Origin of the sequence: Maribacter arenosus (assembly GCF_014610845.1) — a bacterium.
Lineage (GTDB): Bacteria > Bacteroidota > Bacteroidia > Flavobacteriales > Flavobacteriaceae > Maribacter_A > Maribacter_A arenosus.
Genome location: NZ_JABTCG010000001.1, coordinates 749,729 through 865,071, shown reverse-complemented (window position 1 = coordinate 865,071; position 115,343 = coordinate 749,729). Strand labels below are relative to the sequence as shown.

Genomic DNA, 115,343 nt, shown 5'->3' with positions numbered 1-115,343 from the left:
TCCAGACATTCTTGGTTTCTGTTGTTAGGGTATTACTTGTCGTGTAGGAATTTGTTGTTTGATATGTTACCTGTTTTTCAACTTGCCCCATTCGATTTCATTTATTCATTGAGATGTTGTTGCTCAAGTTATGCTTAATTTTACAAAAATTTATGCAATGAACGAATACAAGGATAAAATCCTCAATGTTTGCAACGGGTCATCCAAAAATACCCTGATGGAGACCCTAGATATCGAATATATAGAAATTGGGGAAAATTTCTTAGTGGGTAAAATGCCCGTAACCCCTAAGGTACATCAACCCGATGGTGTATTACACGGCGGGGCAACGGTGGCCTTGGCCGAAAGTGTAGGTAGTATGGCTTCCTATATTTTTTTGGATGCCCAAAAGTTTTTTGTCCGTGGCATAGAAATATCCGCTAACCACATCAAAAGTATAAAATCAGGGGAAGTCTTCGCAAAAGCCACTATCATACATAAGGGTAGGACCACACAACTTTGGGAAATAAAAATTACAGATGTTGATGGTCAACTTATATCCCTCTGTAAACTGACCACGATTTCCTTACCAAAAAAGTAATATGTTATTCGAAGTTTTAAGAAAGGTAGAGGAACAACTTTTAAAGGAGTTGCCTTTTGTAGTCTATAAAAAACCGAATTCTAAAAGAATCCATGTCATAATTCAAAAGGATGGTAAATTACGATACACCAAAGATTTTTCAGAAATAGGATTTGTTTTCGCTCCATTCGATTCCCATACCCCTGCTGTATTAATGCCTTTGCATGAACAGCTTCAAGCAGATATTGAAGAAGGCACAGAACCAAACTTTGGGTCGACAAACATCCTAGATGAACAAGAGCGGGAAAAGGAATTCCACATGGATCTAGTTAAAAAAGGAGCACACCTGATTGAAAAGGGGTATTTGGATAAAGTAGTGGTTTCCAGAGAATTGGAGGTAGATTGTCAAAGCCCTCCCTTCGAAATATTCCAACGTCTACTGGCCAACTATGATTCTGCCTTCTGTTATTTATGGTACCATCCAAAAGTGGGAATGTGGCTCGGAGCGACACCTGAGATATTATTGCGAACAACCAATAACCGTCTTACAACGATGTCCTTGGCGGGTACCCAGACTACAGTTGAAGGTGAAACTCCGTCATGGGGGCAGAAAGAGGTGGATGAGCAGCGTATGGTTACCGAATATATCTCCAAAGCATTGCAGAATGAAGTGTCCCAAATGAAGGTTGGGAATGTCGAATCAGTCCGAGCCGGCGATCTCTGGCACTTACGGACCAAGATTACCGCTGTATACCAAAATGACCTGTCGAACATCATCCGGGCATTGCACCCAACCCCGGCAGTCTGCGGATTACCACTACCACCAGCCCGAAAATTTATTATGGAACATGAGAATTATCATCGAGAGTATTATACCGGCTTTCTGGGAGAGCTGAATATCAGGCAAGAGATAGGAAGAACCTCAAATGATAGTAGAAATCAAGAAAATAAAGCGTATAGGTCCCTTACGACAAGTTCAGAACTCTTTGTAAATCTACGATGCATGAAGTTGGCTGATGGTAAGGCCACCCTTTATGTAGGGGGTGGTATTACCAAGGATTCCATTCCTGAAAATGAATGGCAGGAAACCGTCGCAAAAAGCAAAACATTGTTACGTGTTCTATCCATTTGACAGTATTTATATGAACATTGGGTTAAGAACATTGGGCTTTGTATTTTTGTTTCAATGAACTATTCAAGCATACCCGCGGCCCAAACTGTGGTCCTGCATTGTAAGGCCAAAGGCATACGTGATATTGTTATTTCCCCAGGCTCCAGAAATGCCCCTTTGACACTTGGATTTACTGAAGACCCTTATTTTAATTGCTATAGCATCGTTGATGAACGCTCTGCTGCCTTTTTCGCATTGGGTATGGCCCAACAATTACAAAGACCAGTCGTTGCCTTGTGTACTTCAGGCAGTGCTTTACTGAACTATTATCCCGCGATTGCCGAGGCGTATTATAGTGCAATACCATTGGTGGTTCTCTCGGCCGATCGACCTTTTTATAAAATCGATGTAGGGGACGGACAAACCATTCGTCAAGACCATGTTTTTGACAGGCATATAGGCTATTCGGCCAATTTGAGACAAGATGTTAGCCATGCTAAAGAGAAAGTCAAAAAATATGCTCCTCAGAACATTATTGGCAATGTGAAGGAACTCCAAGAAAGCATTCAATCGTATAATGATAATGAATTGAATAAGGCTCTCAATCTGGCCTATGACCAAAGGTTGCCAGTACATATCAATGTACCTTTTGAAGAGCCCTTATATGGCAAAGTTGTAGAGCCCATTGTAAGCCCGAAAGTCGAGATAAATAAAAAGGAAGCAACCGTACTCCCCGAATTAGATACTTTTGTACAACATTGGAATTCGGCCAAACGTAAAATGGTTTTGGTAGGGGTTAATTTTCCGAATTTAATAGAACAACAATTCCTTGACGTTTTGGCCCAAGATCCTTCGGTTATTGTTTTCACAGAAACCACTTCGAATATTCACAATCCCGAATTTTTCCCGAGTATAGACAGTATTATTGCGCCAATTGAAAAATCTAACCATGAGAACCAATTATTTGGGGATCTTCAACCGGAAATCCTGCTCACTTTTGGTGGCTTGGTGGTTTCAAAGAAGGTAAAGGCATTTCTAAGGGCATACAAACCCAAACAGCATTGGCATATTGACGAACTTAGGGCCAATGACACTTTTTTCGCCCTGACCCATCATTTCAAGACTAAGGTGAATCACTTCTTTACATCTTTTTTACCACGGGTTCACAATGTCGAAAGTGAATATGCTGATTATTGGAAAGGAATAAAATTGGCCTATGAAGCCAATAGGAAAACCTATCTCCAAAGCATTCCGTTTTCTGATTTACTGGCTTTCAAACATATTTTCGATAAGATCCCTGAGGATATTCAGTTGCAGATGGCAAATAGTTCAACCATTCGGTATGCCCAATTGTTCGATAGTAAACCCTCGGTAGAAGTTTTTTGCAATCGCGGAACAAGTGGTATTGACGGGAGTGTTTCTACCGCTATCGGAGCTTCCATTGCCAACGGAAAACAGACCGTACTTATTACCGGGGACTTGGGTTTTTTCTATGACAGTAATGGTTTATGGAATAATTATATGAAGCCGAATTTTAGGATTATCCTGATCAATAATGATGGGGGTGGCATTTTCAGGATTCTTCCCGGACTCGAGAAATCTGCCAACTATGAAAACTATTTCGAGACGACCCATAACTTAAATGCCGAACATTTATGCACCATGTTTGGTCTAGAATATTCCTCAGTAAATGATGTAAAATCCCTTGAAAACGAGCTCGGCGAATTCTTTGGAAGTTCGATTATACCCAAACTCTTAGAGATACGGACCCCCAGAATATTGAATAATAAAATTTTGATGGGTTACTTTGATTTTATATCTTCGGGTATTATTAATCATATTCATTAATAACACTAACTATTATGAGTAAAAGAGACGATTTGATCAAGAAGTACGCCGAAGACATCAAGGATAAATTCGGTGAATCAGCAAACATGGATCTATTGACCAAAGTAACTATTGGTTTAGGACCTTCTATTTACAATCTTGACGCTTCCAAAGTTTCAGGTGGAGACGACAAGGAATTAGAGACGGTAAAGAAAAATTATCTGATCAAGAAATTGGGAATGAGCGATAGCCCAAAACTGATGGACGGAATCAAAACCGTCATGGATAAATATGGTTCATCCAATAAGAACAAACACCGAGCTGTAGTATATTATATGCTTTGCAAGCATTTCAAAAAAGAATCTGTTTACAAATAGTAATTTCGATTTTAAAATAATAATGCCGCTCTTTTTAAGGGCGGTTTTTTTATGTCCACACTTTTAAACCTTATTTTTACAGTATGATAGCACTAGGAACGTACAATACACTTGAAATCTTACGGGATACGAGTGTGGGACTTTTTTTAGGGGATGGTGAAGGTAACGATATTTTATTGCCTAATAAGTATGTTCCTGAACACTATGAAATAGGGGATTCCTTGACGGTTTTTTGTTACTTGGATCATTCTGAACGACCCGTGGCAACTAACTTGGAACCAGAAATATTGGTAAACGAATTTCAGTTGCTTAAAGTGGTTGAGGTGAATGAATTTGGGGCGTTCATGGATTGGGGCTTGGAAAAGCATCTATTGGTGCCGTTTAGGGAGCAACGTGATAAAATGAAGGAAGGGCATTGGTATGTGATTTATTGTTATCTAGATCAGCAGAGTAACCGATTGGTAGGTTCGAACAAAATAGACAGGTTTCTGAGCAACGAAACGCTATCGGTAAAAGAAGAGGATGTGGTAGATTTGGTAATTACGAGAAAAACCGATTTAGGGTATGAAGCAATCATCAATAATAGGCATAAAGGTCTGATTTATGACAATGAAATATTCAAGACCATATCAATAGGTGACAATACCAAAGGCGTAATTAAAAAGATAAGGCCCGACAATAAAATAGATATCTCCTTACAACCCTTGGGAGAGAAGATATTGGAACCAGCAGCGAATAAGATTTATGAACAACTCTTGGCACATGGCGGGTTCCTGGGATTACACGACAAATCGGACTCGGGGTTAATCAAGGACGAGCTACAAATGAGCAAAAAAGTCTTTAAGAAAGGAATCGGAACCTTGTACAAAGCCAGAAAGATCGAGATTAAGGAAGACGGTATTTATGCCATAGGCTCTTAAACAACCGAAATTATTGAAATAGGGCTCTTTAAAAGATTATGTATCAACTAGCTATCGATAAAATACATCGTAAATTATAGACAATACAACGAAAAATCATATTTTTACAACTTTTAAGGAATTTATACTAAAATCATTAAACAATTTTGGTTACCTTTAGCCGATAAGACCCCTAAAAACCTAATGTCACATGCCATTTATTGAAGAAAGCGATTTACTCGAATTGCACAAAGATATAGACAAGGCGCAGATTATAAACGAGCGTCTTTTAGATCAGATTAAAATAAAGAACAAAGAGCTCAAAAAAAGTAAGGTTCAACGAAATTTTTTGGCCGTTATTACCGGCTTGTTCCTAGTAGGTACGTTTGGAATAACGACCTATACTGCTGGCTTGAGTACATCGAACAATTTGGAGAATAGAAATAACCTCCTTGTTTCAATCGATAGTCTTGAGGCCCACAAAGCTCGAATCGATAATCTAAGACAACAAAATGAGGAATTGAGCTTGGTGAAGGAGTTTTATTTGGCCAAGAGTTTTTTGGAAAAAGAAAAAATCTATTCCGTTCAGATAAAATCATTTGTCGACAACAACGTCACTTTAGCTTCTGAAGCGTTGACCAACACACTTTTCGTTAAGACCAATCCTTTTTACTCCTATTCCTTAGGAAATTTTGAAACTTTGCAAGAAGCGCAAAAATTTAGAAAGCAGTTGGTCGATTTGGGCTTCAATGATGCCTTTGTTGCGTCCTACAAGGAGGGTAAGCGTTTACAAATCGAAGATCCATACTAGATTGTCGAAAATAGCCCCTTGGATCAATGCTGCGCGATTAAGGACGCTCCCACTATCGATATCCGGGATTTTAGCAGGAACTGCATTAGCCAGTTCTTATGGCAGCGTTGACAATACCATTTTTATTCTTGCTCTCTTCACAGCAATCGGATTTCAAATCACTTCGAATTTTGCCAATGACTATGGCGATGGTGTAAAAGGTACCGATAATGAAGACCGAATAGGTCCTAAACGGGCCCTGCAAAGCGGGTTATTGACCCGTAAGGTATTGAAAAAGGGGATTGTCATTTCTATTTTGTTCAATATCATCCTGGTTATTGCAGTGGTCTATATCGCTTTCGGATTGGAAAATATAGAGTATATCCTTCTTTTTACGGTGTTGGGAGGCTTAAGTATTTGGGCAGCAATTAAATATACGATAGGAAATTCGGCTTATGGATATCGTGGTTTGGGCGATGTTTTCGTTTTTCTTTTCTTCGGATTACTCGCTGTTTTAGGAACACTCTTTCTTTATACAAAAAATTTAACATGGTCTTCAGTACTTCCTGCAATCTCCATTGGTGCTTTGAGCACAGGGGTGCTAAATTTGAATAATCTCAGGGATCATGAATCCGATAAGGATTCCAACAAAAGAACTTTGGTAGTCTTAATGGGCTACGCCAACGGGCTCAAATACCATACGGCACTTATATCGATAGGATTGCTGAGTTTTTTGGTTTATATTATAATAACCTTTAAGTGTTATTTTCAGCTCTTACCTTTGGTTGTTTTTATTCCTATTTTGGTACAACTCATTAAGGTGAACCACACTCGAATGCCTTCCTTATTGGATCCAGAACTAAAGAAATTGGCCATCAGTACCTTTTTGCTATCGCTCTTGTTTTACTTGGGTAACAATATTTTTTGTAAATTTGATATCTAACTTACTAAACTTCAATTGCCTTGGAACAACCTATTAGAATATTGATCGTTGAGGATAATGTGATTATCGCCGATGATATGCAATCAATGCTTGAGGAAATTGGGTATGAGATTGTTGACAATGTCATTGTGTATGAACAAGCGGAAAAGGTGTTGAAATCGGAGCAGGTTGATCTTGTTCTGATTGACATTATACTGGCTTCAGATAAGACGGGAATCGATTTGGGAAAACACATTCGCGAGAACTATGACATTCCTTTCATTTTTGTGACATCCAACTCGGATAGGGCTACGGTCGAAAACGCAAAAACGGTAAAACCCAATGGGTATTTGGTAAAACCATTTGAACAGCAAGATTTATATACTTCCATAGAAATCGCACTTTCGAATTTTACTTATGGGACCAATAAAGACGCTGCTTCCCCAGAAAATATGAGTGATGATGATGTGCCCATGTCAAATTCCGTGCTTAAGGATTCCATTTTTGTAAAAAAACAGCACTTGTATTACAGAATCCAATTTGGGGACATCCAATTCATTAAAGCCGATAATGTGTATTTGGAGGTGAATACGGTTGACAAGAAATTCTTGGTAAGATCGCCGTTAAAAGATTATTTAGAGAAGTTACCGAAGCACAAATTCTATAGGGCCCATAAATCCTATATAGTGAATGTCGACCATATCGATGCTATCAACTCAAAGGATATAATGATCAATAATAACTTGATACCTATTTCCAAAGATTTTAAAGAATTCATTATCTCTGCAATGAATTCCTAATTATTTAACGAATACCATTCAGAAAATAAAAGAGGTGCTTTATGCAACCTCTTTTATTTTATATATGTTTTTCAACTAGTTACCACAAGAATCCGACACTTCACAACATTTAGTTTTCAGCCTTCCGTTTTCCCTATATATTAGCCCTGTGATACAAATCGAAGTATCGCAATTAAAATTAATAATTTTTTTCATTTTCATATAGTGTTCTCGTAAAAGGGCTTTGTTTAAAAAACATGGCCCTTTTTAGTTGTAACTATTTCGCAGTTTTGATTTGGTAATTCCAATCATATCGGATATTGATTCTTCCTACAATTAATCCATGAAATGTATAAAAAATACGATGAAATACATCCTTAATCCGCATTACTGCATTTCACAACAAAATAATGGGGTTACACAACAATATTGTAAATGCTACAATCCTATAATTTACTTTTGACTAATCCAAATCCTACCATGTACTTATCCGCTGTTCAATGCTTTTTAAGAGCTGGATCAGCTATGTCTTTTTGGAAATGAATTAAGAGGATAAATCACCCAAACAAGAGGAATTCGTTCTAGAAAGAAATGGCACTAATTAATTAAACGAGGACAATCACTGTTGTAATATTTCGTTCTATCGATACACGAATTTGATTTTGAATGGATTCAGTTTACAACAAAAATTTAATGAAGCCAGCTATTACCAGTAAGTTTGGTTTTTAATTACGTATGAAAAAGCTTCTTGGCAAATCATTGATCTTAAGTATTCTTTGCTTGTTTATCGCTACAAGTTTAAAATCGCAGGACTCCGTTCCCTTGGTTGACGATGACTATCTTAATTTTAAGAATCAAGACCAAACTGATGAACGTTTTACTTATTTCTTTGGCACTTCCAACAGGTATAAGCAGAATTCGGCCTACGATTGGCTCGATACGGTGAATCAATATTTAAATGAAGCCATAAAGGCTAAAGATTCTTTAGCCATTCGTGATTATATGCTAATGCAATCCCAAGTATATTATGATTTGGGGGATTATGACAAAAGCTTGGCCATATCTAGTGAACTTTATGAGATCAAGGATAAATTGAATTTGGATTTCAAGTCCAAATTATTGGGATTAATGGACAGTACCTATTCCCAATTGGCTCTATATGCGGAACAGATCGATATTCGCAAGGAAAAGAAAGACCTAGGCCTAACAGATGACATTGCATTCTATGATATCTATTCCAATTTAGGGCTCCATAGAAAGGCAATGAAAGATTACATCATAGAAGTACGGAAAACATTTCCCGATGATGATGAATACAGTCTTGCACAATACCATAACAATATTGGGAATTACTTACGATTGGATAATTCCCCTTCTGTGGCACTCAACAAATATAAAGAGGCCAAGGGCCATTTAACCGTATTCCTGAACAACATAACCGTAATCAAGACCGAAAACCAACTGATCAATGCCAATAACCTTATGGGTATCATTGACGGAAATATCGGGAAATGTTATTCCCTACTTGGCCAATATGAGGTTGCCATTCCCTTTCTGGAATCAGCTATACAACAAATCTCGGAAAACAGTAAGGGGCAGTATTCTTCGGATATCGTAGAAAACACCTTGGAAATTGCGAATTGTTACCTACGATTGGAGAACTATGAAAAAGCTGTAGAATATCTAAGTTCGGATTTAAATCTGACCAAAATCCAACATATTCTTAAAAGAAACCGATTACTATCATCTTATTATGATAAGACCGGGGATTTTCAGAATTCTGCTGCCTATCTCAAACGTAACATGCGTATCAGGGATTCTATAGATGTCAATGAATCGGAACTCCGCACCCAGCAACTGGCTACCGTTATGGGAAGGGATCTTGCGAATACCCAAGCCATGTTCGAAGAACAAAAAAAGAATTTGGAACTTCAACGTTTGGAAATGACAGCCCAGGACGAGAAGATCAATCTCGTTTTTATATCGTTGGTATTTACCCTTTTAGGTTTTGCGGGCCTAGTTTACGCCTATTTAAAAAGTATTAAAAACCAGCGTTTGATAGCGGAACAAAAACATATTATAGAGAATTCGCTGATTGAAAAGGACTCTCTGTTAAAAGAAATCCACCATAGGGTTAAGAACAATCTTCAGATGGTTTCCAGTTTGTTGAGCCTACAGACAAAAAATACGCGTAGTAAGGCGGCCATTGAGGCTTTGGAAGAAGGTAAAAGCAGGGTAAAGGCCATGGCGTTGATCCATCAAAAGCTATATCAGAACGATGACCTTTCCGTAATCGAAATGCAGGGCTATATCGAAAGTCTCATCAATAGCGTACAATCCGTCTATAAAAAAGGAGGGCATAATATCAACATCACTATCGATGCCGAGGGTGTGGAATTAGATATTGACCGGGCCATACCATTTGGGTTGATGCTCAACGAATTGGTCTCCAATTCCTTCAAATATGCGTTTCCACATGATGAGGAAAATGGAAAGATTTATATTCACATTAGAAAACTAAACGGTCAGGAAGGGTTTTTTGAGTATACCGATAACGGTGTCGGATTACCAGACGATACTGATGAACGCGCCCAGTCATCTATGGGGATACGCCTCATGAATCGACTGGCGAATCAGCTGCAGACCACTTTAAACGTAGATAAAACATCGGAAGGTGTTCGTTTCTGGTTTAATTTTAAATAGAGTTCTGTAACTTTGAAGTACTAAAACTTCAAAAATGAAAATCACTTTTCTAGGTCATGCTTCACTCTTGATTGAAGCTGAAAATTCATCAATTTTAGTCGATCCCTTTATTTCCGGAAATGAAAAGGCTTTGGGAAAAATCAATATCAAAGATTTACATCCCGATTATATTCTCGTAACCCATGCCCACCAAGACCATGTTTTGGATGTTGAGGCCATCGCCAAATCCTCTGGAGCCGTGGTTGTCAGTAACTTTGAAATCGCCACGCATTATGAGGCCAAAGGTATTAAAGCGCATCCAATGAACCATGGCGGTAATTGGGCATTCGATTTTGGGAATCTTAAATACGTGAATGCGATTCATACCTCATCATTCCCAGATGGCTCTTATGGCGGTGAACCGGGAGGTTTTATTCTTTCCTCTGAAGGGAAACACCTCTATATTGCTGGGGATACAGCATTGACAATGGATATGAAACTCATACCTCTTAACACCACATTAGACCTTGCCGTATTGCCCATTGGGGACAACTTTACGATGGGCATCGATGATGCGATAATCGCTTCAAACTTCGTTGAATGTGATTCGGTCTTAGGCTATCATTATGATACGTTTGGGTATATCGAAATTGATCATAAAACGGCCATTGATAAATTCGTGAAGGCAGGTAAGAAATTACATTTATTGAATATTGGGGATGCCATTTCTATTTGACCTGACTGCGTAGGACAACTTTGTGTAACAGTTTTGGAAAAAATCGTTTTAGGTAAATTCCTTTTGTTTCCCCTTTTCCAATATAGGCTTCGAACTTTTTTTGTTCAATGGCCCGTATCATTTTTTGTGTAAAAACAGCTACCTTCAGTCCATTTTGGGTGGCCACATCATCCGTCTGTTGTTGACTTCCATCCGCGGTCAGGGCATTTTTGGCGATATTGGTTTGAACAAACCCAGGGCAGATCAGGGTAACATCGACCCCATCTTTTTCATGTTCCATTCGTAAAACGTCAAAAAACCCATGTAACGCATGTTTGGCCCCACAATAGCCCGAACGATAAGGCGAACCGAACTTCCCCATTAAACTGGTGACGGTCACAAAATGGCCCTTTTTCATTTTTATGAAATAGGGTAACAGTGCTTTGGTCAAGGCCACCGTACCCAGGTAATTGATATCCATAAGTTTTTTGTAGACTTCAAATTCAGTGTCTAGAATCAAAGATCGCTGGCTAACACCGGCATTATTGACCAAAACATCAATTTCATCAAAGAAAGAGAGTGCCGTGATTACTTTAGATTCCATGGCGCTATATTTCTCCAAATCCAATGGTAAGATCTTAACCAGATCTTTCTGCAGGCAATTATCCCTTACCTGCTGTAATGCCGCTTCATTCCGGGAAGATATGATCAATTTGCAGTTTTTTTTCTCCAATGCGTACACCAATGCCTCACCAATTCCTGAAGATGCTCCTGTAATCCATACCACTTTATCCTTGATACTTTGCATTGCGTTGGTTTTTAGACTTAAAATATAGTTAAATTTGGCATCAACCAATGAAAGCAATAGGATTAAAAGTGGAAAAATATAGAAAGGATATTGACTAGTATAATAACAATCAAGACATCCTCTGGCCTATAATGGAAAACAAGTAAAATGATCAGATGAAAGCCGCATTTAAAAAATACACCTTGTATTTCAAAAGGCCAAGTGGAACGTCGCGGGGAATTCTTGACCAAAAGGAAACCTGGTTCCTGATTTTGGAAAATGAGGGTAGCTATGGCATAGGTGAATGTGGTATGTTCAAAGGCCTTAGCTTGGATGATGTACCTGGATTTGAGGATAAGTTGCAATGGGTCTGTGCTTCCATAGAAGAGGGAAAAACCGATTTGTGGAGTGAATTGCGCGATTTCCCAAGTATTCAATTTGGACTCGAACAAGCATTTTTATCCCTGGAATCCGAGCATCCTTTCGTTCTATTTCCTTCGGAATTTACAAGAAACGAAGCCATGATCCCTATAAATGGACTCATTTGGATGGGGGATAAAGGGTATATGTTGGAGCAGATCCAACAGAAATTGGAAGCGGGATTCAGTTGCTTAAAATTGAAAATCGGTGCCATCGATTTTAAATCCGAAATTTCTCTGTTAGAGGCCATTCGGAAGGAATATTCCCAAGACCGGATAGAATTACGTGTTGATGCCAATGGGGCCTTTAAACCTGAAGAGGCGTTGGTGAAACTGAAGGAATTGTCCAATTTCGGATTGCATTCGATTGAGCAACCCATACGGCAAGGTAACCTAATGAAGATGAAATCCTTATGTGAAAATTCCCCGTTACCGATTGCTTTGGATGAAGAATTGATAGGGGTTATCGATGTAAGTAAAAAGAAATTATTGTTAGAAACCATATGCCCCCAATATATTATTCTAAAACCGACATTGGTGGGTGGTTACAAGGGTAGCGAAGAATGGATTGAAATCGCGGAGAGCCTGAAAATAGGTTGGTGGATCACCAGTGCGTTGGAAAGTAATATTGGTTTGAATGCCATAGCACAATGGACGTATAATTTAAACAGCCCTATGGCTCAAGGATTAGGGACCGGAGGACTATACACAAATAATTTCGAGAGTCCACTTCAAGTGAAAAATGGATATATTTATAGCCGTAAAAATACTGGTTGGCAATCAGATGTAATAGAGGATTTATGTTTATAGAACAAGGATATAAAGGTAATATTGGTTTGTGGAAATATTGGATTCCTATTTTAGGGTTTTCAGCCCTTATGGTAGTGAATTACATCATGACAATAAATTCACCCGTCGATGTTGATGTGATGATGAAGCAGGTTATTGATAAATTAGGACTTAATGTATTTTTTATTTTGGCCATTGGTCCTTTGGTAGCGGGGTTTTTTATAATTCTTGGCTGGGTATATTTGGTTCATGGCCAGTCTATCACCTCCTTGACTACATCACGTAAAAAAGTGGATTGGAAACGTGTTTTGTTCGCTTTTTTGCTTTGGGGGGGTATCACCATGTTAATGATGTTGGCGGATATTATGATGTCACCCGATGACTATGTCCTTAATTTTAAACCCATACCCTTTTTGATTCTATTGGTTATGGCCATTGTATTGGTTCCCTTACAGACCAGTTTTGAGGAGTATATGTTTCGAGGTCACTTGATGCAGGGTTTGGGCATTATGGCCAAGAACAGGTGGGTGCCTTTGGTGGTTACCTCGGTCCTTTTTGGGGTTATGCATGCCGCTAATCCTGAAGTGGGTAAAATAGGTTATGGTATTATGGTATTTTATATAGGTACGGGTTTCTTTTTAGGGATTTTGACCCTTATGGATGAAGGACTTGAATTGGCACTTGGTTTTCATGCTGCGAATAATTTAACCGCGGCCTTATTGGTCACAGCGGATTGGACCGCGTTTCAGACCAATTCCATCTACAAAGATGTATCACAACCTACTTTGGGGTGGGATATATTTATTCCTGTTTTGGTCATTTATCCGATACTTTTATTGATATTTTCAAAAAAATATGGATGGTCGAATTGGAAAGAAAGGCTGACAGGAAAAGTTTTGGACAAGGAAGTTTATTTGGCACAACACACTAATGGATCGGACGTTTAGAAGCATACATCCTAAATTTAAATGGAAGGGGATTTCCATGCGGTACCATGATTTGGATGAAGTTAGTTATAGCTTGATCAAAGAAGGTCAACCCTATCAAAAGGTTTTGGGTGAATTCTTATTGGATTGGATCGATAAAAAAAATACGATTGTCCTAAAAACTTCAGGTTCTTCAGGAATTCCAAAAAATATCCGTGTAGAAAAGCAATATATGGTCAATTCGGCTTTGGCGACAGGATCTTATTTTGATCTTCGACCAGGGCAGGCCGCCTTACTTTGCCTGCCAGGAAATTATATAGCCGGTAAAATGATGCTGGTCAGGGCCATGGTTCTTGGTTTGGAACTCGATTGGGTAGCTCCTTCAATGAACCCATTGAGGACCATGGATTACTGTTACGATTTTTGTGCCATGGTCCCCATGCAATTGGAAAATTCTTTGGATCAGATCGACAAAATTAAAACGTTGATTGTTGGCGGCACCCCGATGTCCGATAGCCTAAGGGAAAAGGTACAAGATAAAAAAGTAAATGTTTTTGAGACCTATGGTATGACCGAGACCCTTTCCCATATTGCCGTTAGAAAAGTGAACCACGGTGCCACGGATTATTTTGAAACACTTCCGAATGTAAAAATACATTCAGATGAAAGGGATTGTCTGGTCATCAAAGCACCGGAAATAAGCAAGGAACCAATCTATACCAATGACATTGTAGAGCTGCAATCCGATCAACGATTCAAATGGTTGGGTAGATACGACAATATTATCAACTCCGGAGGGGTTAAACTTATTCCCGAACAAATCGAGGGCAAGTTGGCCACTTTATTAAAAAAGCGATTTTTTATTGTGGGATTACCTGATAAAAAATTAGGACAAAAAGTAGCCCTTCTGATAGAAAGCCAACATAAAGATACCGGACTTTTGGAAAAAATAAAAACCTTGGAAACCATTAAAAAATATGAAATCCCCAAGGATATAGTATGTATTGAACGGTTTGTTGAAACCGGTAATGGAAAGATTTCAAGACCAGAAACCCTATTACTTTTACAGAACGGGAAAGATATTTAGCCAACACTATAGGTTTTATCTAAAAATTTATAGTACGCTTCATGAAATTACTGTTTTGTCTATATTTCAAGAATGGTTAAAAATCTAGAATTAGGCTCGATTTTTGTGACAAAACTCTTCGAAAACGACGATATAATGAAAGTGCTCTTTACCCTTTTCTTTTCACTTATCATGTTTGTAGGACATGCCCAAATGGTTGGTTCGCATATCAGCGGGGTAGTCACCCAAAACGGTTATCCCGTAAGCAGTGCGAGTATTACCAAGAAGGGTTCGGTGGAAGGAATCTTTACCAATGAAAAGGGGGGCTATCGTATTGGCGCCGAACCTGGCGATGTGTTGGTATTCCAACACTTAGGTTTGCAAACGGTGGAAGTACTGCTTGAGGATGTAACCAAAACCTTGAATATTGCTATGAAGCCCGTTGAAGTGCAACTGGAAGAAGTAGTGGTGAAAAAGAATATTAGAAAAAAAGCCATTGAGAGGGAAATAGAATTTGATACCAATATGGATTTGATAAGGACAAATCTCGGAATTTTTGATACCCGTAAATCCGGTCTATCCATACAAATGATCAACGGGGAAGATCTTAATATGGGCGCACCCACCTTTTTGGAGGCCATGCGGGGCAAATTCATAGGCAATATTGTTTACAAGTACTCCATATTTGATGAAGAAGGTACGAGCGTCTTTTTAAGGACTACCACTTCGCTGTCAAAAGGGCAAAAGGCAGCGATTTATGATGTTGATGGGGTTATTATGAATACACCACCATTGTTTTTGACAATACAGGAAATAGATAGGATAGCGGTTATTCGTGGTATCGGCGCCTCAGGAAGATACGGTCGCAGGGGGCATGGCGGGGTCATTGTGATTAATACCAAAAGGGGAGAGTACAAAAATCCTAAATTGACACAAAGTTTCAAAGATTCCCTAATACAAAGTCGAAAAAGGGCTGCAGCGGCATTTGCCACATCGGATTGGAATGCGGAAATCCCAGCCCAATTGAACGATCTATACCAATGTAAGAGCGAAGAAGAAGCTTTACAGGTTTTTGAGGACAAAAGGGATCATTTTTATCATGCCCCTTTTGATGCCATTGAGGTGGGGAACTATTTTATCAATGTATGGCAAAACAAAGATAAGGCAAATGAAGTTTGGAATTCGGTCAAGAAAAAGTACGCTGACAATGCAGTTGTTTTAAAAGCTTTGGCCTATATGTATGAAATGAATAAGGAATTGACCGCTGCCATGCAAGTCTACCAGGCTGTTGCGTCCATAAGACCGACCTATGCACAATCTTATAGGGATTTGGCGAATATAAATGCCAAATTAGGACAAAATAAAAAGGCATTGAACCTATATGCAACACAGGTATTGAATAGGGCAGAGGCTTCACAAAGTGGTATCGATTCCATCATCAATATAGAATCACATAACTTATTGGTGCGTAATAATATGGTGGGGTCGACTGAAGTAATCGATGTGGAACAGCTTCTCGGGTATTCCCCGATCCGTATGGTCATGGAATGGAACGATGGTGAAGCTGAATTTGAGCTGCAAGGAATGAATCCGCCCAATTATTATTCCTGGAAGCATACCTACGAAAGCGACCCGGAACGAATCATGGATGAAAAAACACGTGGCTATTCTAGTAAGCAGTTCTATTTAAATCAAGAATTGGGCGGCAAATGGCGTTTTAACCTAAAATACTTGGGTAATAAGTCCTTTGAGCCTACTTATTTAAAGACGACCATTTATTTTGATTATGGTAAACCTACTCAACGAAAACAGCTGAAGGTGTTTAGGTTGCAAAAGGAAAACGTAAATAGGCATCTTCTAACCATAGACCTTGATACCAAGGCCGTTTCAAGTTAAACCTGCAAGACCCCCATATTGAATTGCTTTTCAATAGGGGCATGGTTGGCAGCCTCAATGCCCATCGATATCCATTTGCGGGTATCCAAAGGATCGATAATGGCGTCTGTCCATAAGCGGGCCGCTGCATAGTAAGGAGAAACCTGATTATCATAACGTTCCTTGATCTTACCAAAAAGGGCCTCTTCCTTTTCTTTGGTAATGACCTCTCCTTTTTTCTTTAAGGAGGCTTTTTCAATCTGTAATAAGACTTTGGCGGCCGAATTACCACTCATTACGGCTAGCTCGGCACTTGGCCAGGCTACGATTAATCGTGGGTCATAGGCCTTTCCGCACATGGCATAATTTCCGGCGCCATAACTATTGCCAATAACGATAGTGAATTTAGGTACTACGGAGTTGCTTACGGCGTTCACCATTTTAGCGCCATCCTTAATAATACCTCCTTGCTCACTTTTACTACCTACCATAAATCCAGTAACATCCTGAAGAAACACCAATGGAATTTTCTTTTGGTTGCAATTAGCGATAAAACGGGTAGCCTTATCTGCCGAATCGGAGTAGATTACCCCACCGAATTGCATTTCGCCCTTTGCCGTTTTAACCACTTTCCTTTGGTTTGCGATAATGCCCACGGCCCAACCATCAATACGAGCATACCCTGTTAGTATGGTCTTCCCATATCCTTCTTTGTATTCCTCAAATTCCGAATTATCGACCAATCGCTTGATAATTTCACCCATATCATATTGTTCGGTTCTAGAACCCGGAAGTATTCCGTAAATATCCTGCACCTCCTCTTTAGGTTTTTGAGGTTTGTTACGATTGAAACCTGCCTTATCGAAATCCCCGATCTTATCAATAATATTCTTGATTTTGTCCAAGGCATCCTTGTCGTCTTTGGCCTTATAATCTGTAACGCCACTTATTTCGCAATGGGTCGTGGCCCCGCCTAAGGATTCGTTGTCGACTTCTTCCCCAATAGCGGCCTTGACTAAATAACTTCCGGCCAAGAAAATACTGCCCGTTTTATCAACGATCATCGCTTCATCACTCATTATCGGCAGGTAGGCTCCACCAGCCACGCAACTTCCCATGACCGCAGAAATTTGGGTGATACCCATACTACTCATTATGGCATTGTTTCTGAAAATACGTCCAAAATGTTCCTTGTCCGGGAAAATTTCATCCTGCATGGGGAGAAATACCCCGGCACTATCGACCAAATATATTATTGGCAATCGATTTTCAATGGCAATTTCTTGGGCACGAAGGTTTTTCTTTGCAGTAATCGGAAACCAAGCCCCGGCTTTTACCGTAGCGTCATTAGCTACAACGATACATTGTTTGCCTTTGATATGGCCCATTTTCACAACCACCCCGCCTGAAGGGCAACCCCCATGTTCCTTATACATTCCGTCCCCTACCAATGCACCGATTTCTATACTGTTCTTATCGTCATCCAACAGATAGGTAATACGTTCCCTAGCGGTCATCTTACCCTGCTCATGTTGCTTTTCGATTCGGGATTTGCCTCCGCCTAATTTTACTTGTGCCAATCGCTTTCGTAGTTGGGATAATTGTAACTTATTTTGGTCTTCGTTTTTATTGAACTTAATGTCCATATATTTTGTAGTTTCTAATTTACAAGGCTAAAGATAAGCAGTTAATTTCATTACTTTTGGGTATAATTTAAAATGAATATGGAACAAAAGATTCGATGGGGAATTATTGGTTTAGGGGGCATTGCCCGTAAATTCGCTAATGACCTCAACCTTGTGGCCAATGCTGAAATTATAGCGGTTGCCTCAAGAAGTATGGATAAAGCCAAGGATTTTGCTGGGCAATTCCATGCAAAACATGCCTTTGGTAGTTATGATGACTTGTTCCAATGCACGGAGGTGGATGTTGTCTATATTGCTACACCCCATACAGGTCATAAAGAATGGAGTATCAAAGCCATGAACCGTGGGAAACATGTGCTATGTGAGAAACCCATGGGAATGGTACGGTCTGATATTGAAGAGATGATTACCGTGGCGAAAAAGAATCAGGTTTTTCTTATGGAAGCACTTTGGTCCCGTTTCAACCCGTCTATAAAGAAGGTAAAGGCGCTGGTTGATGCTGGTGAAATAGGGGATTTGGGTTATTTACATGCCGATTTTGCTTTTTATGCATTGGATAGGCCTGAGGAAGGTCGGTTGCTGAATCCTGAACTGGGAGGTGGTTCCCTGCTCGATATCGGTATCTATCCAGTATTCCTTTCTTATCTGTTACTTGGAATGCCAGAAACCATTAAATCGGCTTCAAAATTTTATAAGACAGGGGTAGAGATTCAGACCTCCATGTTATTTGAGTATCACAAAGCACAGGCTATTTTATATAGTGGGTTGACCTCGGGGTCTAAAATGGAGGCCGAGATATCGGGGAGTACAGGGTCTTTGTTCCTAAGCCCACAATGGCATATCGCACAAGGATATTCCTTAAAAAAAGGGGATGTTGTTGAACATGTTAAGCTACCAACTCCTGGCTATGGGTATACCTATGAAATCGAAGAGGTAAATTCTTGCCTACAAAATGGGAAGTTGGAAAGTGAATTATGGAGTCTTCAAAACAGTTTGGACTTGGCCGAATTATTGGAAACGATACGCGTCAAAAATGGAATCAAATTTCCTTTTGAACAATAAAATCAGAGGCTTTACGCTGAAATCATCTAAAATTTACGATATTTGGAATTACCAAAATCCAAACGAACTAAAAATGGGAATGAATAAAAATACCGTATTGGCCTGGGCAACTTTTATAATGATATTCGTAGGATTTGCACTAATTGCCCTCGGGGCCTTTCGATATGATGAAGTTGCTGGATGGGGATTTGCCTCAGTAGGAATCGGTTTTTTCGCCATTGCTTGGGTTTTCAACGCGCTTAAAGGAAGGGTTTAATAATCCAAAGTATCCAAATAACCATTAATTTTATAATCACTATCCTATGTCTGACGATAAGAAGGTCATTTTCTCTATGTCTGGGGTTACAAAGACCTATAAAAACGCAAACACCCCTGTTCTCAAAAATATTTATCTAAGTTTCTTCTATGGTGCTAAGATTGGCATTTTAGGGCTAAATGGCTCGGGTAAATCCACCTTATTGAGGATTATCGCAGGTACCGATAAAAACTACCAAGGCGATGTGGTTTTTTCACCGGGTTATAAGGTAGGATACTTGGAACAGGAACCCCAACTGGACGAATCGAAAACAGTCTTGGAAGTGGTACGGGAAGGTGCGGCAGAAACCGTGGCTATTTTGGATGAGTACAACAAGATCAATGATATGTTCGCACTGCCCGAGGTTTATGAGGATGCCGATAAGATGCAAAAACTTATGGATCGCCAAGCTGCTTTACAAGATGAAATCGATGCGGCCAATGCGTGGGAATTGGACACCAAATTGGAGATAGCTATGGATGCCCTACGTACACCAGAGCCTGATATGAAAATCGGGGTGCTATCAGGTGGGGAACGAAGGCGGGTGGCCCTTTGTAGACTGTTATTACAGGAACCTGAAATTTTATTGTTGGATGAACCTACCAACCACTTGGATGCTGAATCGGTACATTGGTTAGAACATCATTTGGCGCAATATAAAGGTACGGTCATCGCGGTAACCCATGACCGTTATTTCTTGGATAACGTAGCAGGTTGGATTTTGGAACTCGATCGTGGGGAGGGCATCCCCTGGAAAGGCAATTATTCAAGTTGGTTAGATCAGAAGTCTAAAAGATTGGCCCAAGAGAGCAAGACAGCCTCAAAACGTCAAAAAACTTTGGAAAGGGAGTTGGAATGGGTACGTCAGGGTGCAAAGGGAAGGCAGACTAAACAGAAGGCCCGTTTAAAAAATTATGACAAACTCATGAGTCAGGATCAAAAACAACTCGATGAGAAATTAGAAATCTATATTCCGAATGGTCCACGTTTAGGAACCAATGTCATAGAGGCAAAAGGCGTAAGCAAGGCATACGGCGATAAATTATTGTATGAACACCTGAACTTTACATTACCTCAAGCCGGTATTGTGGGGGTTATTGGTCCGAATGGTGCTGGGAAGACCACTATTTTTCGAATGATAATGGGTGAGGAAACTCCGGACAAGGGGGAGTTCATTGTGGGAGATACCGCTAAGATTGCTTATGTTGACCAAAGCCATTCCAATATTGACCCTGAAAAAACCATTTGGCAAAATTTCAGTGATGAACAAGAGTTGATTATGATGGGCGGACGCCAAGTTAATTCAAGAGCTTATTTAAGCAGATTCAATTTTTCTGGGAATGAGCAGAATAAAAAAGTAAGCATGCTTTCCGGAGGGGAAAGGAACCGTTTGCATTTGGCCATGACCTTAAAGGAAGAAGGTAACGTACTACTCTTAGATGAACCTACCAATGATTTGGATGTCAATACATTACGTGCCTTAGAAGAAGGTTTGGAAAATTTTGCCGGCTGCGCTGTGGTCATCTCCCATGATAGATGGTTCTTGGATCGGATATGTACCCATATTTTGGCCTTTGAAGGTAATTCCCAAGTCTATTTCTTCGAAGGATCATTCTCGGATTATGAGGAAAACAAGAAAAAACGTTTAGGCGGTGACTTGATTCCCAAACGTCTAAAGTATAAGAAACTGATAAGATGATTTACGTTTAGAATTTCGATTTACGGTGCCAAAAATGGTTTTCGATACTGAATAACAAGATGTTTTATGTTTTAGTATTGCGCAAACACTTCAACCCCCGAATTCAAATTTTGTATTTATACCTCAAAAATCATCATTAGGATACCAGTCCAATTGAATGACTTCAATATCTGCATTACCCTTAGAAACTAGTTCTTTAAATTTGGCAACGTCGCTTACATTGGGATTGCCCCTATAATGATACGGATACACTTGCTGGGGTTTAAACTCCAATACCGCATCCGCGGCACGGTCAACCGGCATCGTATAGGGTAAGTTCATGCAGATAAAAGCTTTGTCTATATTTTGTAATGCCCTCATTTCTGGAATATCCTCCGTATCCCCAGAAATGTAGATCCTTTGATCACCCATGTTCAGTACATATCCATTACCACGACCTATTTCATGGAATTTTTTGGCCTCTTCCCTTAGATTGTACATGGGAATGGCCTCAACTTTTATTGAATAGCGTTCTTTGGATTCCCCATTATTAAGTATATCGACCTGAGGGGTGAATTCCTTCGGTAATAAATCGGCAACAGCCTTTGGTACCATGATTTTGGCCCTTTGGGTATTCAAGGTTTGCAAAGTTTCCAAACTAAAATGGTCTCCGTGGATATCGGTGATCAAAATAAGATCAGGTTGTTTTTGGTCTTTAAAAGCTTCAGCCCCTCCCACTGGATCAATGTAAATTACAATGTCATTCCATTCCAGAACCGCAGTGGCATGTTCAATTGGAATTATTTTCACTTCTTTCACAGTTGTGTTCGTATAGGAAGGTGTTATTGGGGTTTCACGGAATGCCGTATTAGGCTCGGAATCGAGCATTGGTGATTCCGAGGATTTTTTCGCATCCTTACAGCCTATAATACTTAGGCCAATTGTCAACAATGTCAATATTATTCTGTTCATACTTTTTTTAGTTAAGTCCAATTACAAATTTAATACCATTTCAACATCTTCAATCCTTGATTTTCGATAGTTATGAATACAGTATCCAATTTTACTTGAATATAATACATTTATATTCCATTACTAATTTTTTATCAAACCATTATAATTTTAAGATCTTGTAGCCGATCAGTTATCCCAATACACCAGACTAACGGCAATTTTTCAATGTTCCAAGTCAACTCCATTCAAATCAATTAAAATCAAAGATTCCACGGTTTGAACAGATTATCAGCAAAAAAGCGTCGCCTTCCCTAATCCATTATTTTTTTCGCAATTTTCCAAGCCCTCCTTTATCCTTAGGTTTTAGTCTAAAAATTTACTCTAATCAAGCACTTTTTAAATTAAGTAAGTTTTTGAATTACAAGTCATTAAACGAAAATATAATAATCCCCTGGTCGATGTTACCTACTTTATACCCCCATAAATTTATGATTTGAGATCGTATTGCATAAAAAATGTTAAATTTTTTTACTCCAAAAAAATCCAATATTAAAATTGAACCGTATATAAACCACGAACAAACACTTTAATAAAAGTAAAAAAGTTAATTAATTTTAAGATTATGACTGAAACAAAGAATAACAATGGATTAAAAGTATTGGCAGGTTTGCTAGGTGTGGTACTTTTGGGTGTGATCATTTACACCGTTAGTCTTTACCAAGACAAGAAAAAGACCGAAACTGTGCTAATCAAAGAGAAAGAATTAGTGGTTGAGGACTTAAACAGCTTAAAGTCTGAGTATGACAAAGCTATTTTGGAAAGCAATGCTACTAACGAGGAGTTGGTAACAGCAAGGGATAATATTGCAAAATACCTTGATTCTGTTAAGACTATGAAAGCTGATATTGCAACGTTGTCTAGATATAGAAGACAAGTAAGTGTTTTAAAAGCTGAAAGAGAGCAATTGCTTAAGCAGGTAGATTCGTTGACCAGATCGAATACATTGATCGCCATGCAACGTGATAGTACTTATGTAGAATTGGAAAAACAAACGGTTTTCAACGATTCTTTAGTTGTACAGAACACACAATTGGCCGATGCTGTTGAAAAAGGTTCTGCTTTGAATCTTTCTAAATTCAATGTAGATGCTGTTAAAGAGCGTACTAGCGGTAAATTGGTCTCTACTTCAAGAGCAGGAAGAACTGACAAGTTTAAAATCTGTTTCACAGTTGCCGATAACGTAATTGCGGAAGCCGGTGATAGGGAGTTTTATTTAGAGGTTCTTGATCCCCAAGGAAATGTTCTTGGAGAGAGCTATTCAAAAACCAATGAAGGCGGTGCTTCTGTTACATATAGTAAAGGAACCAATTTCTACTATGAAAACAAGTCTTTGGACGTTTGTGATTATATCAGTAAGCCAGCAGGTGATTTCCAAAAAGGAAATTATATGGTAAATGTTTATGATGACAAATTGAAATTGTTGGGAACTTCTAAGTTCACCTTAAAATAGTACACACTATCCATTTATATAAAAAGGGGCAATCGTAATTGATTGCCCCTTTTTTTTGATTTGATTTAAGTGGTTTATTTTAAGCTACCTACCATCTCTTCAGGTTTTACCCATTCATCATAGTCTTCCGCTGTGACATACCCTAGGTTAACAGCTTCCTCTTTCAAGGTTGTACCATTTTTATGCGCCGTATTCGCTATTTCAGCAGCTTTGTAATAGCCTATTTTAGTATTTAGGGCAGTTACCAGCATCAATGAGTTGTTCAATAACTGTTTGATTACCTCATGGTTCGGCTCAATTCCCACAGCACAATTCACATCAAAGCTTACACAGGCATCACCAAGCAGTTGGGCTGATTGCAAAAAGTTCGATGCCATTACAGGTTTAAAAACATTAAGTTCGTAATGGCCCTGTGTTCCGCCAACGGTAATGGCCACATCATTGCCCATGACCTGGGCGCAAACCATGGTTAGGGCTTCACATTGGGTAGGGTTCACTTTTCCAGGCATTATGGAGCTCCCTGGTTCATTGGCAGGAATAATAATCTCCCCAATACCAGAACGCGGACCGGAGGCCATCATTCGAATGTCATTGGCAATTTTGTTTAATGAGACCGCCAATTGTTTCAATGCCCCATGACTTTCTACAATGGCATCATGGGCAGCAAGGGCCTCGAATTTATTTTCTGCTGTTTTAAAAGGTAATCCAGTGAATTTTGAAATATAGTGTGCCACTAAAACGTCATATCCCTTTGGGGTGTTTAGTCCAGTTCCTACTGCGGTTCCGCCAAGGGCCAATTCACTGAGATGGTCCAAGGTATTGTTCAGGGCTTTCAGACCATGTTCCAATTGGGAGGTATAACCTGAAAATTCCTGACCTAAGGTTAGGGGAGTGGCATCCATTAAATGCGTACGCCCTATTTTAACCACATTCTTAAAATCCCGTGATTTTTTAGCCAAGGTGTCCTTTAGTTGTGTTACACCGGGAATCGTTACTTCTATCAACTTTTTATAGGCTGCAATATGCATGCCTGTAGGGAAAGTGTCGTTGGAAGATTGTGATTTGTTTACATCATCATTGGGTTGAATGGTCTTTTCCCCTTCGCCAATGACTTTACCTGCAATTTCGTGGGCGCGATTGGCAATTACTTCGTTCACGTTCATATTGCTTTGTGTGCCGGAACCTGTTTGCCAAATGACCAAAGGAAATTGGTCGTCGTGCTTGCCTTCCAATATTTCATCACAAACCGTGGCGATCAAATCGCGTTTTGCCACATCCAATACGCCCAATTCATGATTGGCGTACGCTGCCGCTTTCTTCAAATAGGCAAAACCATAAACAATATCCAAGGGCATGGAAGCCACAGGACCAATTTTGAAATTATTCCGGGATCGTTCAGTCTGTGCACCCCAATATTTATCGGAAGGTACCTCGACTTTCCCCATCGTGTCTTTTTCAATTCTGAAACTCATAATAAGGTATTTTGGTTTCTTGCAAAGGTACTCCATTAGTAAATTTTAAGAGGTGCCAAGAAACTTAATTTTTAAGAAAATGGAGATTTTTTTTGCATTTGATTTGCTCTTTTGATTCTTTTCAAACTATCTTTGTGTCATTAAATAAGTACAGATGTTCGAATTTGACCAATATTTAGGATTTTTAGCATTCTTGACCATTTTGACCATTGGCTTCTGGTTAATGATATTCTTAATTACCTTCGTGGTTCCGTATTGGTTGTTTGGGAACATTCGGGAAATGATAATAGAAAAACGCAAGGCCAAAAGGGCTGCGCGATTGGAAGAATAAAAAAGGAAGCCGTTTGGCTTCCTTTTTGTTTAAGTTGAAATCATAAATTCTATCCTTCAAACTCCATATCCCCCTCGTCACCACCACCATTTCTTTGGCCATTTCTATTTCTTTGGTTTTGTGGCTGGTTGAACCTATATAAAAAGGACAATGTAATCTGACGTTGTCGCCATTGAAATTCACTATAAGTAAAAACATTATCAGTTCTGGTTTCGCTTCTGCGTTTACGCGTATTGAAGAGGTCACTGACATTCAATGAAACCGTGGCTTTATCTTTTACCACATCTTTACTAAAGGCCAGGTTTGTGCTCAACATGCTTTTATATTTTGATTGAGCACTTACAGAGGGCCCCATATAAAACACATTGGTTTGAAAATCTATGGCAGCTGGTAAAGGCAATTTGCCGCTAAATCTCGTGAACCAGGTGAAATTATCCGAATCGAAATTTTGGGTAATTACCTCGTCCTGAAAATTAGTATAAACATAATCCCCTTTCAATTGTTGTTGGAAAAGGTTCAGGTTCCAACTTAGCCTCCAATCCTTTTTTGGGACATAGGAAGTTGTAAACTCCATGCCATACCGACTTTCCGTAGCCAAATTGATCGGGGTCCTTACTTGTACAGGAACTATGACCGGATTGGCAGGGTCGTCCGGATTCTCGATCTCAACAAAATCCCCTCTTTCCTGAGTAATAAATTGAAATACTCCGGTAGAATGATTGTAATAGGCCGAGGTGTTGAAAGTGAACTTATCCCATCTCCTAAGATACCCTAGGTCAAAGGCATTGGTATAGGTAGGATCCAGATTCGGATTACCTTGAAAAAGATTCGTGTTACTTGATCTGGAGGGGAACGGATTTATAAATCTGGAACGTGGTCTGCGTAATCTTCGACTATAACTAATGGTGAATTGTTCTTGTTCTGAAAACTCATACCCCAAGAATAAGGATGGAAACCAATCTACATAGGTCTTATTGTTTACTTCATTGCTATTCACCAGTTCAACCCCAATATCGGAGGCTTCCATGCGAAGTCCTCCCAAAATATTGAACTTTTTAATCTTGGTTCCTAATTGGGTATAGGCCGAATTCACATATTCCTTATAGTTGAGCTCGTTACTAAAGTCCGGGTCGCTATTAAGGACTCCGTCGGAAAGGATCCCAAAATTAAAATCGGTATTGAAATCGTTGAAAGTACCCCGGTATCCTAATTCAAATTGTGATGCATCGTCCTTACCAAAAGGTAATACATAATCCATTTGCACTAATTGTCTTATTTGACTTTCATCATTAATGGTCTGCTCGGTCGGAAAGTTGCTGTTTTCGCCTACAAGGGTTTCATTGATAATCGAATTCTCTAGCTCACTCCCAGTTGAGTATTGATAGTCCATCGTAAGTTCATGACCATCTTTTTCAAAATTCTTTTTGTAATTTACAGAATACTGTATATCCTCATCCTCATCGATTTCTGTGGAGTATCGGTTTCTTTCGATGGTGGGGTTCATTAACGCATCAAAGTTGAAAAAATCAATATCGGTATAATCGTTTCCACTAGATTTTCTATATACAAAAGAATTGGTGATGCTACTGTTCCCATCAATGAAATATTCAAAACCGATATTGGTGTTAATGCCATCATCCTGCCTTTCGTATTTTCTGATTTCATCCTGAAAACTGGCGGTACTACCATCGGGGTTAAAGTTTTCTTGCTCAAAAAGAGCGTTGCCAGGGCCACTTCGATAGCGATAGGAAGTATTCGTAAATATATTGAACTTATCCCTTCTTAGATTGAGACTTAGATTCGCTCCATAAGATTCAGGGTTACCAACGTTTAAGGTTACCGAACCATTGACACCAGCGGTTTTACTTTGCTTAAGGATAATATTGAGTATTCCAGCAGTCCCCTCGGCATCATAACGGGCCGATGGGTTTGTTATGACTTCTACTCTATCAATGGCCTCTGCGGGTAATTGTTGTAAGGCTTCCGTACTCAGGCCAGAGAGGGCAGAAGGTTTGCCGTTGATAAGTATACGTACACTTTCATTGCCTCGAAGGCTTATGTTCCCTTCTACATCTACGGTGACCGAAGGAACATTGTCTAGAACATCGGTAACCGACCCTCCTTTTACCGTAAGGTCAGATCCCACATTATATATTTTTTTATCCAAGCGGAGTTCAACAGTGGTTCGTTCCCCGGTTACCAGAACCTCTTGTAATTGTTCTACATCAATGGCTAATTTTATGGTCCCCAAATCTGTGGAAGATCTCAGGTTCTGACTCTCCAACGTAAAGGTCTTATAAGAAATGAATTCAACCCTAAGATTATATCTGCCGGGCAGGGTCTCAACATTGAATTTACCGGTTGCATCGGTGATTCCACCGGTAATCTTTTCGGGATTGCGTAAACTTTGTAAGATCAGGGTAGCGTATTCCAGGGGTTGTCCTGTATCTTGGTCTAAAACTATTCCTGTTATGTTTATCGGGTCGGGACGCTGTCCATGGGGTTGTTGTGCCAGTACAACGAAAGATGTTAATGATAGCATTAACTGGAAGAGTTTTTTCATGTATTTGATTTAGTTAGCCTTGATCTGTCTTTTTTTTCTTTTTTTGCCTTTTCTCCTTCTTTTTTTTCTCCTTCTTGGTTTTTGAGACCCCTTTTTTCTGAAGTTCGACAAATGCCTCGTATTTTTCCAATGGAAGACCTGCTTTGAGTTCCTCGGTTTGCCGCTGGGTTATTTTATCCATTTGCTCCCGCATTTGGTCTGCATCCAACTTAAGAATTTGCATTTCTATACGTTCCTGCACATATTTTTTAAGGATACTGCTAAGCACAGCGGTTTCAAAATCGTTTAATTCAAGCGCACTAGCAATTTCGGGCATTTCATTATCAACAATTTCGTCGGCAGTTAAGGGTTCAGGTTCTTTTTGAGGGGTTTGGGCTTGGGGTATCGCAGTGCGTCCCCTGCCGTATCCTGTGCCTCTTCCACCGTATCCATATCCGCCATAGCCATTGCCATAACCGTATTGTGCCTGTAGTTCAACACCTGCCAATAATAAAGTGAACAGGACAATAAAAAATGTACTATTTATTTTCATGATCGTGGTTTTTAGATTTCAAAATTAGTAGATGGTTTAACCCTTAAAGGTTAAATCTTTGTTAATTCAATTTTCATAGTGTAGTTTATGAACAAGAAGGGTGCCAAAAAAGGGTTTTAGTATTTGGGTAAAATGTATTTAGGGGGTGTTCTAATCTTTTAAAAGTTCGAGAATATTCTCGACGGGTCTGCCGATAACGGCTTTATTTCCTTTTATGACAATTGGGCGTTCAATGAGTTTGGGGTATTCGACCATGGCCTCCAGAATTTCCGCTTCGCTTAAGGTTTTACCACGGTAATTCTCTTTCCAGACAACCTCATTTTTACGCACTAGATTTTCAGCCGGCATATTCAAATAGCCCAACACTTGTCTTAATTCATCTTTGGTCGGAATGTTTTCCAAATACTTGACAACCTCAAATTTTTTCCCGGATTTCTGCACAGCTTCCAGACCTTGACGCGATTTGGTACATCTTGGGTTATGGTAAATTTTTATCATTTTATTGGTGTTTTTTGTTAAATAGCAACGTTCATTGTCCTTAAATCATTTTGTAATTGCATAGCACTTTTGAAGTGGATTCCTTTGATTCCCAATTCTTCTGCGGCTTTTACATTATTAAGATTGTCATCGATAAACACAGCTTTCTCGGGGATAATGTTATATCGATCTAAGGTGATATTATATATTTTTTGCGACGGTTTTATTGTTTTTTCTGCCCCAGAAACAACTATTCCGTCAAAATACCGCAAGAATTCAAAACGTTGCTTCGCTACCGGGAAAGTCTCTGCGCTCCAATTGGTCAAGGCATAGAGGCCATGCATATTTAGTTGTTTTAGTTTCCTTAATATAGCTACCGAATCCGAAATAGCGCCTCCCAACATTTCTGGCCATCGGTCATAATATAATCTTATCCAAGTTTCATATTCTGGATATTGATTGACCAATAGCTCAGTACCCTCTTTCAAAGGCCTTCCGGCATCATGCGCCACATTCCATTCCGAAGTACAGATGTTGTTTAAGAACCAATCTACCTTTTCCTCGTCGCCATCGAAAACATCACGATAAACATATTTGGGATTCCAATCGATTAATACGCCCCCTAGATCAAAAATAATAGTGTCTATTGCACTCATTGAATTATTCCTTGCTAATTATTCTTCCCCTTTTTGCCCCATCATCATCAGAAAGGCCTTTAAGAATTGATCGATATTTCCATCCATCACAGCATCGACATTCCCCGTTTCCTCCCCAGTTCTGACATCCTTTACCAATTTATAGGGATGCATAACATAATTTCGAATTTGGGATCCCCATTCTATTTTCATTTTGGAAGATTCGATCTCATCCCGGGCTTCCATTTTCTTCCGTAGTTCAATCTCATACAATTGGGATTTCAACATTTTGAGGGCAGTGGCCCTGTTATCATGTTGAGAACGGGAATCGGAGCATGAAATCTGAATGCCTGAAGGCTTGTGAACCAGTTGCACTTTCGTTTCTACCTTATTTACATTTTGCCCACCGGCACCACTGGACCTTGCCGTGGTTATCTCAATATCCGCAGGGTTCACATCAATCTCTATACTATCATCGACCAGAGGATAAACATAAACCGAGGCGAATGAGGTGTGTCGCTTCGCATTACTGTCGAAAGGGGAAATTCGCACCAAGCGATGTACCCCATTTTCACCTTTGAGCCAACCAAAGGCATATTCCCCTTCTATCTCCAAAGTGACTGTTTTGATACCCGCGACATCACCTTCCTGATAGTTGAGCTCCTTGACCTTATAGCCATTTTTTTCGCTCCACATCATGTACATGCGCATTAGCATGGCCGCCCAATCACAACTTTCGGTACCACCCGCCCCAGCGGTGATCTGTAAAACGGCGGTTAGTTCATCGCCTTCTTCCGAAAGCATATTCTTGAACTCTAATTTCTCGATTAAATCAGTGGCTTTTTCATATTGGGCTACAACTTCGGCTTCTGATATTTCACCTTCTTTCTGAAATTCCAGTAATACCTCTAAATCACCCACCAAGGTCTTGGCAACATTGAAGTCATCGACCCAATGTTTCTTGGATTGTATGAATTTCATTTGTTCCTGGGCTTTTTTTGGGTCATCCCAAAAACTAGGAGCTAATGTTTTTTCTTCTTCGTTCTCTATCTCTACAAGCTTGGCATCTATGTCAAAGATACCTCCTTAACGCACCGAGGCGCTCAATGAGATCTTTGGATTGATCTACAGTTATCATCGTGTACTCTATTTTTAGCAAAAATAGGATTTAACTATGGTTGTGCAATCAATTTTATATAAATTTAGTCCATATCAAATCAAGTTGAAAAATATGATGAAAATTAGAAATATCCTTGCTATGTTCTTTTGTGTCGGACTATCTATTGGCAACGCACAATTTCTCGAAAAAAGTAAGGATTTCAGCAAATTTAGCGGTCTTTTCAATTTTTATCATGATGATCAGAACGATAAAATATATTTGGAAGTCGAAGACCTTGAAAATGATTTTCTCTATGTATATTCTTTAAGCAACGGAATTGGAAGCAATGATATTGGATTGGATCGGGGACAGCTTGGTAATGAACAAGTTGTTTTTTTTAGAAAAGCAGGAGGCAAATTGCTTTTGATTCAGCCTAATCTAAAATTCAGGGCTTTGACCGATAATGCGTTGGAACGAAAATCCGTGGAACAGGCCTTTGCCAAATCGGTATTATTCGGATTTAAGATCGAAGAAGAGCGGAATGGAAAATACATCATCGATATTACCGATTTTTTAATGCAGGATACCCATGGTGTGGCATCAAGATTAAAAAAATCAGAGCAAGGTACGTATAGTCTGGATCAATCAAAAAGTGCATTTGATTTGGAACGCACCAAAGCTTTCCCCAAAAATGTGGAATTTGATGTGACGCTTACCTTTAAGGGGGAGGCCACGGGGGATTATATAAGATCGGTTACTCCAAATGCCAATTTAGTGACTGTTGCCCAGCATCATTCTTTTATTGAATTACCCGATGATAAGTATAAAAAAAGGGTATTCGATACTCGATCGGGTTCATATCCGACCTCGTATTATGATTATTCTACCCCAGTTCAGGAATCATTAATCAAAAGGTTTATTACACGACATAGGTTAGAGCGGAAAGATCCTACTGCAACCTCGAGCGAGGCCGTGGAGCCCATTATCTATTATTTGGACAATGGCACCCCCGAGCCCATTCGTTCTGCACTTTTGGATGGAGGTAGATGGTGGAACCAAGCCTTTGAAGCCATTGGATATAAAAATGCCTTTCAATTGATCATGTTGCCCGACGATGTAGATCCTTTGGATGTTCGCTATAATGTAATCCAGTGGGTCCATCGTTCCACAAGGGGATGGAGTTATGGCGCCAGCATAACCGATCCAAGGACGGGGGAGATAATTAAAGGTCATGTAAGCCTCGGTAGTTTGCGTATTCGTCAGGATTTTTTAATAGCCCAAGCGTTGATGAATAAACCTTTTGCCAAAAGTGATGACAATTACCAACCAATGTTAGACCTAGCATTGGCTAGAATACGTCAACTTTCTGCCCATGAGATAGGGCATACGCTCGGTTTTGCCCATAATTATGCCGCTTCGACCAATGACAGGGCCTCGGTTATGGACTATCCACATCCTCAATTGTCTTTGAAAAATGGAGAAATAGATTTTTCAAATGCCTATGCTACGGGTATTGGGGAATGGGACAAGGTAACCGTTGCCTACTCTTATACCGACTTTCCGGAGGATGCTAATGAAAAGGAAGGTCTGAATAAAATCATGGATAATGCCATACAAAAAGGACTACGATATATCACGGATCAGGATGCCCGCCCCAAGGGTAGTGCACATGTATTGGCACACCTATGGGATAATGGTCAAAATGTGACCAAGGAGTTGGAGGATATGTTGAAATTAAGAACATCTGCCATAGATAATTTTTCGATTGACAATATTAGAACCGGGGAGCCGAATTCCGTATTGGAAGACGTTTTTGTGCCCCTCTACTTCTTTCATAGATACCAAACCGAAGCCGTGGCAAAGGTTGTAGGGGGTATGGAATACAATTATGTCGTCAAGGGTGACGGGCAACCGACGGTCGCGATAGTGGATAGAAAAGCACAACAAGAGGCATTATCGGCCCTATTAAAGACCTTGGATGCCCAGTGGATGGCTATTCCAAAGGAAAAATTGAACCTTTTCCCCCCAAGGGCTTTTGGTTATGGAAAAACAAGGGAATCCCTAAAGGGTAAAACAGGAGTTGCCTTTGATGCTTTGTCGGCACCGGAAACGGCCGCTGATATGACCTTGGAACTTTTGCTTCACCCTGAACGGGCTTCAAGGCTTATTCAACAAAAAGCCCTAGACCCTGATAATGTTGGTCTATTCGATGTTCTTGATGCCCTGATCAATAGTACGATCAACAAACAGCATAAAGATAGGTACTTTACCGAAGTGCAGCAGAGTATAAACTTTAGGGTGCTTTACCAAATCATGAACCTTGCGGCACAGGACAAAGTACATCCACAGGTTAATGCGATTGCACATCAGAAACTTAAAGCACTAAAAAATGGGTTAATGGAAAAAAGCGATGTTTATGCACAGGAAATGATCAGACGTATCAATGATTTCAATAAAGCACCAAGGAAATTTAAATTAATTGATGCCCCCAAGATTCCCGATGGTTCCCCTATTGGTATGGATTGTTTCAAAACCGTTGGCAGTGACTAGTAAGTATTGATTGGTAGGGCGTTAAAGGTAAAAACCTAAAGATACCAACTCCTAAACTTTTGTTGAACTTGAACTTAAGCTTAAATGAAGATAAACCTAATAAGTGATACTGTTACAAAACCTTCCCAAGGCATGTTGAAAGCCATGATGGCTGCAGAGGTAGGTGATGATGTTTTTAAGACAGACCCATCGATAAATGCTTTGGAAGCAAGGATGGCGAAGTTATTCGGTAAAGAGGCCGCTTTGTTTTTTCCAAGCGGTACTATGGCCAACCAGACGGCAATTAAATTGCATACCCAGCCTGGAGAGCAACTCATATGTGATAAATACGCCCATGTTTATAATTATGAGGGTGGGGGAGTTAGTTTTAATAGCGGTGTATCATGTAAATTAATAGACGGCCATAGAGGTATGATGCGGGCTGAACAAGTAGAGGCCGCTATAAATCCTCCTGATTTTTACCATAGTCCGTTGACGACTTTGGTGTGTATAGAGAATACGACCAATAAAGGAGGTGGCGCATGTTGGGATTTTGAAGAAATTAAAAAGATAAAGAAGGTATGTAACGACCATCAACTCGCCTATCACCTGGATGGTGCCAGAATTTGGAACGCCATGGTGGCCAATAACGAAACAGCTGGGCAATATGGTGAACTTTTCGACACGATCAGTGTTTGTTTTAGTAAGGGTCTTGGGTGTCCTGTGGGCTCGGTATTACTCGGTAGTAACGCCTTGATGGAAAAAGCTTTAAGGGTACGTAAAATATTAGGTGGCGGCATGCGACAGGCAGGGTATTTGGCTGCGGCAGCGCTCTATGCCTTGGACCATAACATCCCAAGATTGGCAAATGATCATCAAAAGGCTAAGGAAATAGGCATGGTTCTAGAAAGATTACCTTTTATTAAAAAGGTCGAACCCATTGAAACGAACATCATCATTTTTGAAATCGTGGAGAATCAAATTACCGAGGTCGATTTTCTGAATAAACTACTGAAACATGGTATATCGATTATAGGTATGGGGCAAGGTAAATTGCGTGTCGTAACCCATATGGACTATACAGATATCATGCATGATAAATTACTAAAAATCTTAAAAAACCTATAATTCTCCTAGATTCGTCATGGAGTTGATTCTTTTCTGCAGGTTTTTGATGCCATTTTCCAGTCCTGCTTCCGAAGTATAGTAAGGACTATGACCTATCAATTGGCCACTGGAATTCTTGATGCCAAACAAAAATAGCCCCTCGTGGTTGGTCTTTCTTTCAAATCGAATCGCATTCGTGTTAGCGGTGTTTAAGTCTTTGACCGTTTGTTGTATCTCCTCCTTGTTTTTAAATACAACACTCCTCAATAGCGTATGCCCACTTTGTGTTTTTAGCTCAAAACTATAGTGCTTCTTACCCCCTTTATTAATTTGTATCATCCTGTAGTAATCGGTTCTTAAATATAGTCATTTTGAGGGATTCAATAGGAATTTATTTTAAACGAAATGTAGTAAAAATCCTATAAAAATGCTTTTTATCGATATAATATGCATTTTGTCGATCATTAAGAGATCGATTTTTTGATGAACCAACTAAAGTTCCCTTAAGAATTATTTTCGCACCAAGTGAACATAAATAATAACAAACACTAATGATTATGAAAAGAGTTTTATTACTATTTGCAGTGATGACTGCATCAATTACCATGGCACAAGATTTGCCAACAAACCCTGAACCAGGCAAATGCTATGTTCGATGTACAACTCCTGACGTTTATGTCAACGAGACGATTACATTGACGATAAAACCAGCCTACAAAGTATTGAAAACCGTACCAGCGACGTTTAAAACAGTTACTGAAAGGGTTGAAACAAAAGCAGCCAGTAAGAAATTAACGGTTATACCAGAGAAATGGGGAACCGAGACACTTACTTATGTTTCCAAAGAAGGAGGAAATACGTTACGGATTTCGCCAGCTTCTTTTAGACCTAGTTCTGAAACCGTTGAAATTAAGCCAGCTTATGCCCAATGGGAATTGGGAGCCGCTGCTCCTGATTGTGCTTCAGGGAATCCTGATGATTGTAGATATTGGTGTTACAAAGGGTATCCTGCCGAGTTTACGACTATTGAAACCCAAGTATTGGGAACTGATGCCTCAGTATCCAAAACACCAATCGGCTCTCAAAACGCTACCTATACCAAAAGGGTATTGTTAGAGCCAGCTCGTGTAGTCGAAGAGGTTATTCCTGCACAGTACGACGTAATTACCAAAACTGTTTTGGATAAGGATGCCTATACCGTTGAGGAAACCATACCAGCTGTGACGAAAACAATTACCAAGGAAGTATTGAAAGAAAAAGGTGGGTTGACCACTTGGAATGAGGTTGAATGTTCTTTAGTTGAATATCAGGCTTTGCCCATAAACTGGGATTTGGGTAGCGCTACATTGACTGGCGAAGCCAAAAGAATCATCGACACAAGATTGATGCCTGTTTTACAACAAAATCCAGGGGTTAAATTAGAGATAGCCTCACATACCGATGTTAGAGGCAATGCTTCGTCCAATCAAGATCTTTCCGAGAGAAGGGCGAAGGCTGTAGCGGATTATTTAATTACAAAAGGTATTAATTCTAGCTTATTGGTCGCCAATGGTTACGGTGAGAACAAAGTTAAAAACAGATGTATGGAAGGGGTTTCCTGTACAGAAAGAGAGCATGCGGTTAATAGGAGAACAGAATTTAGATTGATCAATAACTAATAAGTTATAACACTAACCTAATAAAAAGGGCTTCTCGTAAAGAGAGGCCCTTTTTTCTTTCCTAGATTCAATAATTATTTGTACTTGTTCAATAAATTAAGATGATAGCTAATTTCCCCATTCATGCTATAACCAGAATATTCATCCAGTTCATTGCCCTTGGCATTTACTATTTTTATAAGCGGGAACACCCCTTTCTTGTTGTACTTCTTAAAAAGGGTATTATTATGCTGAATTTGCCCCGGTGTGAGTAAATCCTTATTCCTGGGCATATCCACATATAATAGAATATAATCATCTGAAAGCTCGTTGAACGCTTCTGAATCGAATAAATCGGTTTTCAGCTTCTTACATGGTGGGCACCAATCACTTCCTGTAAAATAAACCATGACATTCTTCTCCTCTTTTGTGGCCAATTTTAAGGCTTTGTCAAAGTCAGTGAGCCATTTAGACTCCCGTTCAACATCGGTATGGATCTGGGCATTAAAGAATAAGGGCACCAAGATTAAAAAAAATATACTTTTCATTATGTCGATTTTTTAACCATTGGCAAATAGCTTGCCAATGGTTTATTTTAATAACGAATCCAAACCGGGAATATTGGGTAATCCTTCCTTGGCAACTGCTGCCAATTCGGTTTCATTGACCTTTGTGGCTTTTTCTATGGCTTTGTTTAAGGTTAAGATCAGATAATCCTCTAACTGTTCCTTATCGCCCAACAAACGGTCATCAATAGTCAATTCCTTGATTACACGGTTGGCCGAAATAGAAACTGACAATAAACCATCGGATGATTGCTCCCTAAGGTATACGGTATCCAACCTCTTTTTAGTTGCTTCCACTTTTTCTTGGGTTTCCTTGAGTTTCCCCATCATACCCATCATATCTCCAAACATTGTTAGTTAATTATAAGTTATAGGTTCAAAATTACTAAATTGTGGCGATAAACAAATTTATATGCCACACTTAAGAAAAAGAATGCTAGTTTATCTGGTAAGCCTTACTTTTGGGCTTTCTTGCCAAAATGAAAAGCAAACCATGACCATTCACGATTCCCCCGTAGCCAAAAAAATTAAAAAGGAATTAACAATTCATAATGACATTAGGGTTGATGATTACTATTGGATGAATAATCGGGAAGATCCGGAGGTTATTGCCCATTTGGAAAGGGAAAACGCCTATTATGAAAAATTGACCGCCCATACGAAGCATTTCCAAGAAGAATTGTTCGAGGAAATGAAAGGACGTATCAAGGAAGATGACGCTTCGGTACCTTACAAGAAAAATGGATATTGGTATGTTACCCGATATGAAACGGGAAAGGAGTATCCCATTTATAGTAGACACAAGGGATCTTTGGGCTCGCCCGAGGAGATTATGTTCAACTGCAATGATATGGCCGAGGGCCATGAGTTTTTCAACTTAGGGGGTATCGCTATCAGTCCTGATAATAAACTGGCAGCATTCGGAATCGATACGGTTTCTAGAAGACAGTACACCATTCAAATCAAGAATCTTGAAACAGGAGAAATTTATAGTGATGTCATAGAGAACACCACAGGGGGATCTGTATGGGCCAATGATAATAAAACGTTGTTTTACAGTAAAAAGGATCCTGTAACCTTACGATCGGATAAAATATACAGGCATATATTCGGAACCAAGGCCGCCGAAGACATAATGGTTTTTCATGAGGAAGACGAGACTTTCGGGACCTATGTGTATAAATCCAAATCGAATAAATATTTGATTATTGGGAGCTATAGCACATTGACCTCCGAATTTAGGACGTTGAATGCCGAAACACCCTATGCCGATTTCCAGATTTTCTCACCACGGGAAAGAGGTTTGGAATATTCCATTGCCCACTATGATGATGCATTTTATGTATTGACCAATAAGGATAAGGCTAAAAATTTTAAGCTGATGAAGGTGGGGGAAAGCAATACCACATCGGAACATTGGAAAGAGTTTATTCCACATAGGGATGATGTATTGTTAGAGGATATTGATATTTTCAAGGATTATTATGTGCTATCTGAGCGTGAGAATGGTTTGAATAAATTAAAAATATCAAGATGGGATAAATCGGATAGTTACTATTTACCTTTTGAGAGTGAAACCTATACGGCCTATGTGAGTACGAATCCCGAATTTGATACAGATACCTTGCGGTATGCTTATAATGCCATGAACACCCCTAGTTCGGTTATTGATTTTAATATGCGGACTAAGGAAAAGGTGGTCAAAAAAGAACAGGAAGTACTAGGGGGCAAGTTCAAAAAGGAGAATTATAAGTCGGAACGCATCTGGGCTACGGCTCGTGATGGCGTAAAAATTCCCATGTCACTCGTGTATCATAAAGATACCAAGATCAATGGGAAGACTCCAGTTTTGCAATATGCCTATGGCTCTTATGGATCAACTATAGATCCATATTTCTCAACCGTTCGTTTAAGTTTGTTAGATCGTGGCTTTGTCTATGTAATCGCCCATATCCGAGGAGGGCAGTATTTGGGTAGAAATTGGTATGAAGATGGAAAACTCCTGAAAAAGAAAAATACATTTACCGATTTTATCGATTGCTCAAAATATTTGATAGAAAACAAGTATACAAGTGCCGACCATTTATATGCCATGGGAGGATCTGCAGGTGGGCTTTTGATGGGCGCAATAGTAAACATGGCGCCGGAACTATATAATGGGGTCATAGCGGCTGTACCCTTTGTTGATGTGATAACGACAATGTTGGACGATTCCATTCCGTTGACCACTGGAGAATATGATGAATGGGGTAACCCTCATGAAAAAGAATATTATGATTATATGAAATCATATTCCCCATACGATAATGTAAAACCACAAGATTATCCAAATATATTGGTAACCACGGGATTGCACGATTCCCAGGTACAATATTTCGAACCGGCAAAATGGGTGGCCAAATTAAGGGAACTTAAAACCGATACCAATCTACTCTTATTCGATATAAATATGGATGCAGGCCATGGAGGGGCTTCAGGACGTTTTGAATCCTTAAAGGAAGTGGCAAAGGAATATGCTTTTTTATTGGATTTAGAAGGAAAAATCGGATAATTAAAAAAAATAGTAATTTTGAACCGTAATTTTGACAATGGTTTCAATACCGGGATTCAAAACTTAGATGCCTTTATGGAACATAAGATTAATGCCTACGACAGTGTCCTCGACTTAATAGGAAACACTCCCCTAATCAAACTAAATAGATCAACCGCCCAATTTCAAGGTAACTATTATGCCAAAGTAGAGGCTTTTAATCCTGGTCATTCGACCAAAGATAGGATTGCATCTTTTATAATAGACGAAGCGGAAAAGAAAGGAATATTAACGGAAGGAAGCACAATAATTGAAACCACTTCTGGGAATACAGGCTTTAGCTTGGCCATGGTTAGTATAATTAAAGGGTATGATTGCATACTTGCTGTAAGTTCCAAATCTTCTCCTGATAAGATTGATATGCTGCGATCTATGGGTGCGAAAGTTTATGTTTGTCCTGCCCATGTAAGTGCCGATGATCCGAGGTCGTATTACGAGGTTGCCAAGCGTTTGCATGATGAAACGAAAGGATCGGTCTATATCAATCAGTATTTCAATGAATTGAATGTTGATGCGCACTATGCGTCTACAGGACCTGAAATTTGGGAACAGACGAATGGTCATATCACCCATTTGGTGGCATGCAGTGGCACGGGTGGTACTATTTCGGGAATAGCCAGATATCTAAAAGAAAAGAATTCGAATATAAACGTTATCGGTGTTGATGCTTTTGGTTCGGTACTAAAGAAATATCATGAAACTGGAAAATTCGACAACAAGGAGATTTATCCTTATAGAATCGAAGGATTAGGAAAGAATTTGATTCCTTCATCCACCGATTTTGATGTTATTGATGAATTTATAAAAGTCACCGATGAGGATAGTGCATATGCTGCTCGTGAATTGGCACGAACCGAAGGGATTTTCGCTGGATATACGAGCGGAGCGGCGATGCAGGCCCTAAGACAATTGGATGCCCTTGGTAAATTTGATAATGACAGTAATATCGTTGTGGTATTCCCTGATCATGGGTCCCGTTATATGAGCAAGATCTACAGTGATAAATGGATGGAGAACCAAGGATTTCTTGGAACAGAAGTCATGGAAGAAACACAAAGCGTCGAGTTTATAAAATAAGATTTGATAGCATTCTTTATACTAAAAGCAATGATGTCAGCATCATTGCTTTTTTTGTTAGTCGATAAATAAGTTATGAATGCTAATGAAAAATCAATACTTTTGCAGACAAACCAACTAAGTAAAATGAGAGACTTATTTGAAAGAATTATCGAGAATAAAGGTCCGTTGGGAAAATGGGCTTCCCAAGCGGAAGGATATTTTGTTTTTCCAAAATTAGAAGGTCCTATCTCCAATAGGATGAAATTCCAAGGAAAAGAGGTGATTACCTGGAGTATAAACGATTACTTGGGATTAGCCAATTTACCGGAGATAAAGAAAGTAGATGCCGAAGCTGCCGCCGAGTATGGATCGGCATATCCTATGGGAGCAAGGATGATGAGTGGACATACTGATTTTCATGAGCAACTGGAAAAGGAATTGGCCGCATTTGTAGATAAGGAATCTGCTTATTTATTAAATTTTGGGTATCAAGGAATGGTTTCCGCGATTGATGCTTTGGTCTCTAAAGATGACATTATTGTTTACGACGTAGACGCCCATGCCTGTATCATAGATGGTGTTCGGTTGCATATGGGGAAACGCTTTACTTTTAAGCATAACGATATTGATAGTCTGGAGAAAAACTTGGAACGCGCCACGAAAATGGCCGAACAAACAGGTGGCGGAATTTTAGTGATTTCGGAAGGTGTTTTTGGTATGCGGGGCGAACAAGGTAGGTTGAAGGAAATCGTAGCTTTAAAGAAGAAATTTAATTTTAGATTGTTCGTAGATGATGCCCACGGATTCGGTACGCTAGGTAAAACTGGTGCTGGAGCAGGACAGGAGCAAGGCGTTCAAGACGATATAGATGTGTATTTCGCCACTTTTGCCAAGTCTATGGCCGGTATTGGGGCTTTTTTGGCCGCAGATAAGGAAATAATCGATTATTTGAAATATAATTTACGTTCCCAAATGTTCGCCAAGTCACTACCCATGATTTATGTAAAGGGTGCCTTGAAACGTTTGGATATGTTACGGACCAGGCCAGAATTAAAGGCTAAACTTTGGGAGAATGTCAACGCCTTACAGAATGGACTAAAGGAAAGAGGTTTTGATATTGGAACCACTACGAGTTGTGTAACCCCGGTTTATTTAAGTGGTAGTATTCCTGAAGCAATGGCTTTGGTAAAAGACCTTCGTGAGAATTATGGCATATTCTGTTCTATTGTGGTGTATCCTGTAATTCCTAAAGGAATGATCCTTTTACGTCTTATACCTACATCAACACATACGATGGCCGATATTGATGAAACATTGGAGGCATTCTCTGCGATAAGGGAACGCTTACAAAACGGCACCTATAAAAGATTGTCTGCTGCAGTAGCGGCGGCCATGGGAGAATAATTAATATTGATTAATAGGGATAAGCCCCTTGGAATCCATTTGATTTCAAGGGGCTTATCATTAAAGATCTTTCCGATACGTCCTTCGTCGTTTGTATATTTCCGGGTCAAAATGCTTCCAGATTTGTTTTATTGCGATGTTATCCTCCAATTCGGGCGTACGAATACAGTTCTCGATCTTTTTCGCTGAAAATGTTTTGTAGTATTCATTGAATATTACCGCAGTAACACCTTTGTTCTGATATTCTGGATGCACCCCGATCAAATAGAAAATCACATCCTTACTATTTTTTTTTGCGCGTAATAAATGAAAAATACCTGTAGGGAATAATTTTCCCTTAGCTTTTTGAAGTGCCCTTGAAAAAGAAGGCATAACGATGCCAAAGGCGATAAGCCTATCATTCTTATCTAAGATGAATTTGATGTATTCAGGATTTATAAAACTTATATATTTCTTCTTAAAATAAGCTTTTTGTACCTCTGTTATTGGAACAAAGGATGATAAGGATGAGTAGGTCTCATTGAATAGATCGAACATATTGTCCGCCATGGCCATTACATCCTTGGTTTTCGTATAGCTTAAGGCTTTTACACCATACCTTCTTTTCACCAATTCGTTTGCCTTGACAAAAAACTTGGGATGGGCATTCGAAAATGGGAATCTATTTTCCATGTATTCTTTCTCCTTGACAAAACCCAATCGCTCATAATGCTTTTGATAGTACGGATGGTTGTACCAGGTTATCATGGTGCCTAACGCTTCGAATCCTTCTACAAGAACACCGACCTTATCCAAATTGGAAAAGCCCACAGGGCCTTCCATGAATTCTAAACCGTGCCCGAGACCGATTGATTGCACCTTTTCTAGCAACGTTTCCGATACTTCGGTATCATCAACAAAATCGAACCATCCAAAACGCATTTTTTTTACCTTTTGTTGGTTTATTTCAATCCAGTTGGCAATGGCCGCAATCCTACCTACGATTTCGTTGTTCTTATAAGCCAGGAAAAAACGGGCCTCTGCATTTTTAAACGCGGGGTTTTTAGTTTTGTCAAAGGATTCCAATTCATCATTGATAATCGGGGGCACCCAGTAGGGGGAATCTTTATATAGGGAGAACGGAAACTTGACGAATTTCTTTAAATCGGCTTTGGATGTAGCTTCTTTTAAGGTGACCATACTTTTATTTTGTAGGGTCAATATTAGCAATATAAATCAATACCAAAAAATTAAGGCCCTATTTTAATGGACTAAATTTGGGGTATTGAAGATGTTGCCGATCTAGGGCTAATTGTTCTTTTTTTCTGTTTTTTTAAGCTTGCGAAGTTGTTTTTTGGTCGGACCTAGGTCAATATCCTCGGCGCCAGGGCCTTTATTTTTTTTCTTCTTTTCTTTCTTTTTCTTCTTCATGGGTTTTTTCTTGATCTCTCCTCCATTGCCATCGGCATTTTGGTCTTCTATGGCCTTAGGTTGGTCTTTATGGAAATCAAATCGATAAGATACTCCGGCACTAACAAAGACCCGGGAAGGTGTGTTTTTAAAACTGGCACCAAGATTCATATCGGCCTGTAACTTCTCGTTAACCAAATAGGCCACCCCACCGCGTAAGAGCACATCGGAATATCGGTCACTATCTATACCCTGGTTTTCAACAAAAACACTCCATTTAGGATCTCTAAAGGCATGGGAAAGCGAAACCGTATAACTCATTTCCGGAAAATCGGTACCAATGCGGTCATAGGCGAAATTGGAGATAAGGACAAACCTTGGAGACAATCTACTTTGGGTGGCCACCATGACCCGGGGTGAAACCGTTGGATCACCGGCATAGAATGGATTATCTCCCAAAACAAAGTTTGCACCGGCATAAACTGATATAGAGGGAATCAAATTTTTCAATTGGAAGACATTGTTGGCCTTCCAACTATATAGATTGGGTTTCTCGTTCTTATAACGGTCATAGATCAAAAATTTAAGTCCGATTCTATTTCTATAAAAATCGGTCCTGGAATCACTGGTTGCAAAATCCTCGAATGTAATTTTTTGGTTTTGAAAGGTGCCTTCCCAATTTAATTCCAATCGTTCTAACAATAGTCCGTAACGTAATGAGATATCGGTTCCAACTAGGTCACTTTGGGTATTTAAGAGACTATGATCTTGTTGTTCGTAAAAAAGACCGGTTTCCAATTGAAGCACATTTTTACCCACGGCATATGCACTGACAGACAAACCAGGTCTATTCGAATTAATAACATCCGTATATTGTGAAATTCCCAAAAAGGGGATTATTAGGCAGGCAAGAAGTATTGAATGCTTTAATTTTTTCGACTCAAAAAAACCCTCCATAGATTGATTTTATTATTATTTTAAGACTTTTAGGTTACTATTACAACGTTAGAATTGTACTTTTGATATAAATTACCAAAAATTAATATGGCTTTTCTGAAAACGATTTTAATAATACTTTTGGTGTATTATTTGCTGAAAATTTTGGTCAAGTGGTTTGGACCAAAATTATTTAGCTACGCCGCAAAGAAGACCGAAGAACGATTTCGTGAAAATTTCGGAGGATTTAATAATCAACAACATACCCATGAAGAAAAAATAGGGGATGTTATTATAGATAAGAAACCACCAAAAAGAAATGCATCTTCCAAAAAAGTTGGTGAATACATAGAATTTGAGGAACTAGATTGATTATTTTAGCCGAACCAACCACATTACTATTCTAATGAAGTCAGGTTTAAAAGCTTTTTATACCCATTTTTTTGTCCTCGTTTTCTTTGTGATTACCGCCTTAGCTTATTTTAATCCAGTACTACAGGGTAAGGTCATAGAACAATCCGATATTCGCCAGTATACTGGTATGGCCAAGGAACAGAACGATTTCCGTAAAAAAACCGGTGAAGAACCGTATTGGACCAATAGTGCTTTTGGTGGAATGCCGACCTACCAACTTGGTGCCTACTATCCACATGACTATATAAAAAAACTCGACCGATTGATCCGGTTTCTACCTAGACCAGCAGATTACCTTTTCCTATACTTTCTCGGATTCTATATTTTACTATGCTGCCTAAAAGTGGATTATAGACTTGCGGTACTAGGGGCTCTGGCCTTTGGTTTTTCTACCTATTTGATTATAATCCTGGGTGTTGGTCATAATGCAAAAGCACATGCTTTGGCCTATATGCCCATGCTTTTAGGGGGGGTCATACTCACCTTTAGAGGGAAGTATTTATGGGGATTTGTTTTGACAGCCATTGCCATGGCCCTGGAAGTTGGCGCCAATCATTACCAAATGACGTATTATTTTATGTTGTTGGTATTGATTGTTGGAATCGTCTATTTAATCGATGCGATTAGAAAAAAGAAAATAAAACACTATTTCGCTTCTGTTGGCTTATTGATTATAGCAGTTGTCCTGGGTATTTCGGCCAATGCGACCAGTTTATTGGCAACCAAGGAATATGCGGATTGGAGTACGAGGGGTACATCCGAATTGACCATTACTCCGGATGGCTCCCCTAAAACAAATACAAAAGGACTTAGCAAAGATTATATAACCCAATATAGTTACGGTATAGTGGAATCATTGAACCTATTTGTACCTCGACTATTTGGAGGGTCAAATGCGGAGGATTTAGGTGGGAATTCGAAAACATACGATTTTTTGATCGACCAAGGAATTTCCAGGAGTCAAGCTTTGGATTTCTCAAAAAACCTACCACTTTATTGGGGCCAGCAACCTATTGTCGCCGCACCGGCCTATATCGGGGCAATCATCTTCTTTTTGTTTCTTCTTGGGTTGATTTTGGTTAAAGGCCGTTCTAAATGGTGGCTTTTAGCTGGGGTCATTATGTCCCTGATCCTTTCTTGGGGAAAGAATTTTGGACTTTTGACCGATTTTATGATCGATTATTTTCCATTGTACAACAAGTTCAGGGCGGTATCCTCCATACAGGTCATCTTGGAACTCTGTGCGCCTGTATTGGGTATTTTGGCACTAAGGGAACTATTGAATAAATCGGTTGGGAAGAGTGAAAAATTAAAGGCCTTGAAACTCTCTTTTTTGATAACATTCGGAATGGGCATTGCATTATTCCTGATCAAGGGTATGTTCAATTTTGAAGGCCCATCCGATGGTACATTGGAACGTTATTATGGGGATGAAATTTTATCATTGATAAGGTTGGATAGAGAGGCGGTTTATACCAATGACCTTTTAAGGACCTTGATTTTTGTGTCTTTGGCAGCAGCAGTTATTTGGTTGTATTTAAAAGAAAGAATTAAGACCAATTTATTCATAGTGGCATTAGGGGTCCTGATAGTGGTTGATTTGGTGGGCGTGGATTTGCGTTATGTGAACAAGGAGGATTTCGTTTCCAAACGAAGAATGGCAGAACCTTTTCCCGAATCCCCAGCCGATAGGCAAATCGCTCAGGATGAGAGTGTCTATCGAGTATATAATCCACAAGAGGGGTTAAATGGGGCAAGTACCTCTTATTATCATAAATCAATTGGTGGATATCATGCGGCGAAACCAGCCAGATTACAGGATTTATTCGATTTTTATATCTATAAAGGGAACCTCGGAATCTTGAACATGCTCAATGTAAAGTATGTCATACAGCAGGATGAGGAAGGTAAAAGTATCCCGACCCTGAATCCCGATGCCAATGGCAATGCGTGGTTTGTGAATAAGTTGATTGAAGTGCAGTCCGCCGATGCTGAAATTAAGGCCTTGGAAAATCTCGATGTCAAGAAAGAAGCCGTTGTGAACACGGCCCGTTTCACAGCGATCAATAGATTCAATTTCCATACCGATTCATTGGCTACGGTAGCGTTAACCGATTATAAACCGAATCATTTGACCTATAAATCATCGAACCCAAATGCAGGGATATTGGTGTTTTCAGAAATGTATTATGAAAATGGATGGAATGCTTACATCGATGGGCAACCGAAAGACCATTTCAGGGTAAATTATGTATTACGGGCTTTGAATGTCCCAGGGGGAGACCATACCATTGAATTCAAGTTTGAACCTCAAATCATTAAAAAAGGAAGTCAAATTACCTTGACGGGTTCTATTGTTCTGGGATTGATTATTCTAGGTGGAATAGGCTATTCTGTGCGACGTTCTTCAAAAAAAGATGGGGAAGAATGAAAAAGGTATTGATCATTACGTACTATTGGCCACCAGCTGGTGGACCCGGTGTACAGCGATGGTTGAAATTTGTAAAATATCTTCCCGATTTTGGAATTACCCCGGTGTTATATATCCCCGAAAATCCAAATTACCCGCTTTTAGACGAATCCCTAGTTGATGGGATTCCTCAAGGAATAACCGTATATAGGCACCCGATACGTGAACCATACAAACTCGCGAACCTACTCTCTAAAAAAGAAACAAAACGCATCAGTTCCGGTATCATTTCGAGCAAAGACCAAACCTTCTTGGAAAAAACCATGTTATGGGTTCGAGGCAACTTTTTCATTCCCGATGCCCGTAAGAATTGGGTAAAGCCATCCATAAGGTTTTTAGGACCCATTATTGAAAAAGAAAATATAGAAAGCATTATAACTACAGGACCTCCACATAGTGTCCATTTAATCGGTAATCAATTAAAACAAACCATTGGGGTTAAATGGTTGGCCGATTTCAGGGATCCCTGGACATCCATAGGGTATCATAAAGAATTAAGACTTACCTCGGGATCTCAAAAAAAGCATAAGCGTTTGGAGCATATGGTTTTGAACAATGCCGATAGCATTGTGGTAACCAGTAAAACGACCAAACAGGAATTTATAGGTATCACCCGAAAGCCGATTTCCGTTATCACCAATGGGTACGATTTCGATGCTATTGGCCATAAGCCTCTAACAAAGGATTTCACCATTTCACATATAGGCTCCTTGCTTTCTGGTAGAAATCCCAAGGTCCTTTGGCAAGTCCTGGAAGAATTGATACAAGAAAATAGTACGTTCAAGGAGTGTTTTAAACTGCGTTTGGCTGGTGTTGTTAGTGAAGATGTTTTGCAGAGCATCTACGATTCAGGGCTAAGGGAATTTACCGAATTGATAGGCTATGTATCCCATGATAGGGCCATAAAACTGCAACAAGAATCACAAGTACTTCTGTTGGTCGAGATAGATTCCCATGAAACCAAGGGGATATTACCTGGTAAATTATATGAATATATGGCCACAAAACGGCCTATATTAGCCATCGGTCCATCACATTGGGATGCCGCTTCGATTATTGAGGATACACATTCAGGCGCTTCTTTTGGATACGGATCGAAAAAAAGATTAAAAGATGTAATTTTAAAGTGGTTCGTTGCCTACCAAAATGAAAGTTTGGAAGCCGAATCAGAAGGCATAGAAAAATATAGTCGGAAAGAGCTCAGCCGGGAATTAGCCAAACTTATTTAATGGGAATCGTCAGTAAACAAGCATTGAACAATACCATGATCACCTATCTGGGGTTCGGGATTGCTGCCATTAACACCTTATTTCTCTATACCAATTTTTTAACTGATGAATACTATGGTCTGGTAACGGTCATATTGTCGACCTCCGCTGTTTTAATGCCGTTATTGGCCTTTGGCGTTCCCAATACCTTGATCAAGTTCTATAGCAGTTTCAAGCAAGAAAAGGACACACAAGCCTTCGAGACGCTAATGCTATTATTGCCCTTGGTGCTCATTGTTCCCATCGCCCTTATTTCTTTTTTATTTACCGATGTCATTGGGGATTTTATTTCCAAGGAAAACGGTATGGTCAAGGACTATGTATGGTATATTTTTCTTATCGGGATGGCCATGGCGTATTTTGAGGTTTTCTATGCCTGGGCCAAGGTGCAAATGAAATCTGTTTTTGGCAATTTCATGAAAGAGGTTTTTAATAGGGTTGGGGTGATGCTGCTTTTATTTTTAGTGTATTTTGGTGTTATCTCTGTCGATTTTTTCCTTAAGGCCCTTGTGGCCTTATATCTATTACGAACGGTCATCATGAAATTGTATGCTTATCGTTTAAAGATGCCCACATTGAATTTTGATTTTCCTGCCAATACACGGGTAATTCTGAATTATAGTGCATTGATTATTCTTGGGGGCTCAGCCGCGGTTATTATTTTGGAGATCGATAAGGTCATGATCAATCAGTTTATCGAGATCGAAAACGTCGCCTATTACGGGGTGGCGATCTATATTGCCACGACAATAATAGTCCCGTCAAGGGCCATGCATCAGATTACGTATCCGATGACCGCTGAATTGCTCAACAATAAAAATCTGGTAGGATTGGAGTCCTTGTACAAAAAATCCTCTTTGACGTTGTTCATTGCCTCAGGGTTATTGTTCGTGTTGATCATCACGAACTTAAACGACCTCTTCCTTATGCTGCCAGAGGAATATCGAGGTGGATTCGTAATCGTTTTTTTAATTGGTTTGGCCAAGGTTTATGATTCGGTCTTAGGGAATAATAATGCCATTCTGTTCAACTCCGATTATTATAAGGCCTTATTGGTCATGGGTGGTTTCTTGGCTGTTTTGGTTATTGTTCTGAACCTTATGTTCATACCAAAATATGGACTGAACGGGGCTGCTTTTGCCACTTTTTTGGCCATAGCATTATACAACACCATTAAGTTTTTCTATGTGAAATCGAAATTTGGGATAGTGCCGTATACCATTGAAACGCTCAAGGTATTAGGGATTCTACTGGTTTTGGGAGTGTTATTTTATTTTTTGGATTTTCCTTTTCATCCCATCCTTAACATTGTTATAAAAGGAGTGTTGGTTACGTTATTGTTCTTGGGCATACTCTTTAAACTACGAATATCAGAAGATGTTTACGGAATATTAAATCGATTTCTGGGCAAAAAAGGGTGAATTCGTAACTGTTGATCTAGAATTATAACCACGCTAGCCTTAAAAGTCTTCTTCACTTTTTTTCGGTTACTTGTTTTCTACTATTTATCCTCTAACGACTATAGCAAGGGATGCAAGCGTATTAAAATTGATAATTCTAAAGGTTTTAAGGGTTCTTATATCAAAACCGTCCCATCAGGTGATATAGGTCATTGTCCTATTAATTATATGTTAATAACTTAATAAATCATAAATCAGGTTTACAAAAATTTGAAACAAAAATAAGACATTACCCATTCTTGTCTGAATGCCTTAGAAACGCTCTAAAAGTACCATTTGTCAAGAATTTTTAAATAGACCCAATTACTTTGTATTGCTATAAACTATGATTCTTAATGGAAAACCGGCCCTCCATGGATGAACAATTTATCAAGAAAATTCTTCAATGTATTGAAGACAATCTTGATAACGAGAATTTCTCAGTGGAAGATCTTGCTAAAAACGCGGGACTCAGTCGTTCCATGCTACATAGAAAACTCAAAAAACTGCTGGGTAAATCGGCCAGTGACCTTATCACGAAAATACGTTTGACCCAAGCCAAAGAACTTTTGGAACAGGATGTGGCCACCGCTTCGGAAATTGCCTATCAGGTGGGTTTCAATAGTCCAAGTTATTTCAATAAGGTTTTTAAAAAACACTATAACATTTCCCCTGGTGAGGTAAGGAGGAAAGGTGCTGTCGTTGAATTGGATGGGTCAATACTGGCCCAAGAACAGGAAATTGAAGTTTCCTCCCACCCCAAAGCGCATGTATTTAGTCGTAAAAACTTGGTTATCCTCATGTTAGTCGTCGTTGCGGGTATAGGAGTATATGCCCTTCTCAATAAAATTGTGCCCACTGAAAAGTCCATCGCCGTACTCCCGCTCCATAATTTAACCGGAAATACCGAGAATGACTATTTTGTTGATGGCATGCATGACGCGCTTATCGGTGAATTAGGGCAAATGGGTTCGCTTCGCGTAATTTCAAGAACCTCGACCCTCCGTTATGATAACAGCGAGCTATTATTAAAGGATATTGCACGTGAATTGGGCGTGAATACCATTGTAGAGGGATCGGTTATCGGTGCAGGGGACAGCCTCCGGATTCTCATTCAGTTAATAGACGTGTTTCCAAAGGAACGTCACCTTTTGGCTAACGAATATCGGGATGCCATGCAAAATGTAATAAGGGTTCAATCCTTGGCAGCGAAGGATATTGCAAATAAAATCGATATTAAACTTTCAAAAAATGAAGAACAACGTTTATTGAAATCACGGACTGTGGATCCCGAAACCTATAAAGCCTATTTACGTGGCATGTATTATTTAAATCAAGGTACGCACGAGGCCTTTAAAAAAGGCATCGATTTCTTACAGGAAGCCATAGCTCGGGACCCTGGTGATCCCTATGCCTACGCCGGACTGGCACTGGGATATTCCATCATGGGTCATGGACAACTCAATTCCCAAGAGGCATTCCTAAAAGCCATGTCGGCCGCAGAAAAGGCGATTAAGTTAGACCCGATGAACGATGAAGCGTATACGGCTTTGTCCATACTGAATTTATACAGTACATGGGACTGGCCAAAGGCCAAAGAAGCTTTTGAGAATGCCATTGCGAAAAATCCCAATAATGAAATTGCCCATGCCCATTTTGCGTGGTACCACATCCTGTTTGATGATATGGAGAAATCCATATTCCATGCCAAAAAAGCTGTAATGATAGAACCATTTTCCGCCTCTTATACAGCATGGCTTGCTTTATTGTATTATCACAACAAAGAATATGATAAGGCCGAAATCTGGGCAAAGAAGGCCTTAGCCATAAAAGAAGATGTACCTTATGGAAACCTTGTCATGGGTCTGGTAAGTCTTCAAAGGAAACAATATCGACAAGCCATTGAATTTCATGAAAAACTTCCGGAGAATGGGGATAATTGGAAAATGTTGCTCGGTTATGCTTATGTAAAAGCAGGCCAAAGGGAAAAAGCCCTGCAAATTTGGAACGAAATGGAAGTCCGCTCAAAAGACCATTGGGTGAATCCCTGCCATAGGGGAAAAATGGCCGCCTACCTTGGATATACTAATCTAGCCTTTGAGTTCTTAAATGAAGCCTATGAGAACAAAACGTATCCTATCACGTATATTAACCTCTATTCGTGTACCGAAACCATACGGGATGATGCTCGGTACGATGAGCTCCTCCAAAAGATGAACCTTCCTAATAGGCGACTACTTCTGACCTCTAATTAAAATCTTCTTTTTGCATCATGTTTAACGGCAGTAATTCATTTACGTGCTAAGGTGTACAAGGTGTTAAATGTATTGATGCAACCAGAGTACATAAATGCAACATGAGTTGGCGAAATCTACAAAAGATCGCAACGAGACTGTTAAGCTTCAAGTATTTATTTTCCAGTACTTTATTCTAGAATACAAAGGAAGGTTAACGCACAATTTGTGTGTAGGTAAATCAAACAATTAAATAAATTATAAATCAAATAGCATGAAAACACTAGAGCAATTTAAACATGTTTTTTCCCCATTTCTTATTACACTCGTTTTAATGGTTTCTTTTAACAGTTGTAATAAAGATGATGACGATTCTTCTGCTGATCAAACTTTTTTAGAATTGTATGCAGGTACAACATGGGTTTTAAATAATGATGGAGGTGTTCCCGCAGATGCAGAGGTACCAACTTACTTCAGATTTGTCAATAATACAAGCGAAGTTTTAGAAGGCTGGTATCAGGTTACAATTGACCCTGAATGTTATTATTATGCCGAAGGTATTAATATCGACAATGGGGCCATGACGTTAATGGAAAATTCAGAAAATAAAATTATTATTGAAATATCCTATACAAATGAATCGGAGACCTATACATGTACAGTACAAGCAGACACTGTCAAGATTGTAATGGTCTATGAAGAAGTTGGATTTCCGGCTGAAACATTTACCCTTTATTTCGATAAAACAACAGTCAATGTGGATGGGTTAACACTTTGTCCATTATAGTTACTCTGTACTGAATGGTTAATTGGTTGAATTTTATTATAAAATAATATCTATAAGCATAGTATGGCATTAACCTAAAATCAAACAAAATGAAAAAATCAGCCATAATAATTCTATCGTTTGTAACTATCTTTTTTTTATCGGGTTGTTCTAAAGATAGTACTAATCCAATAGGTAACTTCGATACTAACTCGAACATAATAGGGATCAATGGTGGCACTATTACAACAGACTCAGGCGCAAGTATCATTATTCCTCCAGGTGCATTAGATAGTAATACGGAAATTACCATTAGGTCTTTTGATACTATAACAGAACTTCCAGAAAACATGGGAATAATGGGTGAGTTTGCAGGAGGACTAGTATTGGGCCCAGACAGGTTACATTTTAACATACCAGTAACCATAACAATACCAACTAACTCACCTCTATTTAATGCAAATGAAGTTAAGCTATTTTATCTTGATAATGGTGATGCTTCCAACTCTAACTATCCGGCTAATTATGCTGGGTGGCAACAAACAGATTGCGTAGGAACTTCTAGTATGTATGGGACTATAGTAACAGCTGAAATCGATCATTTTTCTACATACGTTATCCAAATGAATTTTGGTGATAATACGCTGGATATTTTAGGGGATATGGTTGAAACATTTGGTGACAATGGACTAGGCGTTGATTTTGAAAACTATCAAACCTATTTTGAAAGTACTGTTGCAAATTTGGATGATTTGCATGTTTATGATTTACCAGGGGGCTTTGGTTACGATTGCTACAAAGTTGTAGGTCTTGAATACATCCTCTATCATGATCTAGGTGTTTTATTTGAAAATCCACTTTATGATTTTAAAGGAAAGAAAGGCGAGATAGCCTTTTATTATAATTATGAAGGAGATAGAAGTTTAGTTTTAAATGGCAGTGAGCAAGAATTTATCTATCATCTGTTCATTAATGTATATATAGACAGAACACCTCCTAAATTAGAAATTGGGACATTTTGGAATGTGGTAGAAGTAGGAAATCAAATTGACATTAATGGTTGTTTGACTTGTGGGTCTTCCCAAATGAAAAATCAGAAAATCACTTTTAGCGTGAACAGCAATGGCTCGATTGATCCTATGCAACAGAAAACTGATAGTTATTATGGATGTGCTGAAGTGACGTTAACAGGAAATGCGGAGGGAATTGCAAGAGTCACAGGAAAATACAGTGCCCATAATAAGGAACAAATTCAAGTTATTGGAGGTCTTTTAGATGTTGTAGTGATAGAAGAGGGATTGCTTGATGACCTTTTTGATTTGGAATGTGAGCCTAAACCATTTGTTATTGATTGTCCACCAATAGATTTATCAGAAGAATTAGGTTGGACCGGATTATTCGATTATGGCCCAGCCTATTTCGACGGCTGTTTTTTTACTTTAGATTGGGTGCTAAGCCAATCAAATTATGTTGGTTGTGATGTTCATTATGTCTCAATGGAAGAATATTGTGCTAATATGCCTTCTTCTGGTTGGTGTGATTAGGATTTCTTTTTCGAAAATGAATTGTTAGCAAATATGTATGAGTTAAAATATTAAATCTACTACGATGAAAAGAAAAACTTTATATTATCTTCTTGGCTGCTTATTTGTAGTCGGAAGTGTCGTTAATTCCTGTCAAAAGGACGATGTAAGTGAAGAACAACAACCTGTAACTTCTGCTAAAAGTGTAGGAACTGTCACAACGGTTAATGCTAGTAATATTACTGAAAACTCGGCAACAACCGGAGGAAATGTTATAGATGATGGAGGGGCTACGATTACGGCCCGCGGAGTATGTTGGAGTACATCTGAAAACCCATCAGTTTCTGATTCTAAAACCGCAGATGGCAACGGCAAGGGATCGTTTACCAGCGACCTTTCAAATTTATCGTCTTCAACAACCTATTATGTTAAAGCCTATGCGACCAATAGTGAGGGTACTGCATATGGTAACCAGGTTGAATTTACCACTATTACAAGTCCAGTTGTTTTAACAACTGTTGCTATTAGCAATATCACAGAAAATTCAGCAACGTCTGGAGGTAACATTACGGACGATGGAGGTGTCCCGATTACGGCACGGGGTGTATGTTGGAGTACATCTGAAAACCCAACAATCACTGATTCTAAAACAACAGATGGTTCCGGCGCTGGATCATTTACGAGCGAGCTTACAGATTTATCACCTTCAACAACATATTATGTTAAAGCCTACGCAAGTAATAGTGAGGATACGGCTTATGGCAACCAAATAGAATTCACTACTTCTGCGTATGACCCACCTACAATTTCTGCAGCTGCAACATCTGACGGTACATTCACTGTTGCTATAAGTTATTCGTCATGGCCATATTATTTAGGGACCTGGGATACATATGAACTGGAAGAATCCACAGTATCTTCTTCTTCCGGATTTGAATTAATACATACATCTAACACACATACTTCACCTTATAACGTGCAATTAACAAGAACACCAGGCACTTATTATTACAGAGCGAGAATTACCAAAAACACACCCAACGGATACTCATCCTATAGTGAGGTTGTCTCGGTTGTTGTTTCTGCTCCAGTTCGAAGCATTAAATTTATTAATAATACATCCTCGAATGTATATTTAAAAGAAATAGTACAAATAAAAGTCGCAAGATATGCAAATGATGTTTATACAAGAGCTGACCTTCTCACCAACGATAATGAATCTGATTGTCTATATCTACCCGGAGAGAGCATAGCTCAAGGGGAATCTGAAACTTTTGAAATTACTATAGGCCCAAACTATTCTGTTTTTATTGGTATGGGTATTTGGGATTTAGATAATGTCACCTGTCCGTTATATTATAATTGGTTTAAAAGAACTTGGGGGATGACAACTACTAATGATATGTTTTGGATTTGGACGGTTGTAAATGTGACTGACGAAAATTCTGAAGATTGGAACTGGACCATATCTGGTTCCTATATGGATGGTACACTTAAGGTTACCCCTTCAGGCGATTCACCAATTGATTTTGTTGCAACCCCGTATAATCCTATAAATTAATTTGTTTTTAAAGAATGTAGATTCAAGGTAATGTAACTTAATTAACCAGTAAATATGATTTCAAAATAGGTAACCCATTTTGAAAACCTTATAAAAACAAATCATATATACAATGTAAAAAAAGAAGAACAAAGTATCTGAACTTAAAACTATAAATTATGAAAAAAATAATTGTTTTATTAATTTTTCTTGTGGTTGCCTGTTCTAAAGACGACCCAATAATTCAATATTCAATTACGGTTCAAGTTACACCGGTAGAAGGAGGCAGTGTATCTCCCTCATCAGGCATGTTTAATGAAGGAACATCAATTTCATTATTGGCAACTCCATCAGCTGAATATATTTTCAAGAATTGGTCAGGTGGGGCCAATGGTAAAAGTAATCCAACAACTGTTGTTATGAAATCGAATAAAAGTATAACTGCAGTTTTTGAGAAAAAAGATACAGACAGTGATGGCGTTGCAGATGATGTTGATATGTGCCCTAATACACCAGCTGGAGAAACAGTAGATAATAATGGATGTTCTAACAGTCAAAAATACACTTATGTTCCGGATGACAATTTTGAACAGGCTTTAATTGATTTTGGGTATGACGATGTAATTGATGATTATGTTTTAACTTCAAACATTGACGATGTTACTTCAATATATTTAAATGGGAAGGAGATTTCTGATTTAACAGGAATAGAAAATTTTGTAGCTTTAAACGAATTAATATGTGAACAAAACCAATTTACCAGTTTAGATGTCAGTCAGAATACTTCTTTAACAGACCTGATATGCTCTGAAAACCTTCTCACTACTTTAGATGTCAGTCAGAATACTGCTTTAACAAGACTTGACTGCCATAACAACCAACTCACAAGTTTAAATGTCAGTCAGAATACTGATTTAGAAGTTCTACATGTCGATTCCAACGAACTTACAAGTCTGGATGTCAGTAATAATATTGCATTAACAGATCTGTTGTGCTATGAAAACCAACTAACTAGTTTAGATGTGAGTAAAAATACATATTTGACTCGCTTAGAGTGCTACGGTAATCAACTTGCAAGTTTAGTTGTTGGTCAGAATACAGCTTTAAAATCTCTCGATTGTAGTTCCAACAAACTCACAAGTTTAGATGCCAGTCAAAATATAGCTTTAACAGATCTGCAATGCGATAACAACGAACTCACTACTTTAGATGTCAGTCAGAATATTGCTTTAACTAATCTATATTGTAATATTAACCAACTTTCAAGTTTAGATGTCAGTCAGAATATTGCTTTAACTGGGTTCTTTTGCCTTGGCAACAAACTCACCTATTTAGATGTCAGTCAGAATACTTCTTTAGTACAAATGAAATGTTCTAACAACGAACTAATTAGTTTAGATCTCAGTCAGAATACTGCCTTAACAGTTTTGGATTGCCGAATTAATTATAGTCTTTATTGTATTCAGGTTAATGCAACTCAATTAAGCAATATTCCAACTGGTTGGAATAAAGATGACATTGCCAGTTATGCTTTAACCTGCAATTAAATTATTAAAACGAACTCAAAACAGGCAAGCCATTATGGATACCTTATAAAAAAACGGAATAAAGGATGTTGCTATACTTTGGAAAACGGGGTAGCTATTCCTCTTACTGCTGGAAGTTATACTGCAACAGTATATTCAGTTTTTATAAATTAAAAAGTGGCAAATAGAATATAATTCTAACCATCAAAGTTAAAAGATGAAAAAATTAGACATCAAGCAAATTATAAAGCTATCCCTTTTAGCAATGATTAGTATTGCAACAATTTGTTCTTGTAGTAAAGATGATAACACTTCTCCTATTTCTAAACTTTTTTTAGAATTGTATACAGGAACCATATGGGTAAGAGATCATGGTGATGTCACACACATTAGATTTATTAACAATACAAGTAAAATTTTAGAAAGCTGGACTAATCATTTTGACGAACCTGATTGTTATTATCACCATACAGAAAGATTTGAATCTGGAACTATCCAGATAATTGAAAATTCAGAGGATATATTAATTATTAAAGTAACATACAATGAAATTGCGTCTCAAACTTTAACATTTACAATACAAGAAGAAAACCTTAAGATTATGGAAGTTTTAGAAGAAGTAGGGAAAGACGCTAAAGAAACGATTATTTATTACGATAAAACATCGGTTAATGTTGATGCCTTTCCACTTTGTCCGGCGTAATATTAACATCACTAAGTCTTAATACTACAATAGATAAATAGTTGAATGAAAGTTTATTAATAAAAGATTGATATCGAACTTTTTCAATCTTCAGTTAACTGATTTAATTGGAATGTATTCAACTAAATCGAAAATAAGTAAACAAATGAAAAAATTACTGATTTTGCTAATAAACCTTTTAGTCATCAGCGGTTATTCACAGGCTTTTAAAAAAATGTTTGGCTACTATTCCCCTGTAAAAGCTGATAAAGAAGTAATCCTGAATATCACTGCAGACGGTTATCAGGAATTGTGGCAGTTTCCGGATACTAAAATTATCGATACAGCACGAATAGAATATAACATTTTTGGTGCTACAAGGGGTGATGGCCTTACTAGGGCCACTGAAAAAGTTGAACCACCAGCCATTGCAAATATGCAGGTGCTTAGCAATAAAAACCTGCTAATCATTTGTCCGAAGTCATACAGACGGAACAATATGCCTTTTAGCCTGAATATTTTTAAGAAATGTAATCATTTCATCCCTTCAAATATTGATGTTTTTTTGCTTAAACATGAAAACGGTGACTTAATCTGGAAGACCAACCTGCATATTAGTGGTGTTTTTGAGACCTTTGAAAATGATAAATATATATTCATTTTATCAGTTGACTATAATGAATTTGCCAATATATCAGATCAAAAAATATCAGTTCTAAACAAACATACAGGAGAACTTGTGTGGCAAAAAGGAGATAAAAACACTATTTATGTTCAATTCTCAAATAATAAAGAGATGATTTTTATCACGGAAAAGGATACTCTTTCTGTGGGAACAACCTTTGTTTATACTCTGAAAAATAATTCTGTTTCATTATTGGAGACCATTCCTGGAATCAATACATCCTTTGAGCCTATAATTACTGATGGTGATATATTATACATGAAAGACCATTTTTTGATTTCAAAAAATATAAAGAATCAAAAAACGAACTGGCAACAAAAAACAGACAGTACACTTCTCAATTATATTATTTACCGGGATACCTCATCTATATATCTACCTTATCAAAATAAAATCACAGCATTAAATTTAAACAGTGAAAAAAAAATGTGGAGTATTCAGAATAATAACCAAAATATTGTTGGGTTAGCCGGCAATAAAGATCAGTTGCTACTATTTGAATTAATTGTTGAACCTATCGAATTGGATAAAGAAACAAAAAAATTAACCCGTAAAAAAATATCGGCCATGAAGTTTCAACGCAGATATAATAAATCCGTACTATCATCGATTGACACCCCAACTGTAAAAAATTTTTTCAGAATTACTTCGGTTGATATTCAAGGTATTAAAAAATGGGTATTTACCGATGATGGTGAAGTGATGAGTAATATTGAAACTAAAGCTGATCAATTGCTTTTCACCACAAAAAAGAACTTATATGCTATTGATAATACAACGGGGAAACTGATTCAAAAAGCAGAATTATCTGACGGTAGTGAATTATCAGCAAACAATATCTACGTTTTAGATAATAAAATAATTGTGCGTAACGAAAAGTTGGTTTACTGCTTTAATGCAGAAAATTTTAGATTATTATATCAACATGAATTTGAATTAATATGGCCAACCCTTACAACAACAGAGATAACAAAGGATAAAATTGGTGGAGACTGGGTTATGAATTATGTAATTATGCCTGAGGGTGTTGACCGTCAAACTCAGCTATTAAATCAATCCTCGGAGAATTTTTCAAGGTCTTTGCAGGCTACTAATAAGGCCATTTCAGCAAGTAATAATAATTTGTTAACAGCTTCACAACACCAAAAAATAGCCATAGATAAGTTGGCAGGAGACATGGCCTTCTTGGCTGGTGCACGCCAAATGGCTGAGGCGGGCATGCTCAGACAGTTGGCCGACACTTATAAAGCGCAGTTAATGTGCCATCCTTATTTACTTCATGAAACAAGTAACATTACGATGTTAGATAACGATAAGGTTACGGTACGACTGGTAAATAAAACCATTGAAGAACAAAGATTTGTTGCATTGGAAATGCTTGAAATGAATACAGGAACTTTGAAAACACAGATTCTCTCACCTTTCCAGTTTAGGGATTATTACTATACCTGGTATAGAAATCCGGTTCAATTATGGTCGTATCTCGGATATGTACCGGTTTTAAATCTAAAAGATCACGTCTTGCGAACAACAATTGATTGGGAATCGGGAATAATATATCATTATGGACCTGGTCTAGATGTCGATAACTATAAATACTATGAGGAAGAATATGGTTTTATCAGGGGTAAGGTTATAAGTGTACCTTTCAATTTTAAGACCGAAAAAAGATATTTGTAATTGTTTATTTTGGAATAATAGAAAAATACTAGTGAATAATTATTAGAACTTGCGAAACAATAACAACTTGGGATATTTTTTGGGTTTGGATTGTCGTACATGGGACTGGTCATGATTATTCAGATTGAAATTCGACCATATCAAGATCATATTGAGATGGCACACTATAGGTAACAACTACGGGTAATCTTTTATTAAATAGAACCTGCGATAATCTCTGAAATTAAAGTATCCAAAAACATTCAATTTATGAAAATACTAATCTTTTTCAGATACAGATATTATTATTGTGCAGAAAGATGGTTCAATCAAGGACGCCGTTGATGCATTTAAATCTGGCGAAATTGTTGAAATTGAGTACTTAATAAAATATATAAGAAGCTCCAACTATCAATAAACCAAATATTAATCTTATAAAAAAAACCCTGACGGATAACTATCGCGTCAGGGCTTAAACAACTAACCAACCTAAAAACTATCTTACTGTTTTCTAGAGCTTCTTGTTTGTGTGGCTCTAGAGCTTCGACTTGTATTGTTACTTCTAGAGGCTACACTTCTGCTTTTTGAAGATGACTTACTCACTGTAGCCCTTTTATATGAACTTCGTGTTGAAGGTCTTTTAGCAACCGATTTTTGCGTTCTAGTAGTGCTGCTACGTACATTCCTGCTTTGTACTTTATTGGCAGGTTTTTTGTATGATGTTGTACTTCGCGTTACGGTGGTCTTTCGAGGGGTTTGGGTTACTGATCTTTTAGTAACCGTATTCCGCTTTGGAGATTTAACCGTAGTTGTTCTCTGGGTAACAGTTCGGTTATTAGTTGCTCTAGTATCGTTTTTACGTACCGACCTTGTTTGTACGGTCTTTGATCTATCAACTGCTGTTCTACCGGCAACTTTACCGTTGGTACGATTAGATCGTGTACCTGAATTTCGTACGACATTACTTCTTTGGGTATTGGACGCATAGGATCGATTATTTCTCGATACAGTTCTATTGTTCCGTAAACCGTCATTTCCTCTGGTATTGTGCGCACGTTGAGCGACTCTTTTGTCGTTTCTATAGATAGAGGCTCTTTCACGACGAACATTGTTATACCTATGTTCCCTTCCAATTTTGGCATAAGCCCTTCTATGGTTGTATTTATAGGGTCTGTAATACGTGTATCTATAAGGGGTATAATACCTTCTGTAAGGTCTATTGAACACCAATGAGAATCCAATAGCAGGTCTTAAGAAGAACCTATGGTAAGGTCTGTATACATAATGTCTGTTATAGATATTGATATAGCCTGTATGATAATCGTAGAACCCATTATGGTTGTAATATACATTCATACCTCCCAATCGATATACCCTATTGTTCCTATAACGAATATCAACATCCCCAATTTGGGTTACCCGACCATAGTGATCATAATAAATAGGTACATTCTCAACTTGTATGACAGCACCATAATCATCGTACTGTGCATAAGGACTATAATCATATCCAGAATTGAATGTGACACCGTTTTTACGGCCAGACACATAATTATCGATATAAAAATCAAACTCTCCATCGGGATATACTGAAAACGTAATGCCATTCTCAACAAAAATGAACGAGTTATTGTAGTTATAAGCATTGCGTGTTGCAACCTTATCTTCAACTGTACTAGCCATGATACCAGTGGTACCTAAAACGAGGGCTGTAAAAAGGAGTACTAAATTTCTCATGATATAAGGTTTTAAACCTGTCTGCCGACAGGCAAGATTCCCGAATGCAACTATTTACATTCGATTAGTACATACCAAACAGCGTGCCAAAAAAAATATTACGATATAAATAGCTGATAATCAAGAATATAAAAAATCAAAAAAATAAAGATCTTCCCAGACCTCATTTTTTATATCTATAGATGTAAGTGCTATTAGGGAATTATTGGGAACGTTGACCCTATAGGTTTGAATGAATTGATCTATACTTTAGCCAAAAGTTTTTCCTTCAAGTATTTAGCCGTAAAGGAGGATTTACTTTGTATAATCTCCTCCGGAGTACCTTTGGCCAAAAGTTTTCCTCCATTTTCGCCACCTTCTGGCCCTAGGTCAATAATATGGTCGGCACATTTAATCAACTCAATATTATGTTCTATGACAATGACCGAGTGACCTTTTGCAATTAAAGCATCAAAAGATTTCAATAATTTTTTGATGTCGTGGAAGTGCAAGCCCGTAGTGGGTTCATCAAAAATGAACAAGGCTTTGTCTTTTGTAGTCCCTTTTACTAAAAAGGAGGCCAACTTGATCCGTTGGGCTTCACCACCCGAAAGGGTAGATGAAGATTGCCCTAATGTTACATAGCCAAGACCTACAGCGCGTAAAGGATTCAATTTTCCAATGATTTTGGTTTGCCCGTGCTTTTCAAAAAAATCGATGGCATCATCAATAGTCATATTGAGCACATCGGCAATGTTGGCACCTTCGAAGGTCACCTCAAGCACTTCCTTCTTAAATCGTTTTCCACCACAAGTGTCACACTCCAAATGTACATCGGCCATAAACTGCATCTCTACCGTAATCTCACCTTCTCCCTTGCATTTTTCGCATCGACCCCCATCTACATTGAATGAAAAGTGTTTTGCCTGGTATGCCCTTATCCTGCTCAATTTTTGGGCAGCAAACAGGGCTCTAATATCATCATAGGCCTTTATATAGGTCACCGGATTTGAACGTGATGACCTACCAATGGGGTTCTGGTCAACGAATTCCACATGTTTTATCGATTGGTATTTGCCTTCAACCGAAGTAAATTGGCCTGCTTTTTCACCATAGCCGCCGACTTCTTTTAATATCACGGGATAGAGCAGTTTTTTTACCAAAGTACTCTTGCCACTACCCGAGACCCCGGTTATGACCGTCAACATATTCAAGGGAAAGGTAACATCTATATTTTTCAGGTTATTTTCCCTGGCACCTTTGATTTCAATATAATTCTTTGAGGTTCTCCTTACTTTGGGAATCCCAATCGCTTCGGTTCCATTTAAATAACTTGCGGTCAGGGAAGATGATTTCAAAATTTCGGCCAGTGTACCATGTGCCACCACTTCACCACCATGTGTCCCAGCTTCCGGACCTATATCAATGACTTCATCAGCAGCTTTCATGATGTCCTCATCGTGCTCGACCACGATGACCGTGTTGCCCAAATCACGAAGCGATTTTAAGACATCAATTAGGTTTTCCGTGTCTTTGGGATGCAATCCGATACTTGGTTCATCCAGAATATACATTGAGCCAACAAGACTACTGCCCAGAGAGGTCGCTAAGTTGATCCGCTGGCTTTCACCTCCAGAAAGCGTATTCGATTTTCGATTCAGGGTAAGATAATCGAGGCCTACTTTTTTCAAGAAACCCAGTCGGGTATTGATTTCCTTCAATAATCGATTGGCAATTTGCGCATCATATTCATTTAGGGAAAGTTCCGTAAAAAAAACAGCTAAGTTTTTAATCGGTAATTCAACCAAATCAGAAATAGACTTATTATCGATTTTTACATAGTTGGTTTCTTTACGCAGACGTTTACCACGACATTCAATACATTTTGTCTTGCCTCGATACCTGGAAAGCATTACCCTATTCTGAATTTTATAGCTTTTCTCCTCCAACATTCCAAAAAACCGATGAAGTCCAGTAAAATGGGAATTACCATCCCAAACCAACTGTTTCTGTTCCTCTGAAAGTTGAAACCAGGGCTTGTGTATTGGAAAATCGAATCTATAGGCATTATTTACCAGCTCATCACGATACCAGCCCATACTCTCACCCCGCCATGGAAATATTGCATTTTCATAGACTGAAAGCGCTGTATTAGGAATGACCAAATCCTCATCTATGCCTATAACATCACCATACCCTTCACATTTAGGACAGGCTCCATACGGATTGTTAAAGCTGAATAGGTGTACGTTGGGTTCTAAAAAAGACATTCCATCCTTTTCAAACTTATTATTGAATACGGTTTGATTTCCTGTCGCTAGTTCTTCGATAATACATTCACCCTTACCCTCGAAAAAGGCAGAATCAATGGCATTGGCCAAGCGATTGTAAAAATCTTCGTCATTTTTGGTAATGATCCGGTCTATGACAAGATCAAAAGTATGCCCAATATCCTCTGGTGCGGTATCGATGCGAATAACCTCACCTTTATACTTGATTCGTGCGTATCCCTGTTTCGATAATAATTGTAGTGATTTAATGGGATCTCTATCATTTTTGATGTTAATAGGGGCCAACAGCAAAAGCTTTTCATCTTCATTGAATTCCTGGACGTGCTTAACCACATCGGTAACCGTATGCTTTTTCACTTCCTCTCCAGATATAGGGGAAATGGTCTTCCCGATGCGGGCATACAATAATTTTAAGTAGTCATATATTTCAGTGGTGGTACCCACGGTTGAACGTGGGTTTGTAGAGTTTACCTTTTGTTCTATGGCGATGGCAGGGGCTATTCCTTTTATATAATCTACTTTGGGTTTGTTCAATTTTCCTAAAAATTGTCGGGCATATGAAGACAGACTCTCCACGTATCTTCTTTGACCCTCTGCATATAGCGTATCAAAGGCCAAACTGGATTTACCGGAACCTGAAAGGCCTGTGATCACAACGAGTTTATTCCTGGGTATCACAACGTCAATATTCTTCAAATTGTGCAGTTTAGCACCTTTGATGATAATATTTTCCTTGGGATTTATGTCTTGTAAAGAGGGCATATATTTGTTTAGATCGGCAAAGATACAATAAGTGGAATGCTTTTACCAGTAATGCCCGTCTTGGTTCTAAATTCTTGATTATTACACTACTATTTTTTTATAACCTATAATTTTTTCTATATTTGAACCTAACAAAAAGTTAATACGCCTATAGCAAGACAATTACTTTATTAAAATTAGTGTGTACCTACAAGGCCTTTCCCAATGGATTGGGCCATTAGTTTTAACCCAAAAAAGTAATTGACATGGAACTTCAAATAGCAGATTCCCTACTTATACAAAGTTATATCAACGGAGACGAAAGAGCTCTGGCAACATTGATAAACAGGCATAACCAACGACTCAGTAGTTTTATATATTCAAAGGTCAACGATCGTGAAATTACGGAGGATATTTTTCAGGACACCTTTATTAAAGTCATACGAACCCTTAAAAAAGGAAGGTATAATGAAGAGGGTAAGTTTTTACCCTGGGTCATGCGTATCGCCCATAACCTGATAATAGATCATTTCCGGAAAAATCGAAGAATGCCCTTTTTTGAATCCTCCAGTGCATTTGATATATTCTCTGTTATCCAAGATGAGAAGTTGAATATCGAAAAACAACTCATAAAAAACCAAATCGATGAGGACCTGCTGTTACTTATCGAAAAATTGCCACCAGATCAACGCGATGTATTGGTTATGCGCATGTTCAAGGATATGAGTTTTAAGGAAATCTCCGAGAATACCGGAGTTAGTATAAACACCGCATTGGGTCGTATGCGATATGCCCTGATCAATCTAAGGAAGATCATAGAGGAGAATAACATTGTTTTAACGAATTAATCATAGCATAGGTCGAACATCCCATAATTTGGACGAGTTTAACGACCTTAGGTCGAACGTATTTACTATATTTATCCATGTCGCGTTTTCTTAGTGAAACAATATTGAAATAGATATGGAAAAATTTTACGTAGAGAATAAGAACAAGTGTCAAATAGTCAAGGCAAAAGCTGAGACTATCGATTTTTTATTAAGCTATTCGAAATCATTGAAAATTAATGACGTTAGAGGCATTAAGTTTGAAAGCAATATGAACTAAACGTTCCAATACCTTATAGAAAAGCCCTAATTACTCTAGTAATCGGGGCTTTTTCGTTTTATGCATGCGCCTAATTGGAACTATCTTATTGTATTCTACGCCAAAAGCGGTCTTTGAGCTACTTTCTATGAGTTGATCGACATAACTACCAATTGCATAAATTATTGTATTGAAAATCAAAAATGATTGTTTCACATCATAATCCATGGGTTTGACAACATAGTTTTTTCCACACTCCCTGTTTTATCTAGTTTTAGGTCATAATTAAAGAATAACACATTTTTCATATGAACGGTGTGAGACTCAAAGTAAGGACCAAATAACTTTAATCTAGCTTTTACAAAAGAAGCCCTAAACTTAAAAAGCACTCTGCATGGAACTACAAATCGAAGATTCAATACTGGTAAGAGATTATATCAGTGGTGATGAAAAGGCCCTGGAAATCTTAATCAATAGACACAATCAACGTATATCAAGTTTTATCTATTCGAAAGTTTTGGATAGGGATATTACCGAAGACATTTTTCAGGATACCTTTATCAAAGTAATCAAAACCCTGAAAAAAGGCTCCTATAGTGAGGAAGGTAAGTTTTTGCCTTGGGTAATGCGAATTGCCCACAATCTAATCATCGATCATTTTAGAAAGAACAAAAGAATGCCGATGTTCGAAGGTAATGATGACTTCAATATTTTCTCAGTAATAGGGGATGATAAGTTAAATGCCGAGAAACAACTGATAAAAGATCAGATCAATTCTGATTTAAGATGTATTATAGACGAGTTGCCCGATGATCAAAGGGAAGTGCTATTAATGCGTATTTATAAGGATATGAGTTTTAAGGAAATTTCGGAAAATACAGGGGTAAGTATTAATACAGCCTTGGGAAGAATGCGTTATGCCCTGATAAACCTTAGAAAGATCATAGATAAAAACAAGATCGTACTTACAAATTCATAAGGATTATTTCATTAAAACAATAATTTGATTGTAGTTGCGTTATTTAAACATAACAATGCTATAATCAATATGGAAAAAATTTACTTTGAGAGCCAAAAAAAGAGCAGTCCGATTATGGCCTGCCGGGAAACAATACAGTTTTTGACCAATTTTTCAAAGTCACTTTGTATAGTTCGCCAAAACGATATGCAGTTTGAGATTAACTTAAATTGAGAACAAAGCCCGCTATTAAGTGGGCTTTATCTTTTTATAGTACTCGTTCACCACCGATTTTCTACCGATTGTTTTGGTAATGATATCCTTTTCAAGATCCCACCCTCGAGCGGGTGAATACTCCCGGCCATACCAAATGATCTGTAGATGAAGGTCGTTCCATAAATCCCTTGGGAATAATCGTTTCGCATCCTTTTCGGTCTGTACCACATTTTTACCATTGGAAAAGCCCCATCGATACATAAGTCTATGAATATGGGTATCTACCGGGAAAGCAGGTGTTCCAAATGCCTGGGAAACAACCACACTTGCGGTTTTATGTCCTACCGCGGGCAACTCTTCCAATAAGGACATGTCATTAGGGACCTCTCCTTCATATCTGTCGATTAAAATATGGGATAAACCATGAATACCTTTCGATTTCATTGGTGACAGGCCCACTGGTTTTATGATATCACGAATTTCATCCACGGTCAATTTAACCATATCATAAGGATTATCGGCCTTTGCAAAAAGGATTGGCGTAATCTGGTTCACCTTAACATCGGTGCTCTGGGCAGATAACAATACGGCGATCAGCAGGGTGTAAGGGTCCTTGTGTTCCAAAGGAACAGGCACCGAAGGGTATAATTCCTGTAATGTTTTAATGGTAAAACCAACCTTTTCCTTTTTAGTCATTTAAAGCTTATTTTAGCTATCGATACTGAATTGCTAATTTATTAAAATCAATTATGAAAACATTGCAAGTAGGGGATAAAGTCCCAGATTTCACGGCTAAGGACGAAGAAGGAAACACGGTCAAATTATCCGATTACCGAGGAAAAAAATTGATCGTTTTTTTCTATCCTAAAGCCAGCACCCCCGGTTGTACCGTGGAGGCGTGCAATTTGAGGGATAATTACGGTGAATTGCAATCCCAAGGATACGAATTATTGGGTGTTAGTGCCGATTCACAAAAAAGGCAAGCAAATTTCAAGAATAAATACGAATTCCCATTCCCACTTTTGGCCGATGAGGACCATACCGTCATCAATACGTTTGGCGTTTGGGGCCCTAAAAAGTTCATGGGCAGGGAGTATGATGGCATTCATAGAAAGTCATTCGTAATAGATGGGGAAGGTGTAGTGATCAAGGTGATCGATAAAGTCAAGACAAAAGACCATGCAGCCCAACTGCTCAACTAAGGATTTAGTATATTTTGCTCAATAAAAACGTCCCAACGATTAATGGTTGGGACGCTATACTTTACTTTTGACCTTCGATATGTTTACTCTTTCTTGACCTCCACTTCACGGGCAAAAAGTTTTTTCTCCTTGATTATATCGGCAATACCCGCGGGTAGTGAATCTTCCCAACCTTCCTCGTTGTTGACGATTTTCTTGAAAACATCCCTAGAGAAAATATCCATGATTTCTGGGTCGTAGTCGATGATGTCCATCACTTTGCCATTATACTTGAAGAACTTATAGAGTTCCTTCATTCTAGGATGTACCTTGATATTGTTACTGGTCATGATCTGACCCGTTTCTGCATTCTTCATCGGATAAAGATATACTTGAAGTTCTTTAAAGAATAACTTTCCGAACGCTTCCAATATACCTCCACTCAAATGGCGATAATACTTTTCGTCAAAAATATCCACCAAGTTATTTACACCCATGGTAAGGCCAATTTTCGCTTTGGTATAATTATTCAAGTACTCTACCAGCTTATAATACTCCTGAAAATTGGAAATCATTACCGTATGCCCCATTGCGCAGAGTAATTCGGCCCGATCCATGAAATCACGTTCATCAATTTCGCCCGAGGCCTTCAGATTTGACAAAGTGATTTCAAAAATAACAATAGTCTTACTCTCATCGACCGCCCTATCCCGAATAAAGATATCGTATGATTTTTGAAGCATGTCCATGTTCACCTTGGTCGCTGGTCTAAAACTTCCCCTTAAGGCCAAAATGTTCTTCTTGTATAATTTCGCCGCTGGCAATAGGTTGTTTCCGTCTGGACCGAACATAACGGCATCGGTCATTCCGTTTCTAATTAATTGAAGACTTATTAATCTATTGTCAACACCTTTGAAATTGGGACCATTGAAATTGACCATGTCAATTTCAATGGTATCCTTATCAATATGGTCGTAGAGATACTTTAAAAGCTTTCGTGGTTTATGGTATTTGTAAAAAGCCCCATAGATGAGGTTGACACCTACGATGCCCAAGGTTTCTTGTTGTAAGCGGGCTTCATTTTGTTTAAAGCGTACGTGTAAAACAATTTCGTCCAATTCTTTTTGGTCAGGTTCCAATTGATATCGGATACCTAACCAACCATGACCTTTATATCTTTTTGAAAAATCGATTGTGGCTACCGTATTGGCATACGAAAAAAACAAACGATCGGGGTGTTTATCCCTTGAAATACGTTCTTCCATAAGGCGCATTTCATGGGCCAGCATCGTTTTTAACCTAGGTTGGGAAACATATCTTCCATCGCCCTCAACGCCATAAATGGCATCACTGAATTCTTTGTCATATGCACTCATCGCCTTGGCAATGGTCCCCGATGCCCCACCGGCCCTAAAGAAATGTCGCGCTGTTTCCTGACCTGCTCCAATTTCGGCAAAAGTTCCGTAAATATCTGGATTTAAGTTTATTCTCAAGGTTTTGGCCTTGATGGAAGGAATGTTCTCAAATGCTGTGTCCCTTTTAAGAAATGAAGACATATGACCTATTTTGTTTGCGGCAAAGTTAATAAGAATGGGTAAGCAATTAAATAAATATGTTATAAATTTGAAATAAACCAAGGAAACGTTGAAAATAACATTTTTAGGCACCGGAACTTCACAGGGAATCCCTGTAATTGGGAGTTCCCATCCGGTTTGCCTAAGTAAGGACCCAAAAGACAAACGACTTCGTGTATCCGTGCTTATCTCTTGGGATGATTACAATTATGTGATTGATTGTGGACCCGATTTTAGGCAACAAATGCTGGCCCATGATGTTTCTAAACTCAATGGCATTCTATTTACGCATGAACATGCCGACCATACCGCAGGTATCGATGATATCCGCCCTTTTTTCTTTCGACAGGGAGATATCCCCATTTATGCCCATAGAAGGGTGGTCGAATCGTTAAAAACCCGTTTCGATTATATTTTTGCCGATGGGGACCGTTACCCTGGTGCTCCGGCCGTTGAAATACATACCATTAAGAATGGTTTACCTTTTAAATTAGGGGGGCAATTGGTGACACCTATCAATGCACACCATAATAGGATACAGGTTTTCGGATTTAGAATCAAGGATTTTACCTATTTGACAGACGTGAAGACCGTAGATGAAGCGGAAATTAAAAAAATCATAGGAACCAAGGTTCTAGTGGTCAATGCCTTAAGGGAAGAGCCCCACCATTCCCATTTCAATTTAGAGGAAGCCTTGGCCTTTATTGATAAGGTAAAGCCTGCAACAAGTTATTTGACGCATATAAGCCATTTATTGGGTTTCCATAAAGAAGTGGAAAAGAAATTACCAAAAGATGTACATTTGGCCTATGATAACCTTCAAATAACCCTATAGTACCAGAGCAATGAGAAATAAAATATTTTTATACCTTTTCCTATTCACAGCCTTGATCTGCCTATATATGGTCGTGAGTAATAGCAATATGCAAAAGGCAAAGGACAGTAAAATAGATCGTCTTGAAGACACGATTACAGGGTTTAAGGATTCCCTTCAAAATGCCCAGTTAAAAGTCCTGGATATGCAATACTTCTCATTGGAGAATAATGATGATGCCTTGGCCTATTATGATCATTTAGAATTGAAAGACCCTAGTCGATATATATCCGATAAATTATTGGAGACCAATGAATCGAAAGGGGACAATCCTTTAATACCTTATGAAGGAATGGAGAATGATTTTAAATTGAACAAAATCAAGATCCTGAACCACAAATGGATTCTAGCGGACTTTTCAGATGGTAAATATTGGGGTGAAATATTGATCAAATACGAATTGAAAGATGATTTAGGGGTCGATTTCACCTTGATCGACCACCTCTTGTATACCCGCAGCAATTAGAATTTATCCTGTAACCATTTTTTAAACGAATAAAAGTTTTGGGGTGCCACGCCATGACCAACCGGGAATTCCTCATATATATGGTCTACCCCCAAAGAGGTCAGGGTTTCTGGGATTTTTTGCGCCCATTGGGGCGGAATGACCTGATCTACTTGCCCATGGGAGGCATAAATTTTAAGTCTTTTAAAATTCTTTCTGGAAGGGTCACCTGCAATGATTTTTTCATTGATATACCCACTTAAAGCAATAACATTCTTGATTCTCTCCGGATACGAAAGTGCGACGGCATAACTTAGGATCGTACCTTGACTAAAACCCAAAAGGGATATACGGTTCGTATCCAATCCGTAGACTCTACAGGCCTCATCGATAAATGTCATTATCTTTTCCCTTGACTCCTTGGCCTGGTCATCATCACTCCATTTCCCTTTGTCGGCATCAAAATTAATGGCGTACCAAGCATAGCCGTATGGTTCTAAGGAGTATGGGGCACGCACTGAAATAATACAGAGTTCTTCAGGTAGTTCCGGGGCAAAGGAAAATAAATCCTCTTCATTGCTGCCATAACCATGAAACATGAATAAAACAGGAGGCTTCCCTACTTTTAAAGAAGAAGGTTTAATCAAATGGGTCAAAGAAAGTTGTGCTGTAGTCATTTTAAGAAATAAATGTAAACCATTTTTGAAAATAGGGGCCAATTACCGGTACCAATTGCTTTTTATCACTCAAAGCCCCTAAAAAGCCATATATCCAAAGCATAAAACAACAAAGATAAAGTCCATACAGGGCATATTCATTAAACCATACGCTGGAAAATAATGCAAAACCGTGAAACATGAGATGTAAACCAAAGGCCTGCCTTGTATGAAAACGGGCAAATTCATTCTTGGGTTCCATGTTCATGGTAATGGCTATCAAGGCTCCTATAATGGTTAAATAAGCAACTATGGCCGTTGTTTTTCCTTCTTTGATGGTATTCATGGATTTGTCCGTTAATTTTATGGAAAACGATTCTACACTTAAGTTTCTAAAACCAGTTGATTGTTATTATAAATACCGTAGACTTTTCCTTTTAAAGTTTGCCCCAATACCATGCTGTTTTTTGAAGTAGAACGAATCTTTTCCTTATCAAATACATATTCCAAATCTGGATCAAATAGTGTGAGACTAGCTTTATTGCCTTCGACAAATTTGTTTTCCTTTATATGATATCGCTCTCTTCCTTGGGTCAGCAGTTCAATGCACTTTTCTAGGTCATAAATTTGGTGTAACAAACCAAAGGCACTTTCCAGTCCTATAGCACCGTGGGTTGCGTTGTCGAATTCTACAGCCTTTAGTTCCACATTTAAAGGGATATGGTCTGTGGTTACAAAGTCTATTAAGCCATCGTTCAGTGCCTTGATCAAAGCCTTGGTGTCTTTCTTTGTGCGCAATGGGGGATATACTTTGTAAGACGAATCGAACTCTTCCAGAAGCTCGTCAGTAAAATATAGATTGTGGATGGCTACGCTACAACTTACATCCAATCCTTTTTTCTTGGCGTCGGCAATGAGTTTAACCGCATTGGCGGTGGAAATGGTGGGAATGTGCAATTTGCCGCCAGTATATTCCAAGATAAAAAGATCACGGACAATTTGAAGTTCCTCGGCCATTGCAGGAATGCCTTTCAAGCCTAATTTGGTCGAGGTTATGCCTTCGTGAACCTCTGCCTTACCGGCTATGTTAACATCCAAGGGTTGGGAATATAGGAGTCCATCAAAATTTTGAACGTATTGCAGCGCAATTTTCAATAGGTTGGAATTGGTTATGGGTGATTTAAAATCGTAAAACCCAACAGCTCCCGCATTGCGCATGTCATATAGTTCTGCAAGATCTTTCCCTTCAGCACCCATAGTCATGCAGCCTAATGGATATAGGTTGGAGGCAAAATCCAAAGAAGCGTTTTTCAGGAAAACAATATCAGAACTACTATCTGCCAAGGGATGTGTATTCGGATTTAATACAACATCGGTAAATCCGCTCAAGGCAGCGGTATGGAGGCCATTGGAGATGGTTTCCCGTTCCTCGAAACCAGGTTCCCCGAAACTCACACTACTATCAAACCATCCTAAGGAGACATGAAGATTTTTAAGCGCTACGGTTTTGACGCCTTTAGGGGCTTCGATTTTGGTTGCAATAGTATCAATGATGCCATTCTTGATTAAAATATCCCTTTTTTTTAAGTGCAATTCGCTATTCTGTGCATTAATGATTTTGGCGGATTTTAGGAGTATGTTCATTTCCACTGGATTTATCTATTGATTTTATGGATCATTTTAAAAATTTGATTAGCAGCACTTCAATCAAAAGAAAAAGTAGTGCTAAAATAACAAACCATTTCCAAAGCTCAGTTATGCGATTATCGTTTTGCAACTCTGAAAAAAGTGAAGCTATGGAATTTTGTATGCTAGCCGCTTCTATAGTGTTCAAATCCATAAAAACCAGCTCACTTTCTTTTCTGGGATAATTAAAACTGATGTTCTTCAAGGCGGTTCCGTTTTCAGAAATGGTGTAAATACCGTCTTCCGTTGGGCTCTCGTCAAAAGTGAGTGACACTTTATTGGCATGTGCTTGCTGTAATGGAATAAATTCCTGGTTCCCTTTGGACACCTTTAAAATATCGTCTTTGGCCATTGTTTTCGAAATATCCAAGGAAATCGGGCCATTTAGTAGAAAGTATAGTTCGGAACTCTTTAAGCTCTTGAATCCCATCTTAAGGAAAGTAGGGACTATCAACGGGGATTGTTGGAAATTGGAATGCTCCGTGCCTAAAGCTGCCGTGAATAGGTATTTACCTTCGTCCCCGATCAAAAAGGCATCCCCATTTTGATAAGAAATAATTGAGGGGGAATTTGATTTTAGTTTAAGGAAATGGTTCACTTTTGGAAACTGGAAATTACTGACGTTCTTTTCAAAAACCTGATCATAGAGTGGATGGGAGAAAGCTATATCGGTTATCATGTTCTCCAAACTTATTTTTTCAACAAAGGAGCCTAAGGATAAACGCGTAAGCAACCCATTGTAAGAATCGAGGTCGGCATCCACCGATGGGATAATGACTATGCTCCCGCCATTCGAAACAAAGGATAAAATACTGGATACAAGCGAGTTTGGCAGGGTATTCAACTCGTTCAGTAGTATTAGATTTTGACTTTCTATATCTCTGTAATTCAGGTTTTTTAGGGAGAAGGAGGAGAGAATAAATTCATCTTCAGTATATATCCTTTTTAAATAATCCGATGAAGTATCCCCAATAACCAAAACCTTTGGCTTATCCTTTTTATCAATATTAAAATAAAGGCGATTATCGTAAGGTAGACCTTTATCGGTTATCTCAACTTTTCCATTGATCAATTCGTTAGCGGATAGTGTAAAGGGGACTATACTTTTTCCATTATCAAAAAGTGCGGCTGTCTTGGCAACTAACTTTTCATCGTTATAAAATGAAATCGGGATTCTTTGAACGGCAGGTGAGGCGGATAGCACTACATTGATATCCATATTCTCGGACCCGAATTTACTAATGTAACAACTATCAATAGATACATTTTCAACATCGATTCCCGATAATTTTACATAATGTTTTTGAATGGTGCTATCTTTCATTAGGCGATCCATCAACATGCGATTTTGAAAGTCGGAAACCACAATCAGGTTTTTGATTGAATTGGTATTCCTTGAAAACAGGGTACTCCCTTTTAAATGAATCTCTTCTAAATCTAATTGTTTAGGTGTCGGGGATAACATCAATAAGTCATTCTGAATATCCGAAACCCGTACATTTCTATATTCATCAGTATTGGTGAAAAGACTAAAAGTCTGGTTTTCGGGGATTGACTTCAGTAAATCCTGAATGGCGCTGTTCAATAGCGGAACCTCGAGTTGCCTTGCCAACATGCTGAACGAATTGTCTAAATAGATTACCGTTTCTTTGGTGACCAACGCTTTTTTATTTGCAAGAAAAGGTTGTGCAAAGGCCAAAATCAAAGCCGTATACAGGAGTAATCGGGTCAATAAAAGCAACCATTTTTTCAAAGAATCGCTCTTTCTTGATTCGGAAACTACCCTTTTCAACAATTTTACATTTGTAAAAGGTGTTTTTTTGAATCTTCTAAGCCGGAAAAGATGAATGAATATAGGAATTAAGAGTAGAAATAAGCCCCAAAGAAGTTCTGGATATTTAAACTGCATTCCCAATTTTGATTTAACAAATATATGAAGTATTCAGAACTTGGGTATACTTAATGATATTAAAATTCAACAAAAGAAAAAATAATCCTTCATCGGAGTTTTGTTCAATACGGTGAAGAAACTTTTGATGGTTTCCTGCTCTTTTTCGTTTGCAACGGTAATTATGTTCTGGGCATCTTGTAGATGGTTCAAAATACGGTAATGATCCAATTTTATCCCGTAAATATCCTTGTTGATTTTTTTTGGGTTATCACAAATCCACTTAAAATCAATCTTCTTTTCCAAAAGGGTTTTGGCAATGGTTTTTCCCTTGTTTCCGGCTCCCCAGATGACCAAGGGCCTAGTTGGGTCGTATTCAAGTTTTAGAAAGTAGTGCAACTTAATATCCAAAAAGTAATTTGCTGCATAGTGTTCGCTGGTTCGGGAAGTCCTGGTGTCATAATCGCGCCAATAATGCAATACCTTTTGACATGGAATACATGTTAATCCGTTCTCATAATAGCGAAAGGTCAGATCATAATCTTCAGGATAACGATTGGGTTCGAAGGCCCCACATTGAAGAAGATCCTCTTTAAAAACCATCCAGCACGGGGAGGGGATAGCACATTCTTTATAAATTTCGGAGTAATTGTTCCCTTCCGCGGTGAGTTTGTTCAGCCATTGTTCATAACGTGCGTAACCATCACTGATTCCCCGATGTGAAAAATATTTTACCTGACCGACGGCCACATGGCCTTTACCACTATTTAGCAATAGTTCTAACAAGGTGCCCAGTTTATCAGGGGCCATGATATCATCAGAGTCCATTCTGGTAATCAATTCACCTTTACATTCTTTAAAACCGGTACGTAAGGCCTCGATGATCCCGTTACCGGAGTTTTTTAAAACGTTGAATCTTGGGTCTTTTTCAGCATACTTTGAAACGATTTTGTAGCTATCGTCGGTTGAAGCGTCATCAACCGCTTGGACTTCCCAGTTTTGATACTCTTGTTGTACTATGGAGTCCAAACATTCCTTTAAAAATAACTCGGTATTTTTAAAGGGAATCAAGATACTGACCAAAGGTTGCTTCATAATTGCAATTTAGGGAAATTACGTCCGAACCCCATATGTTATTTTTGTCGATGAAGATTTCCAAATACCAATGAACTGCATTTATAATCCCACAATGTAAATACGTTTTTACTCTATTAGCTACCCTGTAGGCTAGATTTATTCATTTTTAATTAATGTTTAACAAAATATATTAAAAGTTAAACAATATTAAGAATATCTTTACTTCTATAAATTTAAGTCATTAAAATAGTCATGAATAAAATAGATAAGATTGCGGTAGTGCGTCGTGAACATTTTAATGCTGCCCATAGGCTTCATAATAAGAATTGGAGTATTGAAAAGAATAAAGCCGTTTTCGGAAAATGCAATAACCCCAATTACCATGGACACAACTATGATTTGGAGGTAAAGGTTATCGGTAATATTGATCCAGAGACCGGCTATGTTATAGATATGAAAATATTATCAGATATCATTAAGGATAAAGTACTTGACCGTTTCGATCACAAGAACCTGAACTTGGATACTGAGGAATTCAGGGATTTGAATCCTACGGCAGAGCATATTGCGGCAGTTATTTATAACCTTCTTAAAACAGAATTGGATATTAATTTAGAATTGAAAATAAAACTATATGAAACACCAAGAAACTATGTTGAATACCCTTATTAAAGAAAATGGACTTAATGGGTTTTCCCATGAGGAAATTGGAGATGACCATATTTATACGGGATTGGAAACCCCTATGAAAGAAAATGCATTTGATATTTCAGATGACAGGAAGAAAGAAAAGATAGAAGGACTTTTTGCCCAAATTATGGATGTTATGGGACTGGATCTTACCGATGATTCGCTTCGGGGAACACCAAAAAGGGTTGCTAAAATGTATATAGATGAGATATTTTCAGGTCTCAATCCGGCCAATAAACCTAAAGTGGCTTTATTTGACAACAAGTATCAATACAATCAAATGTTGGTTGAAAAGAATATTACATTCTATTCCAACTGTGAGCATCATTTTGTTCCCATTATCGGAAAAGCACACATCGCATATATTTCTTCGGGCAAAGTTATCGGCCTCTCCAAACTCAATAGAATTGTACAGTACTATGCCAAAAGGCCACAGGTGCAGGAACGATTGACCAACCAAATTGCCATGGACCTAAAGGCAACCCTGCAAACCGAGGATATTGCAGTGATCATAGATGCAAAGCACTTATGTGTATCTTCGCGAGGTATTAAAGATGACACCTCTGCGACCGTGACCTCCTATTATGGCGGTGTGTTCCTGAAATCCAGTAAGATTGCGGAGTTACAAAATTATTTGAACGAATAGGCCAATATGAGAACGACGAATAAGGTAAAATTGGGACCAATAAACAAAAGTATAAAGAGTAAGCCTGCTATTTATGATATCGCTATAAATAGTTTAGGTGGCGAACCTATTGAGCTTTCCCAATTTGAAGGAAAGAAAATGTTATTTGTGAATGTAGCCTCTGAATGTGGATTTACGAAACAATACAAGGGATTACAGAAACTGAGTGATGCATATCGCGATTCGCTTGTGGTTATAGGAGTGCCTTGCAATCAATTCGGACATCAAGAACCTGGGGATTCAAGTCAGATACAATCTTTTTGCAAACGGAATTTTGGCGTTACCTTTTTACTGACCGAAAAAATCCAGGTGAAAGGAAGTAATAAACACCCTTTATACAATTGGCTTACCGAAAAAAAACTCAACGGAAAGAAAAGTTCAAGCGTCAAATGGAACTTTCAAAAATACCTCGTTGATGAAAATGGGAATCTTATAGATTTCTACTATTCCATCACAAAACCTTTAAGTTCCAAGATTACCAAGCATTTGTAATGACTATAGATTTCCTTAGGATTTTATTCGATTTTGGATTATTGGTATTGATTTGGATCGTGCAAAGAATAATATACCCGAGCTTTCTACACTATAGTACCGATAATTTGATGGTTTGGCATAGAAAATATACCCTTCGAATTGGGTTTGTTGTAATGCCTTTAATGGTGGGCCAACTAGGTCTTTCAATAGTTCAAGTGATTAGCGCACGCTCCTTATATCCGATTGGAAGTCTTGTAGTAATATCTATGGTTTGGCTTTCCACCTTTTTACAGTTTGTACCAATCCATAGAAACATTTCAAAAGGTATAGTGAGTGAAGCCATGTTGTCGTCATTGGTGACGAAAAACTGGATTAGAACAGTGCTGTGGACGGTATTGTTTTTATTAAGTTTAATACATTATCTTTCTACGTATACCATCCACTTTGAAGCTTAAAAATCTAAACTGTTTAAGTAGTCCTTCGCATTTTTTAGGTGATTTTCCTTTTTTTCTTTTGACATTTTGTCAAACATCGAGACCAACATCCCCAACCTTGGGTTTTGTGTAAAGAAGTCCCGATGTACATCCATAAAACGCCAAAAAAGTCCATCCCATGTGGCCTGCCATTCCCCCTTTGGGTAATTGCTCATCTTCATCAGGTAATTACTGCCACTTATGTAAGGTTTGGAAGCGAACAATCCTCCATCCGAAAACTGGCTCATGCCATATACATTGGGTACCATGACCCAATCATAAGCATCTATGAATAGCTCCATAAACCATCGATACACCTCTTTGGGATCAAACTCACAGAGCATCATAAAATTCCCCAAAACCATTAGTCTTTCAATGTGATGGCAATATCCGGTCTGTAGTACTTTTTTAATGGTCTGATCAATTGGTGGGATGCCCGTGGTGCCCTTATAAAATGAGGCTGGAATCTTTTTTGTGAATCCCCAATAATTGCGACTCCGTTCAAAGGATCCATGAAAGCGATATATACCGCCAATGAACTCCCTCCACCCAATAATTTGTCGTATGAATCCTTCCAAGGAATTAATGGGAATATCGTTCTCTTCGCCGTATTTAAGACAAGCATCAACGATTTCATGAGGTGTAATCAATCCCACATTCATCATGGGGGTCAAAACACTATGGTTGAGAATGGAGTTTTCGGCCACTATGGCATCTTCATAGGCACCAAACTCCATAAACCGATATTCAAAAAATTGATGTAACCAGGCTTTTGAAGTTTCAAAATCAGTGGCATATAAGGCTTGTTCCGTTAGGTTTCCTAAATGGTCTGCAAAACTTTTATCCACATATGTCTTTGCTTCCGCATAAAAATCATCCAAATCGGGAAAAGTAATTGGTGGCGGTGTTTTTTTTCTTGGGTATTTCTTGCGGTTATCGGTATCGAAGGTCCATTTTCCACCTTTAGGGGTTTCATCGGATTCCAAAAGGATGTTACGTTTTTTGCGTTCTTCGGTATAGAAGGTAGACTGATGATATTTTTTCTTGTTCCCTTTAAAGTAAACTGCAAGCTCTTGCTTGGTATTTAGGAACATTGGGGATTCTAGTATGTTAGTTGTAATTCCTTGTTCTTTGCAACCACTTTCAATTCTTTTTTCAAGCCAATTATCATTGGGGTCAATATAAGTGATTTCTGTAATTCCGATGCTTTTTAGTTCTGGAATGAGTTTTCTAATATCTGAAATTTCCTGAGTGGCTTCTATATAATATACCTCGTAATCCAAAGCTTTTAAAAACGCTTCGTACTTTTTCATACTTGCCCGATGAAAGGCTATTTTTTGTTTATGAAACGGATATTGACTAAAGAATAAATACTCTTCCACTAAATAAACAGGTACTTTCTTTTTAAAAAGCGGAGATTCTTCGAACAATTGGTTCGGAAAAATGAGGTGTATACTTTTCATTTGTTTATTCTACAACGTTTACTGCAATATTTGACGTCCTCCCAATTTAATTCCCATTTTTTCCGCCACGAAAAAGGGCGAAGGCAAACCGGACATATTTTTTGTGGAAGGTGTCTTTTTTTCATTTTTTAAAAGGGTACGTTATTATAAAGATATAAAGGTTGATTTTCCAGAGCCCTGAACAACTTGATACGTATTATGGTTCTGTTCTTATGGTCAGCATTTCTTTCTTGCATTTTTTCCAATAGGAGAAGAATGAAGGATAATAACCTTTTACCGTAAACATCCAATCCCGTGGTTCTTGCGTACCCTGATAATGGGTGTTGAGCGGATGTTCTTTGTAATGAATATCCTTTAACTTATACCTATCTACCAACTCCTGGAATTCCCCTACATAAACTTGCATATGCGCTATGTTTTTAGTGAGCGAAAGCATAAAATCAACACTCATTTTAGAAATGGGATACTGCTTAAAATGGGATGGTTCCAGCAATAAAATCCGATTGGCTTTTGTATCCTTCTTCCAAAGTGGGTCGAGATTATAGAAATTATAAATACACGTAGGTTGGGAGATATCAACTTGAATGGGCACTGCTTCCGGCAAAGGTGTTTTTAATTCGGGCTTTACCAAATCATCTAACACCTTAGGCACTGGCATTTCCTGTAGCGTTGAATAACTTACATCTAAAAAAGTGCCTTGCTGTTTCGTATGGCAATATTTGTTGATATTATCTTGATTGGCGATGTATTTTTTATTGCTGTTGGTGCCTGCAACCCATTGCCAGCTCAAAGCATTACTGGCCCAATCGCCATCCAAAAGATGGTAATACATCCATTGGGCAGGAAGTTTCCAATGACTTTGTGCCGCATTACAGGCAAGGGAGGCAATGTACATGCGCACATGGTTATGTAGATATCCCGTATGGTAAAAATGGGCAATGGCTTTATCTATGGCTTTAATACCAGTCTGACCATCAATGATGGCTTTGGATAGGGCATTATTCGTAACAGGCTTTTGCGGTTGTTTTAAATCATGATTGATGGCATCACCTTTGGCAATCCAAATTTGTTGCCAATAGTCCCGCCATGCCAATTCCTGGATGAACTTTTCTATTTGTTCGGGCCGATATCCCCGCCTTAAAACCTCAGTGAGGACAAATTTGGTAGAGATAACACCCCTGGAAATATAGGGAGACAAGTAAGTGACCGCACCATCTATAAAGTTTCTGGTTGCCCCGTACTTCAAGGGGTCAATTGTGTTAAGCCGTTGCAAAATCTCCTTATAGGAAGTGGGAAATATTGTTATTTCATCTTTAAATAGCACAGGTATTTATCGTTTACTTATTTTATTTCCGGATATGGCCCTCTGTCTTGAGCATTTGAAGCGGGTAATAACTGGATGTCTTTTCTTTAAATGTTTTTGGCTCACACCACTATTTACACGTTTTCGCCAACGTTTAAAACTTTTTGGCTGAAGGTAGCGCCTCATTAGTCCGATTACTTCCTTTTCAGGTAGGCCAAATTGAAAGCGTATGGCCTCAAAAGGTGTCCTGTCTTCCCAGGCCATTTCGATGATGCGGTCTAGTTCCCTTTCGGTAAACGATTTTTTATGCAAGGCCATAAGTAGGTGTTAGCCAATGGTTCTCAATTAAGCCAAGGCTTCTATTTTTTTCATGACTTCCTCAGCCTCAAATACTTTAGCATCGCTTAATTTCCTGTTGGTGGTTGACAAGCTATGTGCTTCTTTCAATAGCTTCCCATACTTTTCCTGTAGTTTTTCCTTTTCTGATTTTTTTTTGAATAGTCCGAACATATCTTTTTTAATTGAATTAGAGGTTAAATGTAAATAATAGTTAAAGATAGATATTGTTTAACTAATAATACTTAATATTAAACAAAATATAACATTTAACCCCCTAAATTTAGATTTCTAGCTTGGTTGGTATCACAGTATAGTTCGAAAACTGGGAAATAAGAAAATCTAAGTAGCATTTTATTGCCAATGCATTCGTTGTTTCAGAGAACAAATAATCCATAACGAGAGTTATGGGTTTCCTTTTGCGGAGAAAGAGGGATTAACTACGTTTAACCCTGAAGACAATCCTAGCCAAGCATAGAAAACCAAACCCTGCCTAAAATAGCAGGGTTTTTTTTATTTTCATTCCAAAACAGGAATAAATTCCGTTTTTCCATAAAAACAAAAAAACCATAACTCCCGTTATGGTTTTCCTTTTGCGGAGAAAGAGGGATTCGAACCCCCGGAGGTGTGACCCTCAACAGTTTTCAAGACTGCCGCATTCGACCACTCTGCCATTTCTCCAATCGATACATCCTTTTAGGATTTCGCCGGGCTTACCCGTCGAAGCAACGTTAAGGTTGCGTAGGCGGGTGCAAATATAGAAACCTTTTTCTATTCCAAAAAGGGAAAGTTCATTATTATTTTAGGTCAAAGTCTATATTATTCTTTTCAAGAAGCTATTTTTGTCGAATGGAAGAATGGTACCATTATGTACTCTTGATCGCTGTGGGTTTTGCCGTTGGTTTTATCAACACAGTTGCCGGGGGCGGATCGTTATTATCCTTGCCAGTATTGATTTTTTTGGGACTTCCACCTAGTGTGGCAAACGGAACCAATAGGGTAGCCATAGTCTTCCAAACAGCATTGGCCACGGCCGGTTTCAAAAGCAAGCAAGTATCTACATTTCCATTTAACCTATATCTGGGGATTACGGCCTTATTTGGGGCGATTATAGGGGCCTATATAGCGGTTGATATCAAAGGGGAAACCTTTAACAAGATTTTGGCTATAGTTATGATCCTGGTAGTGCTTATTATTGTTTTTAAACCCAAAATACGTTTAGAGGCCCTTCAAGAACGTACTACTGGGAAGTATCTTTGGATAAGTGTTATCGCATTTTTCTTTTTTGGTATATATGGAGGCTTTATAAATGCCGGACTAGGGTTTATAATGATCCTTTTCTTGCATTATGTGACCCAAATGACTTTGGTCCGTGCCAATGCCACCAAAGTGGCTGTCGTTTTTATCTATACCCTTTCCGCATTGGTAGTATTCATTTTGAATGACAAGGTAGATTGGAAAGTGGGATTGATATTGGCTATTGGCAATGGAATAGGTGCTTGGTTGGCAAGCAGGGTTTCGGTAAAAAAAGGGGATGGTTTTATTAAGACTTTCTTAGTGGTCATGGTCGTTATTATGGCAGTAAAACTATGGTTTTTTGATATTTAGGAATTATAAAAGTACAATTGATGGTAAAAAAGAGTATTGAACATTTAAAATGGCGATATGCCGTTAAGAAATTCGATTCAGAAAAGATGTTATCCAAAGATAAGATTGAAGGATTGAAACATGCCTTTAATCTTACGGCCACCTCTTATGGTCTACAACCTATAAAAATGGTCGTGGTTCAAAATAAGGATTTACAAAAGAAAATGGTTTCCTGTTCATTTGGTCAGCGGCAGGTAGAGAATGCGTCCCATGTATTGGTTATTTGTATAGAGAATAATATCGACAAAGCCTTTATCGACCAATATTTTAGTCTGGTTAAAAGTGTTCGGGGTACCAGTGATAGCCTTTTAAAACCGTTTAAGGAAGCTTTGGTCGAGAGTTTTTCAAAAAAGGAAATGGATGAAATAAGAACATGGTGTACCAACCAAGCCTATTTGGCCATGGGAAATCTATTGTCATATTGTGCTTTGGAAGAAATAGATTCCTGTCCTATGGAAGGGTTCTTGCCCGAGGAATATGATAAACTCCTAGGCCTTCAAGAAAAGGGCCTGACCTCCGTTTTAGTTTTGCCAGTAGGGTATAGGGCCAAAAACGACCCGTTCTCGAAAATGGAAAAAGTGAGAAAGAATGTTGAAGAAAGTATAATAGAGATCTTTTAGTGAATTCTTAAAATGAGACTACATGCCAGGATTTGAACTTTTTGGGGAACAAGAAAAAAAAGAAATTCAAGATGTACTGGATTCCGGAGTTTTAATGCGCTATGGTTTTGAAGGTATGCGCAACGGCCATTGGAAAGCAAAGGAATTAGAGGCTGCCCTAATGCATAGTATGCAAAGCAAATACGCCCACGTGGTAAGTAGTGGAACGGCAGCTTTGACTGTTGCTATGGCGAGTGCCGGGGTCGGGGCAGGGGACGAAGTTATTCTACCTACATTCACGTTTGTTGCCAGTTTTGAAGCGGTTTTGGCGTTAGGGGCCATTCCAATTTTGGTTGATATCGATGATTCCCTGACCCTGGATCCAAAAGCTGTGGAGAGAGCGATTTCTACAAAAACCAAAGTGATAATGCCGGTTCATATGTGCGGTTCAATGGCCAACTTGGACCAATTACAAAAAATCTGCGATAAGCATGGGTTACTGTTATTGGAAGATGCCTGTCAGGCTATAGGGGGCAGTTATAAGGGCAAACCTCTTGGTAGCTATGGGGATTTGGGCTGTTTTTCCTTCGATTATGTAAAGACCATTACTTGTGGTGAGGGCGGGGCGCTGATAACAAATAATGAAAGGTATTATAAAAATGCGAACCATTATTCCGATCACGGTCATGACCATATTGGGAAGGATAGGGGAGCGGAAGGACATCCATTTTTAGGATATAATTTTCGTATTTCAGAACTGAATGCCGCCATAGGACTGGCCCAAATTAGAAGACTTGATGAATTCCTAAAGATTCAAAAACGAAATTATTCAATTCTTAGGACTGCCTTGGAGTCCATTGAAGGTCTTCGTTTTCGAAAAGTACCTGAGGGGGGCATAGAAAATTATTCCTTTTTAAGTTTTTTTCTACCCGATGGGAAAAGGGCCAAAGCCGTTCAAAAAGCATTGACAGAGGCGGGTGTAGATGGTTGCTTTTATTGGTATGATAACAATTGGCACTATTATCGAAAATGGCAGCATTTGAACCAAATGAAATCCTTGGGCAATTTGCCACAAGAAGTAAAAAATCAATTGCCTGATTACTCTAAGACCGATTTCTCAAAATCGGATTATTGGATCAGTCGTAATATTTCCTGTTTGATTAAGCTAAGTTGGACAAAAGCTGAAGTACAGGAGCGCGCAGCAAAAATGGCGACTGTAATCAGCGAGGGTATAACGTCCTAATAATTAACATAATCCACAATTTCCAAACCGTATCCTACGATACCTACCCGCTTAGTCTGCATGGAATTGGTCAAAAGTCTGATTTTGGATATATTCAGATTGTGAAGAATTTGTGCTCCGATGCCGAAATCACGTTTGTCCATTTCAATTTTTGGTGCATTGAACTTACCCTCTGATTGCAATGTTTTAAGTTCGGTCAACCGTTTTAAAAGATTAAGCGATTGGGATTCCTGGTTTATAAAAACATAAGCACCTTTTTCTTCCTTATTAATGGCATTGAATATTTCCTGGAGCCTTTGATCCGGGTTGTCCGTCAGTGTACACAGAATGTCATTGTTTACCATAGACGCACTGATTCGCGTCAAGATCGGTTCATCCACATTCCAATTCCCCTTGGTCAAAGCAATATGTACTTGTTTATTTGTGGTTTGTTGATAGGCATGTAATCTGAATTTGCCAAAACGGGTTGTAATTTCAAAATCCTCTTTTTTCTCAATAAGGCTATCATGATCCATTCGGTAGGCCACTAAATCCTCGATGGAAATGATCTTCAAATCAAACTTATGGGCCACTTCGATTAATTGTGGAAGTCGGGCCATACTACCATCCTCATTCAATATTTCAACAAGAATACCTGCTGGATTAAGGCCAGCCAGCCTTGCGAGATCTATGGCCGCTTCAGTATGGCCAGTTCTTCGCAATACGCCGCCATTTTTAGCTTTTAGAGGAAATATATGTCCTGGTCGTCCCAAATCATGGGGTTTAGTATTTTCATCAACAAGGGACAGAATGGTTTTGGAACGGTCGTGGACCGAAATTCCAGTAGTACAACCTTGACCTATTAAATCTACCGATACCGTGAATTGGGTTTGATGTAGAACGGTATTGTTCTGTACCATCATATCGAGTTTCAATTCCTTACATCGGTCTTCGGTCAATGGCGCACAGATTAAGCCGCGGCCATGTTTGGCCATAAAATTGATCATTCCAGGGGTTACCATTTCGGCAGCAGCAATGAAATCCCCTTCATTTTCACGATTTTCATCATCAACGACAATTATCACCTCACCCTTGCGAATGGCTTCAATCGCTTCCTCTATCGTATGTAGTTGTATCTTTTTTTCCATTTTGATCATAACGTCGTAATTGAATCGTTTTCTTTCTTTTTGAATATTTTTTGAAAAAATTCAACGAAACCATCTAGGTTCATCAAGCCGCGATCCGCTGTTGCCCTTTTTGTTAGTACAATGCTCAAAGGTAACATTATCATGGTAGATAACCATGCCCCGATTATAGGATGGATTACGTTCTTTTTTGCATAGTTATCGGCAAACACGCCAATAAAATAATAGGTTAGGAATAAAATTATGGCAATGACCATAGGCAGCCCAATACCTCCTTTACGAATTATGGCACCCAAAGGTGCACCAACAAAAAACAGGATAACACAGGAGAGTGCCAAGGCAAATTTTTTATGCAATGCTAAAATGTGCCTGTTGAAGATTTCGTACCTTTTGTTTAGTTCGTTCTTTTTACCTTGAACAGAGGTCAATAAATTAGAAGCATTGGTCTTGGCAGAGGCCGCTATCTGTATTTTTTGCCAATCTTGATAAAGATCTACTATATTTTGTACGGTTTTAATACTGTCAGGTCTTACGGTATCTCTGGGTGTTGTAACCGTAGTTGCATATTTTTCCTGCATATCCTCGTTTAAAGTGACCTTAGTGGAATCTTTGACAGGTAATTCAATAAACGCTCCCACTCTGCTCTGAATGTTCTTTGAAAAGGCCCCAACAATTCTTAGGTTGTCCTTTTTTAAGGAATCTATGTCCTTGGTAAGGCGGGCCACATTTTTCATTTTTTCTGTTTCAGTATCCCTTTCTTCATCCATGTCCACATTATTGAATTCCGAAAGGTCGATATTCATGGTGTAGGTTTCAAAATTCGACTTTGCAAAGGGATAGTTGTTTTTGGCCTGGGTGCTGCTCTTTTCCAAATCTCTATAATAATGGCCATCGTACAGTACCAACTGTAATATATCGGAAGATTCACTGCTTTTTAGTTCCCCTGTTTTCGCCTTGATAACCGTAGAGTTCACCTTAGTCTTTGATTTTAAGTGAATCGTTACATTTTCAAGAAAACGATCATTTTCACCATATTTTTTATCGACTTTAATATTCATGTCGGCACCTTCAAAATCGCTGAAAACCCCTTCAACAATTGCAACTGCAGGCTTTACTTTGGCAATGTTTCGTCGCAGGTTATAGATTTTCTGTTCCGAGGCAGGAATAACACTATTGGCAAAATAGAAAGTAACACCTCCCAAAAAGACAATAAAAACGATTAAGCTCAACATGGCCCTTTGTAATGAAATGCCCGAGGCCTTCATTGCGGCAAATTCATAATTTTCCGCTAGGGTACCAAAAGTGAGGATTGAAGAGAGTAAAACAGTTAAGGGTAATACCTTTTCCGTTAGATTGGGCATAAGGTAAAAAAGAAATTTGCCAATAATAATAATATCAAGTCCCTTGCCTGCCAAATCATCTATAAAAAGCCAAATCGTTTGGAATATAAAGATGAACATCAATATGACAAACGAGCTAAAAAAGTTAAATAGGAATCTCGATAAAATATACTGGTCTAGTATTCTCAATGTAGTAGCATTAATTTAATAAAAACCTAAAGTAGTTTTCATATGATTTATTCTGCCCTATGGTTATTAAATGGTTCTGGAACTGGGACATCTATGATTTTCTACCAGGACACTGGTCTAAGTCATGATGTTACTATGTGCTCAACCACATTAATTTCTTATGATATAGTACCCCTCATCCTTGTATTTGCTCTCATCAAATGTAAATAAGGTTTTAGATAATGGTTGGTTTGTTTTAAAAGAATTAACAGTAATTGTCGTTATGGTTCCATTTTTTCCTGTTTCGATCACCTTATAAATATGTTTGGTTTCAGCATCGATTCCCAATAAAATTGATTTGATTTCGGTATTCGTATCGATTGGGGTCAATTTTATGAACTGTATTTTTCTACCTTGAACGTTTTGTAGAATATCCCATGAATAGGTATGTCCCTCTTTATAAAATGTCAGCATTTTTGATGGGGTCACGGTGTTTTCATCCTCGGACTTATCCTCAATGGTCACTTCTTCATTTTCAGGAACGATAGTGTATACTTTTTTGCCATCATATAACTGATGGGCCCCAAAGAAATTAGCAAGGTATTTGTCCCCTTGCATGGTAACATCACCCCTTGTTTCGTCGTTGATACCTGCTTCATTATTTATCAGCACGTATTTAAAGTCCACAAAAATGTTGTCATACCCTTGCACCTTATTGTACACCTCATCCAAAAGCGCTTTTGCTTTTTCTGAATTTTGGGCATTTGCAACACTTACAATCATAAACGTAACCGCGATTAATACTATCTTTTTCATTAAAGTTTAATTTGACTCGTTATTCAATAATTGATCTAGTGCCATCATATCGGAAACCAATACTTGTCTGGCCTTGCTTCCCTCGAAAGGGCCTACTATACCTGCAGCTTCCAATTGGTCAATGATACGCCCCGCACGGTTATAGCCCAGTTTTAATTTTCGTTGTAATAAGGAGGCCGACCCTTGTTGAGCAATAACAATGACCTCGGCTGCTTCCCGAAACATAGTGTCCCTTTCACTTATTTCATAATCAATACTTGTGCCAGAATCCTCGCCCACATATTCTGGGAGTTCATGGGCTTGGGGATAAGCTCTCTGTGCGCCTATATATGCAGTGATTTTTTCTACCTCTGGGGTGTCGACGAAAGCACATTGCAAACGCGTAACTTCATTGCCTTGTGTAAACAACATATCCCCACGGCCTATTAACTGATCTGCTCCTTGGGCATCCAAAATGGTCCTAGAATCGATTTTAGAGGTAACCCTAAAGGCAATACGTGCCGGGAAATTCGCTTTAATAATACCCGTGATTACATTAACCGATGGCCTTTGGGTCGCAATAATCAAATGGATTCCAATAGCTCGTGCCAATTGTGCCAATCGCGCAATCGGGGTTTCAACCTCTTTACCGGCGGTCATGATCAAATCGGCAAATTCATCGATTATCAATACAATATAGGGTAAAAATTTATGCCCGTCATGCGGATTCAATTTACGGGCCTTGAACTTAACATTGTACTCCTTGATGTTTCGTACCATGGCCAATTTCAATAATTCATACCGATTGTCCATTTCGATACACAAAGAATTTAGGGTGTTGATAACCTTCGTATTGTCCGTTATTATGGCTTCCTCCGAATCCGGAAGTTTGGCCAAGAAGTGCCTTTCGATTTTATTATAAAGGGTAAGTTCCACTTTTTTCGGATCTACCAGAATGAATTTGACCTCCGCAGGATGTTTTTTGTAAAGTAGGGATGTGATGACTGCATTCAAGCCGACCGATTTACCTTGACCTGTGGCCCCTGCCATAAGCAAGTGGGGCATTTTTGCCAGATCTACCACAAAAGTTTCATTGCTAATGGTCTTACCGAATGCTATGGGCAATTGCATCTCCGCCTTTTGAAACTTACTTGATGCAATTACGGAGCGCATGGAAACTACGGTGGGTTTCTTGTTGGGCACTTCAATACCAATGGTACCTTTCCCGGGGATAGGGGCAATGATACGGATTCCCAAGGCCGCCAGGGATAAAGCGATATCATCTTCAAGATTCTTTATTTTGGAAATTCGGATACCAGCATCAGGGACAATTTCGTATAGGGTAACCGTGGGTCCTATGGTCGCCTTTATTTGCGCGATACCGATTTTATAGTTCTTGAGGGTTTCTACAATCTTATTCTTATTTTCCTCAAGCTCTTCCTGATTAATGGTAATTCCGCCAGAAGTACCATGTTGATCTAACAGATCGATAGTCGGGAATTTATAATTTCCAAGTTCCAACGTAGGGTCGAATTCCCCAAAATCATCAACCAATTTATCGGCGATATTATCCGCTTCCTCCTGTTCTTCAACAATTTTCTCGACCTCCATGGCTACTACGTCCTCTTCGATAGGTTCTTCCTTGGGTACATTGACCTCAAAATCATCCGAAGCTTTTTCTTTTTCAAGGGGAGGGATATCCTTTTTATGGGTATAGGTATCGATGATGACCGGAGCCACATCCTCTTTTTCGAATTCAAAGGACTTGTCCACATCGTTCACCCTGCCTTTGAACTCTGAGGCCAAGGATTCTTTTTTGGCCTTGAAATAATTGATGAAATCTTCAGGCGTAAAATGAAAAAGGCGAACTAAAATAAAGATTAAACCGAAGACCAAAAGCAACAGAACCCCGATACTACCCGCATAATCCTGTAAAAAATCATTCATTTCATAACCCACAAGTCCCCCTAACAAAGGCTTGTCAATGGCAAAGAAACCTAAGGTGATCGATATCCAAATGACAAAGATCAACCCCCAGATCCATTTGTTAAGCAACCCTTCCTTTTTTAGATTAAGGAACATATAAAGTCCCGTATAAGCCAGTAGAAAAGGAAAGATCAATGAGGCCAGTCCAAATCCCTTGTACATAAAGAAATGACTTACACTGGCGCCAAATTTATTCAGTAAATTCTTGGCCTGTTCGTTGCGGTTGGCAAATTCGGTCAGAAGACTTTGGTCATCTTGCCATGTAAAATAGAAAGAGACGAATGAGAAGAACAAAGCAATGCTGAAAAGCATTAAAAGGCTTCCCAGTATAATTTTATTTTGCTTTGATAATTTTAAGGATAAGCCCTTTTTTGGGGTCTTGGGCTTTGCCTTTTTACCTTTTCTTGCCATTAATAGATTAATTCTTGGGGCAAAAATACAAATTTACAACCTAAGCCAAAGCCAGGATGTTCTTTAAAAGATTTTTGGTATATAGATGATCAATCCGACAATACAGGCGGTAATGGAGACCAACATTACGGCTCCGGCAGAAATATCCTTGATAAACCCAATTTTGGCATCAAAGTCCGGGTGAACGAAATCAGCAAGTTTTTCAATGGCCGTATTCAACCCTTCAACACCTAGAACTAGGCCAATCGCAAATATTTGAAACATCCATTCTGTTGTGGTAATATCAAAATAGAACCCGGCTGCGGTGGCCACCATGGCAATAAACACCTGGGCTTTTATACTTGCCTCGGTTTTTATCAAGAGCAGTGCCCCTTTTAAGGCAAAACCTACACCACGGATTCTATTTTGAAGAAAAGATTCCTTAGGCATCCATCAATGCTTCTAAGGCGGCTTTATAGTTAGGTTCGTCAACAGTTTCGGGAACCTGCTCAGTATAAACGACCTTTCCTTTTTCATTGACTACCACCACGGATCTGGACAGCAAACCTTCCAGGGGACCATCGGTAAACGCTACCTTGTAAGCCTTGCCAAATCCACCATCCTTATAATCGGACAACATCACCACATTTTCAATACCTTCGGCACCACAAAAGCGGGTTTGTGCAAAAGGAAGATCTTTCGAGATGCATAGCACGATAGTATTTTCTAACTCTGCAGCCTCTTGATTGAATTGACGGACCGAAGCGGCACATGTTCCCGTATCGATGCTAGGAAAAATATTGAGCACTAATTTTCTCCCCTGATATTCTGATAATGAACGAGTGGATAGGTCGGTCATGGTCAATTTAAAATCCGGCGCAGCGCTCCCAATGGTAGGCAAGTTGCCTAGGGTATGTATTTTGTTTCCTTTTAGTGTTACAGTAGCCATAATATATTATTTTAAATGAAGTGTGAAAATAAAAAATATAAACCTGATTTGGAATGAATATTAAATAAAAAAGTCCATACGTTTGAAGCATGGACTTTTATTCTACCTATATAATCTTCTTAAGAATCAATAGACCCTACAACACGTTGCATAAACCCGTTCAAGGCATCCTTTTTGTCTTCACCTGCCTTTATCGCCTTATTTACCTCTAGAGCCCCGTACATATTGGATATGAGCTCCCCAATAACATCGAGTTCCTCATCTTTTAATGATGGAACCTCGGTAAGTGACTCAAGGGTTTCCAAGGTCTCGATGATATAATCCTCATCATTGTCCTCTATAAAACTTGTCAAATGTTTAATTACTGGTAACTTCATATATCAACTCCTTTAAAACATCATATTTATTGGTCTGAACTTGATTTTTAAACTCCCCATTCACGAAAGTGGCAAAAGTCGGAAGGTTATCGACCTTGGCCAATTTTCTTGATTCCGGAAATTTTTCGGCGTCTGCCAAAACAAAGGTTACCTTTTCATTTTCAGTGGATTCCTTTTTGAATTTCGGTTTCATGATACGGCAATTGCCACACCAAGTAGCGGAGTACTGTACAACGACGTTTTTATTTGCAGCGATAATTTCGTTCAAATTATCATTTTCCAATTCCAATAGCATATACGTATATTTAAAATGAAATAAAAGATAAATCAAGGTAATAGACTTAAAATAGTCTATTACCCCAATATTTGATTTTGAGGTTAGTTTGAATGTGTGGCCAAATATTCGGAAACACCATTTCTGTCAGCTGTCATTGCTTCCTTGCCTTCTTCCCAGTTCGCAGGGCATACTTCACCTTTTTGTTGAACATGGGTATAAGCATCTATCAATCGTAAATATTCATTTACATTCCTACCCAATGGCATATGGTTGATGCCTTCATGGAAGACTGTGCCTTCTTCATCTATTAAATAGGTAGCACGATAGGTTACATTGTCACCATCGACAGTTACCACTCCCGTTTCCTCATTATACTTTTCGTTGGTAATATCCAAGATGCCCAAAGTCGACGCAAGGTTTCGGTTGCTATCGGCCAATAGGGGATAAGTTACCCCTTCAATTCCTCCATGATTCTTTGGGGTATTCAACCATGCGAAATGTACTTCAGCGGTATCACAAGAAGCACCAATGACCATAGTATTCCTGTTTTCGAATTCTTTTAAGGAAGCCTGAAAGGCAAGAAGTTCGGTCGGACAGACAAAGGTGAAATCTTTTGGGTACCAAAAAAGCACTATTTTCTTACTGTTTTTTTGCGCTTCTTCCAACACGTTCAGTTTGAAAGTATCACCCATTTCATTCATTGCATTTACTTCTAGGTTTGGAAATTTTTTCCCTACAATTGCCATATAGTATCTAATTTTAAATTTTTAAAGATTATTAATTGAATGGCAAAATTACATTACAGCAAGCCCAAAACTACAGTTGTCAATTAATAAAATCGATGGGTGTATAACGAATGTAAATGCCTAGGCAAAAAAGGACGATTTGTTAAAAACACGAAATGTAAACACGGTTAGAATTGTCTAACTGACAAAATTACATTGTGTAATTTGCGGATTTCCTAATTGATAATTTGATTATTGTTTTGTTCGGTTGCCATGCCTTTTCTTCAAGTGCTTAATCTTGATTTGGAAAGCCGCAAAAATTAAAGTCATTATCGGACTTAGCCAATTGAATATGGCGTAAATAAAATACTCCCCGACTCCTACACCTAAAACACTACTATGATAGGCCCCGCAGGTGTTCCATGGAATCAGTACGGAAGTAACCGTACCGGAATCTTCAAGCGTTCGGCTCAAATTTTCAGGTGCTAAGCCCCGATCTGCATAGGCTTTAGAAAACATTTTTCCGGGGACCACAATAGCAAGATATTGGTCAGAAGCAGTTACATTCAAGGCAAGACAACTGCCTACCGTACTCGCGAATAACCCAAATGTGGTTTTAGCCATACTTAAAAGTGATTTCGTGATTCGTGAGAGTGCACCGATACCATCCATGACACCCCCGAAAACCATAGCACAAAGTATAAGCCAAATAGTGCTGAGCATTCCTTCCATGCCCTTACCCGTAAATAAATCGTTTAAAGCCTCGTTGTCCGTGGCGATACTTGTTTTAATGGTAATGGCCCTTAAAATGCCTTTATAACCCGATTCAAAAGTCAGTTCTTTGGTGTTTGTGAGGCTGGCAACGATTTCAGGTTGAAATATCAATGCGAATACCGCGCCTAATAAGGTTCCGATCAGTAGTGCGGCCAAGGGGGGTGTTTTCTTTATAATCAAGTAAATAACGGCTGCGGGTACAATGAATAACCAACCATTGATATTGAAGGTAGAATCTATTGATTCTAATATTGAAGCCGTATCCGCCGAACCCGTTGGGTCAATTACAAACCCTAAAATGATAAAAACAACTAAGGTTAGTAGAATGGTCGGCACTGTAGTAATCGACATGTATTTAATATGGTCAAAAAGTTCACCTCCGGCCATTGCTGGTGCCAAGTTCGTGGTATCACTTAAGGGGGACATTTTATCACCGAAATAAGCCCCTGAAAGTACAGCTCCAGCCGTCATGCCCATAGAAATGCCCAACGCCTCACCAATACCGATCAAGGCAATACCAACAGTTGCGGCTGTGGTCCAGCTACTGCCTGTTGCCAACGAAATGATGGCACAAATTATCACACAGGCTGCTAAAAATATAGTTGGATTCAGGATTTGGAGACCATAATAGATCATTGCTGGGATAATGCCACTTACCAACCAGGTTCCTGCCAAGGCGCCTACCATAAGAAGAATAAGTAAAGCTCCAGTTGTTGATTTTATATTTTCGGCCACTTCGGCCAACATACGTTTGTAGGTGACTTTATTGAAAAAACCTACTATGGCGGCAACCGCGCCACCGAGTAGAAGAATAAATTGATTGGATCCACCTACCGCTTCATCCCCGAAGACATATACATTATAAGCAAGCATCCCAACTAAAGCAATAACGGGGATTAGCGCCTCCCAGATGTTCAGTTCTTTATTATCAACTATATGCTCGTCCTGTCTATATTCATGGGGTTCGTTTTTTGGCATTGGCTTTATTTTGGTAGGTCGTAATATTACGATTTTGCCATCTGTTCTGCAAACCCAGGAATAAAAGTGCTTTAAACCATTGAAGTTTTAGGGTTAAGAATATGTAGTTCTTCCATACATGCCCTCATCATCCTGAAGGTTCTGTGAATATCATTGTCTAAGCCAACTGAAAATCGCACCAATCCATCGGATAATCCCATTTCTTTTTGTTCTTCCAGCGGAATTTCTGAAGAAGTGGATGTTCCCGGAGCACTGAAAAGGGTCTTATAAAAACCAAGACTAACTGCCAAATACCCTAATTTTTTCTTTTGCATGAGTTCCATAAGGGCATTTGCTTTATCTAAAGATCCGACATTTATGGTCATTAGTCCCCCAAATCCAAACTCAGGGTTCATAAAACTTTTTAGTTTTTCATGGCCTTTATGTGATTTTAGTCCAGGGTAGACCACTTTAAGTCCCTCTTTTTCAAAGTTCTCAGCCAAATAGTGGGCATTTTCGCTATGTTTTTTCATTCGAATATGAAGTGTTCGCATATTTTTAAGGATTGATGCGGCCCTAAGACTGTCCAAAGTGCTGCCTAATAGCATTCCAGCCCCATCGTGTACATCTTTAAGGGCAAGGCAAAATTCCTTGGTTCCACAAACCACACCGGCAACACAATCACTTGTGCCATTGATGAATTTTGTTAGACTATGTATTACGATTTCCGCCCCAAGTTTTGCAGGGGAAACAGTAAGCGGGGAGAACGTGTTGTCAACCACCAAAGGTATACCATGTTTTTTTGCCAAAACCGATAAAGTTTTAATATCGGCAATTTCGAGAAGGGGATTGCTCACCGATTCACAGTAGATCATTTTAGTATTTGGCGTAATGGCTTCTTCAATAGCTTTGATATTGGTGATATCAACGAAAGAGGTTTTGACATTGAATTTTTTCAAGAAATTCTTCATGAAAGCATATGTTCCACCATAAATGGTCCTGCTGCTTACTATATGGTCGCCTGCATTGCACAACTGCATAATAACCGCCGTGATGGCACCCATTCCACTAGCCGTAACATTGGCCGTTTCGGTACCCTCCAAAGCTGCTAGGGCCTCTCCTAGATATAGATTGGAAGGAGAGGAATGTCGGGTATATAAATAACAGCCTTCCGTATTACCCTCAAAGGTGTCGAACATTGTTTTTGCGGACAAAAATGTGTAGGTCGATGAATCTGAAATCGATGGATTGACACCACCATATTCCCCAAAGTATTGTAAGTCTTGTAAATTATCGGATGCTTTATTTTCCATAATAATTAGATTTTATACCTTAAAAATAAGGTTAAATTGTTTTATATTCAACATAAATTCAAATACTTAGATAATATATCTAAGGTATGCCATAATATTAGATTAATTAATTATATATTGTACCCAAGTTCCCGTTTAAATGAAAATTATTCCAAATGAAATTTGACGAAATCGACAGTAAACTTCTTGGTTTATTGCAAGAGGACAGTAAAAAGACAACAAAGGAATATGCCCACCATTTAAATCTGTCCGTAACGGCGGTTTATGAACGGATCAAGCGATTGGAGAAAACCGGCATCATAAGAAAATATGTCGCTTTGGTCGATAAAAAAAAGATCGATAGGGCCTTTGTGGTGCTCTGCCATGTAAAATTAGTGCAGCATACCAAAGCCTATGTGCTGCAATTTGAAAAAGAGGTACAAGGGTTGCAAGAAGTGGTGGAATGTTACCATACTAGCGGGGATTATGACTATATTCTAAAAATATACGTTCGGGATATGGAGGCCTATCGAGATTTTATGGTTACAAAACTTACGGCATTGAACCATATTGGCAGTACGCAAAGTTCCTTCGTGATCAATGAAGTAAAGCATACGACCCGAATTACACTTTAATGCGAAAATAGTACTAATTTTGTTCGACACTAAAATCTTGAAATAGTATGACTGAATATGATGTGGCCGTTATAGGTTCCGGTCCTGGCGGATATGTTGCCGCCATTCGTTGCGCCCAACTTGGAATGAAAACGGCGATTATTGAAAAATATAGCACTTTGGGAGGTACTTGCTTGAATGTCGGGTGTATTCCTTCAAAAGCATTGTTGGATTCCTCTCACCATTATGAGGATGCCGTAAAGCATTTCGAAGAGCATGGCATTGAAATTCCAGGTGAAATCAAGGTCAACCTGGGTAAAATGATTGCCAGAAAGCAAGGCGTAGTCGATATGACCACTAAAGGTATTCAGTTTTTGATGGATAAAAACAAGATCGATGTATATGAGGGGGTCGGTAGTTTTAAGGATGCCACGCACCTTGACATTGCCAAAACCGATGGGAGTACCGAAACAATAAAGGCGAAAAATACGATAATCGCCACAGGATCAAAACCTTCATCCTTGCCCTTTATTACGTTGGATAAGGAACGTGTTATCACCTCTACCGAAGCCTTGAAACTCAATGAGATTCCAAAACACATGATCGTAATTGGTGGCGGGGTTATCGGTTTGGAGTTGGGACAGGTGTATAAACGCCTCGGGGCTGAGGTCTCCGTAGTTGAATATATGGATAGGATCATTCCTACCATGGATGCTGGTTTGTCGAAAGAACTGATGAAGTCGATGAAAAAACAAAAGGTGAAATTTTATCTTTCCCATAAGGTGAAATCCGTACAGCGAAAAGGGGATGAGGTAATTGTAAAGGCAGATGATAAAAAAGGGGATGAAGTTACTTTTACAGGTGATTATTGTTTGGTTTCTGTCGGGCGTCGACCTTATACCGATGGTTTGAAGGCTGATGCTGCCGGAGTGAAGTTAGACGATAGGGGCAGAGTTATAGTTAATGACCACTTACAGACCAACATACCTAACATTTATGCCATTGGGGATGTTGTCCGTGGTGCCATGTTGGCCCACAAAGCCGAGGAAGAAGGTACCATGGTCGCTGAATTGATTGCGGGTCAAAAACCACATATCGACTATAACCTTATCCCGGGAGTGGTGTATACTTGGCCAGAAGTTGCTGCCGTAGGAAAGACAGAAGAAGAATTAAAGGAAGCCGGTATATCATACAAGGTAGGCCAATTCCCTATGCGGGCCTTAGGACGTTCCCGGGCTAGCATGGATGTTGACGGATTTGTAAAAATACTTGCCGATACGGCAACAGATGAGGTTCTGGGTGTTCATATGATCGGTGCGCGTTGTGCCGATTTGATCAGTGAGGCTGTGACAGCCATGGAGTTTCGGGCATCTGCTGAGGATATTGCCAGAATGAGCCATGCACATCCAACCTATTCAGAAGCCGTTAAAGAGGCTGCCCTTGCAGCAACAGCCGATAGGGCATTGCATATTTAAGAAGTTGCGGGACCAATCATTGGGTTTATTTTTTGCCTTATGTTGATTCCTATAGATTTCATGTTAAAAGTATATATAATTTGGAAATGGAAATAAACGATAAAACAGGTGTAAAGGACTATCATGCCACGGCAGATAGATATGAAACCATGAAATACAATCGATGTGGAAAAAGCGGTGTGTTATTACCTGCGTTATCCCTCGGTTTATGGCATAATTTCGGTTATGTGGATAGTTTGCAAAATGCTAGGGAAATATTGAGATGTGCCTTTGATTTAGGGATTACGCATTTTGACCTGGCGAATAATTATGGTCCTCCTTACGGTTCAGCGGAGGAAAATTTTGGACAACTTTTCAAAAAAGACTTTAAACCCTATCGGGATGAGCTATTCATAGCTTCAAAGGCAGGTTTTGATATGTGGCCCGGTCCTTACGGAAATTATGGCTCAAGGAAGTATCTGATTTCCAGTTTGGACCAAAGTTTAAAACGAATGGGATTGGACTATGTGGATATTTTTTACCACCATAGGCCTGACCCAGATACGCCCCTAGAAGAAACCATGATCGCCTTATCGGATATTGTACGTCAGGGAAAGGCATTATATGTAGGCATTTCCAACTATCAAGCCAAAGAAACTGTAGAAGCAAGTAGATTGTTAAAGGACATGAAGGTTCCTTTTATTCTGCATCAAGCCCGATATTCTATTTTTGACCGATGGGTCGAGGATGGTCTCTTGGAAACTTTAGGAAATGAGGGAGTGGGATGTATTGCGTTTTCACCATTGGCCCAGGGGATGCTTACCAACAAATATGTGAATGGCATTCCCGCAGATTCTAGGGCTGCCAAGGATTTTACCTATTTGGACAAAAAAGAAGTTGAACGCAACTTGTCGAAAATTAAAAACCTGACAGATATCGCGAATCAAAGGGGACAGAAATTATCTCAAATGGCGATTGCGTGGTTATTGAACAGACCCAATGTGGCCTCTGTACTCATTGGGGCAAGCTCTACCAAGCAACTTAAGGAAAATGTGGGGGCATTGGATCACTTACAGTTTACCGAAGAAGAATTAAAACGTATAGATGCCAATTCTTGAGCGGGGATTGAAACCAATCCTGAAAAAGGTGTTTAATTCTTTATAAGCCCAAACGATCTTAGCAGTTTTGACACAAAACCCTTGATCAATTTTTGTGTAAAAATATACCAAGGAAGCAGATTACTATGAACAGTGTTGAAGCCTTGGGTTATATTCTTAGTAATACTCGATTTAATCAAAGCTTTTTTCCTTTCGTATTGTAAGGCTATATAAGTGCATACAATCATAAAAACTACGGCTCCGGAAATTGCAACCAAGGGACTTAATTCATGGTGAAAGAACCGGTAAAGTCCCAACCCGGTGAAACTACCATAAAGTACTACGAAATGAACCACATATATGGATAGGGTACTTTGGCCAATTTTTAAAAGGGTAGTATTGGTCATCAACCTTCTAAAGATCATAAAAACGGCGAACACCATGAAAACATCGCCCAATCGGATAAAAAGGTAGTTGTTCAATGCTATGGCTTCAAAAAGGGTAATCCCAGTTAGGCTAGAAAGTCCCACTAAAACATCAGAAGAAAGGAAAATCAAGATCAACCCTACCAAAGCGCTCAATGAAATTGCATATTCATAAAAATAGTTGTGATTCTTGTACCGTGTGAACATTACCGACATAAATGCCCCAAATGTTGTATAGCCAAACCAGGGTATAATGGTAAATACCGATCCATGTGTCTTGGTAAGAAAATTGGCCAAGGCCTGTGGCATAAACCCGAAAGACCAATCCTTATAAACAGGTTCAAATAGGAACAATAAACCGGTAACGCCCAGTAATAGGACAGGTAATAGCATTTTACTTTTGTTGTTGGACCAAAGGTAAATTCCTATTATTCCCAATAACGAAAGGCCGATACAGTGGAGCACATCCACTAAATAAAAGCTATCGTAGATTTGCCCCTCGAAAATTCCTAAAAGATTGGTGCGAAGCAAATAACCTATGAATATAAGTTGTAAACCGCGTTTTATTCCTTTAGATACTCTTGGGTTCTGAAATCCCTTTTGCGGTACACGTATGAGTAAATATGTAAAAATAAAACCTGAAACGGTGAAAAACACGGGCGCGGTAATACCCCTAAAGTATTTCCAGATGTTATAGGTTAGGTCGGTATTGTCCCTAAATGCATTGTCCAAAAGGCCATCAATAAAATGTCCTTGTAGCATCATGAGAATGGCCCAAGCCCTCATAGCGTCTATAAAATATAATCTTGTAGTTTTTTTGTCCAAGGATAAAAATTATAATATTTCGTCCGTTATTTCTTTATCATTCCCATCTATATACTTGAAAAACAAGGTGTTTAGATGTTTTCGGCTGCAAAATTAGACAAAAAACTCGCATAACGATGTAATTTGCGGTATTTTCGTCGAACGCAAAATATTATTTGTATGGCAGCAGTACTGGCTTTCGCGGGAAGCAATTCATCCTCATCGATTAATTTCAGTTTAGTAAAACATACGGTCTCACTTATCCAGGGGCAAGATATTGAATTGATCAATATGGCAAGTACAACTTTTCCGATGTATGGTGAAGACCGTGAAAAACAATTAGGATTTCCCGAAGCACTGGTTAAAATGCAACGAAAAATAGAAAAGGCCGATGCCTTGGTGCTTTCAGTGAATGAACATAATGGTGGACCTTCTGCCTATTTTAAGAATCTTCTCGATTGGTTATCTCGTTCGAATAAAAAATATCTGCAAGACACCAAGGTATTTTTAATGTCCACATCACCAGGGCAAAGAGGTGCTATTGGAGCACAGGAGTATGTTAAGAATTCATTGCCAAGAGTAGGGGGCGAAGTGGTCGCTACCTTTACCTTGCCTTCTTTTAAAACTAATTTTAATGAGAGCGAAGGTATTGTTGACCCGAAATTAAAGGAAGATCATAGAAACGCCCTTAATAGATTTATTTCCGAATTATAGAATTTTGCGAACACGACAATCCTTCGAAGTTACTGATGAATTAGCCTTTATGGATCATCTGCTTCATTGGTCCCAACAGTTCCTTGAAACAGTTTGGTTGGAGAGCAATGGGCATAAAGATCGCTTTAGTTCTTTCAATGCTATTTTAGGGGTCGACGCCTTAACCTTATTACAAACTGATGCTGAAGGTGCGTTTGACGACTTGAAATCTTATCAAAGTGAGACTAAGGATTGGATCTTTGGATACCTAAGCTATGATCTTAAGAATGATATTGAAAATCTAAAATCCAATAATTACGATGGATTGGATTTTCCTGAACTTTTCTTCTTTCAGCCAAAGAAAATAATCAAAATCAAGGGAAAAGTGGTTGAGTTCAATTATCTGAACATGGTTGCAGATGATATTGGGGTTGATTTTGATGAAATAAATAAAGGGGCTACGGCGTATCAAGAGATTACCGCAACGACAGATATTCGTATAAAAATGCGCATTTTCAAAGATGAGTATTTCCGTGGGGCCAAAGAAATGCTACGGCATATTCACCGAGGGGATATTTATGAAGCCAATTTTTGCCAAGAGTTCTATGCAGAGGATATATGTATTGATCCCTTACACACCTATGAACATCTCAATTCGATTTCAAAAGCCCCATTCGCTACCTTTTTAAGAAATAACGACAAGTTCGTATTGTCTGCCTCTCCAGAACGCTATTTAAGAAAGCAAGGAAATAAAATTATCTCACAACCTATAAAGGGAACGGCGAAAAGGTCGCCCAATACGGTTGAGGACGAAGAATTGAGAAATCGATTGAAAGATGACCCGAAAGAACGGGCCGAGAATATCATGATTGTCGATCTCGTACGAAATGATCTTTCGAAGAGCGCTTTAAAGGGTTCAGTTACCGTTGAGGAACTATGTGGGATCTATTCCTATGAACAAGTACATCAAATGGTATCGACCGTAACAAGTAAAGTGCCAATGAACAGGCATCCTGTCGAGGTAATAAAGGAGAGCTTTCCTATGGGAAGTATGACAGGGGCCCCTAAGATTTCGGCCATGAAATTAATCGAAGAATTGGAAGCTTTTAAAAGAGGGCTCTATAGCGGGGCCGTTGGTTATTTCACACCCGAGAATGATTTTGATTTTAATGTGGTCATACGCAGTATTTTATATAACGCTAGCAAGAAATATGTTTCTTATTCCGTTGGTAGTGCTTTAACTGCAAAGGCCTCGCCAGAAAATGAATATGAGGAGTGTTTGCTAAAGGCAAAGGCCATGCGCGAGGTATTGGAGAACTCGAATACATAATATTCTTGATGGCTTTTAAATTTGCATAATGGAACTTCGTAATAGCACTATGGAAAGCAATGGCATCCCCATTCATGCGGGTTTCGTTGCCCCTAGGACAGTTAAAGGGGTAGTGGTGCTGGTCCATGGTTTTGGGGAGCACTCCGGGAGATATATGGATAATGTTATACCAGCCCTGGTAAAAATTGGGTTTGCGGTGGTGACCTATGATAATTTCGGTCATGGTAGATCGGGTGGTAAGCGAGGGCATTGTCCAAATTATATGGCTTTATTGGAATTGTTGGAAGTGATCATTAATAAAGCAAAATCTAAATTTGAGAACTTACCTTTGTTTTTATACGGGCACAGTATGGGCGGAAATTTGGTCTTGAACTATGCTTTACGAAAAAAATCCGACGTTAAGGGAATAATTGCTTCAAGTCCGTATCTCCGCTTGGGATTTCAACCCCCAAAATGGAAAATGGTATTGGGTAAGGCGATGTTGTATTTCTGGCCATCAATCACGATGCCTGCAGGGTTAGATCCAAATGGGATATCGAGAATACCCGAAGAGGTAACGCGTTATAAAACCGACCCTTTGGTCCATGATAAGGTAAGTCCTATGTACTCATTTCCTGTAATGGATGCAGGGGAGTGGGCTATAAACAACGCAGCCGATTTGAATGTTGACACCCTATTGATCCATGGTACGGGAGACGCTATTATAGACTATAGAGGAACTGAGGAATTTCATAGAAATAGTCCGGATCGAACTACTTTACAATTGTTTGACGGTGGCTATCATGAATTGCATCATGATCTTTGCCGAAAGGAAGTATTGAATTGCATTCAGAGTTGGCTGAGGCAACAACTTTAAGTATTTTTGGGGCGTGCTTAATGAATTCAAAAAACATATTCAAAATCAGTTTCCAGAACTATCGAAAAACAAGTTCCTTTTGGCATGCAGTGGCGGATTGGATAGTGTTGTGCTGGCCCATTTGTGCGCCCAATGTGGATTTGATTTTTTATTGGCCCACTGTAATTTTAAGCTTCGAGGCAATGAAAGTGATGAAGACGAACGATTTGTACGGCAATTGGCAAAAAGGTTGGGTAAGACTGTGTGTGTCAAACAATTTAAAACACAAGAATATGTCAACAAAAAAAGCATTTCGATACAAATGGCCGCAAGGGAACTGCGTTATGAATGGTTTGAAGGATTAATGCTGCAAAATAATATCAAAACTTTGGTGACTGCACATCATGCCGATGACAATCTTGAAACATTTATTATTAACCTTTCACGTGGCACTGGAATAAAAGGATTAACCGGGATTCCATCTCGAACAAGGTATATCGCCAGACCCTTATTGCCATTTACAAGAATACAGATTTTGGAATTTGCCAAAAAGGAAGCTATTGAATGGCGTGAAGATCGGAGTAATTTGGAAACCAAATACCTGCGCAATAAAATACGTCATGAAATTGTACCGGTGCTAAAGGAATTGCATCCTACATTTTTGACCAACTTTACTGAGACACAAGAATTCCTAAAGCAAATATCAGATATTGCCGATAACCATATTGATCAATTAAAGAAGGACATTTTTCAAGAAAACGGCGATGTCATTCGCATTAAAATCGAATCGCTTCAATCCTTACATCCTTTGAAAGCATATATGCATGCCTTATTCGGTGCATACGGCTTTACAGAGTGGGAAGACGTACAGCAACTATTGACGGCCATGAGCGGTAAGGAAGTGCGTTCCCGGACCCATCGTTTAGTGAAGGATAGGGATTCTTTATTGTTGACGAGCATTACCGATGACCTTAATAAAGAGTTTCAAATTAAGGAAGAAGATACTGAAATTCAGATTCCAATCAGTTTAAAAATAAGTACGGTCAATCTAATTGAAGCAGTAGGCCCCAACATACTATATGTCGATAAAGAAACGTTAAAGTATCCCTTAGTGTTAAGAAAGTGGCGAAAAGGCGACTATTTTTATCCTTTGGGTATGCAGGGTCGTAAAAAGCTATCCAAATTCTTTAAGGACGAAAAAATAGATGTCATTTCAAAGGAAAAACAATGGTTGTTGTGCTCGGATAACAAAATCGTTTGGGTTGTGGGCAAACGTGCCGATGACCGTTTTAAAATAACTCACAGGACCAAGAATATTCTAAAAATAAAGGTAAATTAATGAGGCAATTAATTGTATTTATAATATTAGTATTCAGCAGTTTACCATTATCATCCCAAGATGATGACAACCCTGTTTCCTGGTCTCAGGAATTGAACAAGATTTCAGATACGGAATACGAATTGATTATTAAGGGGGATATATTCGAAGGTTGGCATGTATATTCCCAATTCACTGCGGATGGCGGTTCATTGCCAAGCGAGTTTACGTTTAAAAAGGCAGGTGTAGACTATGAGTTAGTGGGACAAACCCAAGAAAGTGCTACCGAAACGGCCTATAGCGATATATTCGAGGTAGAGGAAACTTTTTTTAAGAAATTAGCCGTTTTTACACAGAGAGTCAGACTATTAAATCCCGATGTACGACAAATCGATGTAAATCTCTTCTACCAAGTTTGTAAGGAGGTTTGTTTGGCAGTGGATAAGGATTTTTATTTTGTGTTAGATGGAGGTGAGGCTGTGACCATTGAAAAAACAGTTGACGACCAAAGCTTGGCCATGAGTGCTGCGCTTAAGTTAGACCTCAAAAATAAGGAACTATTGCAGGAAGCCAATGGGCAAACCAAAGAAGGATCAAGCTTATGGGTGATTTTCGGTTTGGGTTTTGTAGGTGGACTTATTGCCCTTTTAACCCCTTGTGTATTTCCGATGATTCCTTTGACAGTGTCGTTCTTCACGAAAAAATCCCATCAGAAATCCAAGGGAATAGTAAATGCCGTGTTATACGGTTTCTTCATTATTCTGATATACTTTTTATTGAGTTTGCCCTTTCACATTTTCGATTCGGTTGATTCGCAAATCCTGAATACGATTGCTACGAACATTTGGTTAAACCTGTTCTTTTTCATCATTTTCGTCTTTTTCGCCTTTTCGTTTTTTGGGTATTACGAATTGACCTTGCCAAGTTCGTGGGCCAATAAGATGGATGCTGCCTCCAATAAAGTGGGCGGGTCTATTGGTATCTTTTTCATGGCTGTTACTTTGGCCATTGTGTCTTTCTCTTGTACAGGGCCTATTCTTGGTGGATTGCTGGGTAGTATGACTTTGGCGGAAGGCGAGGTTGCAAATAACCTTACCGCAGGAATGTTAGGTTTCGGTGTGGCTTTAGCCTTACCATTTGCTTTATTTGCCATGTTCCCAGCGTGGTTGAATTCGCTTCCCAAGTCCGGCGGATGGATGACTACCGTAAAGGTGGTACTCGGATTTTTGGAATTGGCATTGGCATTCAAATTCCTTTCCAATGCAGATTTGGTCGGTAATTGGGGTATTTTTAAACGGGAGATCTTTCTAGGGATATGGATCTTACTTTTTATATTATTGACTCTTTATCTATTTGGAGTTTATAGATTCACCCACGATGGCCCTAAACAGAAATTGTCAGTAGGTAGAAAAATAACGGGAGTGGTAAGTTTGGCTTTCACAATTTATCTGGGTTTAGGATTGGCCAAAGTCACCCATTTAAAATTATTGAGTGGATTTCCGCCACCAGATTTCTATAGTGTATTTCAGCAAGATAGCGAATGCCCTTTGGGTATCGATTGCTATAAGGATTTTGAAAAAGGATTGGCCCATGCCAAATCAGTCAATAAACCCATTTTATTGGATTTTACGGGATGGGCCTGTGTCAACTGCCGTAAAATGGAGGAAAACGTTTGGAGCGATCTTGATGTTTATCCCTTGCTAAAGGAAGATTATGTATTGATTTCCTTGTATATCGACGATCGAAAAGAACTTCCTTCAGAAGAGCAATTCGATTATAAGTTTGAATCGGGTCGTGTTAAGACCATAAAAACTATTGGGGAGAAGTGGGGTACTTTTCAAACAATCAATTTCAACTCTGCCTCACAACCCTATTATGTGCTTCTATCCCCTAATTTGGAGGTGCTGAATAGTGCCATTCAAAGTGCCGAAAGTGATGTTTATCGCGATTGGCTATTGATTGGGTTGGAAAACTATAAAAGTCTGTCTGAAAAATAACATTGGCGAATTATCAAAAAAAAATGAATTAGGCACCTTTAAAGGTGCTTTTTTTATCTTTCAAATAGTCTTATCTTTTCGTTTTAAATCCAAATCGAAACCATGAATAACATTAAGAAAATAGGGCTCATTTTATTGATTTTACTGGCTATTGGGGCTGTTTTCGCAGGTATATCCGTGAATGCGCTATCGCCCACCTACAAAGGACAAAAGCTACTTCCTAAATTATCCACGGCGACCCTTGTACATTATGATACCTATGGAATACCACATATTTATGCTGACAATGAAACAGATGCCATTCGTACTTTAGGATATGTACACGCACAGGACCGTTTGTGGCAAATGGAGGTCTTACGTAGAATTGGCACAGGTCGGTTATCGGAGGTTTTTGGAAGTAAAATGTTGGATACCGACAAATTTTTCCTATCTCTTGGCATCGATGAGGCTACGAAACAAACGGTTGCAAACTTAGATAAAAACAGCCCAATGGTACAGTTGTCCCAAGCGTATTTGGATGGTTTAAATCAATTTGTGGCAGATGGGCCAACGCCCATTGAATATTACCTTACGGGCCTCGAAAAGGCACCTTTTGATTTAGGAGACATCTATAACACGGTGGGTTATATGGCTTTTAGTTTTGCTCAAGCCCACAAAACGGATCCATTACTAACAAATATAAAGGATAAACTGGGAGAGGCGTATTTATTGGACTTGGACATAAACATAAATCCGAATACGGAATGGATAAAAAACTACAAAAACACGAAAAAGGGAGACATTCAGAATTCCATTGCTGAAATGACTAACAAGGCTTTGGGAGCACTTTCCCTGCCTATGTTCGAAGGAAGCAATAGTTGGGTAATTGCGCCTAGTAAGACAAAGAATGGAAAAGTGATTTTTGCCAATGATCCCCATATTGGGTTTTCACAACCATCGGTATGGTATGAGGCCCACATAAGCACCCCATCTTATGAGAAATATGGATATTTTATGGGGGGCATACCATTTCCCATACTGGCCCATGATCGTAATTTGGCCTATGGCATGACGATGTTCCAGAATGATGATATTGATTTTTATTATGAGGAAACACATCCAACCAGGAAAGAAAAATATAAATCAAGACTTGGGTGGGCTACTTATGAGAAGGTGCGCAAAATAATTAAGATAAAAGATTCTACGGATTATGAATTCACCTATGAAAAAAGCGAACATGGCCCTATTCTTAATGGTATTGCCAAGCAAATCGATGGGGAGCAGCCCATAGCCATGTGGTGGATGTACACCCAACATAAAAATGAAGTCATGGATGCCTTATATGGCATGTGCCATGCGAAAAACCTCAATGGATTTCAAGCTGCGTTACCCAAAATACATGCGCCGGGGCTGAATATTATGTACGGTGATTCGGAGGGCAATGTGGCCTGGTGGGCGTCGGCCAAACTATATAAAGATGGAAACAGTAACCAAACTAAATTTGTATTGAAAGACAGTTCGGATTTAAATGCCCCAGAGCGCTATTTGGACTTTTCGGAAAATCCACAAGCAATCAATCCACCTTGGAACTATGTGTATTCCGCAAATAATCAACCAGACTCCATTGCAGGAATGATATATCCCGGTTATTACCTCCCTGAAAACAGGGCCAAGCGCATTGTAGATTTATTGGAACCAAAAGATGATTGGCGAATGGAGGATGTAAAAGAAATGATTACCGATGTTGTTTCACCTATAAATCCAAAGATTGTCAAGGAATTGAACAAATTTGTAAGCGCAAAGGAATTATCCGATTCCCAGCGGGTGGTTTTAGACAAACTAAGTACTTGGAAAGGGGAAAACAATTTGGATAATATTGAACCGGCCGTTTATCATCGTTGGATATATTTTTTCCTTAAAAATACTTTTGCCGATGAGTTGGGGGAGGATATGTTCCAACAATTTTTGGCCACACATCTGCTCAAACGCACAATAGCCCCAATGGCGGCAAAATCCGAATCGGTATGGTGGGACGATATAAATACCAAGGATAATATCGAGACGAAAGCTCAAATAGTCATTACCTCATTGATTGAAGCGTTACAGTCATTGGAAAATGATTTGGGGGCAGATCCTAACCAATGGACTTGGGATAAACTACATACTTTGGAACACCCGCATCCCATTGGGCAAGTAGCGGCACTTCGTCCATTTTTCAATGTGGGACCCTATCCTATTCAAGGCACAAGGGAGGTCATCAATAATCTGGCGTTTAATTATGATGACACGGGTATGTATGCGGTGACCGCGGGCCCTTCTACAAGACGCATCATTGATTTTTCGGATATAGAGAACAGTATGAGTATACTTCCAACGGGACAATCAGGAAATCCGTTCAGTGAACACTATGATGACCAGGCGGAAATGTATGTCAAAGGCGAATTCAGAAAAATGATGATGAATGAAAAGGAAATTAAGGACACCTCAAAATCTTTACTTACATTTAAGCCTACACAAGATTAAATAATATGCTTACAAAAGTTTTTGGCAGTGCTGTATTTGGGGTAGAAGCCACCACCATAACTGTTGAGGTCAATGTTGATAAAGGGGTGGGGTATCATTTGGTAGGTTTGCCCGACAATGCGATAAAAGAAAGCAACTACCGAATCGCTGCTGCCTTATTGAATAACGGTTACAAAATCCCTGGAAAGAAAATCACTATTAATATGGCTCCTGCGGACCTTCGTAAGGAAGGTTCGGCCTATGATTTGACCTTGGCTTTAGGGATACTGACGGCATCGGGTCAGATACAGTCCACCGATTTGGAAAAATATATTATTATGGGCGAGCTCTCTTTAGATGGGAGTCTGCAACCCATCAAAGGGGCTTTGCCTATCGCCATAAAAGCTCGGGAAGAAGGTTTTACCGGATTTATTTTACCTAAGGACAATGCGAAGGAAGCGGCTATTGTTTCCGATCTTAAAGTATATGGTATTGAAAATATCAAAGAGGTCATCGACTTTTTTGATAAAGATGAGCCTTTGGAGCAGACGATTGTGGATACCCGGGCTGAGTTTTATAAAAACCTTGATTTTCCCGAATTTGATTTCTCCGATGTACGAGGACAGGAAAGTATTAAGCGTTGTATGGAAATTGCCGCCGCCGGGGGACATAATATTATTTTAATAGGTCCGCCAGGATCGGGTAAAACAATGCTTGCCAAGCGATTGCCTTCTATTTTGCCCCCAATGACCTTGCAAGAGGCCTTGGAAACGACAAAGATACATAGTGTGGTGGGCAAGATCAAGAATATGGGTTTAATGAGCCAACGTCCATTTCGAAGTCCACACCATACGATTTCAGATGTTGCATTGGTCGGGGGTGGGGCGTATCCCCAGCCTGGAGAGATATCACTTTCCCATAATGGAGTTCTATTTTTGGATGAATTACCCGAGTTTAAAAGAGGAGTACTCGAAGTTATGCGACAACCTTTGGAAGACAGGGAAGTAACTATTTCAAGGGCCCGTTTTACGGTGACCTACCCCAGTAGTTTTATGTTGGTGGCCAGTATGAACCCTAGTCCCGGAGGATATTTCAATGACCCTGACGCACCGGTTACCTCGTCGCCGGCGGAGATGCAGCGGTATCTAGGCAAGATTTCCGGACCTTTGTTAGACCGAATCGATATTCATATCGAAGTAACCCCTGTACCTTTTGAAAAACTTTCCGAAGACCGAAAAGGGGAGAGCAGTGTTGAAATTCGAAAAAGGGTCACCGCGGCTCGGGAAATACAGACCGAACGATTCAAGGAATTGGAGAATGTGCACTACAATGCCCAAATGAATACGAAGCAGATACGGGCTTATTGCAAATTGGATGATGCGTCAAAATCGTTGTTAAAAAATGCCATGGAACGCTTGAATCTCTCCGCTCGGGCCTATGATCGTATTTTGAAAGTTGCCCGTACCATAGCCGACTTGGAAATTGCTGAGCAAGTTACCGGGACCCATATCAGTGAAGCCATACAATACAGATCACTCGATAGGGAAGGATGGTTAGGGTAGATTGAATTATGGGAATAGGGGTACGGTTTATTAATTCTAAGCAGGTTTAGTCTTCAAGAATCGAACATCCGGCAATGGGGGTTTGAGCTCATTTTCAACCAGCGTGAGTCACCCTTTGGTAAAATAGATCTATGAAAACACCCTCAAATTCAATGGTAAAACATGGAAATTGTCATTCCATGGACTTCCTTTAATGCACCTGTATCAATATAAAATTCCTTATCTTCAATCCTTAATCCAAAAAACATCAATCATATGAAAACATCCAATTATTTTATTATTGCTATTTTCTTTCTGGTCCTTAGTTGTGCGCAGAATGAAAAAGAAATGGTCGAAGCCCCTATACCTGATTTGGTCGACCGTGAATTATATTTTGGCAACCCTGATAAAATACAAGTTAGAATTAGCCCCGACGGTAAGTATTTTAGTTACCGTGCCCCGGTTAATGGTGTTATGAATATTTGGGTGGCCCCCATAGAAAATCCGGATAGTGCCCAGCCGATTACCCAGGATACGTTACGGGGTATCCAATCCTACCAATGGAGCTACAAATCAGGAAATATACTCTATGCACAGGACAAAGGCGGTGACGAAAATTGGCACGTTCACCTCGTGGATGTGGAAAGTAAAACAGATACCGACCTTACTCCTCAGGAGGAGATCAAAGGGCCAGACGGAAAACCGCTTACCGATCCGAATACAGGGAAAATCATTCGCCCAAGGGCCGATATTATGAGCGTTTCCCGTGAAACTCCCGATGAGATACTCATCCAGATCAATAATTCGGAACCTTCCAATATGGATGTCTATAAAGTTGACTTGAATACGCATAAAATGAATATGGTGGTAAAAGATGAGGCTTTTCTGCAAATTGTGGCCGATAACAAGAACAATATCCGGCTTGCCGCCCGCACCAATCCTGAAGGAGGACAGATTGTTTATAAGTATAAAAATGGTTCCTGGGATGAATATTTCAGGGTTCCACAAGAAGATATGTTATCCTTTGGCTTTTTTGGTTTTGATAAGAACAATGAGAATGCCTATATGATAGACAGCAGGGGAAGGGACAAAGCGGCCCTTTACGCTTTAAATTTGGAAACGGCTGAAAAAAAGGTCATAGCCGAAAATGATAAATCGGATATTGCAGATCTTTTGGTCCATCCTACCACTTATGAAGTAGAGGCCTATGCCACGGATTATTTGCGTAAGCAATGGATACCTCTTACTGATGAGGCCAAGGCAGACCTTGATTATCTTGAAGGGTTCAAAGAGGGTGATCTGAGTATTTATTTTCGTTCTACCGATAATAACACTTGGATTCTTGCCTACGATTCGCCACAAGAGTATTTAAAATACTATAAATACGACAGGAAAGCCAAAAATGCAGAAATGCTGGTTTCTTCTAAACCAGCATTCGATGATGTTGAGCTTGCCAATATGTATCCTATTGAGATTGAAAGTAGGGATGGCCTTAAATTGGTGTCTTATCTTACCATCCCACGGGAGTTGGATGTTGATGGACGCACTTCCAGACCGGCACCCACTGTCTTATTGGTCCACGGTGGACCTTGGGGCCGTGATAATTTCGGGTTTAACGGCTTACACCAATGGCTGGCCAATAGGGGTTACGTGGTATTGAGTACGAATTTCAGGGGTTCTACAGGATTTGGAAAGAACTTTGTAAATATTGCTGCGGAAGAATGGGCAGGTAAAATGCATGATGACCTTATTGATGCTGTAAACTGGATGGTGGAAGAAAATATAGCCGATAAGGAGAAGATAGCTATCATGGGAGGCAGTTATGGGGGTTACGCCACCCTAGTTGGCCTTACTTATACACCAGATGTTTTTGCTTGTGGCGTTGATATTGTGGGACCTTCCAATTTAAATACATTACTGAATACCATACCACCGTATTGGAAATCTTTCCGTGATGTTTTTGTGCATCATATTGGGGATCCGGATACAGAAGAGGGTGCCGCCCTTTTGGAAGAACGTTCCCCTTTAAATCGGGTGGATAGCATTGTGAAACCATTGCTTATTGGACAAGGAGCCAATGATCCGAGGGTAAAACAAGCGGAGGCAGACCAGATAGTCAAAGCCATGAAAGCGAAGCAGATTCCCGTAACCTATGTTCTTTATCCAGATGAGGGGCATGGTTTTGCACGGCCCGAAAATAATCTTTCCTTTTTTGCGGTCACAGAGGCATTCCTTGCTCAGCACATCGGCGGTAGATATCAGGAAATTGGGGATGATTTTAAGAATAGTAGTATTCAAATTATTGATCCGGGAAATATAAACAGCCTTAAAACCCCTGAATAAGAATAGTTTGCATCCATCAATTTAATAAAATAACCGATCCGCCCTTGTTATTTAGCAGGGGCGGATTACATTCATCATAAATCCTATAATCTGGAATGACATTATAACCATATACTACTTCCTTTAAATTTTATAACAGCACGCGCCAGTTTAGTTGAAAACTATGCCTGCCAACACCAACGCCAGCATTGTTCCCAATTAAATCAGTCCATAACATGGTTTTTTATCATAGGACTTTTTTTAAAGAGGAGTCCCATTATTTCTTCAACCTTTATTAATTTTGGCCCAAAACGATAAGATGGGTCAAATTATAACGTTCGGAGAAGTATTGATGCGTATTTCGCCAAAAAGCAATAAAAAATTCATTCAATCGAATAGTGTTGAATTTTATTTTGGGGGCACTGAGTTGAATGTGGCGATTTCCATTGCGAATTTTGGGGGGGATGTAAAACATATTAGTGCAGTTTCGGAAGACTTTATAGGGGAAACAGCCATTTCATATATCCGAAAATTTGGGGTGGACACCACTTCAATCACTTTATCAGAAAGGCCTCTAGGGGTTTATTTCTTGGAGGTAGGTGCCGTTATGCGACCTAGTGCTATTTCTTATAATAGATCGCACTCTGCATTTTCCCAAATCGTACCCGACAAAATAAACTGGGAGGAGGCCTTGGTAAATGGTTCTTGGATGCATTGGACGGGAATTACACCGGCTTTATCACAGGGAGCTTTTGACACGCTTAAAGCTGGATTGAAGTTAGCGAGGCAGAAAGGAATGACAGTTTCCGCAGACCCAACCTATCGCAGTGGTTTATGGAAATATGGACAAGACCCAAAAGAAGCGTTGATCGAATTGCTTGACTATTCTACTATTTTTATAGGAGGTATTAATGAAATAAATGAAGTGCTTGGTACTGAATTTGGTTATTCCAATGATGATTTTCTTAAAGCGAGTAAACAGTTGATGCAAACTTTTCCATCTATTGAAAAAGTATTCGATAAGATTAGAACCTCCTTAAATTCATCATGGCATAAGATTAGGGCTAGAATGTGGAATGGCAAGGAGTTTAGGGAAACCCAAGATTTGGATATTACCCACATTGTGGATCGTATTGGCACTGGGGATGCCTTCGCAGCCGGTTTGATTTACGGATTACAACAATTTGATGATTACAAAGCACTTGAATTTGCAAGTGCCGCCTGTGCCTTAAAGCACACATATGAAGGTGATGTCAACTTAACTACGGTCAAAGAAGTCACCAATATTTTGGGAGGAAACACCACAGGACGGTTTGTGAGGTAATATATTCTAAAATGGCCTATAATGAGAGAGAAGAATGTTTGCTTGTTACTTCATGGCGAGATTAATCGGATATAGTGTTTTTCCACGTTTTAAGCACTGAAACAATTATAGAGGATTACATTTGCCTTAAAAGCGGTATGAATTGCGCTCTAGTTGTAGGTTCGCAACAAAAAATGTGAATGATACTTCTTAAATAAAATAACATACAAATACATCTTTTGATGTTTTGCATTGAGTTTACTTTTAAACCTTATAGTAGATTTATTAAAATACGCAGATATACTGTAAATGGTATCTCTGCCCATTTCATGTAAAAGTTGATAACTTAGATAACGTAGATAAGGTGCCAAGTTTTTACCACGGTGCAATTCAAAAGTATACATGTTTAGTAGATAGGCTTCATTCTCCTTTAACTTAAATCTTTTGCGATTATAATTGAAGTCATTAAGTTC

At 38.9% G+C, this 115,343-nt stretch carries 101 protein-coding genes and 1 tRNA gene (2 of these 102 running past the window's edge); 59 read left to right on the top strand and 43 right to left on the bottom strand.

What is annotated here, in order from left to right; genetic code table 11:
- Positions 1–91 carry the 5' portion of an alpha/beta hydrolase gene (locus HPE63_RS03830; RefSeq protein ID WP_188312894.1) on the bottom strand. Its footprint begins 554 nt before the window's first position, so the window shows 91 of its 645 coding nt (coding positions 1–91); its start codon is at positions 89–91; its stop codon lies beyond the left edge, outside the window.
- A gap of 66 nt (positions 92–157) precedes the next feature.
- Between HPE63_RS03830 and HPE63_RS03825 the strand changes: the two genes are divergently transcribed.
- From HPE63_RS03825 to HPE63_RS03780, 10 genes are all read left to right on the top strand, one after another.
- A complete protein-coding gene (locus HPE63_RS03825) occupies positions 158–580 on the top strand; it encodes a PaaI family thioesterase (RefSeq protein WP_188312893.1) in 423 nt (140 codons plus the stop codon).
- Between the two features lies 1 nt (position 581).
- The gene (locus tag HPE63_RS03820) at positions 582–1,691 is read left to right on the top strand and encodes a chorismate-binding protein (RefSeq protein WP_188312892.1); all 1,110 of its coding nucleotides are present in this window, start codon (positions 582–584) and stop codon (positions 1,689–1,691) included.
- Positions 1,692–1,745: 54 nt separating this feature from the next.
- Positions 1,746–3,518 (top strand): 2-succinyl-5-enolpyruvyl-6-hydroxy-3-cyclohexene-1-carboxylic-acid synthase, encoded by a 1,773-nt coding sequence (menD, locus tag HPE63_RS03815; protein WP_188312891.1) that lies wholly within the window; start codon positions 1,746–1,748, stop codon positions 3,516–3,518.
- 14 nt (positions 3,519–3,532) lie between these two features.
- On the top strand, positions 3,533–3,874 hold the full coding sequence (locus HPE63_RS03810; protein WP_188312890.1) for a DUF2853 family protein: 342 nt from the start codon (positions 3,533–3,535) through the stop codon (positions 3,872–3,874).
- A gap of 83 nt (positions 3,875–3,957) precedes the next feature.
- Positions 3,958–4,794: a CvfB family protein gene (locus HPE63_RS03805; protein WP_188312889.1), complete on the top strand. Its 837-nt coding sequence runs from the start codon at positions 3,958–3,960 to the stop codon at positions 4,792–4,794.
- 190 nt (positions 4,795–4,984) lie between these two features.
- Entirely contained in the window at positions 4,985–5,584 is a 600-nt protein-coding gene (locus tag HPE63_RS03800) for an SPOR domain-containing protein (protein WP_188312888.1), read from the top strand.
- A gap of 1 nt (position 5,585) precedes the next feature.
- Positions 5,586–6,506 carry a 1,4-dihydroxy-2-naphthoate octaprenyltransferase gene (gene menA / locus HPE63_RS03795; protein WP_223198036.1) on the top strand — a complete coding sequence of 307 codons (921 nt, stop codon included), beginning with the start codon at positions 5,586–5,588 and terminating at the stop codon, positions 6,504–6,506.
- A 20-nt stretch (positions 6,507–6,526) separates the two neighbouring features.
- Entirely contained in the window at positions 6,527–7,285 is a 759-nt protein-coding gene (locus tag HPE63_RS03790; protein WP_188312887.1) for a LytR/AlgR family response regulator transcription factor, read from the top strand.
- Positions 7,286–7,999: 714 nt separating this feature from the next.
- Complete coding sequence (locus tag HPE63_RS03785) at positions 8,000–9,967, top strand: histidine kinase dimerization/phosphoacceptor domain -containing protein (RefSeq protein ID WP_188312886.1); 1,968 nt, start codon at positions 8,000–8,002, stop codon at positions 9,965–9,967.
- 34 nt (positions 9,968–10,001) lie between these two features.
- Entirely contained in the window at positions 10,002–10,682 is a 681-nt protein-coding gene (locus HPE63_RS03780; protein ID WP_188312885.1) for a metal-dependent hydrolase, read from the top strand.
- Here the strand turns inward: HPE63_RS03780 and HPE63_RS03775 are convergent.
- Positions 10,675–11,469 carry an SDR family oxidoreductase gene (locus HPE63_RS03775; protein ID WP_188312884.1) on the bottom strand — a complete coding sequence of 265 codons (795 nt, stop codon included), beginning with the start codon at positions 11,467–11,469 and terminating at the stop codon, positions 10,675–10,677. The genes HPE63_RS03780 and HPE63_RS03775 overlap by 8 nt on opposite strands.
- A gap of 155 nt (positions 11,470–11,624) precedes the next feature.
- Between HPE63_RS03775 and HPE63_RS03770 the strand changes: the two genes are divergently transcribed.
- From HPE63_RS03770 to HPE63_RS03755, 4 genes are all read left to right on the top strand, one after another.
- Positions 11,625–12,677, top strand: a complete 1,053-nt coding sequence (locus HPE63_RS03770) for an o-succinylbenzoate synthase (RefSeq protein WP_188312883.1) — start codon at positions 11,625–11,627, stop codon at positions 12,675–12,677.
- A complete protein-coding gene (locus HPE63_RS03765; RefSeq protein ID WP_188312882.1) occupies positions 12,668–13,603 on the top strand; it encodes a CPBP family intramembrane glutamic endopeptidase in 936 nt (311 codons plus the stop codon). The genes HPE63_RS03770 and HPE63_RS03765 overlap by 10 nt, the downstream gene beginning before the upstream one ends.
- Positions 13,604–13,640: 37 nt before the next feature.
- Positions 13,641–14,669 carry an AMP-binding protein gene (locus tag HPE63_RS03760; RefSeq protein ID WP_223198035.1) on the top strand — a complete coding sequence of 343 codons (1,029 nt, stop codon included), beginning with the start codon at positions 13,641–13,643 and terminating at the stop codon, positions 14,667–14,669.
- Positions 14,670–14,804: 135 nt separating this feature from the next.
- A complete protein-coding gene (locus HPE63_RS03755) occupies positions 14,805–16,544 on the top strand; it encodes a carboxypeptidase-like regulatory domain-containing protein (protein WP_188312880.1) in 1,740 nt (579 codons plus the stop codon).
- Here the strand turns inward: HPE63_RS03755 and HPE63_RS03750 are convergent.
- Entirely contained in the window at positions 16,541–18,169 is a 1,629-nt protein-coding gene (locus HPE63_RS03750) for an acyl-CoA carboxylase subunit beta (RefSeq protein WP_188312879.1), read from the bottom strand. The genes HPE63_RS03755 and HPE63_RS03750 overlap by 4 nt on opposite strands.
- Before the next feature lie 78 nt (positions 18,170–18,247).
- On the opposite strand from HPE63_RS03750, the gene HPE63_RS03745 reads away from it, so the two are divergent.
- The 3 genes from HPE63_RS03745 (at position 18,248) to ettA (ending at position 21,225) form a co-directional block, all read left to right on the top strand.
- Positions 18,248–19,231 (top strand): Gfo/Idh/MocA family protein, encoded by a 984-nt coding sequence (locus HPE63_RS03745; protein WP_188312878.1) that lies wholly within the window; start codon positions 18,248–18,250, stop codon positions 19,229–19,231.
- Between the two features lie 73 nt (positions 19,232–19,304).
- On the top strand, positions 19,305–19,487 hold the full coding sequence (locus HPE63_RS03740; RefSeq protein WP_188312877.1) for a CAL67264 family membrane protein: 183 nt from the start codon (positions 19,305–19,307) through the stop codon (positions 19,485–19,487).
- Positions 19,488–19,533: 46 nt separating this feature from the next.
- Positions 19,534–21,225, top strand: a complete 1,692-nt coding sequence (ettA, locus tag HPE63_RS03735) for an energy-dependent translational throttle protein EttA (protein ID WP_188312876.1) — start codon at positions 19,534–19,536, stop codon at positions 21,223–21,225.
- Between the two features lie 123 nt (positions 21,226–21,348).
- Here the strand turns inward: ettA and HPE63_RS03730 are convergent, their stop codons facing one another.
- Positions 21,349–22,176: an MBL fold metallo-hydrolase gene (locus tag HPE63_RS03730; RefSeq protein WP_188312875.1), complete on the bottom strand. Its 828-nt coding sequence runs from the start codon at positions 22,174–22,176 to the stop codon at positions 21,349–21,351.
- Positions 22,177–22,780: 604 nt separating this feature from the next.
- Here HPE63_RS03730 and HPE63_RS03725 point away from each other — a divergent pair.
- Entirely contained in the window at positions 22,781–23,668 is an 888-nt protein-coding gene (locus tag HPE63_RS03725) for a hypothetical protein (protein WP_188312874.1), read from the top strand.
- A gap of 74 nt (positions 23,669–23,742) precedes the next feature.
- Here HPE63_RS03725 and fumC read toward each other — a convergent pair whose 3' ends face one another.
- Positions 23,743–25,140, bottom strand: coding sequence for a class II fumarate hydratase (gene fumC, locus HPE63_RS03720; protein WP_188312873.1), 1,398 nt, complete (start codon positions 25,138–25,140; stop codon positions 23,743–23,745).
- 154 nt (positions 25,141–25,294) lie between these two features.
- Here fumC and HPE63_RS03715 point away from each other — a divergent pair, with 154 nt between their 5' ends.
- Positions 25,295–25,471, top strand: a complete 177-nt coding sequence (locus HPE63_RS03715; RefSeq protein ID WP_188312872.1) for a hypothetical protein — start codon at positions 25,295–25,297, stop codon at positions 25,469–25,471.
- 49 nt (positions 25,472–25,520) lie between these two features.
- On the opposite strand, the gene HPE63_RS03710 is transcribed toward HPE63_RS03715, so the two are convergent.
- The 5 genes from HPE63_RS03710 to prfB all read right to left on the bottom strand — a co-directional run bounded on the left by HPE63_RS03710 (position 25,521) and on the right by prfB (position 30,816).
- Positions 25,521–28,034 (bottom strand): TonB-dependent receptor domain-containing protein, encoded by a 2,514-nt coding sequence (locus HPE63_RS03710; protein ID WP_188312871.1) that lies wholly within the window; start codon positions 28,032–28,034, stop codon positions 25,521–25,523.
- A 13-nt stretch (positions 28,035–28,047) separates the two neighbouring features.
- Positions 28,048–28,566: a hypothetical protein gene (locus tag HPE63_RS03705; protein ID WP_188312870.1), complete on the bottom strand. Its 519-nt coding sequence runs from the start codon at positions 28,564–28,566 to the stop codon at positions 28,048–28,050.
- Between the two features lie 150 nt (positions 28,567–28,716).
- Complete coding sequence (arsC, locus tag HPE63_RS03700) at positions 28,717–29,064, bottom strand: arsenate reductase (glutaredoxin) (RefSeq protein ID WP_188312869.1); 348 nt, start codon at positions 29,062–29,064, stop codon at positions 28,717–28,719.
- Positions 29,065–29,081: 17 nt separating this feature from the next.
- Positions 29,082–29,699, bottom strand: coding sequence for an HAD family hydrolase (locus HPE63_RS03695; RefSeq protein WP_188312868.1), 618 nt, complete (start codon positions 29,697–29,699; stop codon positions 29,082–29,084).
- An 18-nt stretch (positions 29,700–29,717) separates the two neighbouring features.
- A protein-coding gene (prfB, locus tag HPE63_RS03690; protein WP_188312867.1) for a peptide chain release factor 2 occupies positions 29,718–30,816 on the bottom strand; the annotation gives its coding sequence in 2 pieces (ribosomal slippage) (positions 29,718–30,752 and positions 30,754–30,816; 1,098 coding nt in all).
- 96 nt (positions 30,817–30,912) lie between these two features.
- On the opposite strand from prfB, the gene HPE63_RS03685 reads away from it, so the two are divergent.
- Both HPE63_RS03685 and HPE63_RS03680 read left to right on the top strand, forming a co-directional pair.
- On the top strand, positions 30,913–33,327 hold the full coding sequence (locus HPE63_RS03685; RefSeq protein ID WP_188313154.1) for a zinc-dependent metalloprotease: 2,415 nt from the start codon (positions 30,913–30,915) through the stop codon (positions 33,325–33,327).
- 84 nt (positions 33,328–33,411) lie between these two features.
- Entirely contained in the window at positions 33,412–34,434 is a 1,023-nt protein-coding gene (locus HPE63_RS03680; RefSeq protein WP_188312866.1) for a threonine aldolase family protein, read from the top strand.
- Here HPE63_RS03680 and HPE63_RS03675 read toward each other — a convergent pair.
- The gene (locus tag HPE63_RS03675) at positions 34,429–34,752 is read right to left on the bottom strand and encodes a YegP family protein (protein ID WP_188312865.1); all 324 of its coding nucleotides are present in this window, start codon (positions 34,750–34,752) and stop codon (positions 34,429–34,431) included. The genes HPE63_RS03680 and HPE63_RS03675 overlap by 6 nt on opposite strands.
- A 218-nt stretch (positions 34,753–34,970) precedes the next feature.
- On the opposite strand from HPE63_RS03675, the gene HPE63_RS03670 reads away from it, so the two are divergent.
- Positions 34,971–36,071, top strand: coding sequence for an OmpA family protein (locus HPE63_RS03670; protein ID WP_188312864.1), 1,101 nt, complete (start codon positions 34,971–34,973; stop codon positions 36,069–36,071).
- Positions 36,072–36,145: 74 nt separating this feature from the next.
- Here HPE63_RS03670 and HPE63_RS03665 read toward each other — a convergent pair whose 3' ends face one another.
- Both HPE63_RS03665 and HPE63_RS03660 read right to left on the bottom strand, forming a co-directional pair.
- Entirely contained in the window at positions 36,146–36,598 is a 453-nt protein-coding gene (locus tag HPE63_RS03665) for a thioredoxin family protein (RefSeq protein WP_188312863.1), read from the bottom strand.
- Between the two features lie 42 nt (positions 36,599–36,640).
- Positions 36,641–36,967, bottom strand: coding sequence for a YbaB/EbfC family nucleoid-associated protein (locus tag HPE63_RS03660; RefSeq protein WP_188312862.1), 327 nt, complete (start codon positions 36,965–36,967; stop codon positions 36,641–36,643).
- A gap of 61 nt (positions 36,968–37,028) precedes the next feature.
- Between HPE63_RS03660 and HPE63_RS03655 the strand changes: the two genes are divergently transcribed.
- From HPE63_RS03655 to HPE63_RS03645, 3 genes are all read left to right on the top strand, one after another.
- Positions 37,029–39,167: a S9 family peptidase gene (locus HPE63_RS03655; RefSeq protein ID WP_223198034.1), complete on the top strand. Its 2,139-nt coding sequence runs from the start codon at positions 37,029–37,031 to the stop codon at positions 39,165–39,167.
- A 75-nt stretch (positions 39,168–39,242) separates the two neighbouring features.
- Positions 39,243–40,283 carry a PLP-dependent cysteine synthase family protein gene (locus tag HPE63_RS03650; RefSeq protein WP_188313152.1) on the top strand — a complete coding sequence of 347 codons (1,041 nt, stop codon included), beginning with the start codon at positions 39,243–39,245 and terminating at the stop codon, positions 40,281–40,283.
- Between the two features lie 126 nt (positions 40,284–40,409).
- Entirely contained in the window at positions 40,410–41,669 is a 1,260-nt protein-coding gene (locus HPE63_RS03645) for an aminotransferase class I/II-fold pyridoxal phosphate-dependent enzyme (protein ID WP_188312861.1), read from the top strand.
- 60 nt (positions 41,670–41,729) lie between these two features.
- Here HPE63_RS03645 and HPE63_RS03640 read toward each other — a convergent pair whose 3' ends face one another.
- The gene (locus HPE63_RS03640; protein ID WP_188312860.1) at positions 41,730–42,848 is read right to left on the bottom strand and encodes a GTP cyclohydrolase; all 1,119 of its coding nucleotides are present in this window, start codon (positions 42,846–42,848) and stop codon (positions 41,730–41,732) included.
- Between the two features lie 108 nt (positions 42,849–42,956).
- Complete coding sequence (locus HPE63_RS03635; RefSeq protein ID WP_188312859.1) at positions 42,957–44,015, bottom strand: transporter; 1,059 nt, start codon at positions 44,013–44,015, stop codon at positions 42,957–42,959.
- A gap of 87 nt (positions 44,016–44,102) precedes the next feature.
- Between HPE63_RS03635 and HPE63_RS03630 the strand changes: the two genes are divergently transcribed.
- The 11 genes from HPE63_RS03630 (at position 44,103) to HPE63_RS03580 (ending at position 60,221) form a co-directional block, all read left to right on the top strand.
- Complete coding sequence (locus HPE63_RS03630) at positions 44,103–44,366, top strand: DUF4834 family protein (protein ID WP_188312858.1); 264 nt, start codon at positions 44,103–44,105, stop codon at positions 44,364–44,366.
- 34 nt (positions 44,367–44,400) lie between these two features.
- Positions 44,401–46,839 carry a YfhO family protein gene (locus HPE63_RS03625; RefSeq protein ID WP_188312857.1) on the top strand — a complete coding sequence of 813 codons (2,439 nt, stop codon included), beginning with the start codon at positions 44,401–44,403 and terminating at the stop codon, positions 46,837–46,839.
- A complete protein-coding gene (locus HPE63_RS03620) occupies positions 46,836–48,107 on the top strand; it encodes a glycosyltransferase family 4 protein (protein WP_188312856.1) in 1,272 nt (423 codons plus the stop codon). Before HPE63_RS03625 ends, HPE63_RS03620 begins: the two co-directional genes overlap by 4 nt.
- Positions 48,107–49,567, top strand: coding sequence for an oligosaccharide flippase family protein (locus HPE63_RS03615; protein WP_188312855.1), 1,461 nt, complete (start codon positions 48,107–48,109; stop codon positions 49,565–49,567). Before HPE63_RS03620 ends, HPE63_RS03615 begins: the two co-directional genes overlap by 1 nt.
- A gap of 392 nt (positions 49,568–49,959) precedes the next feature.
- Positions 49,960–51,840, top strand: coding sequence for a helix-turn-helix domain-containing protein (locus tag HPE63_RS03610; RefSeq protein WP_188312854.1), 1,881 nt, complete (start codon positions 49,960–49,962; stop codon positions 51,838–51,840).
- Between the two features lie 253 nt (positions 51,841–52,093).
- A complete protein-coding gene (locus HPE63_RS03605; protein WP_188312853.1) occupies positions 52,094–52,606 on the top strand; it encodes a hypothetical protein in 513 nt (170 codons plus the stop codon).
- A gap of 89 nt (positions 52,607–52,695) precedes the next feature.
- Positions 52,696–54,129, top strand: coding sequence for a hypothetical protein (locus HPE63_RS03600; protein WP_188312852.1), 1,434 nt, complete (start codon positions 52,696–52,698; stop codon positions 54,127–54,129).
- Between the two features lie 64 nt (positions 54,130–54,193).
- Entirely contained in the window at positions 54,194–55,669 is a 1,476-nt protein-coding gene (locus HPE63_RS03595) for a hypothetical protein (protein WP_188312851.1), read from the top strand.
- A 158-nt stretch (positions 55,670–55,827) separates the two neighbouring features.
- Positions 55,828–57,195: an InlB B-repeat-containing protein gene (locus tag HPE63_RS03590; protein WP_188312850.1), complete on the top strand. Its 1,368-nt coding sequence runs from the start codon at positions 55,828–55,830 to the stop codon at positions 57,193–57,195.
- A 196-nt stretch (positions 57,196–57,391) separates the two neighbouring features.
- Positions 57,392–57,877 (top strand): hypothetical protein, encoded by a 486-nt coding sequence (locus tag HPE63_RS03585; RefSeq protein ID WP_188312849.1) that lies wholly within the window; start codon positions 57,392–57,394, stop codon positions 57,875–57,877.
- Between the two features lie 145 nt (positions 57,878–58,022).
- Positions 58,023–60,221: a PQQ-like beta-propeller repeat protein gene (locus HPE63_RS03580; RefSeq protein WP_188312848.1), complete on the top strand. Its 2,199-nt coding sequence runs from the start codon at positions 58,023–58,025 to the stop codon at positions 60,219–60,221.
- A 480-nt stretch (positions 60,222–60,701) separates the two neighbouring features.
- Here HPE63_RS03580 and HPE63_RS03575 read toward each other — a convergent pair whose 3' ends face one another.
- Together HPE63_RS03575 and uvrA are read right to left on the bottom strand one after the other, a co-directional pair.
- Positions 60,702–61,937 carry a hypothetical protein gene (locus HPE63_RS03575; protein WP_188312847.1) on the bottom strand — a complete coding sequence of 412 codons (1,236 nt, stop codon included), beginning with the start codon at positions 61,935–61,937 and terminating at the stop codon, positions 60,702–60,704.
- A 242-nt stretch (positions 61,938–62,179) separates the two neighbouring features.
- Positions 62,180–64,969, bottom strand: a complete 2,790-nt coding sequence (gene uvrA / locus HPE63_RS03570) for an excinuclease ABC subunit UvrA (protein WP_188312846.1) — start codon at positions 64,967–64,969, stop codon at positions 62,180–62,182.
- Between the two features lie 245 nt (positions 64,970–65,214).
- On the opposite strand from uvrA, the gene HPE63_RS03565 reads away from it, so the two are divergent.
- Together HPE63_RS03565 and HPE63_RS03560 are read left to right on the top strand one after the other, a co-directional pair.
- Positions 65,215–65,796, top strand: a complete 582-nt coding sequence (locus tag HPE63_RS03565; RefSeq protein WP_188312845.1) for an RNA polymerase sigma factor — start codon at positions 65,215–65,217, stop codon at positions 65,794–65,796.
- Positions 65,797–66,428: 632 nt separating this feature from the next.
- Positions 66,429–67,013: an RNA polymerase sigma factor gene (locus tag HPE63_RS03560; protein ID WP_188312844.1), complete on the top strand. Its 585-nt coding sequence runs from the start codon at positions 66,429–66,431 to the stop codon at positions 67,011–67,013.
- Between the two features lie 228 nt (positions 67,014–67,241).
- Here the strand turns inward: HPE63_RS03560 and HPE63_RS03555 are convergent, their stop codons facing one another.
- The gene (locus tag HPE63_RS03555; protein ID WP_188312843.1) at positions 67,242–67,904 is read right to left on the bottom strand and encodes an endonuclease III domain-containing protein; all 663 of its coding nucleotides are present in this window, start codon (positions 67,902–67,904) and stop codon (positions 67,242–67,244) included.
- 53 nt (positions 67,905–67,957) lie between these two features.
- On the opposite strand from HPE63_RS03555, the gene bcp reads away from it, so the two are divergent.
- A complete protein-coding gene (gene bcp, locus HPE63_RS03550; protein ID WP_188312842.1) occupies positions 67,958–68,410 on the top strand; it encodes a thioredoxin-dependent thiol peroxidase in 453 nt (150 codons plus the stop codon).
- A gap of 83 nt (positions 68,411–68,493) precedes the next feature.
- Here the strand turns inward: bcp and HPE63_RS03545 are convergent, their stop codons facing one another.
- Positions 68,494–69,945, bottom strand: coding sequence for a TonB-dependent receptor (locus HPE63_RS03545; RefSeq protein ID WP_188312841.1), 1,452 nt, complete (start codon positions 69,943–69,945; stop codon positions 68,494–68,496).
- An 88-nt stretch (positions 69,946–70,033) separates the two neighbouring features.
- Between HPE63_RS03545 and HPE63_RS03540 the strand changes: the two genes are divergently transcribed.
- Together HPE63_RS03540 and HPE63_RS03535 are read left to right on the top strand one after the other, a co-directional pair.
- Entirely contained in the window at positions 70,034–70,798 is a 765-nt protein-coding gene (locus HPE63_RS03540; RefSeq protein WP_188312840.1) for an MBL fold metallo-hydrolase, read from the top strand.
- Positions 70,799–70,808: 10 nt separating this feature from the next.
- Positions 70,809–71,303, top strand: a complete 495-nt coding sequence (locus tag HPE63_RS03535; protein ID WP_188312839.1) for a hydrolase — start codon at positions 70,809–70,811, stop codon at positions 71,301–71,303.
- On the opposite strand, the gene HPE63_RS03530 is transcribed toward HPE63_RS03535, so the two are convergent.
- The 5 genes from HPE63_RS03530 to HPE63_RS03510 all read right to left on the bottom strand — a co-directional run bounded on the left by HPE63_RS03530 (position 71,300) and on the right by HPE63_RS03510 (position 76,607).
- Positions 71,300–71,959, bottom strand: a complete 660-nt coding sequence (locus HPE63_RS03530; protein ID WP_188312838.1) for an alpha/beta hydrolase — start codon at positions 71,957–71,959, stop codon at positions 71,300–71,302. The two genes, HPE63_RS03535 and HPE63_RS03530, sit on opposite strands and share 4 nt — an antisense overlap.
- A gap of 1 nt (position 71,960) precedes the next feature.
- Positions 71,961–72,284, bottom strand: coding sequence for a hypothetical protein (locus HPE63_RS03525; protein WP_188312837.1), 324 nt, complete (start codon positions 72,282–72,284; stop codon positions 71,961–71,963).
- A gap of 38 nt (positions 72,285–72,322) precedes the next feature.
- Entirely contained in the window at positions 72,323–73,582 is a 1,260-nt protein-coding gene (locus HPE63_RS03520) for a dihydroorotase (RefSeq protein ID WP_188312836.1), read from the bottom strand.
- 31 nt (positions 73,583–73,613) lie between these two features.
- Positions 73,614–75,533: a BatA domain-containing protein gene (locus tag HPE63_RS03515; RefSeq protein WP_188312835.1), complete on the bottom strand. Its 1,920-nt coding sequence runs from the start codon at positions 75,531–75,533 to the stop codon at positions 73,614–73,616.
- A gap of 66 nt (positions 75,534–75,599) precedes the next feature.
- Positions 75,600–76,607, bottom strand: coding sequence for a glycosyltransferase family 2 protein (locus HPE63_RS03510; protein ID WP_188312834.1), 1,008 nt, complete (start codon positions 76,605–76,607; stop codon positions 75,600–75,602).
- A gap of 234 nt (positions 76,608–76,841) precedes the next feature.
- Here HPE63_RS03510 and HPE63_RS03505 point away from each other — a divergent pair, with 234 nt between their 5' ends.
- From HPE63_RS03505 to HPE63_RS03495, 3 genes are read left to right on the top strand one after another with little or no spacing between them, the layout of a single operon-like run.
- Positions 76,842–77,261, top strand: a complete 420-nt coding sequence (locus tag HPE63_RS03505; RefSeq protein WP_188312833.1) for a 6-pyruvoyl trahydropterin synthase family protein — start codon at positions 76,842–76,844, stop codon at positions 77,259–77,261.
- Positions 77,224–77,925 (top strand): GTP cyclohydrolase I FolE, encoded by a 702-nt coding sequence (gene folE / locus HPE63_RS03500; protein WP_188312832.1) that lies wholly within the window; start codon positions 77,224–77,226, stop codon positions 77,923–77,925. Before HPE63_RS03505 ends, folE begins: the two co-directional genes overlap by 38 nt.
- 6 nt (positions 77,926–77,931) lie before the next feature.
- Positions 77,932–78,456, top strand: a complete 525-nt coding sequence (locus HPE63_RS03495) for a glutathione peroxidase (RefSeq protein WP_188312831.1) — start codon at positions 77,932–77,934, stop codon at positions 78,454–78,456.
- Between the two features lie 433 nt (positions 78,457–78,889).
- Here HPE63_RS03495 and HPE63_RS03490 read toward each other — a convergent pair whose 3' ends face one another.
- The 6 genes from HPE63_RS03490 to HPE63_RS03465 form a co-directional block, all read right to left on the bottom strand.
- Positions 78,890–80,374 carry a cryptochrome/photolyase family protein gene (locus tag HPE63_RS03490; protein WP_188312830.1) on the bottom strand — a complete coding sequence of 495 codons (1,485 nt, stop codon included), beginning with the start codon at positions 80,372–80,374 and terminating at the stop codon, positions 78,890–78,892.
- Positions 80,371–80,499: a DUF2256 domain-containing protein gene (locus tag HPE63_RS03485; protein WP_188312829.1), complete on the bottom strand. Its 129-nt coding sequence runs from the start codon at positions 80,497–80,499 to the stop codon at positions 80,371–80,373. Before HPE63_RS03485 ends, HPE63_RS03490 begins: the two co-directional genes overlap by 4 nt.
- A gap of 71 nt (positions 80,500–80,570) precedes the next feature.
- Positions 80,571–81,698: an FAD-binding domain-containing protein gene (locus HPE63_RS03480; RefSeq protein WP_317172894.1), complete on the bottom strand. Its 1,128-nt coding sequence runs from the start codon at positions 81,696–81,698 to the stop codon at positions 80,571–80,573.
- Between the two features lie 6 nt (positions 81,699–81,704).
- Entirely contained in the window at positions 81,705–81,995 is a 291-nt protein-coding gene (locus tag HPE63_RS03475) for a TIGR03643 family protein (protein ID WP_188312828.1), read from the bottom strand.
- 27 nt (positions 81,996–82,022) lie between these two features.
- Positions 82,023–82,187 (bottom strand): Lacal_2735 family protein, encoded by a 165-nt coding sequence (locus HPE63_RS03470; RefSeq protein WP_188312827.1) that lies wholly within the window; start codon positions 82,185–82,187, stop codon positions 82,023–82,025.
- 422 nt (positions 82,188–82,609) lie between these two features.
- Positions 82,610–82,694 (bottom strand) — tRNA-Ser (locus HPE63_RS03465).
- A gap of 168 nt (positions 82,695–82,862) precedes the next feature.
- Between HPE63_RS03465 and HPE63_RS03460 the strand changes: the two genes are divergently transcribed.
- The 3 genes from HPE63_RS03460 to HPE63_RS03450 are packed head-to-tail and all read left to right on the top strand — an operon-like array spanning position 82,863 to position 85,502.
- Positions 82,863–83,621, top strand: a complete 759-nt coding sequence (locus HPE63_RS03460) for a sulfite exporter TauE/SafE family protein (protein ID WP_188312826.1) — start codon at positions 82,863–82,865, stop codon at positions 83,619–83,621.
- 20 nt (positions 83,622–83,641) lie between these two features.
- The gene (locus HPE63_RS03455; protein WP_188312825.1) at positions 83,642–84,280 is read left to right on the top strand and encodes an NAD(P)H-dependent oxidoreductase; all 639 of its coding nucleotides are present in this window, start codon (positions 83,642–83,644) and stop codon (positions 84,278–84,280) included.
- A 22-nt stretch (positions 84,281–84,302) separates the two neighbouring features.
- Positions 84,303–85,502, top strand: coding sequence for a DegT/DnrJ/EryC1/StrS family aminotransferase (locus HPE63_RS03450; RefSeq protein WP_188312824.1), 1,200 nt, complete (start codon positions 84,303–84,305; stop codon positions 85,500–85,502).
- Here the strand turns inward: HPE63_RS03450 and ribB are convergent.
- The 11 genes from ribB to HPE63_RS03395 form a co-directional block, all read right to left on the bottom strand.
- A complete protein-coding gene (gene ribB, locus HPE63_RS03445; protein WP_188312823.1) occupies positions 85,499–86,638 on the bottom strand; it encodes a 3,4-dihydroxy-2-butanone-4-phosphate synthase in 1,140 nt (379 codons plus the stop codon). The two genes, HPE63_RS03450 and ribB, sit on opposite strands and share 4 nt — an antisense overlap.
- Positions 86,635–88,086, bottom strand: coding sequence for an LptF/LptG family permease (locus HPE63_RS03440; protein ID WP_394355014.1), 1,452 nt, complete (start codon positions 88,084–88,086; stop codon positions 86,635–86,637). The genes ribB and HPE63_RS03440 overlap by 4 nt, the downstream gene beginning before the upstream one ends.
- Before the next feature lie 219 nt (positions 88,087–88,305).
- The gene (locus tag HPE63_RS03435) at positions 88,306–88,950 is read right to left on the bottom strand and encodes a LolA family protein (protein ID WP_188312821.1); all 645 of its coding nucleotides are present in this window, start codon (positions 88,948–88,950) and stop codon (positions 88,306–88,308) included.
- A 6-nt stretch (positions 88,951–88,956) separates the two neighbouring features.
- Entirely contained in the window at positions 88,957–91,326 is a 2,370-nt protein-coding gene (locus HPE63_RS03430; protein ID WP_188312820.1) for an FtsK/SpoIIIE family DNA translocase, read from the bottom strand.
- Positions 91,327–91,389: 63 nt separating this feature from the next.
- Positions 91,390–91,755 carry a diacylglycerol kinase gene (locus tag HPE63_RS03425; RefSeq protein ID WP_188312819.1) on the bottom strand — a complete coding sequence of 122 codons (366 nt, stop codon included), beginning with the start codon at positions 91,753–91,755 and terminating at the stop codon, positions 91,390–91,392.
- Positions 91,748–92,254, bottom strand: a complete 507-nt coding sequence (tpx, locus tag HPE63_RS03420; RefSeq protein ID WP_188312818.1) for a thiol peroxidase — start codon at positions 92,252–92,254, stop codon at positions 91,748–91,750. Before tpx ends, HPE63_RS03425 begins: the two co-directional genes overlap by 8 nt.
- A gap of 119 nt (positions 92,255–92,373) precedes the next feature.
- Complete coding sequence (locus tag HPE63_RS03415) at positions 92,374–92,631, bottom strand: DUF6952 family protein (RefSeq protein WP_188312817.1); 258 nt, start codon at positions 92,629–92,631, stop codon at positions 92,374–92,376.
- Complete coding sequence (locus HPE63_RS03410) at positions 92,612–92,926, bottom strand: thioredoxin family protein (protein ID WP_188312816.1); 315 nt, start codon at positions 92,924–92,926, stop codon at positions 92,612–92,614. The genes HPE63_RS03415 and HPE63_RS03410 overlap by 20 nt, the downstream gene beginning before the upstream one ends.
- Before the next feature lie 83 nt (positions 92,927–93,009).
- Complete coding sequence (locus HPE63_RS03405; protein WP_188312815.1) at positions 93,010–93,654, bottom strand: peroxiredoxin; 645 nt, start codon at positions 93,652–93,654, stop codon at positions 93,010–93,012.
- Between the two features lie 231 nt (positions 93,655–93,885).
- The gene (gene nhaC / locus HPE63_RS03400; protein WP_188312814.1) at positions 93,886–95,385 is read right to left on the bottom strand and encodes a Na+/H+ antiporter NhaC; all 1,500 of its coding nucleotides are present in this window, start codon (positions 95,383–95,385) and stop codon (positions 93,886–93,888) included.
- A gap of 71 nt (positions 95,386–95,456) precedes the next feature.
- Entirely contained in the window at positions 95,457–96,677 is a 1,221-nt protein-coding gene (locus HPE63_RS03395) for an aminotransferase class I/II-fold pyridoxal phosphate-dependent enzyme (protein ID WP_188312813.1), read from the bottom strand.
- A 155-nt stretch (positions 96,678–96,832) separates the two neighbouring features.
- On the opposite strand from HPE63_RS03395, the gene HPE63_RS03390 reads away from it, so the two are divergent.
- The 3 genes from HPE63_RS03390 to mgrA all read left to right on the top strand — a co-directional run bounded on the left by HPE63_RS03390 (position 96,833) and on the right by mgrA (position 99,842).
- The gene (locus HPE63_RS03390) at positions 96,833–97,291 is read left to right on the top strand and encodes an Lrp/AsnC family transcriptional regulator (protein ID WP_188312812.1); all 459 of its coding nucleotides are present in this window, start codon (positions 96,833–96,835) and stop codon (positions 97,289–97,291) included.
- Between the two features lie 47 nt (positions 97,292–97,338).
- A complete protein-coding gene (gene lpdA / locus HPE63_RS03385; protein ID WP_188312811.1) occupies positions 97,339–98,745 on the top strand; it encodes a dihydrolipoyl dehydrogenase in 1,407 nt (468 codons plus the stop codon).
- 86 nt (positions 98,746–98,831) lie between these two features.
- Positions 98,832–99,842 (top strand): L-glyceraldehyde 3-phosphate reductase, encoded by a 1,011-nt coding sequence (mgrA, locus tag HPE63_RS03380; protein ID WP_188312810.1) that lies wholly within the window; start codon positions 98,832–98,834, stop codon positions 99,840–99,842.
- A gap of 32 nt (positions 99,843–99,874) precedes the next feature.
- On the opposite strand, the gene HPE63_RS03375 is transcribed toward mgrA, so the two are convergent.
- A complete protein-coding gene (locus HPE63_RS03375) occupies positions 99,875–101,071 on the bottom strand; it encodes a heparan-alpha-glucosaminide N-acetyltransferase domain-containing protein (protein ID WP_188312809.1) in 1,197 nt (398 codons plus the stop codon).
- A 159-nt stretch (positions 101,072–101,230) separates the two neighbouring features.
- On the opposite strand from HPE63_RS03375, the gene HPE63_RS03370 reads away from it, so the two are divergent.
- The 9 genes from HPE63_RS03370 (at position 101,231) to HPE63_RS03330 (ending at position 114,891) form a co-directional block, all read left to right on the top strand.
- Positions 101,231–101,764 (top strand): NADPH-dependent FMN reductase, encoded by a 534-nt coding sequence (locus HPE63_RS03370; RefSeq protein WP_188312808.1) that lies wholly within the window; start codon positions 101,231–101,233, stop codon positions 101,762–101,764.
- 49 nt (positions 101,765–101,813) lie between these two features.
- Complete coding sequence (locus HPE63_RS03365) at positions 101,814–103,073, top strand: anthranilate synthase component I family protein (protein ID WP_188312807.1); 1,260 nt, start codon at positions 101,814–101,816, stop codon at positions 103,071–103,073.
- Between the two features lie 28 nt (positions 103,074–103,101).
- On the top strand, positions 103,102–103,929 hold the full coding sequence (locus HPE63_RS03360; protein ID WP_188312806.1) for an alpha/beta hydrolase: 828 nt from the start codon (positions 103,102–103,104) through the stop codon (positions 103,927–103,929).
- A 13-nt stretch (positions 103,930–103,942) separates the two neighbouring features.
- The gene (tilS, locus tag HPE63_RS03355; RefSeq protein ID WP_188312805.1) at positions 103,943–105,247 is read left to right on the top strand and encodes a tRNA lysidine(34) synthetase TilS; all 1,305 of its coding nucleotides are present in this window, start codon (positions 103,943–103,945) and stop codon (positions 105,245–105,247) included.
- Complete coding sequence (locus tag HPE63_RS03350; RefSeq protein ID WP_188312804.1) at positions 105,247–107,223, top strand: protein-disulfide reductase DsbD family protein; 1,977 nt, start codon at positions 105,247–105,249, stop codon at positions 107,221–107,223. Before tilS ends, HPE63_RS03350 begins: the two co-directional genes overlap by 1 nt.
- A 102-nt stretch (positions 107,224–107,325) precedes the next feature.
- Positions 107,326–109,725, top strand: coding sequence for a penicillin acylase family protein (locus HPE63_RS03345; protein ID WP_188312803.1), 2,400 nt, complete (start codon positions 107,326–107,328; stop codon positions 109,723–109,725).
- A 5-nt stretch (positions 109,726–109,730) separates the two neighbouring features.
- Positions 109,731–111,266 carry a YifB family Mg chelatase-like AAA ATPase gene (locus HPE63_RS03340; protein WP_188312802.1) on the top strand — a complete coding sequence of 512 codons (1,536 nt, stop codon included), beginning with the start codon at positions 109,731–109,733 and terminating at the stop codon, positions 111,264–111,266.
- 255 nt (positions 111,267–111,521) lie between these two features.
- Positions 111,522–113,588 (top strand): S9 family peptidase, encoded by a 2,067-nt coding sequence (locus HPE63_RS03335; RefSeq protein ID WP_188312801.1) that lies wholly within the window; start codon positions 111,522–111,524, stop codon positions 113,586–113,588.
- A 298-nt stretch (positions 113,589–113,886) separates the two neighbouring features.
- Entirely contained in the window at positions 113,887–114,891 is a 1,005-nt protein-coding gene (locus tag HPE63_RS03330; RefSeq protein ID WP_188312800.1) for a sugar kinase, read from the top strand.
- A 149-nt stretch (positions 114,892–115,040) separates the two neighbouring features.
- Here HPE63_RS03330 and HPE63_RS03325 read toward each other — a convergent pair whose 3' ends face one another.
- Positions 115,041–115,343, bottom strand: partial view of a hypothetical protein gene (locus tag HPE63_RS03325; RefSeq protein WP_188312799.1) — the 3' end only. The gene runs 339 nt beyond the window's last position; 303 of the gene's 642 nt are visible here — the last part of the coding sequence; the start codon falls outside the window, past its right edge — the gene reads right to left on this strand; it ends in the stop codon at positions 115,041–115,043.

What these genes read in the sequence shown, in the direction of transcription:
- HPE63_RS03685 (WP_188313154.1), top strand. Translation starts at nt 30,913, where the DNA reads ATGAAAATTAGAAATATCCTTGCTATGTTCTTTTGTGTCGGACTATCT.
- tpx (WP_188312818.1), bottom strand. Translation starts at nt 92,254, where the DNA reads ATGGCTACTGTAACACTAAAAGGAAACAAAATACATACCCTAGGCAAC.
- menD (WP_188312891.1), top strand. Translation starts at nt 1,746, where the DNA reads ATGAACTATTCAAGCATACCCGCGGCCCAAACTGTGGTCCTGCATTGT.
- HPE63_RS03755 (WP_188312880.1), top strand. Translation starts at nt 14,805, where the DNA reads ATGAAAGTGCTCTTTACCCTTTTCTTTTCACTTATCATGTTTGTAGGA.
- HPE63_RS03645 (WP_188312861.1), top strand. Translation starts at nt 40,410, where the DNA reads ATGAGAGACTTATTTGAAAGAATTATCGAGAATAAAGGTCCGTTGGGA.
- folE (WP_188312832.1), top strand. Translation starts at nt 77,224, where the DNA reads ATGAAACACCAAGAAACTATGTTGAATACCCTTATTAAAGAAAATGGA.
- HPE63_RS03660 (WP_188312862.1), bottom strand. Translation starts at nt 36,967, where the DNA reads ATGTTTGGAGATATGATGGGTATGATGGGGAAACTCAAGGAAACCCAA.
- HPE63_RS03610 (WP_188312854.1), top strand. Translation starts at nt 49,960, where the DNA reads ATGGATGAACAATTTATCAAGAAAATTCTTCAATGTATTGAAGACAAT.
- HPE63_RS03415 (WP_188312817.1), bottom strand. Translation starts at nt 92,631, where the DNA reads ATGAAGTTACCAGTAATTAAACATTTGACAAGTTTTATAGAGGACAAT.
- HPE63_RS03425 (WP_188312819.1), bottom strand. Translation starts at nt 91,755, where the DNA reads ATGCCTAAGGAATCTTTTCTTCAAAATAGAATCCGTGGTGTAGGTTTT.
- fumC (WP_188312873.1), bottom strand. Translation starts at nt 25,140, where the DNA reads ATGAGTTTCAGAATTGAAAAAGACACGATGGGGAAAGTCGAGGTACCT.
- HPE63_RS03665 (WP_188312863.1), bottom strand. Translation starts at nt 36,598, where the DNA reads ATGAAAAGTATATTTTTTTTAATCTTGGTGCCCTTATTCTTTAATGCC.
- HPE63_RS03730 (WP_188312875.1), bottom strand. Translation starts at nt 22,176, where the DNA reads ATGAACAGAATAATATTGACATTGTTGACAATTGGCCTAAGTATTATA.
- HPE63_RS03455 (WP_188312825.1), top strand. Translation starts at nt 83,642, where the DNA reads ATGGTAAAAAAGAGTATTGAACATTTAAAATGGCGATATGCCGTTAAG.
- HPE63_RS03625 (WP_188312857.1), top strand. Translation starts at nt 44,401, where the DNA reads ATGAAGTCAGGTTTAAAAGCTTTTTATACCCATTTTTTTGTCCTCGTT.
- HPE63_RS03460 (WP_188312826.1), top strand. Translation starts at nt 82,863, where the DNA reads ATGGAAGAATGGTACCATTATGTACTCTTGATCGCTGTGGGTTTTGCC.
- HPE63_RS03750 (WP_188312879.1), bottom strand. Translation starts at nt 18,169, where the DNA reads ATGGACATTAAGTTCAATAAAAACGAAGACCAAAATAAGTTACAATTA.
- HPE63_RS03765 (WP_188312882.1), top strand. Translation starts at nt 12,668, where the DNA reads ATGTTTATAGAACAAGGATATAAAGGTAATATTGGTTTGTGGAAATAT.
- HPE63_RS03565 (WP_188312845.1), top strand. Translation starts at nt 65,215, where the DNA reads ATGGAACTTCAAATAGCAGATTCCCTACTTATACAAAGTTATATCAAC.
- HPE63_RS03365 (WP_188312807.1), top strand. Translation starts at nt 101,814, where the DNA reads ATGGATCATCTGCTTCATTGGTCCCAACAGTTCCTTGAAACAGTTTGG.
- HPE63_RS03475 (WP_188312828.1), bottom strand. Translation starts at nt 81,995, where the DNA reads ATGGCCTTGCATAAAAAATCGTTTACCGAAAGGGAACTAGACCGCATC.
- uvrA (WP_188312846.1), bottom strand. Translation starts at nt 64,969, where the DNA reads ATGCCCTCTTTACAAGACATAAATCCCAAGGAAAATATTATCATCAAA.
- HPE63_RS03345 (WP_188312803.1), top strand. Translation starts at nt 107,326, where the DNA reads ATGAATAACATTAAGAAAATAGGGCTCATTTTATTGATTTTACTGGCT.
- HPE63_RS03450 (WP_188312824.1), top strand. Translation starts at nt 84,303, where the DNA reads ATGCCAGGATTTGAACTTTTTGGGGAACAAGAAAAAAAAGAAATTCAA.
- HPE63_RS03635 (WP_188312859.1), bottom strand. Translation starts at nt 44,015, where the DNA reads ATGGAGGGTTTTTTTGAGTCGAAAAAATTAAAGCATTCAATACTTCTT.
- HPE63_RS03370 (WP_188312808.1), top strand. Translation starts at nt 101,231, where the DNA reads ATGGCAGCAGTACTGGCTTTCGCGGGAAGCAATTCATCCTCATCGATT.
- HPE63_RS03350 (WP_188312804.1), top strand. Translation starts at nt 105,247, where the DNA reads ATGAGGCAATTAATTGTATTTATAATATTAGTATTCAGCAGTTTACCA.
- HPE63_RS03740 (WP_188312877.1), top strand. Translation starts at nt 19,305, where the DNA reads ATGGGAATGAATAAAAATACCGTATTGGCCTGGGCAACTTTTATAATG.
- HPE63_RS03670 (WP_188312864.1), top strand. Translation starts at nt 34,971, where the DNA reads ATGAAAAGAGTTTTATTACTATTTGCAGTGATGACTGCATCAATTACC.
- HPE63_RS03430 (WP_188312820.1), bottom strand. Translation starts at nt 91,326, where the DNA reads ATGGCAAGAAAAGGTAAAAAGGCAAAGCCCAAGACCCCAAAAAAGGGC.
- HPE63_RS03560 (WP_188312844.1), top strand. Translation starts at nt 66,429, where the DNA reads ATGGAACTACAAATCGAAGATTCAATACTGGTAAGAGATTATATCAGT.
- HPE63_RS03760 (WP_223198035.1), top strand. Translation starts at nt 13,641, where the DNA reads ATGCGGTACCATGATTTGGATGAAGTTAGTTATAGCTTGATCAAAGAA.
- HPE63_RS03810 (WP_188312890.1), top strand. Translation starts at nt 3,533, where the DNA reads ATGAGTAAAAGAGACGATTTGATCAAGAAGTACGCCGAAGACATCAAG.
- ribB (WP_188312823.1), bottom strand. Translation starts at nt 86,638, where the DNA reads ATGATCAAAATGGAAAAAAAGATACAACTACATACGATAGAGGAAGCG.
- ettA (WP_188312876.1), top strand. Translation starts at nt 19,534, where the DNA reads ATGTCTGACGATAAGAAGGTCATTTTCTCTATGTCTGGGGTTACAAAG.
- HPE63_RS03535 (WP_188312839.1), top strand. Translation starts at nt 70,809, where the DNA reads ATGAGAAATAAAATATTTTTATACCTTTTCCTATTCACAGCCTTGATC.
- HPE63_RS03780 (WP_188312885.1), top strand. Translation starts at nt 10,002, where the DNA reads ATGAAAATCACTTTTCTAGGTCATGCTTCACTCTTGATTGAAGCTGAA.
- HPE63_RS03335 (WP_188312801.1), top strand. Translation starts at nt 111,522, where the DNA reads ATGAAAACATCCAATTATTTTATTATTGCTATTTTCTTTCTGGTCCTT.
- HPE63_RS03585 (WP_188312849.1), top strand. Translation starts at nt 57,392, where the DNA reads ATGAAAAAATTAGACATCAAGCAAATTATAAAGCTATCCCTTTTAGCA.
- HPE63_RS03710 (WP_188312871.1), bottom strand. Translation starts at nt 28,034, where the DNA reads ATGAAAAAACTCTTCCAGTTAATGCTATCATTAACATCTTTCGTTGTA.
- HPE63_RS03705 (WP_188312870.1), bottom strand. Translation starts at nt 28,566, where the DNA reads ATGAAAATAAATAGTACATTTTTTATTGTCCTGTTCACTTTATTATTG.
- HPE63_RS03655 (WP_223198034.1), top strand. Translation starts at nt 37,029, where the DNA reads ATGCCACACTTAAGAAAAAGAATGCTAGTTTATCTGGTAAGCCTTACT.
- HPE63_RS03405 (WP_188312815.1), bottom strand. Translation starts at nt 93,654, where the DNA reads ATGGCAATTGTAGGGAAAAAATTTCCAAACCTAGAAGTAAATGCAATG.
- HPE63_RS03545 (WP_188312841.1), bottom strand. Translation starts at nt 69,945, where the DNA reads ATGTCTTCATTTCTTAAAAGGGACACAGCATTTGAGAACATTCCTTCC.
- HPE63_RS03630 (WP_188312858.1), top strand. Translation starts at nt 44,103, where the DNA reads ATGGCTTTTCTGAAAACGATTTTAATAATACTTTTGGTGTATTATTTG.
- HPE63_RS03725 (WP_188312874.1), top strand. Translation starts at nt 22,781, where the DNA reads ATGACTGAAACAAAGAATAACAATGGATTAAAAGTATTGGCAGGTTTG.
- HPE63_RS03715 (WP_188312872.1), top strand. Translation starts at nt 25,295, where the DNA reads ATGTTCGAATTTGACCAATATTTAGGATTTTTAGCATTCTTGACCATT.
- HPE63_RS03650 (WP_188313152.1), top strand. Translation starts at nt 39,243, where the DNA reads ATGGAACATAAGATTAATGCCTACGACAGTGTCCTCGACTTAATAGGA.
- HPE63_RS03360 (WP_188312806.1), top strand. Translation starts at nt 103,102, where the DNA reads ATGGAACTTCGTAATAGCACTATGGAAAGCAATGGCATCCCCATTCAT.
- HPE63_RS03590 (WP_188312850.1), top strand. Translation starts at nt 55,828, where the DNA reads ATGAAAAAAATAATTGTTTTATTAATTTTTCTTGTGGTTGCCTGTTCT.
- HPE63_RS03440 (WP_394355014.1), bottom strand. Translation starts at nt 88,086, where the DNA reads ATGTTCATCTTTATATTCCAAACGATTTGGCTTTTTATAGATGATTTG.
- HPE63_RS03775 (WP_188312884.1), bottom strand. Translation starts at nt 11,469, where the DNA reads ATGCAAAGTATCAAGGATAAAGTGGTATGGATTACAGGAGCATCTTCA.
- HPE63_RS03675 (WP_188312865.1), bottom strand. Translation starts at nt 34,752, where the DNA reads ATGATACAAATTAATAAAGGGGGTAAGAAGCACTATAGTTTTGAGCTA.
- HPE63_RS03530 (WP_188312838.1), bottom strand. Translation starts at nt 71,959, where the DNA reads ATGACTACAGCACAACTTTCTTTGACCCATTTGATTAAACCTTCTTCT.
- HPE63_RS03340 (WP_188312802.1), top strand. Translation starts at nt 109,731, where the DNA reads ATGCTTACAAAAGTTTTTGGCAGTGCTGTATTTGGGGTAGAAGCCACC.
- HPE63_RS03640 (WP_188312860.1), bottom strand. Translation starts at nt 42,848, where the DNA reads ATGGTCACCTTAAAAGAAGCTACATCCAAAGCCGATTTAAAGAAATTC.
- HPE63_RS03785 (WP_188312886.1), top strand. Translation starts at nt 8,000, where the DNA reads ATGAAAAAGCTTCTTGGCAAATCATTGATCTTAAGTATTCTTTGCTTG.
- HPE63_RS03410 (WP_188312816.1), bottom strand. Translation starts at nt 92,926, where the DNA reads ATGCTATTGGAATTGGAAAATGATAATTTGAACGAAATTATCGCTGCA.
- HPE63_RS03695 (WP_188312868.1), bottom strand. Translation starts at nt 29,699, where the DNA reads ATGAGTGCAATAGACACTATTATTTTTGATCTAGGGGGCGTATTAATC.
- HPE63_RS03390 (WP_188312812.1), top strand. Translation starts at nt 96,833, where the DNA reads ATGAAATTTGACGAAATCGACAGTAAACTTCTTGGTTTATTGCAAGAG.
- HPE63_RS03575 (WP_188312847.1), bottom strand. Translation starts at nt 61,937, where the DNA reads ATGAGAAATTTAGTACTCCTTTTTACAGCCCTCGTTTTAGGTACCACT.
- HPE63_RS03395 (WP_188312813.1), bottom strand. Translation starts at nt 96,677, where the DNA reads ATGGAAAATAAAGCATCCGATAATTTACAAGACTTACAATACTTTGGG.
- HPE63_RS03330 (WP_188312800.1), top strand. Translation starts at nt 113,887, where the DNA reads ATGGGTCAAATTATAACGTTCGGAGAAGTATTGATGCGTATTTCGCCA.
- mgrA (WP_188312810.1), top strand. Translation starts at nt 98,832, where the DNA reads ATGGAAATAAACGATAAAACAGGTGTAAAGGACTATCATGCCACGGCA.
- HPE63_RS03555 (WP_188312843.1), bottom strand. Translation starts at nt 67,904, where the DNA reads ATGACTAAAAAGGAAAAGGTTGGTTTTACCATTAAAACATTACAGGAA.
- lpdA (WP_188312811.1), top strand. Translation starts at nt 97,339, where the DNA reads ATGACTGAATATGATGTGGCCGTTATAGGTTCCGGTCCTGGCGGATAT.
- HPE63_RS03620 (WP_188312856.1), top strand. Translation starts at nt 46,836, where the DNA reads ATGAAAAAGGTATTGATCATTACGTACTATTGGCCACCAGCTGGTGGA.
- HPE63_RS03485 (WP_188312829.1), bottom strand. Translation starts at nt 80,499, where the DNA reads ATGAAAAAAAGACACCTTCCACAAAAAATATGTCCGGTTTGCCTTCGC.
- HPE63_RS03470 (WP_188312827.1), bottom strand. Translation starts at nt 82,187, where the DNA reads ATGTTCGGACTATTCAAAAAAAAATCAGAAAAGGAAAAACTACAGGAA.
- HPE63_RS03745 (WP_188312878.1), top strand. Translation starts at nt 18,248, where the DNA reads ATGGAACAAAAGATTCGATGGGGAATTATTGGTTTAGGGGGCATTGCC.
- HPE63_RS03580 (WP_188312848.1), top strand. Translation starts at nt 58,023, where the DNA reads ATGAAAAAATTACTGATTTTGCTAATAAACCTTTTAGTCATCAGCGGT.
- HPE63_RS03505 (WP_188312833.1), top strand. Translation starts at nt 76,842, where the DNA reads ATGAATAAAATAGATAAGATTGCGGTAGTGCGTCGTGAACATTTTAAT.
- HPE63_RS03825 (WP_188312893.1), top strand. Translation starts at nt 158, where the DNA reads ATGAACGAATACAAGGATAAAATCCTCAATGTTTGCAACGGGTCATCC.
- HPE63_RS03770 (WP_188312883.1), top strand. Translation starts at nt 11,625, where the DNA reads ATGAAAGCCGCATTTAAAAAATACACCTTGTATTTCAAAAGGCCAAGT.
- HPE63_RS03490 (WP_188312830.1), bottom strand. Translation starts at nt 80,374, where the DNA reads ATGAAAAGTATACACCTCATTTTTCCGAACCAATTGTTCGAAGAATCT.
- HPE63_RS03680 (WP_188312866.1), top strand. Translation starts at nt 33,412, where the DNA reads ATGAAGATAAACCTAATAAGTGATACTGTTACAAAACCTTCCCAAGGC.
- HPE63_RS03805 (WP_188312889.1), top strand. Translation starts at nt 3,958, where the DNA reads ATGATAGCACTAGGAACGTACAATACACTTGAAATCTTACGGGATACG.
- HPE63_RS03605 (WP_188312853.1), top strand. Translation starts at nt 52,094, where the DNA reads ATGAAAACACTAGAGCAATTTAAACATGTTTTTTCCCCATTTCTTATT.
- nhaC (WP_188312814.1), bottom strand. Translation starts at nt 95,385, where the DNA reads ATGCCAAAAAACGAACCCCATGAATATAGACAGGACGAGCATATAGTT.
- HPE63_RS03495 (WP_188312831.1), top strand. Translation starts at nt 77,932, where the DNA reads ATGAGAACGACGAATAAGGTAAAATTGGGACCAATAAACAAAAGTATA.
- HPE63_RS03595 (WP_188312851.1), top strand. Translation starts at nt 54,194, where the DNA reads ATGAAAAGAAAAACTTTATATTATCTTCTTGGCTGCTTATTTGTAGTC.
- HPE63_RS03510 (WP_188312834.1), bottom strand. Translation starts at nt 76,607, where the DNA reads ATGAAGCAACCTTTGGTCAGTATCTTGATTCCCTTTAAAAATACCGAG.
- HPE63_RS03615 (WP_188312855.1), top strand. Translation starts at nt 48,107, where the DNA reads ATGGGAATCGTCAGTAAACAAGCATTGAACAATACCATGATCACCTAT.
- HPE63_RS03525 (WP_188312837.1), bottom strand. Translation starts at nt 72,284, where the DNA reads ATGAATACCATCAAAGAAGGAAAAACAACGGCCATAGTTGCTTATTTA.
- HPE63_RS03820 (WP_188312892.1), top strand. Translation starts at nt 582, where the DNA reads ATGTTATTCGAAGTTTTAAGAAAGGTAGAGGAACAACTTTTAAAGGAG.
- arsC (WP_188312869.1), bottom strand. Translation starts at nt 29,064, where the DNA reads ATGATAAAAATTTACCATAACCCAAGATGTACCAAATCGCGTCAAGGT.
- bcp (WP_188312842.1), top strand. Translation starts at nt 67,958, where the DNA reads ATGAAAACATTGCAAGTAGGGGATAAAGTCCCAGATTTCACGGCTAAG.
- HPE63_RS03600 (WP_188312852.1), top strand. Translation starts at nt 52,696, where the DNA reads ATGAAAAAATCAGCCATAATAATTCTATCGTTTGTAACTATCTTTTTT.
- HPE63_RS03515 (WP_188312835.1), bottom strand. Translation starts at nt 75,533, where the DNA reads ATGCAGTTTAAATATCCAGAACTTCTTTGGGGCTTATTTCTACTCTTA.
- HPE63_RS03435 (WP_188312821.1), bottom strand. Translation starts at nt 88,950, where the DNA reads ATGAAAAAGATAGTATTAATCGCGGTTACGTTTATGATTGTAAGTGTT.
- HPE63_RS03520 (WP_188312836.1), bottom strand. Translation starts at nt 73,582, where the DNA reads ATGAACATACTCCTAAAATCCGCCAAAATCATTAATGCACAGAATAGC.
- HPE63_RS03800 (WP_188312888.1), top strand. Translation starts at nt 4,985, where the DNA reads ATGCCATTTATTGAAGAAAGCGATTTACTCGAATTGCACAAAGATATA.